Annotated in this window: 102 protein-coding genes and 10 pseudogenes (2 of these 112 only partly in view); 76 read left to right on the top strand and 36 right to left on the bottom strand. The window is 70.1% G+C overall.

Going from position 1 to position 112513, the window contains the following annotated elements:
- The 3 genes from AC6JBM_RS20730 to AC6JBM_RS20720 all read left to right on the top strand — a co-directional run.
- On the top strand, positions 1-344 hold the 3' portion of the coding sequence (locus AC6JBM_RS20730; RefSeq protein ID WP_350624628.1) for a Zn-ribbon domain-containing OB-fold protein. It extends 127 nt beyond the left edge of the window; 344 of the gene's 471 nt are visible here — the last part of the coding sequence; its start codon lies beyond the left edge, outside the window; the stop codon is at positions 342-344.
- 140 nt (positions 345-484) lie between these two features.
- The gene (locus AC6JBM_RS20725; RefSeq protein ID WP_497985220.1) at positions 485-1684 is read left to right on the top strand and encodes an ABC transporter substrate-binding protein; all 1200 of its coding nucleotides are present in this window, start codon (positions 485-487) and stop codon (positions 1682-1684) included.
- Positions 1685-1772: 88 nt separating this feature from the next.
- On the top strand, positions 1773-2225 hold the full coding sequence (locus AC6JBM_RS20720) for a MaoC family dehydratase (RefSeq protein ID WP_497985219.1): 453 nt from the start codon (positions 1773-1775) through the stop codon (positions 2223-2225).
- Positions 2226-2654: 429 nt separating this feature from the next.
- Here AC6JBM_RS20720 and AC6JBM_RS20715 read toward each other — a convergent pair whose 3' ends face one another.
- The 6 genes from AC6JBM_RS20715 to AC6JBM_RS20690 all read right to left on the bottom strand — a co-directional run bounded on the left by AC6JBM_RS20715 (position 2655) and on the right by AC6JBM_RS20690 (position 7711).
- Complete coding sequence (locus AC6JBM_RS20715) at positions 2655-2981, bottom strand: hypothetical protein (RefSeq protein ID WP_497985218.1); 327 nt, start codon at positions 2979-2981, stop codon at positions 2655-2657.
- Between the two features lie 15 nt (positions 2982-2996).
- A complete protein-coding gene (locus AC6JBM_RS20710; protein ID WP_497985217.1) occupies positions 2997-3185 on the bottom strand; it encodes an ATP-binding cassette domain-containing protein in 189 nt (62 codons plus the stop codon).
- A gap of 45 nt (positions 3186-3230) precedes the next feature.
- Positions 3231-3941 carry a GntR family transcriptional regulator gene (locus tag AC6JBM_RS20705; RefSeq protein ID WP_350624638.1) on the bottom strand — a complete coding sequence of 237 codons (711 nt, stop codon included), beginning with the start codon at positions 3939-3941 and terminating at the stop codon, positions 3231-3233.
- A gap of 103 nt (positions 3942-4044) precedes the next feature.
- On the bottom strand, positions 4045-5739 hold the full coding sequence (locus AC6JBM_RS20700) for a dihydroxy-acid dehydratase (protein WP_497985216.1): 1695 nt from the start codon (positions 5737-5739) through the stop codon (positions 4045-4047).
- A gap of 62 nt (positions 5740-5801) precedes the next feature.
- Positions 5802-6776 (bottom strand): cyclase family protein, encoded by a 975-nt coding sequence (locus AC6JBM_RS20695; protein ID WP_497985215.1) that lies wholly within the window; start codon positions 6774-6776, stop codon positions 5802-5804.
- A gap of 50 nt (positions 6777-6826) precedes the next feature.
- The gene (locus AC6JBM_RS20690; protein ID WP_497985214.1) at positions 6827-7711 is read right to left on the bottom strand and encodes a carbon-nitrogen hydrolase family protein; all 885 of its coding nucleotides are present in this window, start codon (positions 7709-7711) and stop codon (positions 6827-6829) included.
- Positions 7712-7992: 281 nt separating this feature from the next.
- On the opposite strand from AC6JBM_RS20690, the gene AC6JBM_RS20685 reads away from it, so the two are divergent.
- The 7 genes and pseudogenes from AC6JBM_RS20685 (at position 7993) to AC6JBM_RS20655 (ending at position 14430) form a co-directional block, all read left to right on the top strand.
- Positions 7993-8733, top strand: coding sequence for an SDR family NAD(P)-dependent oxidoreductase (locus AC6JBM_RS20685; RefSeq protein WP_497985213.1), 741 nt, complete (start codon positions 7993-7995; stop codon positions 8731-8733).
- A 29-nt stretch (positions 8734-8762) separates the two neighbouring features.
- Complete coding sequence (locus tag AC6JBM_RS20680) at positions 8763-9791, top strand: ABC transporter permease (protein WP_497985212.1); 1029 nt, start codon at positions 8763-8765, stop codon at positions 9789-9791.
- Positions 9792-9841: 50 nt separating this feature from the next.
- Positions 9842-10999 carry a substrate-binding domain-containing protein gene (locus AC6JBM_RS20675; RefSeq protein ID WP_350624660.1) on the top strand — a complete coding sequence of 386 codons (1158 nt, stop codon included), beginning with the start codon at positions 9842-9844 and terminating at the stop codon, positions 10997-10999.
- A 65-nt stretch (positions 11000-11064) separates the two neighbouring features.
- Entirely contained in the window at positions 11065-13551 is a 2487-nt protein-coding gene (locus tag AC6JBM_RS20670) for an ATP-binding cassette domain-containing protein (protein WP_497985211.1), read from the top strand.
- A 65-nt stretch (positions 13552-13616) separates the two neighbouring features.
- A pseudogene (locus AC6JBM_RS20665) lies at positions 13617-13880 on the top strand (transposase); the annotation flags it as partial.
- Positions 13881-14032: 152 nt separating this feature from the next.
- Positions 14033-14215, top strand: a complete 183-nt coding sequence (locus AC6JBM_RS20660; protein ID WP_497985210.1) for a PAS domain-containing protein — start codon at positions 14033-14035, stop codon at positions 14213-14215.
- A complete protein-coding gene (locus AC6JBM_RS20655) occupies positions 14191-14430 on the top strand; it encodes a hypothetical protein (protein WP_497985209.1) in 240 nt (79 codons plus the stop codon). Before AC6JBM_RS20660 ends, AC6JBM_RS20655 begins: the two co-directional genes overlap by 25 nt.
- A 332-nt stretch (positions 14431-14762) precedes the next feature.
- On the opposite strand, the gene AC6JBM_RS20650 is transcribed toward AC6JBM_RS20655, so the two are convergent.
- On the bottom strand, positions 14763-15347 hold the full coding sequence (locus tag AC6JBM_RS20650) for an RNA polymerase sigma factor (RefSeq protein ID WP_497985208.1): 585 nt from the start codon (positions 15345-15347) through the stop codon (positions 14763-14765).
- Between the two features lie 136 nt (positions 15348-15483).
- Here AC6JBM_RS20650 and AC6JBM_RS20645 point away from each other — a divergent pair, with 136 nt between their 5' ends.
- The 7 genes from AC6JBM_RS20645 to amaP are packed head-to-tail and all read left to right on the top strand — an operon-like array spanning position 15484 to position 18269.
- On the top strand, positions 15484-15969 hold the full coding sequence (locus AC6JBM_RS20645; RefSeq protein ID WP_497985207.1) for an Asp23/Gls24 family envelope stress response protein: 486 nt from the start codon (positions 15484-15486) through the stop codon (positions 15967-15969).
- Entirely contained in the window at positions 15966-16325 is a 360-nt protein-coding gene (locus tag AC6JBM_RS20640; protein ID WP_497985206.1) for a hypothetical protein, read from the top strand. The genes AC6JBM_RS20645 and AC6JBM_RS20640 overlap by 4 nt, the downstream gene beginning before the upstream one ends.
- The gene (locus AC6JBM_RS20635) at positions 16313-16552 is read left to right on the top strand and encodes a hypothetical protein (RefSeq protein WP_497985205.1); all 240 of its coding nucleotides are present in this window, start codon (positions 16313-16315) and stop codon (positions 16550-16552) included. Before AC6JBM_RS20640 ends, AC6JBM_RS20635 begins: the two co-directional genes overlap by 13 nt.
- 47 nt (positions 16553-16599) lie before the next feature.
- Complete coding sequence (locus tag AC6JBM_RS20630) at positions 16600-16779, top strand: hypothetical protein (protein ID WP_497985204.1); 180 nt, start codon at positions 16600-16602, stop codon at positions 16777-16779.
- Complete coding sequence (locus tag AC6JBM_RS20625; protein WP_497985203.1) at positions 16779-17138, top strand: Asp23/Gls24 family envelope stress response protein; 360 nt, start codon at positions 16779-16781, stop codon at positions 17136-17138. The genes AC6JBM_RS20630 and AC6JBM_RS20625 overlap by 1 nt, the downstream gene beginning before the upstream one ends.
- Before the next feature lie 22 nt (positions 17139-17160).
- The gene (locus AC6JBM_RS20620; RefSeq protein WP_497985202.1) at positions 17161-17694 is read left to right on the top strand and encodes a DUF6286 domain-containing protein; all 534 of its coding nucleotides are present in this window, start codon (positions 17161-17163) and stop codon (positions 17692-17694) included.
- A complete protein-coding gene (amaP, locus tag AC6JBM_RS20615) occupies positions 17694-18269 on the top strand; it encodes an alkaline shock response membrane anchor protein AmaP (protein WP_497985201.1) in 576 nt (191 codons plus the stop codon). The genes AC6JBM_RS20620 and amaP overlap by 1 nt, the downstream gene beginning before the upstream one ends.
- An 82-nt stretch (positions 18270-18351) precedes the next feature.
- Here amaP and AC6JBM_RS20610 read toward each other — a convergent pair whose 3' ends face one another.
- Positions 18352-19161 carry a GNAT family N-acetyltransferase gene (locus AC6JBM_RS20610; protein WP_497985200.1) on the bottom strand — a complete coding sequence of 270 codons (810 nt, stop codon included), beginning with the start codon at positions 19159-19161 and terminating at the stop codon, positions 18352-18354.
- 128 nt (positions 19162-19289) lie between these two features.
- Here AC6JBM_RS20610 and AC6JBM_RS20605 point away from each other — a divergent pair, with 128 nt between their 5' ends.
- The 3 genes from AC6JBM_RS20605 to AC6JBM_RS20595 all read left to right on the top strand — a co-directional run bounded on the left by AC6JBM_RS20605 (position 19290) and on the right by AC6JBM_RS20595 (position 21526).
- A complete protein-coding gene (locus AC6JBM_RS20605; protein WP_497985199.1) occupies positions 19290-19976 on the top strand; it encodes a PaaX family transcriptional regulator C-terminal domain-containing protein in 687 nt (228 codons plus the stop codon).
- 641 nt (positions 19977-20617) lie between these two features.
- Positions 20618-20950, top strand: a complete 333-nt coding sequence (locus AC6JBM_RS20600; protein ID WP_497985198.1) for an STAS domain-containing protein — start codon at positions 20618-20620, stop codon at positions 20948-20950.
- A gap of 171 nt (positions 20951-21121) precedes the next feature.
- Complete coding sequence (locus AC6JBM_RS20595; protein ID WP_497986501.1) at positions 21122-21526, top strand: RDD family protein; 405 nt, start codon at positions 21122-21124, stop codon at positions 21524-21526.
- A 51-nt stretch (positions 21527-21577) separates the two neighbouring features.
- Here AC6JBM_RS20595 and AC6JBM_RS20590 read toward each other — a convergent pair.
- From AC6JBM_RS20590 to AC6JBM_RS20580, 3 genes and pseudogenes are all read right to left on the bottom strand, one after another.
- A pseudogene (locus AC6JBM_RS20590) lies at positions 21578-21958 on the bottom strand (SDR family oxidoreductase); the annotation flags it as partial.
- A gap of 103 nt (positions 21959-22061) precedes the next feature.
- Positions 22062-22199: pseudogene (locus AC6JBM_RS20585) on the bottom strand (hypothetical protein); the annotation flags it as partial.
- A 339-nt stretch (positions 22200-22538) separates the two neighbouring features.
- The gene (locus AC6JBM_RS20580) at positions 22539-24005 is read right to left on the bottom strand and encodes an MFS transporter (protein ID WP_497985197.1); all 1467 of its coding nucleotides are present in this window, start codon (positions 24003-24005) and stop codon (positions 22539-22541) included.
- A 614-nt stretch (positions 24006-24619) separates the two neighbouring features.
- Here AC6JBM_RS20580 and AC6JBM_RS20575 point away from each other — a divergent pair.
- Positions 24620-25471: an enoyl-CoA hydratase/isomerase family protein gene (locus AC6JBM_RS20575; protein WP_497985196.1), complete on the top strand. Its 852-nt coding sequence runs from the start codon at positions 24620-24622 to the stop codon at positions 25469-25471.
- Positions 25472-25475: 4 nt separating this feature from the next.
- Positions 25476-26267 (top strand): alpha/beta fold hydrolase, encoded by a 792-nt coding sequence (locus tag AC6JBM_RS20570; protein ID WP_497985195.1) that lies wholly within the window; start codon positions 25476-25478, stop codon positions 26265-26267.
- A gap of 65 nt (positions 26268-26332) precedes the next feature.
- On the opposite strand, the gene AC6JBM_RS20565 is transcribed toward AC6JBM_RS20570, so the two are convergent.
- From AC6JBM_RS20565 to AC6JBM_RS20555, 3 genes are all read right to left on the bottom strand, one after another.
- Entirely contained in the window at positions 26333-27544 is a 1212-nt protein-coding gene (locus AC6JBM_RS20565) for a metal-dependent hydrolase family protein (protein WP_497985194.1), read from the bottom strand.
- Between the two features lie 85 nt (positions 27545-27629).
- The gene (locus AC6JBM_RS20560) at positions 27630-29033 is read right to left on the bottom strand and encodes an L-serine ammonia-lyase (RefSeq protein ID WP_497985193.1); all 1404 of its coding nucleotides are present in this window, start codon (positions 29031-29033) and stop codon (positions 27630-27632) included.
- Between the two features lie 51 nt (positions 29034-29084).
- Positions 29085-30140, bottom strand: a complete 1056-nt coding sequence (locus tag AC6JBM_RS20555) for an Lrp/AsnC family transcriptional regulator (protein ID WP_497985192.1) — start codon at positions 30138-30140, stop codon at positions 29085-29087.
- A 491-nt stretch (positions 30141-30631) separates the two neighbouring features.
- On the opposite strand from AC6JBM_RS20555, the gene AC6JBM_RS20550 reads away from it, so the two are divergent.
- A complete protein-coding gene (locus AC6JBM_RS20550) occupies positions 30632-33619 on the top strand; it encodes a discoidin domain-containing protein (RefSeq protein ID WP_497985191.1) in 2988 nt (995 codons plus the stop codon).
- A gap of 272 nt (positions 33620-33891) precedes the next feature.
- Positions 33892-35031 (top strand): glycoside hydrolase family 88/105 protein, encoded by a 1140-nt coding sequence (locus AC6JBM_RS20545; RefSeq protein ID WP_497985190.1) that lies wholly within the window; start codon positions 33892-33894, stop codon positions 35029-35031.
- A 384-nt stretch (positions 35032-35415) separates the two neighbouring features.
- On the opposite strand, the gene AC6JBM_RS20540 is transcribed toward AC6JBM_RS20545, so the two are convergent.
- Together AC6JBM_RS20540 and AC6JBM_RS20535 are read right to left on the bottom strand one after the other, a co-directional pair.
- A complete protein-coding gene (locus AC6JBM_RS20540; protein WP_497985189.1) occupies positions 35416-35943 on the bottom strand; it encodes a methyl-accepting chemotaxis protein in 528 nt (175 codons plus the stop codon).
- A gap of 65 nt (positions 35944-36008) precedes the next feature.
- The gene (locus tag AC6JBM_RS20535; RefSeq protein ID WP_497985188.1) at positions 36009-36173 is read right to left on the bottom strand and encodes a hypothetical protein; all 165 of its coding nucleotides are present in this window, start codon (positions 36171-36173) and stop codon (positions 36009-36011) included.
- A gap of 207 nt (positions 36174-36380) precedes the next feature.
- On the opposite strand from AC6JBM_RS20535, the gene AC6JBM_RS20530 reads away from it, so the two are divergent.
- The 7 genes and pseudogenes from AC6JBM_RS20530 to AC6JBM_RS20500 all read left to right on the top strand — a co-directional run.
- Positions 36381-37613, top strand: a complete 1233-nt coding sequence (locus tag AC6JBM_RS20530) for a helix-turn-helix domain-containing protein (protein WP_497985187.1) — start codon at positions 36381-36383, stop codon at positions 37611-37613.
- A 484-nt stretch (positions 37614-38097) separates the two neighbouring features.
- On the top strand, positions 38098-39207 hold the full coding sequence (locus AC6JBM_RS20525; protein ID WP_497985186.1) for an ABC transporter substrate-binding protein: 1110 nt from the start codon (positions 38098-38100) through the stop codon (positions 39205-39207).
- Positions 39171-40088, top strand: coding sequence for an ABC transporter permease (locus tag AC6JBM_RS20520; protein WP_497985185.1), 918 nt, complete (start codon positions 39171-39173; stop codon positions 40086-40088). The genes AC6JBM_RS20525 and AC6JBM_RS20520 overlap by 37 nt, the downstream gene beginning before the upstream one ends.
- Positions 40089-40180: 92 nt before the next feature.
- Positions 40181-40939 (top strand): ABC transporter permease, encoded by a 759-nt coding sequence (locus AC6JBM_RS20515; RefSeq protein WP_497985184.1) that lies wholly within the window; start codon positions 40181-40183, stop codon positions 40937-40939.
- 74 nt (positions 40940-41013) lie between these two features.
- Positions 41014-41415: pseudogene (locus AC6JBM_RS20510) on the top strand (ABC transporter ATP-binding protein); the annotation flags it as partial.
- A complete protein-coding gene (locus tag AC6JBM_RS20505; RefSeq protein ID WP_497986500.1) occupies positions 41407-42000 on the top strand; it encodes a TOBE domain-containing protein in 594 nt (197 codons plus the stop codon). The pseudogene AC6JBM_RS20510 and the gene AC6JBM_RS20505, both read left to right, overlap by 9 nt.
- Before the next feature lie 36 nt (positions 42001-42036).
- A pseudogene (locus AC6JBM_RS20500) lies at positions 42037-42202 on the top strand (ABC transporter); the annotation flags it as partial.
- Between the two features lie 280 nt (positions 42203-42482).
- Here the strand turns inward: AC6JBM_RS20500 and AC6JBM_RS20495 are convergent.
- Positions 42483-43508, bottom strand: coding sequence for a helix-turn-helix transcriptional regulator (locus tag AC6JBM_RS20495; protein ID WP_497985183.1), 1026 nt, complete (start codon positions 43506-43508; stop codon positions 42483-42485).
- 131 nt (positions 43509-43639) lie between these two features.
- Here AC6JBM_RS20495 and AC6JBM_RS20490 point away from each other — a divergent pair, with 131 nt between their 5' ends.
- The 4 genes and pseudogenes from AC6JBM_RS20490 to AC6JBM_RS20475 all read left to right on the top strand — a co-directional run.
- Positions 43640-44053 (top strand): DUF1761 domain-containing protein, encoded by a 414-nt coding sequence (locus AC6JBM_RS20490; RefSeq protein WP_497985182.1) that lies wholly within the window; start codon positions 43640-43642, stop codon positions 44051-44053.
- Between the two features lie 132 nt (positions 44054-44185).
- On the top strand, positions 44186-44647 hold the full coding sequence (locus tag AC6JBM_RS20485; protein WP_350623514.1) for a VOC family protein: 462 nt from the start codon (positions 44186-44188) through the stop codon (positions 44645-44647).
- Between the two features lie 76 nt (positions 44648-44723).
- Positions 44724-45758 carry an aldo/keto reductase gene (locus tag AC6JBM_RS20480; protein ID WP_497985181.1) on the top strand — a complete coding sequence of 345 codons (1035 nt, stop codon included), beginning with the start codon at positions 44724-44726 and terminating at the stop codon, positions 45756-45758.
- 168 nt (positions 45759-45926) lie between these two features.
- Positions 45927-46049 (top strand): annotated as a pseudogene (locus tag AC6JBM_RS20475) (zinc finger domain-containing protein); the annotation flags it as partial.
- 310 nt (positions 46050-46359) lie between these two features.
- Here the strand turns inward: AC6JBM_RS20475 and AC6JBM_RS20470 are convergent.
- Positions 46360-46731 carry a hypothetical protein gene (locus AC6JBM_RS20470; RefSeq protein ID WP_350625832.1) on the bottom strand — a complete coding sequence of 124 codons (372 nt, stop codon included), beginning with the start codon at positions 46729-46731 and terminating at the stop codon, positions 46360-46362.
- Positions 46732-47233: 502 nt separating this feature from the next.
- Here AC6JBM_RS20470 and AC6JBM_RS20465 point away from each other — a divergent pair.
- The 3 genes from AC6JBM_RS20465 to AC6JBM_RS20455 all read left to right on the top strand — a co-directional run bounded on the left by AC6JBM_RS20465 (position 47234) and on the right by AC6JBM_RS20455 (position 50445).
- Complete coding sequence (locus tag AC6JBM_RS20465; RefSeq protein WP_350625830.1) at positions 47234-47584, top strand: ArsR/SmtB family transcription factor; 351 nt, start codon at positions 47234-47236, stop codon at positions 47582-47584.
- A gap of 1077 nt (positions 47585-48661) precedes the next feature.
- Entirely contained in the window at positions 48662-50317 is a 1656-nt protein-coding gene (locus tag AC6JBM_RS20460; protein WP_497986499.1) for a SulP family inorganic anion transporter, read from the top strand.
- The gene (locus AC6JBM_RS20455) at positions 50314-50445 is read left to right on the top strand and encodes a hypothetical protein (protein WP_497985180.1); all 132 of its coding nucleotides are present in this window, start codon (positions 50314-50316) and stop codon (positions 50443-50445) included. The genes AC6JBM_RS20460 and AC6JBM_RS20455 overlap by 4 nt, the downstream gene beginning before the upstream one ends.
- A 729-nt stretch (positions 50446-51174) precedes the next feature.
- On the opposite strand, the gene AC6JBM_RS20450 is transcribed toward AC6JBM_RS20455, so the two are convergent.
- Positions 51175-52455: an alpha/beta fold hydrolase gene (locus tag AC6JBM_RS20450; protein WP_497985179.1), complete on the bottom strand. Its 1281-nt coding sequence runs from the start codon at positions 52453-52455 to the stop codon at positions 51175-51177.
- Between the two features lie 124 nt (positions 52456-52579).
- On the opposite strand from AC6JBM_RS20450, the gene AC6JBM_RS20445 reads away from it, so the two are divergent.
- Together AC6JBM_RS20445 and AC6JBM_RS20440 are read left to right on the top strand one after the other, a co-directional pair.
- The gene (locus AC6JBM_RS20445) at positions 52580-54772 is read left to right on the top strand and encodes a sensor histidine kinase (RefSeq protein ID WP_497985178.1); all 2193 of its coding nucleotides are present in this window, start codon (positions 52580-52582) and stop codon (positions 54770-54772) included.
- On the top strand, positions 54769-55422 hold the full coding sequence (locus AC6JBM_RS20440; RefSeq protein ID WP_497985177.1) for a response regulator: 654 nt from the start codon (positions 54769-54771) through the stop codon (positions 55420-55422). The genes AC6JBM_RS20445 and AC6JBM_RS20440 overlap by 4 nt, the downstream gene beginning before the upstream one ends.
- 284 nt (positions 55423-55706) lie before the next feature.
- On the opposite strand, the gene AC6JBM_RS20435 is transcribed toward AC6JBM_RS20440, so the two are convergent.
- From AC6JBM_RS20435 to AC6JBM_RS20420, 4 genes and pseudogenes are all read right to left on the bottom strand, one after another.
- The gene (locus tag AC6JBM_RS20435; RefSeq protein WP_497985176.1) at positions 55707-57197 is read right to left on the bottom strand and encodes a sensor histidine kinase; all 1491 of its coding nucleotides are present in this window, start codon (positions 57195-57197) and stop codon (positions 55707-55709) included.
- Between the two features lie 129 nt (positions 57198-57326).
- Positions 57327-57863 carry a GAF domain-containing protein gene (locus AC6JBM_RS20430; protein WP_497985175.1) on the bottom strand — a complete coding sequence of 179 codons (537 nt, stop codon included), beginning with the start codon at positions 57861-57863 and terminating at the stop codon, positions 57327-57329.
- A gap of 110 nt (positions 57864-57973) precedes the next feature.
- Entirely contained in the window at positions 57974-58393 is a 420-nt protein-coding gene (locus AC6JBM_RS20425) for a hypothetical protein (protein ID WP_497985174.1), read from the bottom strand.
- A gap of 82 nt (positions 58394-58475) precedes the next feature.
- Positions 58476-58918 (bottom strand): annotated as a pseudogene (locus AC6JBM_RS20420) (ISNCY family transposase); the annotation flags it as partial.
- 286 nt (positions 58919-59204) lie between these two features.
- On the opposite strand from AC6JBM_RS20420, the pseudogene AC6JBM_RS20415 reads away from it, so the two are divergent.
- Together AC6JBM_RS20415 and AC6JBM_RS20410 are read left to right on the top strand one after the other, a co-directional pair.
- Positions 59205-60230 (top strand): annotated as a pseudogene (locus AC6JBM_RS20415) (MFS transporter); the annotation flags it as partial.
- 694 nt (positions 60231-60924) lie between these two features.
- Positions 60925-61128 carry a tautomerase family protein gene (locus AC6JBM_RS20410; protein ID WP_350624418.1) on the top strand — a complete coding sequence of 68 codons (204 nt, stop codon included), beginning with the start codon at positions 60925-60927 and terminating at the stop codon, positions 61126-61128.
- 7 nt (positions 61129-61135) lie between these two features.
- On the opposite strand, the gene AC6JBM_RS20405 is transcribed toward AC6JBM_RS20410, so the two are convergent.
- Positions 61136-61903 (bottom strand): SDR family NAD(P)-dependent oxidoreductase, encoded by a 768-nt coding sequence (locus AC6JBM_RS20405; RefSeq protein ID WP_497985173.1) that lies wholly within the window; start codon positions 61901-61903, stop codon positions 61136-61138.
- 135 nt (positions 61904-62038) lie between these two features.
- On the opposite strand from AC6JBM_RS20405, the gene AC6JBM_RS20400 reads away from it, so the two are divergent.
- Positions 62039-62854, top strand: a complete 816-nt coding sequence (locus tag AC6JBM_RS20400; protein ID WP_497985172.1) for an enoyl-CoA hydratase/isomerase family protein — start codon at positions 62039-62041, stop codon at positions 62852-62854.
- A gap of 31 nt (positions 62855-62885) precedes the next feature.
- Here AC6JBM_RS20400 and AC6JBM_RS20395 read toward each other — a convergent pair whose 3' ends face one another.
- Together AC6JBM_RS20395 and AC6JBM_RS20390 are read right to left on the bottom strand one after the other, a co-directional pair.
- On the bottom strand, positions 62886-63671 hold the full coding sequence (locus AC6JBM_RS20395; RefSeq protein ID WP_497985171.1) for a 2-keto-4-pentenoate hydratase: 786 nt from the start codon (positions 63669-63671) through the stop codon (positions 62886-62888).
- The gene (locus AC6JBM_RS20390; protein WP_497985170.1) at positions 63668-64300 is read right to left on the bottom strand and encodes a hypothetical protein; all 633 of its coding nucleotides are present in this window, start codon (positions 64298-64300) and stop codon (positions 63668-63670) included. The genes AC6JBM_RS20395 and AC6JBM_RS20390 overlap by 4 nt, the downstream gene beginning before the upstream one ends.
- Positions 64301-64491: 191 nt before the next feature.
- Between AC6JBM_RS20390 and AC6JBM_RS20385 the strand changes: the two genes are divergently transcribed.
- From AC6JBM_RS20385 to AC6JBM_RS20360, 6 genes are read left to right on the top strand one after another with little or no spacing between them, the layout of a single operon-like run.
- On the top strand, positions 64492-65928 hold the full coding sequence (locus AC6JBM_RS20385; protein ID WP_497985169.1) for an aldehyde dehydrogenase: 1437 nt from the start codon (positions 64492-64494) through the stop codon (positions 65926-65928).
- A gap of 54 nt (positions 65929-65982) precedes the next feature.
- On the top strand, positions 65983-66393 hold the full coding sequence (locus tag AC6JBM_RS20380) for a RidA family protein (RefSeq protein WP_497985168.1): 411 nt from the start codon (positions 65983-65985) through the stop codon (positions 66391-66393).
- A gap of 4 nt (positions 66394-66397) precedes the next feature.
- Positions 66398-68020 carry an amidohydrolase gene (locus tag AC6JBM_RS20375; protein WP_497985167.1) on the top strand — a complete coding sequence of 541 codons (1623 nt, stop codon included), beginning with the start codon at positions 66398-66400 and terminating at the stop codon, positions 68018-68020.
- Between the two features lie 24 nt (positions 68021-68044).
- Positions 68045-68566, top strand: coding sequence for a 3-hydroxyanthranilate 3,4-dioxygenase (locus AC6JBM_RS20370; protein ID WP_497985166.1), 522 nt, complete (start codon positions 68045-68047; stop codon positions 68564-68566).
- Positions 68563-70056 (top strand): AMP-binding protein, encoded by a 1494-nt coding sequence (locus tag AC6JBM_RS20365; protein WP_497985165.1) that lies wholly within the window; start codon positions 68563-68565, stop codon positions 70054-70056. The genes AC6JBM_RS20370 and AC6JBM_RS20365 overlap by 4 nt, the downstream gene beginning before the upstream one ends.
- The gene (locus AC6JBM_RS20360) at positions 70049-71053 is read left to right on the top strand and encodes an amidohydrolase family protein (protein ID WP_497985164.1); all 1005 of its coding nucleotides are present in this window, start codon (positions 70049-70051) and stop codon (positions 71051-71053) included. Before AC6JBM_RS20365 ends, AC6JBM_RS20360 begins: the two co-directional genes overlap by 8 nt.
- On the opposite strand, the gene AC6JBM_RS20355 is transcribed toward AC6JBM_RS20360, so the two are convergent.
- The 4 genes from AC6JBM_RS20355 to AC6JBM_RS20340 all read right to left on the bottom strand — a co-directional run bounded on the left by AC6JBM_RS20355 (position 71050) and on the right by AC6JBM_RS20340 (position 75411).
- Positions 71050-71778: an IclR family transcriptional regulator gene (locus tag AC6JBM_RS20355; protein WP_350624396.1), complete on the bottom strand. Its 729-nt coding sequence runs from the start codon at positions 71776-71778 to the stop codon at positions 71050-71052. The two genes, AC6JBM_RS20360 and AC6JBM_RS20355, sit on opposite strands and share 4 nt — an antisense overlap.
- A gap of 74 nt (positions 71779-71852) precedes the next feature.
- Positions 71853-73265: an MFS transporter gene (locus AC6JBM_RS20350; protein ID WP_497985163.1), complete on the bottom strand. Its 1413-nt coding sequence runs from the start codon at positions 73263-73265 to the stop codon at positions 71853-71855.
- Positions 73259-74239, bottom strand: coding sequence for an NADPH:quinone oxidoreductase family protein (locus AC6JBM_RS20345; RefSeq protein ID WP_350624392.1), 981 nt, complete (start codon positions 74237-74239; stop codon positions 73259-73261). Before AC6JBM_RS20345 ends, AC6JBM_RS20350 begins: the two co-directional genes overlap by 7 nt.
- A complete protein-coding gene (locus AC6JBM_RS20340; RefSeq protein WP_497985162.1) occupies positions 74236-75411 on the bottom strand; it encodes a CaiB/BaiF CoA transferase family protein in 1176 nt (391 codons plus the stop codon). Before AC6JBM_RS20340 ends, AC6JBM_RS20345 begins: the two co-directional genes overlap by 4 nt.
- A 135-nt stretch (positions 75412-75546) precedes the next feature.
- Between AC6JBM_RS20340 and AC6JBM_RS20335 the strand changes: the two genes are divergently transcribed.
- The 3 genes and pseudogenes from AC6JBM_RS20335 to AC6JBM_RS20325 form a co-directional block, all read left to right on the top strand.
- Positions 75547-76425, top strand: coding sequence for an alpha/beta fold hydrolase (locus AC6JBM_RS20335; protein ID WP_497985161.1), 879 nt, complete (start codon positions 75547-75549; stop codon positions 76423-76425).
- Positions 76422-77351, top strand: a complete 930-nt coding sequence (locus AC6JBM_RS20330; protein WP_497985160.1) for an alpha/beta hydrolase — start codon at positions 76422-76424, stop codon at positions 77349-77351. Before AC6JBM_RS20335 ends, AC6JBM_RS20330 begins: the two co-directional genes overlap by 4 nt.
- A gap of 126 nt (positions 77352-77477) precedes the next feature.
- A pseudogene (locus AC6JBM_RS20325) lies at positions 77478-77635 on the top strand (4-hydroxy-2-oxovalerate aldolase); the annotation flags it as partial.
- 114 nt (positions 77636-77749) lie between these two features.
- On the opposite strand, the gene AC6JBM_RS20320 reads toward AC6JBM_RS20325, so the two are convergent.
- Entirely contained in the window at positions 77750-78505 is a 756-nt protein-coding gene (locus AC6JBM_RS20320) for an IclR family transcriptional regulator (RefSeq protein WP_497985159.1), read from the bottom strand.
- A gap of 69 nt (positions 78506-78574) precedes the next feature.
- Here AC6JBM_RS20320 and AC6JBM_RS20315 point away from each other — a divergent pair, with 69 nt between their 5' ends.
- The 5 genes and pseudogenes from AC6JBM_RS20315 (at position 78575) to AC6JBM_RS20295 (ending at position 82263) form a co-directional block, all read left to right on the top strand.
- On the top strand, positions 78575-79408 hold the full coding sequence (locus AC6JBM_RS20315; protein WP_497985158.1) for a 2-keto-4-pentenoate hydratase: 834 nt from the start codon (positions 78575-78577) through the stop codon (positions 79406-79408).
- An 8-nt stretch (positions 79409-79416) separates the two neighbouring features.
- Positions 79417-80370: an acetaldehyde dehydrogenase (acetylating) gene (locus tag AC6JBM_RS20310; protein WP_497985157.1), complete on the top strand. Its 954-nt coding sequence runs from the start codon at positions 79417-79419 to the stop codon at positions 80368-80370.
- Positions 80367-81392, top strand: a complete 1026-nt coding sequence (gene dmpG, locus AC6JBM_RS20305; protein ID WP_497985156.1) for a 4-hydroxy-2-oxovalerate aldolase — start codon at positions 80367-80369, stop codon at positions 81390-81392. The genes AC6JBM_RS20310 and dmpG overlap by 4 nt, the downstream gene beginning before the upstream one ends.
- Before the next feature lie 96 nt (positions 81393-81488).
- A pseudogene (locus AC6JBM_RS20300) lies at positions 81489-81866 on the top strand (alpha/beta fold hydrolase); the annotation flags it as partial.
- Positions 81867-82116: 250 nt separating this feature from the next.
- Positions 82117-82263, top strand: a complete 147-nt coding sequence (locus tag AC6JBM_RS20295; protein WP_497986776.1) for a hypothetical protein — start codon at positions 82117-82119, stop codon at positions 82261-82263.
- A gap of 487 nt (positions 82264-82750) precedes the next feature.
- On the opposite strand, the gene AC6JBM_RS20290 is transcribed toward AC6JBM_RS20295, so the two are convergent.
- Positions 82751-83287: a DUF4240 domain-containing protein gene (locus AC6JBM_RS20290; RefSeq protein ID WP_497985155.1), complete on the bottom strand. Its 537-nt coding sequence runs from the start codon at positions 83285-83287 to the stop codon at positions 82751-82753.
- Between the two features lie 118 nt (positions 83288-83405).
- Entirely contained in the window at positions 83406-84197 is a 792-nt protein-coding gene (locus tag AC6JBM_RS20285; RefSeq protein ID WP_497985154.1) for a leucine-rich repeat domain-containing protein, read from the bottom strand.
- A gap of 298 nt (positions 84198-84495) precedes the next feature.
- Here AC6JBM_RS20285 and AC6JBM_RS20280 point away from each other — a divergent pair, with 298 nt between their 5' ends.
- From AC6JBM_RS20280 to AC6JBM_RS20220, 13 genes are all read left to right on the top strand, one after another.
- Positions 84496-86919 carry an ATP-binding protein gene (locus tag AC6JBM_RS20280; protein WP_497985153.1) on the top strand — a complete coding sequence of 808 codons (2424 nt, stop codon included), beginning with the start codon at positions 84496-84498 and terminating at the stop codon, positions 86917-86919.
- Between the two features lie 928 nt (positions 86920-87847).
- Entirely contained in the window at positions 87848-89833 is a 1986-nt protein-coding gene (locus AC6JBM_RS20275; protein ID WP_497985152.1) for a hypothetical protein, read from the top strand.
- Between the two features lie 792 nt (positions 89834-90625).
- Positions 90626-90949 (top strand): hypothetical protein, encoded by a 324-nt coding sequence (locus AC6JBM_RS20270; RefSeq protein WP_497985151.1) that lies wholly within the window; start codon positions 90626-90628, stop codon positions 90947-90949.
- Positions 90950-91034: 85 nt separating this feature from the next.
- Entirely contained in the window at positions 91035-91610 is a 576-nt protein-coding gene (locus AC6JBM_RS20265; protein WP_497985150.1) for a sigma-70 family RNA polymerase sigma factor, read from the top strand.
- 181 nt (positions 91611-91791) lie between these two features.
- Positions 91792-92820 (top strand): hypothetical protein, encoded by a 1029-nt coding sequence (locus AC6JBM_RS20260; protein ID WP_497985149.1) that lies wholly within the window; start codon positions 91792-91794, stop codon positions 92818-92820.
- 2 nt (positions 92821-92822) lie between these two features.
- Positions 92823-94463, top strand: coding sequence for a beta-1,3-glucanase family protein (locus tag AC6JBM_RS20255; RefSeq protein WP_497985148.1), 1641 nt, complete (start codon positions 92823-92825; stop codon positions 94461-94463).
- A 140-nt stretch (positions 94464-94603) separates the two neighbouring features.
- Positions 94604-95296 (top strand): hypothetical protein, encoded by a 693-nt coding sequence (locus AC6JBM_RS20250; protein ID WP_497985147.1) that lies wholly within the window; start codon positions 94604-94606, stop codon positions 95294-95296.
- A gap of 54 nt (positions 95297-95350) precedes the next feature.
- Positions 95351-95671, top strand: coding sequence for a hypothetical protein (locus AC6JBM_RS20245; protein WP_497985146.1), 321 nt, complete (start codon positions 95351-95353; stop codon positions 95669-95671).
- A gap of 35 nt (positions 95672-95706) precedes the next feature.
- On the top strand, positions 95707-96438 hold the full coding sequence (locus AC6JBM_RS20240; RefSeq protein WP_497985145.1) for a DUF8175 domain-containg protein: 732 nt from the start codon (positions 95707-95709) through the stop codon (positions 96436-96438).
- A gap of 1 nt (position 96439) precedes the next feature.
- The gene (locus AC6JBM_RS20235; protein ID WP_497985144.1) at positions 96440-97654 is read left to right on the top strand and encodes a hypothetical protein; all 1215 of its coding nucleotides are present in this window, start codon (positions 96440-96442) and stop codon (positions 97652-97654) included.
- Positions 97655-97669: 15 nt separating this feature from the next.
- Positions 97670-99163, top strand: a complete 1494-nt coding sequence (locus AC6JBM_RS20230) for an SCO6880 family protein (RefSeq protein WP_497985143.1) — start codon at positions 97670-97672, stop codon at positions 99161-99163.
- Entirely contained in the window at positions 99160-100956 is a 1797-nt protein-coding gene (locus tag AC6JBM_RS20225; protein ID WP_497985142.1) for a putative type IV secretion/conjugal transfer ATPase, read from the top strand. Before AC6JBM_RS20230 ends, AC6JBM_RS20225 begins: the two co-directional genes overlap by 4 nt.
- A gap of 417 nt (positions 100957-101373) precedes the next feature.
- Positions 101374-101937 carry a hypothetical protein gene (locus AC6JBM_RS20220; RefSeq protein ID WP_497985141.1) on the top strand — a complete coding sequence of 188 codons (564 nt, stop codon included), beginning with the start codon at positions 101374-101376 and terminating at the stop codon, positions 101935-101937.
- Between the two features lie 5 nt (positions 101938-101942).
- Here AC6JBM_RS20220 and AC6JBM_RS20215 read toward each other — a convergent pair whose 3' ends face one another.
- Complete coding sequence (locus AC6JBM_RS20215) at positions 101943-103403, bottom strand: glycoside hydrolase family 19 protein (RefSeq protein ID WP_497985140.1); 1461 nt, start codon at positions 103401-103403, stop codon at positions 101943-101945.
- A 177-nt stretch (positions 103404-103580) separates the two neighbouring features.
- On the opposite strand from AC6JBM_RS20215, the gene AC6JBM_RS20210 reads away from it, so the two are divergent.
- The 6 genes from AC6JBM_RS20210 (at position 103581) to AC6JBM_RS20185 (ending at position 110643) form a co-directional block, all read left to right on the top strand.
- Entirely contained in the window at positions 103581-104216 is a 636-nt protein-coding gene (locus AC6JBM_RS20210) for a hypothetical protein (RefSeq protein ID WP_497985139.1), read from the top strand.
- The gene (locus AC6JBM_RS20205) at positions 104213-105973 is read left to right on the top strand and encodes a type IV secretory system conjugative DNA transfer family protein (protein WP_497985138.1); all 1761 of its coding nucleotides are present in this window, start codon (positions 104213-104215) and stop codon (positions 105971-105973) included. Before AC6JBM_RS20210 ends, AC6JBM_RS20205 begins: the two co-directional genes overlap by 4 nt.
- A 24-nt stretch (positions 105974-105997) precedes the next feature.
- On the top strand, positions 105998-106420 hold the full coding sequence (locus AC6JBM_RS20200; protein WP_497985137.1) for a DUF4913 domain-containing protein: 423 nt from the start codon (positions 105998-106000) through the stop codon (positions 106418-106420).
- A gap of 138 nt (positions 106421-106558) precedes the next feature.
- A complete protein-coding gene (locus tag AC6JBM_RS20195) occupies positions 106559-107824 on the top strand; it encodes a hypothetical protein (RefSeq protein WP_497985136.1) in 1266 nt (421 codons plus the stop codon).
- Between the two features lie 147 nt (positions 107825-107971).
- Positions 107972-108622 (top strand): sigma-70 family RNA polymerase sigma factor, encoded by a 651-nt coding sequence (locus AC6JBM_RS20190; protein ID WP_497985135.1) that lies wholly within the window; start codon positions 107972-107974, stop codon positions 108620-108622.
- Positions 108623-108714: 92 nt separating this feature from the next.
- Entirely contained in the window at positions 108715-110643 is a 1929-nt protein-coding gene (locus AC6JBM_RS20185; RefSeq protein WP_497985134.1) for a S8 family serine peptidase, read from the top strand.
- A 63-nt stretch (positions 110644-110706) separates the two neighbouring features.
- Here AC6JBM_RS20185 and AC6JBM_RS20180 read toward each other — a convergent pair whose 3' ends face one another.
- Together AC6JBM_RS20180 and AC6JBM_RS20175 are read right to left on the bottom strand one after the other, a co-directional pair.
- Positions 110707-111501, bottom strand: a complete 795-nt coding sequence (locus AC6JBM_RS20180; protein WP_497985133.1) for a zf-HC2 domain-containing protein — start codon at positions 111499-111501, stop codon at positions 110707-110709.
- 131 nt (positions 111502-111632) lie between these two features.
- On the bottom strand, positions 111633-112513 hold the 3' portion of the coding sequence (locus AC6JBM_RS20175; protein WP_497985132.1) for a S8 family serine peptidase. Its footprint extends 682 nt past the window's final position; 881 of the gene's 1563 nt are visible here — the last part of the coding sequence; the start codon falls outside the window, past its right edge; the stop codon is at positions 111633-111635.

The raw sequence follows: 112513 nt of genomic DNA, 5'->3' as shown, positions 1-112513 counted from the left end.
GAACGCTGCTGATCCAGCGCTGCCCTGCCTGTGGCAACGCGCAGCACTACCCCCGCCTTGTCTGCAGCACATGTGCGGCGACACCCGAGTGGGAGGCGGCCAGTGGGCGGGGCACCATCTACACCTTCACCGTCGTCCGGCAGGCCGGAATGCCCGGGTTCGACGAGGAGGCGCCGTATGTCATCGCCCTCGTCGACCTCGACGAAGGGCCCCGGGTGATGGGCAACATTACCGACTGCCCCGTGGACGAGGTGCACATCGGCCAGCGCGTGCAGGCCTACCAGCTGCGGATCGCCGACGGGATCGGCCTTCCCCAGTGGCGGCCTCAGCCCACCTCCGGCTGAGCCCGCGACCGTTCATCGCTCCATTTGTTCGGCAACCGTCTCCGCACCCCTCGACACCAGCCATATGCGGCACCAGTTCCTAATGCTTAGGCATGTTAACTAATCGGACGTCTGAGTCATTCCCCGCCAAGGAGCCCCTCGTGAAGTTCAGATCCTTAATCGGCCTCGGCGCCCTGGCGCTGGCCGCCTCAATGACGCTTACCGCTTGCGGCTCCAAAGACGGCAGCAACGCCTCGAGCGGTGGCGACAAGCCTCTGGTCATCGGCTTTGCCGCCCCGCTCACCAGCGGCAACGCCGCCGTGGCCGACCAGATGGTCAACACCGCCAAGCTGGCCGTGAAGACGATCAACGCGAACGGTGGCGCCGGCGGCCGGCAGCTCACGCTCAAGGTGTACGACGACAAGCTCACCGCCGACGAGTCGGCCAAGGTCGCCCAGCGGGCCATCACGGTGGACAAGGCCGAAGTCATGATGGGCGGCTACACCAGCATCGAGGGCCTCGCCATCCGCAAGCTCGTCGAGCCGCGGAAGATCGTCTTCATCAACTCGTCAACGATCTCGCCCGCGCTGATGGACGGCGCGAAATACACGTTCCGCACCACGGTCGACCAGAGCGACTACCCGGTCCAGATGATCGACCTGCTCAAGTCGCTCGGGTACAAGCACCCCGTGGTGACCGCCGACAACGGGCCGACCGGGTCGACGCTGTGGCAGCCCATCGTCGACCAGGCGAAGCGCGCGGGCCTGGATCCGGGTGAGACCGTGCACTACACGCTCGGCGCGACCGACCTGACCTCAGCCGTGTCCCAGCTGAAGAGCGAGCACCCCGACGCGGTCGTCCACATCGGGTCGGCGGCAGCCGACGCCGGCCTCATGCTCAAGACGATGGCGGAGGCCGGAGTCACGGTGCCGGTCGTCGGGTTCGGCTCGCTGATCGCACCGGACGCCCTGAAGATCGGCGGCGACGCCTACACCAGGCTGCCGGCGATCTACACGCTCGCCAACCAGCAGCCGTCCAAGCCCGAGTACCAGAGCTTCATCAAGGCGTACGCCGCCGAGTACGGCGGCAGCGTGGACGATCTCGCCCTCGGGCTGGCCGAGCAGGACGGCGCCACCTGGGATGCCTTCACCGTTTTGAAGAAGGGACTCGACGCGAGCAAGGGCAGCACCGACGGGGACGAGCTCGCCAAGGCGATCGACGGCATCACGCCCTTCACCGGCGCCGCCGGCAAGGCGGGAGCGCTGATCAACTTCGCCGACGGGCGCGACGGGTTCAGCAAGTCGTTGGTGGCGTTCCAGTTCGTCAACGGCAAGCCGAAGGAACTGGCTCAGCAGCCCTAGTGATGGACACGCTGGGCCCGAACAGGCCGGGCCCAGCGTTCCACCGCTCGTCACCCACGACACCTGACGATGAGGAAGGAAACAGCACATGCGGGTCTTCGATGGCCTGACCGATCTGGTCGACTCTGAAGGAGAGGACCTCGGAGCCAGCGACTGGATCCTGGTGGACCAGAAGCGCATCGACGGATTCGCTGACGTGACCGGAGACGACCAATGGATCCATGTCGACCCGGTCCGCGCCGCCTCCGGCCCCTTCGGGCGAACAATCGCACACGGCTACCTGACCCTGTCGCTGCTCGCCGAGCTCACGACCCGGCTGTACCGCGTCGAGAACGTGTCCTTCGCGGTGAACTACGGTCTGGACCGGGTGCGGTTCATCAGCCCGGTCCTCGAGGGTTCCCGGATCCGCGCCACGGCGCGGCTCGCGGAGGCCAGGAGAGTCGAGGATGCCGTCCAGCTTAAGCTGGAGAGCACGATCGAGATCGAAGGCGCGGACCGTCCGGCCGCGGTCGTCACCTCACTCGCTCGCTACTTCGCCTGAGCCTTCGCTGTGGGGCCGCTCGAAGCACGAATCCCCAACGCCATCGCCGCTCCGGCATCCTCCGCGGCGTACGACATCGAATCAGCACTCGACGAGGTCTTGGGCGGCGTCGGCCTGCCACGTGCGGATAGCGGCGGGCGCATCGAGTTCGTCGGCGCGGATCCGTGGTTCCCAGCCCGCTGCGGCTGGCTGGGGCCGCGAGCATCGCCCTCGTGGCGAAGTCGGTGGCGGTCGCCGCGCTGCATCGCGACCGCGGCGGACCAGGGCAAGACATCACCATGGACTTCCGTGCGCCGCACCGGCTGTGTCCGTTCTACGACCGGCGCTGGGAGCTGCTCGACGGCTACCCGGTGGAGTCGCCGGCGAACCGGAACCAGGCGCTCGGGCTCAGCTTCTATCGCACCGCGGACGACCGGTGGGTCATGCCGCTCAACCCTGCGCTTGCCGAAAACCGTGTCGCTGCGGCGCTGCGGCGCTCGGGAAACGGCCACCGCCATCTGAAGACCGACCGGCGCTCGCTTCAACGCGCCCTCCGATCGGCAAACGCAACAGCGCCTGTTTGCCGGCGACTCGATCGCCGGCGCGGTCCACGAGACCGACGCGGTCGAGTACCGCTTCGACGCGCCCGGACGCGTCCCGGTCCCGGCACGCGGCCGTGGCACGCAGGTTGTCCCGGCCGGACAGGTGAGAGTGGAACTGCGGCACCTCTACGGTCGCGCCCACCCGGCGCAGCGCTTCGATGCGCCATTCGGGCACCGGCAGGCCGAGCAGTCACATCTGCCCGGCACTCGGGCGGGTCAGCCCCAACAGCATCCGGATCAGCGTCGTCTTGCCGGCGCCGTTCATCCCGAACAGCCCATACTCGCAGCCGGCCGGCACCTGGAGGTCGACCCGGTCCATCGCGTGCCGTTGCCCGAACTTCTTGCTTAGTCCTTCGGCTCGGGGCACGTCATGGCTCATGCCACCAACGCCATGGGCTCGCCAGGGGTGGGCCGTCCGGCGTAACTATTCGAGCATCTTCAGGCGGATGACTGGGGGTTGATACTTGCCGTTGGCCTGGTCGTGGTCCGCCGACTGCTGCACCAGCATTTCGAGCGTGCCGATGAGGTGTTCCTGCACCGCCTCGCCGGCGCCGGCGGCGTTTCTCGCGATGACGTTGTCGTAGATCTTCTCGTGCACGGCCAGAATGTCGGCGAGTGTCCGGGTCTTGGTGGTCGACAGGCCGAGTGCGTGCATCTGGGAACGCGTGTTCGCGACCACCTGCACGACGCGTTCGTTGCCGGCTGCCCGCACGATGGCCTCGTGGAAGACGAGATCGTGCTTTTGGAACAGCCGCTCGTCGCCGGCATCGCACGCCTTGCGCATGCCGTCGAACGCCTTCGTCAGCACGGCACGATCACGATCACTCATCCGTGTCGCGGCGCGGTACGCCGACGGCGCCTCAAGGAGGAGTCGCAACGAGTAGATCTCTTCGATATCCTTGACCGACAGTTCGAGAATACGCACGCCGCGGCTGCGCTCGAACCGGACCATCCCGTTCGCCGCGAACTGCAGCAGCGCCTCGCGCACGGGTGTGCGCGACACGCCGAGCTGGTTCGCGATCTCGACGACCGAGTACAAGGAACCGGGAACCAGTTCACCGGAGCGAATCGCGTCCCTGATCTGGTCGAAGACACGCCCGGTCAGCGATGCCTGATCGCTGGACAGCGGTTTCACGCGCGCTCACTCTTTCCATCGGCGAGGCACGAGAGGTCACTGCGACCTCTGTTACACGGAAAAATCGCCGGCACCATCATTCCCCAGGTTTCGGTCGGCAGGGCTACAGAAAGGATAGATCAGCGCCTTGGCTGGCCGGCAGGACCGTCTCAGCGTAGAGCCGTCGCCAGCCCCGGGCGGGAAGCGCGGCCGGTGTGAAGTCACGCATGCGCTGGACGATTTCGGTCTCGTCCACGAGAAGGTCGAGCCGCCGGGCGGGCACGTCCAGCCGGATCAGGTCTCCGTTACGGACCACGGCGAGCGGCCCGCCGACGGCCGCCTCGGGGTCGCAGTGCAGTACGACAGTGCCGTACGAGGTGCCGCTCATCCTCGCGTCGCTGACCCTGACCATGTCCCGGACACCCTGCCGTGCCAGTTTCCGGGGGATGGGCAGGGCGCCGGCCTCGGGCATTCCCGCAGCGACCGGCCCGGCCCCACGAAGTACGAGAACATGGTCGGGCGTAATGTCCAGATCAGGATCGTCGAGGATCGCGGCGATGTCCTGACCGGCTTCGACCACGAAGGCGGGGCCGGTGTGTCGCAGCAGCTCGGGGCTGGCCGCTGAGGTCTTGATCACCGCGCCGTTGGGAGCGAGTGACCCGGCCAGTACCGCCAGTGCCCCAGTCGGGCCGAGTGGGTCACTGAGCGGACGAATGACCTGCTGCCAGTCCTCGCGCGGGCGGGTCTGCGCGAGCAACTCGGCGAGCGGGCGCCCGCTGACGCCGACCGTCGATGTCTCCAGGTGTGGTTCGAGCTCCTTGAGCAGCGCGGGGAGGCCGCCCGAGCGATGAAAGTCCTCCATGTAGTTGGCGCCTGACGGCTTGCAGTCGACGAGCAGCGGCACTTTGGCGCCGATGGTGTCGAACTCGTCGAGCGACAGGTCGACGCCTGCGCGTCGAGCCACGGCGACCATGTGCACGAGTGCGTTGGTGGAGCCGCCGAGCGCGGCGAGCACCTTGACAGCGTTCTCGAACGCCTGCCTGGTCAGAATCTGCCGGGGCAGGGGCGCCCCTTGCCGGGCCAGTTCGACTGCACGGCGTCCGGTTGCGGTGCCGTGCCGCAGGCGCGCGCCCGTCACGGCGCCCGGGGTGGCTCCGCCGGGAAGCATCATGCCCAGGGTCTCGGTCATGCAGGCCATGGTGGATGCGGTACCCATGACGGCACAGGTCCCCGCGGTTGCCACCAGTTCGCTGCGGGCTTCGGTGATCTGGTCGGCGTCCAGGGCCCCGGCCCGGTGCTCTCCCCACAGCCGCCGGCAGTCGGTGCACGCGCCGAGCCGCTCGCCGCGCCAGCTGCCGGTCATCATCGGTCCGACGACCTCCAGCAGGACCGGCTTGTCCGCCGAGGCCGCAGCCATCAGCTGGGCGGGAACCGTCTTGTCGCATCCGCCGAGCAGGATGGCGGCGTCCATCGGCAGCGCGTGGATCATCTCCTCGGTGTCCATCGCCATCAGGTTGCGGAACAACATGGAGGTGGGCGAGGTAAGGATCTCGCCGAGGGAGATCGTCGGGAACTCCATCGGCAGGCCACCGGCTTCGAAGACGCCCCTGCGAACGGCTTCCAGCAGCGCCGGCATCTCCCGATGACAGGTGTTGTAGGAAGACGTCGTGACCGCGATCCCGATCACAGGCCGGTCGAGATCGACGTCGTCGTAGCCCGCCGAAGCGAGGAACGCGCGGCGAAGGTACCGGCTGAAGCCGTCGTCGCCGTAAGCGGTCCGGCTGCGGTCGATCGCGGAAACGGACTCATGTGCAGGCATGACAGGGGCACCTCTTACATGTACGGGATGCTGACGATTTGGAGCTGTGAGCGCCGCGGCGCTCAGCCGGCCAACGGCATCGCGAGTGGACGCATGGGCGCCCCGGTCGCGCCGCGGATCTTCAGGCAGGCGCCGATGAAGGCGAACTCGTAGAGCGACTCGGCGGCGAGCCGCTCGCAGTCGACGATTTCCATCATCGGTACACCGGCTTCGCCGAGCAGGTAGGTGTGGACCACCTGCCAGTTCTCGGGATCGTCGGCGGGCATCTGCTCCAGTGCCGAGTTGTCGCCGCCGATCACCGCCGCTCCGGCCCGGGCCAGATACTGCGCGCCCTCGAGGTTCAGGCCCGGACTGTTGTCGATGTAGCGTCGCGGGTCAGGCCACTGGGTCATTCGTCCGGTGCGGACAAGGGCGATGTCTCCCGGGACGAACGAGGTGCCCTGTCGCCGAAGCGCGTCGCGGAGATCGTCGGCTCCGATTCCGTAGTTGTCCGGCAGCATGTCGACGCCGTGCAGGCCCGCGACGTCGAAGAGCACACCCCGGCCGATGATCGGCGGTATCTTGTCGGCGCCGCACCTGGTCCAATGCCGCGAGCTGAGGTGCTGAGCCGCGGAGAATCCGTTCCAGATCTCGCCGTTGTACCCGAAGTGGTTCAGCGTGTCGATGTGCGTCCCCGTGTGGGTATACATCGACACGGCGTCGCCTGAGTAGGAGACCAGCTGGTTCTGGGCGCGACCGGCGCCGGTGAGGTCGTCCAGGACGGTGCCGCCGGGGGTGTGGGTCATCCATTGCTGGAAGGCCGGATCGCCGGCCTTGATCCACGACGGCATGCCGATGAACATGTCCACGGAGAGGTCGATCGCGGCGCCGCCGTCGGCTCGGCGCATGACCTCCCGCGCCGACGCCGGCGACAACAGGTTGAGCATGCCGATCTCGTCCTCGGCGCCGAAGGGGCTCCGCGTCACCTTCCGGAACTCGGCGGCGTACGCCGCGATCCTCCTGCGGGTCTCCGGCGTGATGAACTCGGGTCCGCACATGGCCGTTCTCCTTTCCGCCTGCCTCGTCCTGCCCTGCTGACGGCGCCCGGCTACGTGCCGGTCGCAGCAGTCCGGGTGATCTCCCGGTACTGGTCGGGTTTGCGCTCGGCGAAGACCTCGAGCTCGTACTCGCCCGGAACGATCACCAGCTTCTTGTTGCGGGCCTGGGCGAGGTGCACGTCGGCGCCGAAGATCCCCTCGGCCCCGCCCGCGTCGACGAGGACCTCGCCGGCGGGTGAGACCACCTGGCTGCGGCCGAGGAAGGCGACGCCGTTCTCCTCGTCCGCGCGGTCGGCCACGGCAAGGTAGACGAGGTTTTCCAGTGCCCGGACCCGAGTGACGTGCTCGGCGAGAAAGGTGGCGCTCTGCGGCCACGCGGTCGGCATCGCGATGACGTCTGCCCCTTGCAGCGCGAGCACGCGCGCCGACTCGGGGAAGCGAAGGTCGAAGCAGATCATCACGCCGATGTTGCCGATCGGGGTCTCGACCACCCGGGGGCTGTCGCCGAGGCCCGGCTCCACGAAGCGGTCGACGCCGAGGTAGGGCAGGTGCTGCTTGCGATAGATCCCGAGAATCCCGTCCGGCCCCAGCGTCACCGCAGCGTTATAGAGCACGTCGCCGACCGACTCGAGGAACCCGACTACGGCGATGACCGACGCCCGTCGGCAGGCCTCGACGAGATGGGCGACTCGCCGGTCTCCCAGTGCGATGGCTCGCCGCTCAGCCTCGGCGCGCGAGTCGAACAGGTATCCGCTGAGTGCGCACTCGGGAAACACGAGGAGCTCGTGGCCCGCCGCCCCGCCGCGGCCGATCGCACCGATCGCCATCGCTAGGTTGGCGTCCAGATCGTCCTTGGTTGAGGGCAGTTGAGCAACCGCGACCCGCGTTGTTTTGTTTGTTTCATGCACCTCGGGTGACCCGCCTTCCAGCTCCAACGGGGACCGAAACGTAGCATGCTGCATGCAGCACGTCAATCAACGGGCGTCTCCGGATGGGCCTTGACATGCTGCATGCAGCATGTCAGCCTCGTTCGAGCTCGCAAGTTGTTGACGCAGGTCAGACTGTCTGGCTCCGTGCCGATGGGCCGCCATTGCTCCGGTTCACGATCTCTCGTCGAGGTGCATGGGTGCCGTCGGGGCCGCACGTTCAGGCACTCTCTCCGGCCGCTTGAGAAGACCCTCATCGCTTGAAGGATGTCGATATGAGCAACGTCGTCATGATCACCGGCGCGAGCGGTGGGATCGGCGCCGGCACCGCCCGGGCGGTCGCCGCCGCCGGCAGCCCCGTCCTGCTGGTTGATCATCGAGCGGACGGCATCGAGCGACTCGCCGCGGAACTGCGCGCCGACGGGCGACAAGCTCTGGCCTACCCGGCCGACGTCACGAACGAGGCCGCCGTCCAGGGTGCGGTCGCGGCGGTGGTGGAGGAATGGGGCAGCATCCACGCGCTGGTCAACTGCGCCGCTACCATGATCTCCCGGTCCCTCACCGAAACCACGCTCGAGGACTGGACCCGGGTGCTCGGCGTCAACGCCACCGGCACGTTCCTCACGTGCAAGCACGTCGTCCGCGCGCTGGTCGCACAGGACACGGGCGGCGTCATCCTGAATGTCTCGTCGATCTCCGGTCGCGTAGGCCTGCCGAACCAGCCCGCGTACTGCGCGTCGAAGGGCGCGGTACTGCAGCTGAGCCGGCAGATCGCCGCCGACTACGCCCGGCACGACATCCGCTGCAACGTGGTGAGCCCGGGATCGGTGCGAACGGAGCAGTTGCGCTCGTATCTCGCCGCCCAAGCCGATCCGGCCGCGGCCGAGCGCGTGCTCGTGGACGCGCATCCGCTACGCCGGATCGCCGACGTCGCCGAGATCTCCGCAGTGATCGTCTTTCTGCTCAGCCCCCAGGCGAGCTTCATCACCGGCGCCGACGTGCCGGTCGACGGTGGCTACACCGCCGTCTGACCGGCCGATCCCGGGCTCATAGGAGGTACATGCCGATGTCTTTCGACAAACGCGGACCGCAGCAACAGAACGTGCCCGTGCGTCAACCCCGGCTGAGCCTGCCGCGGGGCCCGTTCGTGCCGGTGTGGGTGATGGCAGCCGCGCTCTTCGCGGCCAGCCCACTGATCGCACCCGGCAGCCTCTCGGTCTCCGCGCTGCAGTCGATGCTGCCCTTCGCCGCGATCCTCGCGATCGCCGCGCTCGGCCAGTCGTTTGTGATCAGTCAGGGGGGCATCGACCTGTCGGTGCCCGGTGCGATGGCGCTGGCCGCCGTGTTTGCCACCAAGGTGCCCCAGACGACCGGCATGCCGGTGCCGCTCGCAGCCGCCCTCGGGCTGTTGGCCGGTGCCGTGGGAGGCCTCGTCATCGGCATCGCCGTGGTGCGGTTCGGCATTGCCGCGTTTGTGGTCACCCTGGCCATGAACGCGGTGCTCATCGGCGCCGTCATGCAACTGTCGAAGGGCTTTCCGGGATCGGCACATCGTCGGTTCAGCGAGTTTGCGGCCGGCTCGCTGTGGATCGTTCCCAACCTGCTGACCATCGCCGTCGTTCTGGTCGCCGTCACGCAGTGGCTGCGACGCCGTTCGGTGGCGGGTCGCCGTTTCATGGCCGTCGGGGCGAGTTCCTCGGCGGCGCGGCTGCTCGGTGTCCGGACGTCGACCTATCAGATCTCCGCCTACGTCGTGGCCGGACTCCTCTACGCGCTGGCGGGCCTGCTGCTCGCCGGATACCTGCGTACGCCCGACATCCTGCTCGGCAACACGTACCAGCTTTCGTCGATCGCCGCCGTGGTGCTCGGCGGAAGCCTGCTGACCGGTGGCGTGAGCAGTGCCGCCGCCACCGGCGGGGCGGCGTTGTTCCTGACCCAGCTCAATCAGGTCGTCTTGGCCGCGGGCGCCACAACGTCGGTCCAACTGCTCGTCCAAGCGGCTGTGCTCGCACTGGCGGTCATCCTTCGCCGGGTTCCGTTCGGTGCGATCTCTCGCTCCTTCAAGGCAACCGGATCCCCTGCCCGGTGACGCGGATCGAAGGATCACGGCAACCGGAAACACCCCCGACTGGAGTGACGATGCTCTACAAGCGACGCCGCATGCTGGCGGCCGGCTCACTAGTCACCGCTTTCCTCGCCATCACGGGATGTGCGACGCCGAAGGGTGACACGGCGAGTTCCACGAACGTCGACAAGGTCTACAACGACACCACCCGGATCGGCGACGTCAGTCAACTGAAGCCGATCACCGAGTTCTGCGGCAGCAAACCGCTGAAGGTGGCGCTCGCTGACGGCACGGGTGACAACGCCTGGCGCAAGACGGCCCGTGCGGAGTTCGAGAACGAGGCACGCAAGTGTCCCAACCTGACCGTGCTGCCGTATTCCGACGCCCAGAACAACCCGCAGAAGGCGATCGGCGACATCAAGGCGCTCGTGAGCCAGGGCGCCGACGCGATCGTCGTCTTCCCCGATGCCGGTGAGGCGCTGCTGCCCACCCTCCGGGAGGCGTTTCAGGCCGGCGTGGCCGTGGTGCCCTGGACCGCCAATCCGGGTGGCACGCCGGGCAAGGACTACACGACGTTCGTCGGCCACAACACCATCAACGACGGACATACCTGGGCACGGTGGACGTGTGAGCATCTGGGCGACGCGGGTGGCAACGTCCTCTTTCTCGGCGGTACACCGGGAAACACCCAGAGCACGACCGAGCTCAAAGGCGTCGAGGAAGAGTTCGCCAGCAACGCGGCCTGCAAGAACGTGAAGCTGCTGAACGACGCCGGGAAGCCGATCGACACGAACTGGAACCCCGCCCAGACGCAACGCGTCGTCGCCGGGCTGTTGACGAAGTACCCGAAGGTCGACGCGATCATCTCCGACTCGGGTGACGGCTCGCTGGGCGGCATCCGTGCCTTCCAATCGGCCAACCGCAAGCTGCCACTGTGGACCGCGAACGACCTCAACGGCTTCGCGTGCGAGTGGAAGCAGACGCACACCCAGCAGCCGGACTTCAACGTTGTCACCGTGTCCAGCCGGACGTGGATCGTCCGGCTCGCCCTGCGCAAGGCCGTCGCCGCCAAGGAAGGCATCAAGAACGACGAGCCCGAGATCATCAACATCCCGATCTACGAGGACAGCTTCGACAGCGCCAAGCAGCCCAAGTGCGAACCGACGCTGCCGACCAGCGCCATCCTGTCCGCCCAGATGCCCGCCGACGAACTCAAGAACGTCTACAACTGAGGCACATCCAGGCCTGGCCGCAGCCGGTCGCCCCGGCTGCGGCCAAGCACGAAGGGACACGCACCATGGACGCATCGAACGCCCGCCTGGTCATGCGTGGCGTGACGAAACGCTTCCCCGGCGTCCTCGCACTCGACAGGGTCGACTTCGAAGTCCACGCCGGTGAGATCCACGCGCTTGTCGGCGGCAACGGCGCCGGAAAGTCCACCCTCATGGCCGTCGCCTCCGGTGCGCTCAAGCCGGACAGCGGGCAGATCGAGATCGCCGGCCGAGTGATCACCGAGAGCTCGCCGACCGCCGCGCGGTCGGAGGGGCTCGCGATCGCCTTCCAGCATCCGGCGCTGTTGCCCGACCTCACGGTGACCGAAAACCTCATGCTGTCGGTACCGGACCGGCAGCGGCCCAGGTTCTCCGGTGCGACGCGGTGGGCGGTGGGCAAACTGCTTGCGATGGGGATGCCGATCGATCCCACCGCGACGGCCCGGACCCTGACCCTGGCGGAGAAGCAGGCGGTCGAGATCTGCGGCGCGCTGGCCTGTGACCCCCAGGTCGTCATCTTCGACGAGCCCACCGAGCCCTTCATGGCCGCCGAGACCGCCCGGCTGTTCGAGTGCATCCAGCAGCTGGCCGCCCGCGGTGTCGCGGTCGTCTACATCAGCCACCGCCTGCCCGACGTCTTCGCGCTGGCCGACCGCATCACGGTCCTGCGCGACGGGCAGACGCGCGGAACGTTCAACCGTTCCGAGGTCACCGAGCAGGAGATCGTCACCCGCGTTGCCGGCCGCGAGGTCGCGGCGCTGTTTCCCGGCCGCGCCCGCGACCCGGGCGAACCCGTCCTGCAGGTACAGCACCTCACTTCGGACCGCTTCATCGATGTCAGCGTGGAACTCGGGCGGCACGAAATCCTCGGCCTTGCCGGGGTCGAAGGAAACGGCCAGCGCGAGTTCATCCGGGCCCTCGGCGGTGCCGCGCCGTGCGACGGCCAAGTGCTGGTCGAGGGTCGTTCGGCCAACGTGTCGAATCCGCGTTCGGCGCGCCGGTCAGGCATCGTCCTCATGCCGCAGGAACGTCACGTCGAGGGTGTCGCCACGGTCCACTCCGTTCGCGACAACCTGGCCGTCGCGGCCGTCAACCGGACGGCACGACACGGAGTCATCGGCGGCCAGCGTGAAGATCAGGTGGTACAGCGGGAGATCGCGAGCCTCGGCGTCAAGCTTGCTTCACCGGAGGTTGCCGTCGAGACACTGTCCGGCGGCAACCAGCAGAAGGTGGTACTCGGCCGCGCATTGCTCTCCGATCCCAAGGTCCTGCTCTGTGACGAGCCGACGCAGGGCATCGACGTCGGCGTGCGCTCCGACATCTACCACCGGTTGCGGGCCACCGCCGACAACGGCGTTCCTGTCGTCGTGCTCAGCTCGGACAACGCGGAGCTCACCGGGCTGTGCGACCGGGTCCTGGTCTTCTCCAAGGGCCGGGTGGTGGCCGACCTCACCGGCGCCGACATCACGGACGAGGCCATCACTGCGGCATCCCTGACCGGGTCGGTCGCCGGCCATGCCGACCGGAGCACCGCGTCGGCAGGGCCTCCGCGCCGGGGCTGGCGGCGTTTCCTCGCCGGCGAGCAGAGTCCGAGCGTGTTCCTGGCCGCCGCCGTGGTCGCCCTCGGCGTCGTCGGCGCAGCGCAGAACGCCCGGTTCCTGTCGAGCTTCAACATCGCCAGCGTGCTGGAGTTGCTCGCTCCCGTGCTGTTCCTGGCCGTCGGTCAGTTGATCGTGATGATGACGGGCGGTATCGATCTGTCCGTCGGCCCGCTGAGCGGCACGCTCGTCGTCGTGGCGTCGTTCTACGTCAGCGCCGACTTCGCGGTCGGGTGGTGGATCGTGGGCTTTCTCCTCATGGTGTTGCTGGCGGGGGCGGCCGGGCTATGCAACGGGGCGCTGGTGCGATTCGCGGCCGTCACGCCGGTGGTGGCCACGCTCGTCACGTACATGGCGCTGCAAGGATTGTCGCTCGCCATGCGGGACACGCCCGGAGGCACGATCGCCCAGCCGGTGACCGATGTGTTGAAGGCGAGCGTGGGCCCGATTCCCTGGGCGGTGCTGCTCGGTACGGCACTCGTGATCGCGCTCGAGTTCGTCTCCCGGCGCAGCATGGCCGGGCTCTTCCTACGCGGTAGCGGGTCGGACGACCGGGCGGCGCACAAGCGCGGCATCCCGGTCGGCAAGGTCAAGGTGCTGGCCTACGTGGCGAGCTCGGTGTGCGCGCTGCTCGGCGGCTTGCTGCTGGCGGCCCAGATCGGTGTGGGCGACCCGACCGCAGGCACCTCGTACACGCTGGCGAGCATCACCGCCATCGTCCTCGGCGGGGCCTCCATCTTCGGTGGACGCGGCAGTTTCATCGGGGTGCTCTTCGGCGTGCTGCTGCTGCAGGTGACCCAGAATGTTGCCGTGTTCGCCGGGCTGTCGCAGGCATGGCAGTACTGGCTACCCGGCCTGATGGCACTCGCGGCGACCGGACTCTTCGCCCAGGCGCAACGCCGGAGCCAGCGGTGATCGAGAAATGGGGAGGTCTCCGGTAGTTGGTGGTTCGACCAAGAAGCACCAGGCCCGGAGATCTCGTGGACACCGTAGCGGTGACGAGGCGGCATGATATTACCGACGCGCAGTGGGCGGTTCTGGCTGCGGTGTTGCCTGCGGCGTCGGTGCTGGGCCGGCCGCTGCAGTGGAGCAGGCGGCGGCTGATCGACGGGATCCGTTGGCGGATCCGGGTGGGCGCGCCGTGGCGTGATGTGCCTGCGGTGTGTGCGCCGTGGCAGACGTTGTACTGGTTGTTCCGCCGGTGGCAGCGTGACGGGACGTGGCAGCTGGTGCTGACCGCGTCTGGCGGGCCTCGTCGGTGGTGGCGGCAAAGTTAGTGAAGGCCGCGACGCGTGCCTCGGTGCCAGGTAGCAGCGGCTCGGACCGTGTCCACGCAACGCCGGCCATACCCCACAGCCGTCCTTCAACCACGATCGGCACCCCGACCACGGAACGGATGGTGGTGGTGGCGTGGAACGCTGCCGCGTCCGCAACATTCGGCTGGGCGAAACCGGAGACCTGCGGCCGCAGCTTGGTTGATCTGCTGGCGCCGTTGCGGCTCGCGGGGGAGTACCGGGCGGGGCTGGACCGGATCGCCGCCGGAAGAGCGGGCCGATGCTGGGCCGGCGGCTACGGCTGACGGCAGTGCACCGCGACGGGCACGAGTTCCCGGTCGAGTGCACGCTGACCGCGACCGGCACCGCCAGCGGCTGGCTAGTGCCATGTGTTCGCGCGTCGCGGGGCCTGACGGAGGCGCCGTCCAGCGCCGCGGCGGCGTCGCGGGTGGTGGAGGCCCTCGGGGCGCGGATGAGCTGGACGGTGGCCGAGGTGTGGCTGGTCGACGAGCAGCGGTAGCTGGTGGAGTGCGCGGCACGTCGCCGACGACCGCGAGCTCGGCGGGTTCGCGGTCGGGCGGCTCGAGTCAGGGACACGGCCAAGGCGATGCCGGCGCCCTCGGTCAGGATGTGGTGCTTCGAGCCCGCTCGGGTGCGGTCGACCGGGCTCGGACCGCTGAGGAACGAGACCGGCGGCCGCGCCGCCGGTTGGCGCATGGACGTACACCAGCCGCGCCGGAGCCGCGACGCACGCTGAGCTACGGCTTGCGACCGTTGATCACCAGGGACGGTCGATCTCACGGTGTCAACATCACGCGGCTGAATCCAGGACGCAGCCGCAGCATACGGCCGTCACCTCCAGTCGTGCAGCCTGGTGGCGAGCGTGCGCCGGGCGCGGTACAGGTGGCTGCGGATCGCCGGGACGGTACTGTCAGTGATCGCGGCGATGTCGTCGTAGCTGAGCCCCTCGAACTGGTAGAGGACCAGCGCGACGCGTTGGGCGGCGGGCAGCCCGGCGACGGCCTCGGTGACCGCGACGGCGGCCAGGTGCTGTTCGGCCTGCTCGGCTGGGCCACGGGCCGGATCGGCCGGTTCGGGCACCGCGTCGAGCGCGCTGGTCCGGGCGGCGCGGGTGCGCCTGTTCAGCGCCCGCGTGACGACGATACGGTGCAGCCAGGTGGCGAAGCTGGCGTCGCCCCGGAAGGTGGGCAGGGCGAGCCACGCGGCCAGCAGCGCCTCCTGGGTGACGTCCTCGGCATCCTCGCGTCTTCCCACCACGCCGAAGGCGACCCGGTAGGCGCGCGGGGCGTGGCGTTCGACGAGGACACGGTATGCGTCGAGGCACCCGTCCCGGGCGCGCCGCACCAGCAGCGTGTCGTCGGCGGAGCCGGCCGCGGTCCGGGCCGGCCGCCTGACGTCCGGGGAACGGGGGCCCATGCTCGCTGACGTGCCCGCGAGCGCACAGAGAAAACGCGAGCGCACAGAGAAAACCTGCCGCCGGCGCGCGAGGTTTCGCCGGCTCGGGTGTCTAACACAGGACGGTGGCCCTCGATTGCGAAGGAGCGCACGTCTCATGACCCAGACCCAGAACCCGGCGAGGACCGGCGAGACTAGGCCGACGGCCCGCGGCGGCGCGGAAGTCAAGGGCCCGATGCAGCAGAACCGGCTCGCCACCGAGGAGGGCAAGATCAGCGTCGCCGAAGGCGTGGTGCAGAAGATCGCCGGTATCGCGTGCCGGGAAGTCACCGGCGTGTACGCCATGGGCGCCGGCACCAGCCGCGCGTTCGGAGCGCTGCGGGAGAGAATTCCGGGCAGTACCGGGCCCAACGTCGCCCAGGGCGTCGGCGTCGAGGTCGGCGAGACGCAGGCGGCGGTCGACCTGGACGTCGTCGTGGAGTACGGGGTCGGCATCGCCGATCTCGGCCGTGGCATCCAGCGCAACGTCAAACAGTCCATCGAGCGGATGACCGGGCTGGAAGTCGTCGAGGTGAACATCAACGTCGACGACGTCCACCTGCCCGAGTCCGATGAGGCATCCGGCGAGTCGCGGGTGTCATGACGACCACGTCCGCCTCGCCGCCGGCCGTGGTGCACGGCGTCGACGTTGCGGCGGTGGCCGCCGCGGTGGCTGCCTGCCCCGCCGTCGCCGGCCTGGTCACCGGTCCCCGCGGCGGCCCGGCGACCTATCTGCCCGGGCAGCAGGTCGACGGTGTGCGAATCAGGCCGCGCAGGGTGGAGATCGCGATCCGGGCCCGGTGGGGCGTTCCCGCCGCCGAGGTCGCCGCGCAGGTTCGCGACGCGCTGCGGACGCTCGCGCCGGACCGGCGCGTCGACGTCGTCATCGCCGACCTGACCGACCCACCGCCGGCCGTTGCCGGGCCGGCGGACCGGGAGGCGGTGGAGTGGAAGCACTGAACGATGACCTGCAGCGGCGGGCGCGGCGACGGGCGTTCATCCGGGCCCATCATCCCGACCTCGGCGGCGACGCGGCGGTGTTCGTCGCCGGCTTGGCGGCGTTCGACGAGCCTGCCGCGCCGGGGGCGTCCCGGCGGGTCCGGGTGACTGTCGTGCGCCGTCGGCCGTTGCTGGTCCGGCTGCTGCGGATCTTGGCCCGGCATCGCCGGCCGGCACGGGTCCGCTAGCCGATCCGCCCTTTCCGCAGAGATGCCTTCCCCAGGGACGTGAGGGTATGAACCGTATCGCCTTCGGCACCGCGATAGGCATGGCGCTGGGATTCGCGGTGGCCTTCGGCAGCTTCGGCCAGATGCTGATCGTCGCAGTGTTCACCGCCCTCGGCTATGGCGTTGCCAAGGTGGTCGCCGGCGACGTGGACCTGCGCAGCTACCGCATCACCCGCAGCGGCAAGTGATGCTGAGCGGGACGCAGCTCCGTGCGGTCGAGCAGCCGCCCGGCTCGATCACCATCGCCGAGAAGGTGGTGGCGAAGCTTGCCTCGCGTGCGGCGCTGGAACTGCCCGACGCCGCGGCCGCCGCGCGGCGCGTCCTCGGCCGGTCCATGCCCAAGGCATCGGCTCGCGTCGAGGGCGACGTCGCCGTCATAGACTTGGAGATCGGCGTGCGTTGGCCGGCTTCGGTGCCGCGGGTCACCGCCGCGGTTCGCCGTCACGTGCGGGAACGGTTGGCGTCCCTGACCGGCCTGACTATCGCCGAAGTCCGCATCGTCGTGACCGACCTGGCCACGGGAATCCCGTCGTTGCGGGTGCGGTAACGGCCACGGGCAGGAGGGCCCTGTGAGACTGGTCAACCGGCTGCTCGCCCTGATCGTCAGCCTCGCGCTCGTCGCGGGCGCGGTGGTGATCGTGGTCGACGTCGTCGCGGTCCTGACGGGCCACCGGCCCATCGCCGCGGACTGGCTCGCCGCATACCGGTGGGGCAGCCACATGACGTGGGCCAGCGGTGAGGTCCGGCTCATCTGCGTGCTGCTCGGGGTGGTCGGGCTGGCTCTGCTGGGCATGGAGCTCAAGCCACGCCGGCCGGCCAGGTTGAGCACCGACAGCGACAACCCCGCCACCGACGCCGCGTACACCCGCCGCGGCGTCAGGCAGGCGGTCCGGGACGCGGTCACCGACGTCGACGGCGTGGACGACGCTGCCGTCACCGTCCGGCGCCGGCACCTCCACGTCCGCGCGAAGTCCATCGCGCGCGAGCCGGCACCGGCGTCGCTGCGCGACAGCGTCACGCAGGCCGCGCGATCCCGCCTCGACGCGCTCCAACTGCACCGGTCCCCGAAGGTGACCGTGCGAATCTCGGCCAAGGCGCACTGATGCACGCCGACCGCGTCAACCGCGTCGCGCTGGCCGTCCTGGGACTGGTCCTGCTGAGTATGGGCGTGGCCGGACTGCTGCTCGGGGCGGGATTCTTCGGCGGCGGCGCGGCGCACCGAACCCTGGTGGACAACGACGTCGTCCGCTTCGTCATCGCGCAACGCGACTGGCTGTGGCCGGTCGTGGCGGTGGTCGCGGTCGTCGTCGCGCTCCTGGCGCTGCGCTGGCTGCACGCCGTCCTGTTCTCCACCGGGCGGCTCGCCGGCATCCGCGTGGCCGGCGATCGCGCCGCCGGCCGCACTACCCTCATCTCCGCCGCCCTGCGCGACGCCGTCTCCGGCGAGATCGAACAGTACCGCGGCGTGCGCTCCGCCCGCACCCACGTGGAAGGAAGCCCGGCCGACCCGCGGCTGACCGTCACCGTCCGCGCCGACCGCGACGCCGACCTGGCCGCCCTGCGCCACAACATCGAGGACAACGCCCTCACCCACGCCCGGCACGCCCTCGACGCGCCCGCCCTGCCCATCCGGCTGGACGTCACCACCGCAAGGCGCCGCGGCCCACGGGTCACCTGACGGCCACCGCCCCGCGTCCTGCCGCCATGCGCACCCTCGGCCCGCAAGGCGCGACCGGCACGACGCCGACGCGCCCGGCGACTCAGCCGAGGCCGGGTGAGTAGACCCAGGTAACCGGCAGCTGTACGTCGGGAGTGTGCATCGCCAGGTCGTGGTCCTCGATCCGGAACCCGGCACGGAGCAGCGCGTTCACGGCGGGATGGGGGCCGGGCAGGCAGAGAGAGACCTCGGCGGCGCCGAGGCAGCGCAACGCGGCGGTGAGGACCTCCGTCGCGTCCGGCTCGCCCGGGCAGGTCAGGTGGGTGAGCGTACCGCCTTCCGCGACGCCCGCGGCCACCAGCCGCGACGCCCGGTGCACGAGCACGCCGGTGCCGGTGCCGGCGCCGGACCAGTAGTCGTAGGCGGCGGCCCGGACGCCGCCCGTCAGCTCCCGGTCCCCGGCGGCCGCGGCCCCGGCCTCGACGGCCGTCGCGACACACGGCCCGTCGCCGCCGGCGGGCGCAGGACCGGTGAGGTACAGCAACGGCCACACCGGCCGCAGCCCGGCACGCACGTAGAGCGGCAACGCATGCGGATGCCCGGAGCTGAACGTGAAACGCCCACCGGCCCGCTGATCCGGCCACAGTTCACGCAACAGCGCCCCACCGAAGCCGCAGCCGTGATGCTGCGGGTCGACGAACAGATCGGTGAGCATCCAGCCCAGCGGACCGGTCGCGGTGGCGCCCCAGCCGAGGACGTTGCCGCCTCCGTCGCGGGCCACCCGGACGGTACCGTTGCGCAGCAGATGCGACACGTACGCCGGATCGGCGCCCGAAACGGCCTCCGGCTGGCCGACCGCCCGGCTGATCCGGGCAATGGACGCCACGTCCTCGGCCGTGGCCGGCTCGATCACCACCCGTTCCTTCTACCAGATCGGACGAGCGATCGCCTCGACCTCGACAAGCTCGGTCGCACAACGCATCCACATGTGATCGGGCCCGCCGAGAACAGCGGTTGGTGACACGGTGCGGTGGCAGGTACATGAGGCGACGCATTGGCCTGGCAGCCAGCTTCTCGGCCGGCGGTCAGTGGATCGTGTCGTCGGCGGCCGGGGCGGAGGCGTGGGACGAGCGCTGGACGCTGATCGCGTTCTCGCTGCCGCAGCAGGAGCGCGCTCGCCGCCGGGAGCTGCGCAACCGGCTGCGCTGGCTGGGGTACGCGCCGCTGTACGACGGGCTGTGGATCTCGCCGCACGCGCTCACCGACCTGGTCTCGGTCCAGCTCGACGAGGTCGCCCCCGAAGCGATCACGGTGTTCCGGGCCCGGCACGCCGAGTTCGGCGCGGCGACCCGGCGCGATCCACTGCAGGCCTGGGACATCGCGGCGATCGCCGCGCACTACGACACGTTCACCCGGCGGTGGCGGCCACTGCTGCACCGGATCGCCGCCGGCCGGGTCGGCGGCGCGGAGGCGGTACGTGTCCGCACCGAGGTCATGGACACGTACCGCCGCTTCGCCGTGCTCGATCCCCGCCTGCCCGTCCGGCTGCTGCCGCCGGACTGGCCCCGGCCGGCGGCCCGGGACGTCTTCACCGCCGTCTACGACGGACTGGCCCGGACCGCCGAAGAGCACGTGCGCGCGGTCGCGACCCGGCATGCCGACAGGTCGATGCCCGCCGTCAGCGCGCACACCGTCGCCGAGATTCTCGCCGGCGTCAGGGCGTCATAGACTGAGGGTTGCGCTGCTGTACCGTCCACTGGGTGCGGCACAGCCCGCAGTCGGCGACGACGAAGTTCGCGCGGCCGTGGTGTCGCCCTTCAGCCGCCACCTCAGGTAAAGCACGGCGACCCGGCCGAACTCGCCGCCGTTGGTCTGCGTGCTCGACCGGCGCACCGGCGTACTCACCATCCGCCGCGCCGTGGTCGAGATCGACTGGCCACTTGGCCACCGACCACCACCCGCGCGCGTGCCGTTGCAGGAGACCCCGGGCCCAACGGCACGACCACCTGCCACGCTGCACAACGCCGGGACCCGATGCCGCGGCCCTGCGCCACGAAGCCTTCCTCAGCCTCGCCACTGCATCAACACGTACCGACACCCCATCCAACTTTGTTAGGAACTCTTAGGGGCACACGGCTTCGGCGACGCGACCCTCGCTCCGGGTGGACGCTCGGGACGGCGAAACCTCGGGATCCCGCGTACCGGCCCGAGGATTCTTTGCCCGCCGGTGGGTATGACACGGCCATTGTCCCAGCTCCGACACCGTCAGGTCGCCGGCGGGTTCACGCCCGACCACGTCCGCCTGGCTACGACCACCGCCGCGAACCGTCGGACGTCGCGGTCATGAGTGAGTGAGGCCGACCATGGGGATGTCCATCGAGACGCGTGACGTTGCCGACGGCGTGGCCGTGAGCATCGCTGGCGAGTTGGACGTTGCGGTCGCGGACGCGGTCCGGCAGACCCTCGATGCGGTTCTCGCGCGCCGGCCGGAGCTGCTGCGGGTCGACCTGGCGAAGGTCCGGTTGCTCGATTCCACGATCATGACCGTGCTCTGGCGGACACAGAAGGTCGCCTCCGCACAGAACACCAGGCTGGTCCTGCGGAACCCAAACGAGTTCGTCACGCACGTGCTGGAGGTGGCTGGCCTGCTCACTGTGCTGCGGGTGGAGCGTGAGTACGGCGGTGGGGCGGTCACTGGCTGAAGTCATCCGGTGTCATCGTCGAGTGACGACGGCACCGCCAGCACATGTGCCCCGGGACGGCGCGCGGACAACGACATCAGATGCCAGCGGGTCCGCGAACCTGGGCCGCGTTCGGGCGATGCGTTCGGAGGTAACGCGATGACCTATCCATCGATCTCTGCCGACGTCCACGTGACCGGCCGCCGCGTGGTGGCCACCATCGTCGACGCGGTCCTGCTCGGCTGTCTCGGTGGCATCGTCGCGGAGGTGACCGGTGTCGAAACCACAGCGTCGGGCTTCAGCTCCACCCGGTTGTCGAGCGGCGGCAGCCTCCTGTGGTTCTTCCTTGTGGTGCTGTACTACGTGCTCCTGGAGGGACTCTTCGGCCGCACGGTCGGCAAGCTCGTTACCGGCATCCGCGTCGTCGACGCCGCCACCGACGCCGCGCCCGGCATCGGCAAGGCCATCATCCGCACACTGCTGCGCATCATCGACGGCCTCTTCGCCTACCTGGTCGGCTTCATCGTCGTGCTGTGCTCGCGGCGCCGCCGGCGCCTCGGCGACATGGCAGCCCGGACCCTGGTCGTGCGCGCCTGATCCGGATTGATCGAAGAAAATCCACAGTGGACACCGAAGCATGATGACATTGCCGCTGACGAGCGCAGCCGCATCCGAGGTCAGGAACCCGACGACCTCGGCAACCTCGTCCGGCGACGCCAGATGAGTTCCGCTGGTGGCAACGTACTGGCGGACCGAGTCGGTGATCCAGCCGGTGTCCGTCACCCCCGGATGCACCATGCTGGCCGTGATCCCCAGGTGCCCCAACTCCGCTGCTGCTGCCATCGTGTAGTTGTTTTGTGCGGCTTTCGCCGCACCGTAGGAGACCTCCTGGGGGAAACCCTGTGGCCCGCCAGAGGTCAAACCGACGATCCTGCCCCACGTCGCGCCGCGTGGCGACGCGCGAACTCGCCGTGAGCAGCGCCGGCGCCATGGCGTCAACGGCGAACTCCTGGCTCCAGGTGGCCACACTCACTGGCCGCAGGGTCCGGCCGTGCCGGTCGACGGGGCCAGGGGTAAAGGTGTCGGCCACCCAACCGGAGGCGTTGTTGACCAGAATGTCGACTGGCCCGAAGGCATCCTCAGCGGCGTCGAGCAGGCGGACCGCGGCCGTCGGTTCCCGCAGGTCCTGTTCCACCGCGGCAGCGTGGCCTCCACCGTCGAGGATCGCCGCGACGACGGCCTCGGCGTCGCCGCGCCGGCTGCTCCCCATTTCTCGATCACCGCCACACCGACGTACAGCCAGCAATCCACGACGACTTACCAAACCCGGCTTAGCTTGAGTTTTAACTTTTCGGTCTTTGGCATCGGCCCTGGCTGATTGTGGCGGCAGCCCTTGGGTGATCATTCCTCCCCACGGCCAACGAATACTCGATCTGGCAGACGAAGCCGGCATGCACCCCGCCATCGACATGCTGGTCCTACAGGCGGCATGCACCCAAGCGGCACGCTGGCACGACCACGCTCCCCGCCCTTTCGTGACTGTCGACCTGAGCCCCGCCCCCGATGACCACACCCGGACTCGTACCAGCAGTCGCCGCACTCCTCGACTTCACACCTCAGACCGTCGGCTTGCGGTGGCGGATGCGTCGGCAACCTCGCTCGTGTCGGGCGTCTTCGCCATCCGCATGCGCAGGGCGAGGATGGAGAGTGCCAGAGCAATCACGAGGCAGATCGCCCAGACGGCGAAGAACGACGTCGGCGTCGACTGGGTGGTGACGACCCCCTCGACAGTCCGGGCTGTGACGAACAGGGACATCACCAATGCGAACATGGCCCCTGCCGCCGCTCCCGCGGCGGTGCGGGCGGTGTTGAACAGCGCGGAGGCGATGCCGACGGAATCGGCGGGCGCGTTGCGCACGACGATCGCGGGAAGGACGGCGAGGAGCACTCCAGCGGATAGACCACCCACGGCCATCCAGGAGATGAAGAGGACCGTCGAGCCGGCGAACACGATCATCAGCGCGAAGCTCGCCGCCGCGAAGACGCCGGCCAATGCCACAGCTCGCTGCGGGGTGATCCAACGGGACAGGCGATCGCCGAGCAGCGTCCCGACGAACGCGGCGACAGCGTAGAGGACGATGGTGGCGCCGGCTGCAGCGGTGGGCACTCCGAGTCCGTAACCCACGCGGTCGGGCTCGCTGAGAAGCCAGAGGAAGCTCGCGGTCTGCCCCCCGTAGGTCTGCGCGCCGAACAGGATGGAGACGACGATCGGCAGGCCGATGCCGCTCTTCGTCAGCATGCTCAGGTCGACCAGAGGATCCTTCATCCGCCGTCCGAGAAACACCCAGAGGACGAGGAGGGCGATGCCACTGAGGATCAGCAAGAGGGTTTTTGGGTTGTGCCACCCCCACGCGCCGCTGTTCGAGATCCCCGTGAGGGTGGACAGCAGACCCACGGTGAGGAGGATCGCGCCCGCCCAGTCGATGCGACCGCCCTTGCGCACGGTCGTTTCGGGGACGAGGAAGACGACGACCGGCAAGCACAGGGCAATCAAGATCGCGGGAAACACGAGGACGGCGGTCAGATCCTGCATCGCGGCGTACAGCACGCCCGAGGCGAGCGAACCGACGGCCCCGCCGAGTGTGAGCGCTCCGACCAGGACGCCGATGTTCCTACTCGCAGACTTCTCGTCGCGCGCACGGACGATCGCGAACTCGAGCGGCAGGAATGCCGCGAGGGGCGCCTGAAGTGCGCGACCGACGAGGAAGAGCTCGAAGGTCGGTGCGAACGCGACGACGACGGAGCCGATGACGACGAATGTAGCGGCAACCGTGAGGAGTCTCTTGTGGCCGAACATGTCGCCGAGCTTCGCCAGGATCGGCACGCAGGCGACCGTGACCAGCATGTACATCGCGTTGACCCAGTTGAGCGCCCCCGCATCGACGGCGAACTGCTGGCCGATCGCCGCGAGCAACGGCGAGAACCACCCCTGCAGCATGCCGCTTCCCAGCTCCATGAACACCAGGAATCCCACGACGCCGAACGGCGACCGGGAGCGCGATGCGAGTCGAATCATGGATGCCTCTTTTGCCGATGTGGACGGAGTGCCTCATCATGCTGTGCCCGGCACGCTCGCGACGTTCTGTTGAAGATTTACGGACTTTCTGGCAACCAACCTGCAGCTTCGTGCCCTGATGGGGGATACAGGCGACTGATACATGCTCTGCAGATTCGCTCCCGGGCGAGGTGGGCGCGATCAAGGCTTGCTCTGGCTCGCGCGGGCGTCTCAGAGAGCCAGCCAAACGCCTGATCGGATAGTGCCGAGGACGTGCAGGACATCTGTGGCCGACCGGTTCCTCACAAGCGCCCACCGAGCGGCGTCACGGTATGAGCGAGGGCAGTTTCCCCGCCGACACGTGGTTCGTCAAAATGATGATCACCGGCCCCGGCAACCATCATTCGCATGCCTCGACCCCTCGCTCACCCATGATGCAAGAAGGATCGCGAATCTCGTCCTCAGCGGTTTGCGTCACGAAGACGCCAACAACTGGACCGAACCCTTCACCATCAGCACTCTTTCAGGAATTTTCCTGCGTCTTGGCCCGAGTTTCACGCTGTCCGCGGTCAAAGAGATACGTTGTCTCACTAGTGCATGAAATGCGCTAAAAACCGAGGAAGGGAACACCCATAGTGAACGCGTCAGATCACGGATGGGCCGGCTACGTGCCGCCCCCGACGCTTGAGGAATACTCCGAGAAGTATGCGGCGTTCTTCAAGATGCGCCGGGAGAACGGCATCATCGAGCTTCGGCTCCACACGGACGACGGGCCGTATGTACACAACTGGGCGGCGCACAACGCGTGGAACAGAGTATGGCAGGACGTGGGCAACGACCCGGAGAACCACGTTCTCATCCTCACCGGCACGGGCGAGACCTGGTTTCAGGGAGACCCGAAGCAGACTTGGCCGAGGGCGCTGGTCGAGGAGGATCCGGATTACATCTTTCAGCAGACGATCGATGCGTGGAAGCTGATTGAGAATTTCGTCAACAACCTCGACATTCCCACGATCGCCGCAGTCAATGGTCCCGGTATCCACACGGAGTTCGCGCTCCTGTGTGACATCACCCTGGCCGCCGAGGACGCGGACTTCATGGATCCCCATTTCATGGCCGGCACGGCACCCGGCGATGGTCTGTCGCTGGCCCTGCAACACCTGATGGGAACGAAGAGGGCGGCCTACAACATCTACACGGGTCGCTCAATCCCGGCGCCGAAGGCGCTCGAATACGGTCTCATCAGTGATGTCGTGCCGCGGGAAGATCTGCTGGCGAAGGCATGGGAGATCGCCAAGGACATCATGAAGCGTCCGCGGTTCGCGCGGTGGGCGACGCACAACATTCTGTCCCGCCCCTGGCGCAAGCTGGTCGCCGAGGACTTCGGGTTCCACTTCTCCCAGCAGTCGCTCGCGACGGTTGGCGCGAAGCGGCTCGTCCCCGACCCCGAGCTGGTTGCGGACGCTCGGGCGCGCAAGGTCTGGTGACGGGTTGACCGAGGGGCCGGCGTCGGTCGTCGCGACGAACGGCGGGCACACCTCCTACCAGTTGGACGGCGCCGGCCCTCCGGTCGTGCTCGTCCACGGGCTGCAAGTCGGCCAGGAGCTGTTCGACACGCTCCGCGGACACCTCCTCAGCTCGTTCACTGTGATCACGTACGACCAGCGGGACAGAGGCAAGAGCGCGTTCGCCGGCGATCCGTACACGATCGACGACCTCGCCGATGACCTCGCCGAGCTCATCACCGCGCTCGGCTACCAGCGCGCGCACGTGTTGGGAACCTCCTACGGAGGAATGGTGGCGCAGGCCTTTGCGCTGCGTCACCCGGATCGTCTGGACCGCCTCGTTCTCGGCGCTACGGGACAATCCCCTCCTGACCCGGATCGCCTTCCGGAGAACGCACGGGCGCTCCTCGTTGCCTTGGAGACCGGCGATACGACCCGGGCAGAGACGCTTCTCCGGCAGATGGCACCCGCCGTTGGTCGTCACGACAGGCGCCTTGATGCCGGGGAGGTTGGGGCCGCTCAGGGTCGCGCGCTCAGCCGGCGTTTCGCTGCCACCCAGGGTTTCGACACGCGTGGGCGCCTCGGGTCGGTCACCGCTCGCACACTGGTCGTGCATGGTCGCGAGGATCCTGCTGTCCGTTGGGAGGACGTCCTGGCGATGACTGCAGAGATCCCGCGCGCCAGCATGTTTCTGATTGAGGGCGCTGGCCATGCCTGGGAGAACGAACGCGCGGAGTTCGCGGCCGCTATGTTGGCGGGCTTCCTGGCGGATCCCTAGTGAAACGATGCTGCCTGCCCGGGGCGTTCAGCCGTCCCGGGCAGGCAGCGTCACCGGTTGTGCAGTCAGCGAACCCGATCGCCGTCGAGCCACACCTGGCGTATGCGTCCGCGCAGATCGTGGAGATCCGTCAGATCGCCGTCGACGACGACGAGGTCTGCCAGCTTGCCCGGCTGGAGTACGCCGAGTTTGTCGTATCCGAGCAGCTGCGCTGCGCTGGAGGTGCTCGCGCGCCACGCGTCGAGCGCGGACATCGAGGACAGGTCGGTCATCAGCGCCAACTCGTTGAGATTGCTGGCGGCGGGGCTCCAGTAGGGCGGGGTGTCGGTTCCCATCGCGATCTTCACCCCTGCGTCGACGGCGAGTGCGAAGCTCGCCTTGTGCGCTTCAAGGGCCTCGCGAGCAAGAGCGGCGTTCTCTGCGGGGATCGGCACGCCGCTGTCGGCCGCATCGATGATGGCACGTGTCGCGGAGAGCGTCGGAACCAGCCAGGCATCCTTCTGGAGCATGAGGTCCACCGCTTCGTCGTCGAGATAGTAGCCGTGCTCGATGGAGCGGACACCATTGCGCAAGGCGGCTTTGATTCCTTCCGTTCCTTGCGCGTGAGCGAATACGTACGTTCCCGCTGCGGCGGCCTCTGCGATGATCGCTGCGAGCTCGTCCTCTCGGAAGTGCGCGTGCCGCGGATTGTCTCCGGGCGACATGACTCCGCCGGTGGTGGCGATCTTGATCACGTCGGCGCCGGCGCGCAGGACCTCGCGCACGCCGCGTCGGACTCCATCGGCGCCGTCGACGATCGAGGCCGGACGTCCCGGATGTTCCATCATCATCGGCACGGAACGTCGGCCGCCGGAGGGGAGATGGAGGTCGCTGTGCCCTCCTGTCTGCGTCAGCATCACGATCGCAAGCTGCAGCCGGGGCCCTTCGATGAGTTTCTGCTCGATCGCCTGTTTGACGCCGAGGTCTGCTCCCGCAGCGTCCCGGGCGGAGGTGATGCCCTGATCCAGCAAGAGTGCGAGGTTTCGCTGGGCTTCGAAGTACTGCAGGGAGAATGCCTGCTGCTCGGTGCGAGCGATGTTCAGATCGCGAACCGTCACATGCACATGGCAGTCGAACAGGCCCGGGACCACAGACATCCCGGCGCAGTCCACGATCTCGTCGCCGTCCAGGTCCGAGCCGATGTCCACGACATGCCCGTCGTGGATGACGAGGTCGGCATCACCGATGCTGGCGCCGTCGAATATCGTTGCGTTCTTGAATACGGTGCGAACTGGCATGGGCAGTCTCCTTCCTCGGGCGACCCCGTTGGGTCGCTGCGTCAGCTGCGTGACGTGATTGATGTCGAAGTTCGACGGGCGCCGCTCAGCACTCGACGACATTGACGGCGAGACCGCCAAGCGCCGTCTCCTTGTACTTGTCGCTCATGTCCGCGCCGGTCTCTCGCATGGTCGCGATGACCTGATCCAGGGAAACGTGGTGGCCGCCGTCACCCCACAACGCCATCTTCGCCGCATTGATCGCCTTCGCCGCAGCGATCGCATTTCGTTCGATGCACGGCACTTGGACGAGTCCGCCGATCGGGTCACAGGTGAGGCCGAGATTGTGCTCCATCGCGATCTCGGCGGCGTTCTCGACCTGACGGGGCGTGCCGCCGAGGATCTCAGCGAGACCTGCCGCGGCCATCGACGACGCCGATCCCACCTCGCCCTGGCAGCCCACTTCGGCGCCGGAGATCGATGCGTTCGCCTTGTAGAGGCTGCCGATCGCCGCCGCGGTGAGCAGGAACCGCTCGATGATGTCGTCTTCGGCGCCGGCCTCGACCGAACGGCTCGCCGGTGTGTAGTGCAGCGCGTAATACAGCACTGCGGGGATGATGCCTGCGGCACCGTTGGTCGGCGCCGTGACGATTCGTCCCCCGCTCGCGTTCTCCTCGTTCACGGCGAGCGCGACGAGGTTCACGCGCTGCTGCCAGTACTCGTCTCGATGGTCGGGGTCTTCAACAGCGAGTCGGGCAGCCCAATCACCCGCGCGCCGGCGCACGCCCAGTCCTCCCGGGAGTACACCGACGCGTGCGATCGCCGAATGGACGCATGCCTCCATGACCTGCCACAGCTTGCGCAACCCCTGGCGGATATCCGCATGTGATCGCAACGTCCGCTCGTTGGCGAGCATCACCTGGCTGATGGTCAGTCCGCTGTCGTCGCAGATCGCGAGCAGGTCGGCTGCGGTTCGGAATGGTAGCGGCGCGGGCGGTGACGTGGCACCGACGGGTGGGGCGTCGTCACCGTCCCGCACGATGAAGCCGCCGCCGATGGAGTAGTACGTCTCCGCGGCGAGGACCGTCTCGGCGGGACCGAGTGCCGTGAAGGAGATCGCGTTGGTGTGTCGTTGGCGCACGGTCAGCGGCCGAAGCACGAAATCCTCGATGCGGCAGGGGATTCGATGTGAGCCTGCGAGGAGGGCCCTGCCGGTCGAGGTGATCGCGGCCAGTCGTTCGTCGGCTTCGGCGGGGGTCACCGCGTCCGGGCGGACTCCCTCGAGACCGAGAAGGACGGCGGTGAAGGTGCCGTGCCCGCGACCCGTCGCGGCGAGGGACCCGAAGATTTCCACCCGGACGCTCTCCACCCGCTCGATGACCTGCAGATCGGTGAGGTGAGCGGCGAAGGTGGCGGCAGCTTTCATCGGTCCCACGGTGTGCGAGCTCGAAGGGCCGATCCCGACAGTGAAGAGGTCGAACACGCCGACTGTCGCCTCCGAAGTGGTCATGGCGGATCACCGTAGCCGCTGTGCGGCCGGAGAGGGGTCGGCTGCAGATTTTTACTCGTTCCGAGGGTCCACGTGTGGGAAAAGCGTCGGAAGATGGGAGAAAGCGCCGGTTGCGTTGCCCTGGGCGTCCAGGTGCCGGCCTTCCTTCTTGAGCGTTCGCAGCACCACCGACCGGTCTGCGATCGTCACGCCAGGCAGCCGCTCCTCGATGGCCACCTCGAGTCGCTGCACGTCGGCCAGCGTCTTCATCCAGACCGAGAGGACGAGGTTGTAGGGCCCGACGGTGGAGACACCAAGCCGGATCTCTTTGAGACGCGCGAGCGCGGATCCGACCCGCTCCACGATCGTGGCGGGGACACGCAGGAAGTACCAGGCGTGCACCGGCCATCCGGAGTGCGCCTTGGCCATGTCGAGTCGGGTGACGAGTCGGCCTCGGCTGGTGAGCGCGGCCATGGTCTCGCGCACCCGACGTTGGCTCACCTCGAGGGTTCTCGACATCGCAGCGACGGTCGCCCGCCCGTCCTGCCCCAGTATCTGCAGGAGCTCGTGCTCCAACTGCGGGTCGATGCGCAGCCGCTCGCGCCTGTCGTCCGCCACAGCGCGTTCTATCGATGCCACTTCATCGGCCGAGAGGGAACGAAGTCGCCACTGACCGGCGTCCGTGAAGGGCGACGACAGCAGATGCGTCTTCGTCGATCGCACGCCCTCGAGTCCGCGCATTCGATTCATGATGTACGAGGTGAGGGCATTCAGACTCTCCGCGGTGACCAGCACCAGCATCTCACGGTCCCCCGCGGTCAGATCGACGGTGAACGCCTCCCGGTCGGCCGCCAGCGCCTGGCCGATTTCGAGCGTCGCACCCGGGTGCGTCTGCACTTCGAGGATGGCCGACGGTCCCCTCAGCGCCGGGCCGGGATGTCCCGAGACCCAGGCGAGACCATCTCGTGAGAGGCGTTCCCAGCGGCGTGCGGCTGTCACCGAATCCACCCCGACGACCGGTGCGATCGCCGCCCATCTCGCGCGTGGGTTGATCTGGAGCGCATGAATCAGTCGTCGATCCACCTCATCAAGTCCGTGAACCTTCGAACTTGTCTCGCCAATGCTCATGATTCGTCAGGATAGCCTGTTCTTCTGGCCTGTCACGGGATGCGTCCTCGAACCCCGGACCGGATGGGAGGGCGCTGTGCTCGTGCTCAGCCGAGACATCCGTCGCACGCGCAGACACCATCGACGACCAGCGCGAGACGAGCACGGATTCTGAGCTGCTTCGAAGGAGACGCCACAGCCACCGGCTGGGCTTCAGCAAGCAGGACTACTGCGTGGCGCGACCGGCCGGTCAGCCGCCGCGTCAATCAAACCGGGTGCAGCCCCGTACAGCACGGCCAACGGCGTCGGCGGCGCGCAGCTCATCCCCGTCACCGCGAACGCCCGCTACCTCAGAGCGCGCGGCACCGTCCGCACCAACAGCCGATACGGCTACTCCCCGTGGTCACTCGAGGTGTACCCGCTGACGTGACCGGCTGCAGGCAGACAATTTTTTGTTCACGAAGCTTTCTTTACTATTGACTGAGGGAAATGTTTCCGAGAGGGTGCCCTCCATGCTCACTCGTCGCGCCCTGCTCGCCCTGGTCGGTACCGCCGGCGGCGCCCTGGTCCTGCCCCTCCCCGCACTGGGCCTGGCCGCGGACCCGGTTGCCGATGAGTACCGCCGCCTGCTGCTGGTGCACACCCGGTGGGTGCAGCAGCAGTGGGATCCGGCGATCGGCGCCTACCGGGCCGCTGACTTCCGGTTCGCCGCGGTCCTGGGCAACGCCGTGCTGCTCACCACCGACGGGTACGACGCCGAGCTGGCCGGTGTCGACGCGGCCACCCTACGACAGCGCACCCTCGCCACGATCACCCGCTTCGCGGCCACCAACCGCCTCACCGGCGGCACCGAGTGGGGCCAGCGGCTCTTCTGGGACTCCACGTTCGAGCTGTACTTCGTGCTCGCCGCACGCCTGCTGTGGGCCGACCTGAGCGCCACCACGCGGACGCGGATCGACACCATCGCCCGCGGGCAGGCCGCGTACGCGTACGGGCTGGGCACCGGCAACGACCCACTCAGCGGTGCCTGGACACCGAACGGCAGCACGGGCGGGTACCGCGGCGACACCAAACTGGAGGAGATGGGCGTCTACGCGCAGGCGATCGCGCCGGGCCTGGCATGGGCCCCGGACGGCGACGCGGAGGCGGCACGCTGGCGGGAGCGGTTCGTGTTCTGGGCGGCCAACTCGAGCGGCCTACCCGCCGCCGACCGCGCCAACCCGGCGATCGTGGACGGCCGCGCGGTCAGCACGTTGAACGTCGCGCACAACCTGCACGACACGTTCGTCGTGGAGAATCACGAGTCGGTCAACCCGCACTACCAGGCGGAGCTGTGGCGCACCGCGGGACGGGCCGCCGCGCACTTCCTCGCCGCCGGCAAGCCCCTGCCGCAGGTCCTCACCCAGCAGCCCAACGGCCGCGAGCTCTGGGCCACGCTGCGCCTGCTCACCAGCGACGCGGGCGAACCCGTGATGCCCATGGTCGCCGACCGCTACCACCTGTACGGGCGGGACGTGCTGCCGCTGGCCTTCCTGGCCCAGGTGCAGGGCGATCGGCACGCCGCCCGAGCCGAGGCCGACCTGGTCGCCCGGCTCATGCCGTACCTGCGCTACGCCCCCGAGAACCGGCTGACGAAGTTCAGCGGCGAAGAGAAGTACGAGCCGGAGGCCCGCGCCGAACTCGCCATCGCCTACCTGTTCCACCGCTGGCGCACCACCCCGGTGCAACCGGTGACCAGCGGCGAGTTCTTCGCGGCCGCCGCGGGTGTCCGCGACTTCGGCCCGGCCGTCGGGCTGACCGCGCACCAGAGCGTCACCGGCTTCGCGGCCGCCGTCACGAAGCCCGGCTACGTCCGGTTTCTGTGGCAGCCCGGGCACGACAACTGGCTGATCGACACCCGGGCACCCGCATTCCTGCCGGCCCAGACCGCGGAGCCGACCCGGCAGTGGACGGGTGCGTACGTAGCGTCCCGTGACGGCGTCGACGCCACCGTCACGGTGCTGCAGACCGCCGCCGGATGGGCCGGATACGCCACCCTCCCCACCGGCACCGTCGTCTACGCCGGACCCGGCCCGTCCTCGCTGACCCTGTTCAACCTGAACATGCCCGGAGTGCCCGGCCTCGACGGCAGCCGCACCTTCACCGGCTCCGGCGGCGCCGTGACGCCCCCCGCCGGGCTCGGCGACGGTGGTACCGACGAGATCACCTTCACCGCCCGGGCCGCCCGGCACGTGCGGTTCCTCGGCCGGTCGGCCGCGGGCGAGTACGGCTATTCGCTGTTCGCCTTCGAGGCCCTCGACGCCACCGGCACCGACCGGGCCCGCGGCCGTGCGGTCACCGCGTCGTCGGCCGACCCGGGCTACCCGGCTGCCAACGCCGTCGACGGTGACGCCGGCACCCGCTGGGCGGTCGCCCGCGACGAACGCGGCCGGGCCGACAGTTGGCTCGCCGTCGATCTCGGCACCACCGTCCAGCTCACCGGTGTCCGGTTGCGCTGGGAGGCCGCGTACGCCACCTCGTACGTCATCCAGACCTCGACGAACGGCACCACCTGGACCACCGCGGTCGCCGCGCCCCCGACTGCGACCCTGGGCGCCTGGGCCGGCATCGACGGCCGCGCCGGCCTCGTCACGCACGGCGCCACCGGCCCGATCACCGCGTCGTCGGCGCGGGTCACCATCCCGTCCGCCACCCTCGTCGAGGGCTACACCGGCACCAGCACCGACCTGGCTGCCGCGGCAAGCCGGCGGCTGCCCACCGGCGGGCCGGCCACCCTGCGCCTCAGTGACGCCGACGGCTACCTCACCCTGCTCAACCTCTCCCCGACGGCCGTCAACAGCGTTGTGCTGACCCTGCCGCGCGGCGACCGGCTGTTCCGCGGACTGTCCGTCGTCCGCGCCGGCGGCGGCCTGGACCTCACCGCATCGGTGCCCGCCGGCACCGGCGCCGTCCGGCCCACCCGCTTCACGCTGACCGGCCGCGCACCGGCCGGCACCCGGTTCTCCGTCACCGACTCGCACCATGTCACCGTCACCGCCCCGGCCGGCGCCGCCGTCGACGTGAACCTCACGGCCGGCGCCTGGTCGGCACGAGCCCAGGTCCCCGCCGGGGAGAGCCGAAGCTTCGCCGTGCCGGTCAACGGACCGGTTACCCCCAGCACCGACCTGGCTCGCGGCCGCATCACCTTCCCCACCTCACCGCTGCCCGCCGGCATGGGGGAGCCGTCGCACGCCGTCGACGGCAACCCCGGCACCGCCTGGCGCCCGGGCCCCAACGGGCGGATGGTCGTGGACCTGGGTGTGACACGCGCCGTGGGGAACGTGTCGCTGACCTGGACCAGCGGCACCCGCCGTGCGGCGCGCATCGAGGCCTCCACCGACGGCGCGGTCTACACCACCTTCAACGGGCCCATGTCCGCGCGGTACATCGCGGTGGCCGTGCCCGGCTGGACCAGCGGCGACGCGGAGCTCACCGACCTGTCGGTCACCGCGCCCGCCTGACCGTCCGTGCACCCACCGCGCACCAAGGGAACCCGATCTTGCTGGAGCGTGGGGACATCACGACCAGTCCGCCGTCCGGCCGGCGATTCCCGACGATGCTCCACGCCGTCGCCAAGGCACGCCGTACTCGTGGTCGAACCGCTCCTGGTACGCCGGCAGCGCTGTCTGGTGGAGCAAGACCACGTGTCGGCGCGCCCACGTTCCCGGGTGCCACCACCGATGTCGGCTACAGCCTGAAGTTCTTCGAATAGCGGAAGCAGAAGGAGTACGTCATGAACCTGTCCCGACGGTCCGTACTGGCGGGATCGGCCGCCGCACTGGGTGCTCTGGCATTGCCGGGAACAGCCCGAGCGGCAGAGCTGCCCGCTGACGTTTCGCGTGCCATCGTCGACTCGACGATGGCACGGTTCACCCCCGCAGCCTTCGGCGGATGGGAGTACCACAAGGCCCTGTACCTGTACGGCCAGTACCTGTTCTACCGGCGCACCGGCGAGTCGAAGTACTTTGACTACATCAAGGCGTGGGTCGACCGGTTCGTCACGGACAGCGGTATCACCAACCAGTTCAACAGCCTCGACTCGATGCGCCCCGCGCAGCTGCTGCCCCTGCTGTACAACGAGACCGGGCTGCGGAAGTACCGTACCGCGGCCGAGCAGGTCCGGCGGCGGCTCAACACCTACCCGCGCACCACCGACGGCGCCCTGATCCACAACATCAACGCTAAGGGCCAGCTCTGGTGCGACGGGGTGTACATGGCCCTGCCGTTCCTGGCCCTGTACGGCCGCACGTTCGGCGATGCGCAGTACTGCTACGAAGAGGCCGGGAAGAACATGGCCATCTACTTCAAGCACTTGAAGTCGGACAACGGGCTGATGTTCCACGCGTACGACGAGAACGGCTCCGCACCGTGGGCGAAGGGCAACGGCGGCCGTTCGGCGGAGCAGTGGGGACGGGCGATCGGCTGGTTCGGTATGACCGCTGTGGAACTGCTCGAGGTCCTTCCCGCCGGGCACCCCCGGCGGGCCGGCCTGATCGACATCGTCCGCCATCTCGCCGCCGGCTACCGTCGCTACCAGGGCGCCTGGACCGGGATGTGGTATCAGATCGTGAACAAGAGCACCGACACCCGCAACTGGCGGGAAACGTCCTGCTCCGCGATGTTCACCTTCATGCTCTCGCGAGGGGTCCAGCGTGGATACCTCGGTCCGGAGTACCAGCAGGTGGCGTCGAAGGGATACCAAGGAGTGCTCGGTCAGCTGTCGATCGGTTCCGACGGCCTGACCCGGATCGTCGACATCTGCGAGGGCACCAACGTCGGCGACGAGGACTACTACTTCAACCGTCTCCGTAGGGTGAACGACTCACACGGGATCGGCGCTTTCCTGATCATGAACGAGCAGTTGCGCGCATAACGTTCCCAACGACACCTTGAGCAGGTTCACTGCTTCAACCAGTGCGACTGGCACGCCGCCGGCTCGGTCGCGACGATCTGCTCCGAATTTCGCCGGGCAGCGATCGCGGGGCAGCCGCCGCGGCCCCGTCCGGGGATCTTCCTGTGTGTTTGTCCGGGGACGTGGGATTGGGGTGATCCGGAATCTCTATGTCGAGCTGCGAGCCATCGAGGTGAGGCCGCGGGCCTTGGCGGTCTCGCTCGTGGTGATCAGCAACGCGCCTGCGCCGTCGGAGATCTGCGATGAGTTTCCGGGGGGTGCAAAGGCCGGCCTCCTTGAAGCGCGTGGCGGTCCGGGCGGCGTGGCGTGCTGCGGGCTGATGCCGCCGGCGTCACCGCCGACTGATCATCGGCGACTCGGCGCTGACAGCTTCTGTTCGCGGACCAGCGAGTCGACGGCCTCTCGCGTCGAGCGAAGTGCCTGCATCGTAGCGTTGATCTCCTGGATGCTCTTGACCGCCTCGCCGGTCCGGATGCGGATCTCCTTGATCTGCACCTCGATCTGTTCGGTAGCCTGACCGGTCTCGGTCGACAGTTCCTTGACCTCACCGGCGACGACGGCGAACCCCTTACCCGCGCTTCCGGCCCGCGCCGCCTCAATGGTGGCATTGAGGGCCAGCAGATTCGTCTGGGCCGCGATGCTCGTGATCAGCTTGCCCACGTTTCCGATCTCGATGCTGCTGGCGTCCAGCTTGCTGATCGTCGCCGCCGCCTCATCGGCCCGGGCGGCGGCCGCGCTCACAGCCTGCCCGAGGTCGTGACTGACCTGGTCGAGTTTCGCAGCGGACGCGGTCAACTGGTCAAGCTGACCCTCGGCCGTGGCCATGAGATTCTTTTCGCGGTCGATGTCGAAGAGCGCACCGGCGACACGCAACGGCACACCGTTGCGGTCGCGCTTCGTCGCCCCGGTCGCGCGAAACCACCGATAGCTGCCATCCTTCAGAGCCAGCCGGTACTCGATGTCGTACGGGATCCGTCCGGTTCGATCGGCACGCTCGCGTCGATCGGCAGAGCGCGGATCGCCAAGGCCGGCCTCGGGCGAGTATGACGAACGGCGGCCTGTTCCGGATCGGCGATGAATGCGATCAAAAGGGTGATTGACACGCGATGCTGCGTGGTGTGCGTCCGTATCGTGAGTAGTCCTTGTGCGTGACTGGGGTCGACGTGGAGCAATGTTGACGCTACTTTGGGTATCTCAGGTCCTGCGCACGATGTCGATTCGTGGATACCGCCTATTGACAGCACCAGGAACGTCCAGGGTCGCACAGCACGGGCATCGTCGAATGGCTGGGTGACGCGGAGGTGAGCGACGTGGACGAGTTGCCCATAGGCCGCCGCGTGGCGTACTGGCGGAACCGGCGAAAGATGTCGCAGCAGGTCTTCGCCGATCGGCTCGGCAAATCCAAGAGCTGGGTCGACAAGGTCGAGCGCGGCGTGCGTCGGCTCGACAAGTTCTCCGTCGTGCACGAGATCGCCGATGTACTGCACCTCGATGTCCAGATCCTGCTCGGCAAAGACCCGCAACGCCGCCCCGAGAACCCCAACGGCGTCGACCAGGTCGAGGTCGAGGAGATCCGCGCGGCCCTGGAGCGGTACGACCAAATCAGCGCCTTCTTTTCCGCCCCACCGGAACCGCCGCCCCTGGCCGAGATGGGCAAGGCGGTCACCCACGCCTGGCTGTCCTACCAGCATGCGAAGTACGGCATGCTCGGCCGGAACCTGCCCCGCCTGCTGCGGGAGGCGCAGGCCGCCGATGCTGCCCGCAGTGCCGGCCCGCACGCGCGGGAGGCCGCCCACCTGCTCGGACAGGTCTATCAGATCTCGTCGGCGGTGCTACGCAAGCTCGGCGAGCACGAGCTGTCCTGGATCGCCGCGGACCGGTCGGTCACCGTGTCGCAGCGTGCCGGTGACCAGTTGCTCGCCGGTGTAGCCACCACGCGTGTATCGATGGCGATGTTCTCCCTCGGGCGGCTCCGGCCCGCACTGGAAATCGGCATCAACCTCGCCAACCGGCTGGCACCTGGTACCAACGGCAGCGACAGCTCGCCGGAGCGGTTCTCCGTCTACGGCCTCCTGCTGCTGCAGGCCGCCCTTGCCGCGGCGCGGATCGGTGACAGCACCACCGCCCGCGACCTGCTGGGCAGCGCGGAGGAAGCGGCGCTGGCCTTGGGCGGCGACCACAACTACTACCGGACCAGCTTTGGGCCGACGAACGTCCAGCTGTACCGCGCCGCCGTGGCCTTTGAGCTCGGCGAGGGCCGCATGGCGGTGGACGTACACGAGCGGTTGGACCGCGAAGGGTTCAACGCGCTGCTGCCGGAGCGCCGGGCGCAGCACTTCCTCACCCAGGCCCGCGCCCGGGTGCTGATGGGCGACATCGACGTGGCCAGTGAGATGCTGCTGGAGGGCGACCGGCACGCCCCGTCCGAGATCCGGTGCCGACCGATCGCCCGCGAGGTGCTCAGCGAAGTGCTGCGCCGCAGCCACGGCACCCCGTCAGCTGCAGTCGCCGAACTTGCCGCACACCTGAGCGTCGGCGTGTAGACACCCCGGGACCGTCTGCCGACGTCGCCGGACGCGCGGCTGACCATCGACTGGTGCGATGCAGCGACGCTTCAGGGCAGTCCCTGAACCGACCGGCGCCGTATCGCACCGTCGTATCACACTGCAAGGTCCTGGATCCTGCCGTGGCTACGTTCATTGCCTGCTGGTCTCGGTAAGCCGCTTTGTCCAGTGAAGTAGGCCACTTCGGTGTGCGCGCCGGCCTTGCCGCGCAGCGGCCGGTGGTTCCAGTCCGCGTTGCGGTGGGCATCCCGCCAGCCGGCGAACGCCTCGGACCGACCGCCCGGAAATCTCCCGTTCCCGCAGCCAGGAGCCGCCGGGCCGCCATTCGGCGATGATCTCCCGGGCGCCCCGGTCAGCGATGGCGGCCGGAGGCGTGGGTACGCCGGTCCAGTTGCCGGGGGTCATCACGGTGGTTCTACATGCACCTTCGGTCGATGGTCGATCGCCGGCATCAAAAGGGAGGATGCCGCAGCGTCCGGCGATGCCAAATCGGCCACCTGCAGGAGGAGCCATGGGAACTACGCTCAGTCGGCGCGGCCTGCTCTCCTTGAGCCTGGGCGTCGGCGCGGGCACACTGCTGGCCGCGTGTGGCGGCGGGGATTCGCCCAAGGCCGCCGGCGACACCCGCATCGTGGCCCGATGCTGGGGTGGCGTCTGGGAGACCGCCCTGCGGAAGATTTCCCCGGGGTTCACCGCCGCCACCGGCGTGGAGGTGCTCAACGACCCCGGCAGCGATACCGTGCCCCTGTTGCGGCAGAAGCCCGGACAGTACGACCTCGCGTGGCTGATCGGCAGCGAGGCGGCCCGCGGTCTGACCAGCGGCGTACTCGAACCCATCGACACGTCCCGCATCGAGAAGTGGGGCTCGATCGTCAAACGGCTGGCCGAGGGCCAGACCAAGGACGGCAAGGTCAGCGCCGTCCCGATCAGCTATACCGCGTCCGGAATTCTCTACAAGACGGACGAGGTCCCATTCAAGATCACCTCGTGGAAGGACCTCTGGCGGCCCGAGCTCAAGGGTCAGGTCGCGCTGCAGAACGCGCCGTCCATCGGCGGTCTCTTTCTCGTTTTCATCGGCGCCCGGCTGTTCGGCAACGGTCCGACGGACTACGAGGCCGGATGGGCGGCGCTGAAGCGGCTCAAGGACAACGTGCAGTTCCTCTTCACCACCAGCACCGACGGCGTCAACAAGCTGGCCGCCGGCAGCGTCGCGGCGGTCGTCACCATCGCCGACCAGGGCATCCCGCTGAAAAGCCGGGGCGTCGAGACCGTGGTGCCGGCCGAGGGCTCGACCTGGAGCGTGCAGAACCTCACGATCCCCGCCGCCGCCAAGAACAAGGACCAGGCGTACGACTTCATCAACTACATGCTCAAGGACGAAAGCCAAGTCCAGTGGGCGCGGGAGGCCCAGGCGGCGCCGGGCTCCACGACCGTGCGGTTGCCCGCGGACGTCGCAGCGAACCTGGTCGAGACCCCGCAGATCGCCGACAGCCTGTGGCCGATCGACTGGTACGAGTTCGGCGACAACATCACCGAGTGGACAACCCGCTGGCAGAGGATCTTCGGCAAGTGACGGTCACTCCCGCGACCCGTCGGGCCGGAGGGCCGGCGGCAACCAGCGCCGGGAACGCGCGGGGCGGCTGGCTGCTCGCCGCCCCGCTCCTGCTGTTCACCGCATGCATGTTCCTCTATCCGGCGATCACCATGCTCCGTACCAGCCTGGCAGAGAGCGACGACGTGGACGCGGGTGGCTTCACGTTCAGCCACTACATCTCCTTCTTCGCCGACGAGTTGTACGTCAAGGCGCTGACCAACACGTTGCTCATCGCCTTGCTGACCGCGGTCATCACCGGCGCGATCGGTCTGGTCTACGCGTACCAGCTCACCGTGCGACCAGGGCTACGCCAGCTTCAGCTCGCGCTGCTGCTCACGCCGCTACTCGTCAACGGCGTGGTACGGATCTTCGGTCTGCAGCTGGGGCTCATCTCGGTGGACAACCTGCTGATGCGAGCCAACGTGATCGGCTCGCCGATCGGCCTCAACTACTCGTTCGCCGGCATCGTCATCGCCTTGGCCATGTTCCAGTTCCCGTTCATGGCGATGGCGGTGTACGCGAGTCTGTCCAGGCTGGACATCTCACTGCTGGAGGCGGCGCGGACGCTTGGCGCGGGCAGGTTGTCGGTGCTGGTTCGGGTGGTCTTCCCCCTCGCCGTGCCGGGAATGGTCGCCGGGGGTGTGCTGACCTTCGCGGCGGCGGCCGGCACGTTCATCGTGCCGGCGATGATGGGCGGCGGCCGGGTGAACACCGTACCCCAGATGATCTACACGTCGGTGAGCCAGTCCCAACTCTGGGCGACCGCCTCCGCGTTTGCCGTGATCCTGGTCGTTGTCCTGGTCATCCCCATCATGCTTGGCACCCGTTTCGGGCGCCCCGACACGTCGGGGACGCGCTGATGGCCACCTCCCCGGAGACCCGGGCCGGTCCGCAGCTGCGTCCCGTACGCAAAGAGCGGCAGAAGGTCTCGGTGTTCACCCTGGTGATCACCGTGTTGCTGCTGCTGCCACTGGTGGTCGTGGCCTTCGCGTCCCTGAACCCCGACCCGTACCTGCTGTTCCCGCCGGAGGGATTTTCGCTGCGCTGGTTCAGCGAGGCGTTCGCGTACCCGAGCTTCCGGACCTCGCTCGCCCTCAGCCTCCAGATCGCGCTGATCGTCGTGGTGGTGGGCCTGCTCATCACGGTTCCCGCGGCTGTCGCGCTCGCCCGCGGGAGCGGGCGGGTCCAGCGGACCCTCCAGCTCGCCGCGGCCACGCCGCTCGTCACCCCGGACATCCTGCTGGCGCTCGGCCTGCTCATCATGCTGAGCCAGTTGTCGCTGTCGAACGGCCTGGTCGGGATCGTGCTGGGGCACGTGCTGGTCGGCCTGCCGATCGCGCTCCATGTGCTCGTCGCGGGCCTTGCCATGGTGGACTCGAACCTCGAGGCCGCGGCGGCCACGCTCGGCGCCTCCCGGTTGCGGGCGTTCGTCATCGTTACGCTACCCAGCATGCTGCCCGCGATCGGCAGCGCGGCGGTCTTCCTCTTTATCTTCTCGTTCGACAATGTGTCGATCTCGCTGTTTCTGTCCTCGCCGGGTCAGACGACGTTGCCGATCACCCTCTTCCAGTACCTGGAGAACAACGCCGATCCGACCGTGGCCGCCATGTCCACGATCCTTGTCATCGTGGGCATCGCCGCCGCCCTGGTCCTCGGGCGGCTCGGCGGCCTCAGTCAACTCGCGGGCGGCGCCGAACGGCGGCGTCGATGACCGGAACCGAGTACCTGACCATCTCGGGCGTCAGCAAGCAGTACCCCGCCGGCGGCGGCGTGACCGGCGTCGACCTGACACTGCCGCGCGGTGAGATGCTCGTACTGCTCGGGCCCAGTGGATGCGGCAAGACGACCTTGTTGCGCGTGCTGGCCGGCCTGCTCGAGCCGGACGCCGGGAGCGTCCTGCTGGACGGCCGCGACCTCACAGGCGTACCGACCCACAAACGCAACATCTCCATGGTGTTTCAGACCTGGGCGCTGTTTCCGACCATGTCGGTCCGCGACAACGTCGGATTCGGGTTGCGCATGCGGCGGGTGCCGCGCGCGGAGCGGCAGCAGCGGGTCGGTGACGTCCTCGAACTGGTCGGCCTCGCCGAACTTGCGGGCCGCAAGCCCAAGCAGCTTTCCGGCGGCCAGCAGCAGCGGGTCGCGCTGGCCCGGGCTATCGTCACCAGGCCCACCGTCATGCTCATGGACGAGCCGCTGAGCAGCCTGGACCATCGCATCCGGGTCCGACTGCGCGGGCAGCTCAAGCGACTGCAGCTTGAGCTCGGCCTCACCGGTGTGTACGTCACACACGACCACACCGAGGCGCTCGCGCTCGGCGACCGGATCGCGGTGATGGACTCCGGGCGGGTGGTCGAGACCGGCACTCCGGTCGACGTGTTCAGCCGGCCTCGTCGCCGGTACACCGCCGAGTTCCTGGGGCTTGCCAACGTCATCCCGGTAGCGCCGGACGGACGCCACCTGCGTACCGGGTTCGGCGACGTAATCGAGATGGACACTCGGGCCGCCACCGGGGCGCCGGTGGTCGCGGTCGCGGTACGGCCGGACGCGATCCGAATGGTGGAAGCCGACCTTGGTGCAGGCGCCGACGCCGGCGTGCACCGCGGTGTCGTCTCCGCCATCGAGTACCAGCCCGGCGGCGTGATGCACGACGTGCGACTGCCGGACGGTACGACCGTCCAGGTGGTGGTCGCGCCCGGCGACGGGGTGGCCGTCGGCAGACCGGTCGACCTCGCCTTCGAGTGGAAGAGGGCCGTCCCCCTCATCGACTGAGTCGCCCCGTCAGCGCCGTCGAAGCGTGGTGCTTGCACGATCCGGGTGCTGCTGGGGCTGCTGCGCGCCGACGCCGGCCGGGCTGCAGCTGCTCGGCGGCGACCCGTGGCGGGACGTCGTCACGCTGCACCGCCGGCTGGCGTACGTGCCGGGCGATGTGACGTTGTGGCCGGGCATGACCGGCGGTGAGGCGATCGACCTGCGGTACATCGCGAGCATCTGCAGGCAACGCAACCGTTCCCGCAGCGGATACGTCTTGGCCAGCGCGGCGAGTTCACCCAATACCTCACTGTGTCGGCCGAGCCGCAGGGCTACGTCAAGCCGGTCCTCGGCGCGCGGTTCGCAGGCGATGCGAGATCACTAGCGTGGTACGCCCGGCGCGTAGCTGGCGTAATTCTCGGTGCAGTCGATACTCAGCTTCGGCGTCCAGACCACTGCTCGGCTCATCGAGTACCAGCAAATCACAGCGATCGCGGAGGATTTCACCGCCGGGAGGCCTCGTGAGCATGACCATCACCCGGAGGGGACTGTGTTGGGGTGTGGCCTGCTGAGGTTCGGGTGAATCGGCGGGCGAGATGCGCGAAGGCCTCGGTGAGTTCGTCGGGGCCGACGACGTCGATGTCGGCGTCGTAGCGGGCGATCGCGGCGGCGAGGCTGGGCCAGGACCAGGAGCCGAGTGTGAGCCGGCAGCGGTCGGGGGTGATCTGCTCGACGAGGCCGTCGCGGGTGTAGAGGGCCACGGCGGCAGCCGGCAGGTCGAGGAGCACCGTGCCCTGGCACGGCCAGGTTCCCGAAGCGTCCTCGGAACCACGGAAGACGCCGGTGACGTACGCGGCAACGTCTCCGCCGGGCAGCGCACGGTGAGTGAAGCGCGGCCCGTTGGGGGTGCGCAGGCTCATCCGGTCGACGCGGAAGGTCCGCCAGCCGTCACGGTCGAGGTCCCACGCGACGAGGTACCACCGCCCGTCCCAGGTGATCACGTGGTGTGGTTCGGTGCGGCGCGGCGGCTTCGTGCTGTCGGAGCCGTAGTCGAAGCGCAGGATCTCGCGGGCGCGAACGGCGGCGCTGATGGTCAGGAGCACGTCGGCGTCGACCGGTTCGGCCGGCCGTGTGGTGGGCCGCTCGACGGCGGTGACGTCGAGTGCGGTGATGCGGTGACGTAGCCGGGAGGGCATCACCTGGCGGATGGTGTTCAGCGCCCGTTCGGCGGCCTCGGCGAGGCCGCTGCCGGGGGTGGTCGCGGCGATCTGCAGAGCGACAGTGAGAGCGACCGCCTGATCGTCGTCGAACAACAGTGGGGGCAGTTCGGTGCCCGCACTGAGCCGGTAACCGCCCACCGGGCCTTTGACCGCGGCGATGGGATAGCCGAGCTCGCGCAGCCGGTCGACGTCGCGGCGCACGGTGCGCAGGCTGATGTTCAGGCGGTCGGCCAGCACGGTGCCGGACCAGTCCCGGCGGGTCTGCAGCAACGACAGCAGGGCCAGCAGTCGCGCGGACGTTTTCGGCATGATCCTGATTCTGCCCGCAGTAGGTGCCACAACCTGTCACCTACTGCTGCGAATCTTGAACTCGAGCCGGTCAAGCACGTGCTTCGGTGACGCCGAGAGCCGCTCATCCCCTTCATATACGGAGACAACACATGTTCGATGTTCTGGGCGATCTCAACTGGCTCGGGGTCCTGGTCGGGTTCATCGCCCTGTCCCTGCTCGGCGGCCTCTGGTTCGTAGCCCTGTTCCCCAAGGCGTACAACCGCTCCCTCGGCCGCGACGCGAGCGCGAAAGCGCCGTCGACCCCGCTGTTTTTCGCCGGGCCGCCGCTCGCCGGCCTGATCATCACGCTCACCAGCGCGATCCTGTTCGCCGCGCTGAACATCGACAGCTATGGCGACGCGCTGCTGTTCGGCCTCATCGTCGGCGTCGGCTACCTCACCGCCAACACCGTCACCATCGCCATCAACCCCAACTTCCCGCGACCGCTGCTCTACGCGGCGATCTCCGGCAGCTACAACCTCGTCGGCAGCCTGATCGTCAGCGCCGTCCTGCTGGCCGTCTGAGACCGCACCGGCGGCGGTCGGATCCACCGATGCGGCCGTCCACCTTCCCCCTGCTCTGGTTCCCTCACATGAGATTCAACCAGCCCATCGCGGGCGCGATCGCGCCCACGTACGACCACCAAGGAGTCCCGCATGGCCATCATCACCACCACGCACCTGAACTTCCGCGGCGACGCCCGGGCAGCGCTGGAGTTCTACCAGTCGGTGTTCGGCGGCCACCTGACCGTCGTCGCCTACGGGGACTTCGGCATGCCCAAGGAACTGCCCGACGCCGACAAGGTGGTCTTCGGTCAGGTGACCGCCGACAACGGGTTCAGCATCATGGCCTACGACGTGCCCAGCCAGGCCCCCGCCGCCGTCCCGGCCGCGGCCACCACCCGCGAGCACGGCATGACCCTGACCGGCGAGCGGTTCTTCGTCTCCGTGCGCGGCGAGACCGCCGAAGAGGTCAGCGCGCTGTGGGACAAACTCGCCGACGGCGCCGAGATCATCGAGAAGTTCGGCCCCTCGCAGTGGGCGCCGGGCTTCGGGATGCTCACCGACCGCTTCGGCGTCACCTGGATCCTCGACGTCGCCGTTGCCTACGCCGGCTGACCCACCACACCCGTCCGGTCCGGGGCTGCCGAGCCAGGCCGCCCCGGACCGCCCCCGTCCCGCGAAGGAACAGCACATGCGTATGCGCCCCCTCGGCCGCACCGGCATCCAGGTCAGCCCCTATTGCCTGGGCACCATGATGTTCGCCCCGTTCGGCAACCCCGACCCCGACGACTGCGCCAGGATCATCCACCGGGCCCTCGACGCGGGCATCAACTTCATCGACACCGCCGACGTGTACGGCGGCGACGGCGAGACCGAACGCATCGTCGGCAAAGCGCTGAAAGGCCGCCGCGACGACGTCGTGCTCGCCACCAAGTTCAACGGCGCCATGGGCACCGACCCGAACCGGCGCGGCAGCTCGCGGCGCTGGATCGTCACCGCGATCGAGAACTCCCTGCGGCGCCTCGGCGTCGACCACATCGACCTCTACCAGGTCCATCACCCCGAACCCGGCACCGACATCGAGGAGACCCTCGCCGCCCTCACCGACGTGATGCGAGCCGGCAAGGTCCGCGCGATCGGCCACTCCAGCATGCCGGCCGCCGAAATCGTCGAAGCCCAATGGACCTCCGAACGCCGCGGGCTGGCCCGGTTTCGCACCGAACAACCGACATACTCGATCCTCAATCGCGGCATCGAACGCGACGTCCTCCCGGTCTGCGAACGCTACGGGATGGGCGTGCTGACCTGGAGCCCTCTCGCGTCGGGCCTACTCACCGGCCGCTTCCGTGCCGGTGGCGAACAGCCCTCGGCCGGGCGCATGCACTGGGTGCCCAAGCATATGACCGACCCCCGCAACCACGCGGCCGTCGAACAACTCGTCCCGATCGCCGAAGACGCCGGCTTGTCGCTCACCCACCTGGCTCTGGCCTTCGTCATTAGCCACCCCGCGGTCACCTCGGCGATCATCGGCCCGCGCACCATGGCGCACCTCGACGACCTGCTCGCCGGCGCCGGCACCACCCTCGACGATGCCACCCTCGACCGGATCGACGAGGTTGTCGCGCCCGGGGTGAACCCGGGCACCCTCGACATCGCTTACACACCGCCCGCACTCGCCCAGACCGACCTGCGCCGCCGCCGCACCGGCGACCGCGCCGCCGCCTGAATGCTCGCCGCCGCCAAGGAGGGTGTTCGCAGAAACGGTCCATTCTGAGAAGAGATCCGGAGACCGGTCCGGTGCCGCCGATCCGGACCGGATTCATTCTCACAACCCGTTCTCACGCAAGAGTGTCGCTGCGAGGTTCTGAGAAATGTTTGCGCGAACGTTCCGGGCATGGTTGGTATAGAGGACCACGATCCCGAGACCCGTGACGCCGATGACGTCGAGCGGCGCCCGTGCCCGCGCTGTCAAGCGCAGCCCGGCTCGCCGTGCCGGTCGCGATCCGGCGCGGTGGCCACCTCGTACCACACCGGGCGGTTCACCAAGGTCCGCCGGCTGAGCAAGGCGCTGCGGGTACTGACCCCCGGCCGACCGCGGTCCCGGACAGCCGTGGCGGCCGGGCACCCCGCCGCCGGCGCCGCTGCCCGCCGACACCCCGGCCGCGGACATCCGGATCGGCTACGCCCGCCGCAGCACCCTGACCCAGGAGCTGCAGTCGCAACTGGACGCACTCGCCGCGCACGGCATCCCCCGCGACAAGATCTTCGCCGAGAAGACGCGCAATCCCGGGAGACGGCTCGGCGCCGGACGTGCGACGCTACGCCATCTACAGCTCTAGGGTCTGTTCAATGTCGCGCAGCTGGTGGCGGGCCATGGCGAGATTCGCACGTCGCCTGTTCAAGGCCAGATACACGAACAGGTCGCGGCCTGCACGCCTGGCCAGTGGCCGAATCAGGTGGTACTGCTCGCCCAGTGTAATGAGGATGTCTTCAATGATGCTCTGCTCGCCAAGCATTTCCTGAGCGCGGAGCGTGGTCCGGACTACGTCGGAGTTGCCGGCCGCCGCGACGGTGAGGTCGAGGTCTCTGCCTCCGCCGGCGGTGCCGAGTGCCATACCGCTGGTGCAATCGACGACGGCTGCACCGATCGCGCCTTCAATCTGCATTGCCGCTTTGAGGGCGACGTCCAGGTCGGGCATGCTGAGCCTCCAGTCGCTGTGGCGCTGTCCTGGGCAGGGCTAGTTGACCTTGCTTGCTGACGGTCGGTGGGCCAGTGTCACCTACGAGCTAAAGCCCGCCGGCGGCACCTTGGCCCTGTGTGCGACCTCTATCGGTGTGCTTGGTTAGGTTGCCGGACACGGTGGTGCTAGTCGGCTGCAAGGGTCGGATCTGTTGGTATATCAGCACGACTTGCCGCTATTCGCAACTGCTAACATTCCGAAGTACGCTAAGGGGGCCTGGCCCGTGCCTTGCGGAACGTTGCCGGGTGTGCGCGAAGCGCGAGTCGCTGGTGCTGGCTCGCCATCCGACGGTTCCAGGGCGCTGCATCGGCGGCGACGCGAGGCGCTCTACCTGCGCTCTCGTCGTGGGGCGGCTTGACGATGACTTGCTAGACTTCGTATCGGGTTGTACCGCTGCCCATGAACAAGCTGACGGAGGCCCGTTGGTCGGACCGCGTCCAAGCGCCGCGAAGGGGTGAATGTGGCAAGCCCGCCGTTGTATCAGCTGAAGGCCGAATTCTTCAAGACGCTGGCTCACCCTGCCCGCATCAGGGTGCTGGAATTGCTCAGTGAACGGGAACATGCAGTATCGGAGATGCTGCCCGAAGTCGGAATCGAGCCAGCGCACCTGTCGCAGCAACTGGCCGTGTTGCGTCGGGCCAACCTCGTCGTGTCTCGCAAGGAAGGCTCGACGGTTTTCTATGCCTTAACCAGCCCTGACGTGGCTGAGCTGCTCGCTGTGGCTCGGAAGATCCTGACAGGCGTTTTGTCTGGCCAGGCTGGACTGCTGGCAGATCTCCGCGCATCGGCCTCACTGCCTTCGACGAGGTAGTGGCGGTACGGAGCGCCCGGTATGCCCTGTGGCGATCAAGGTGACGCAGGTCATCGTATCAGCCCCGGGGGCCTGTGTCGTCCGTATCGAGTGGACCGAGAACTCGACCGCACGGTTATTTCGGCGCGTCGCGGCGACACAGCATCGCGCGTGAATCGATTGTCGGTGAGATTGGCCATCCTCCGGCGGCTATGACTTCGCGTTGCGGCAGGAGGCGTGTCGATGCCACGCCCCTACGAGACATGGCTTCCTGTCCGCGGGTCTGATGCCTGCTCCGTCGCCGCGGCGGGCTGCCGCCGAAACGGCTGCGACCTTATCGGCGCGCGGGTATCTGCCAACGGCTCGGCGTCAAGGTCCGATTGCGCCCGATCCGTTGCGCCGGTTGAGGTGCAGGGCGTTGCCCGCCGGTGCCTGGTGAAGCTGGTAAGGGCTTCACCGGCGTGGCCACCGAGGCAGAACGGCACTCCGACCGCTAGCACGGCCTTCCACGAGATCAGCGGCGTCATCACGCGCATCAGTGACTTCCAAGGCTCGATCGCATCGGCGGTCGAGCAGTAGTCCGCCGCAGCTGGCGAGATGCATCGCGGCGACGGGGAAGCTGCCCTGGCGTCGGGGCTGTCGGCGAGGGTGTCGACGCGCTGGCCGCGGCCGCCAGCCGTTGAGAGCCACTGCGATTGGACTGTGAGCCGGCCCAGACGCCGGGAGAGCTTCAGGTTCTGATCTGCCCATGCCGTGGTCGCTTCGAGGAGATGCCGATGGCGGCGGTCCTAGTGCACCACAAAGCAGGCAGTTAACGAATGTACAATATTAGCAACTGCTAAAGTCGTTGCTCGCGAAGCGGAGGGCGGGGTGGGCGATGCTGGCGCGTGCGTTCTCGGTAGCTATGGTGCGGACAGCGGAGTCGGCGGTGTCGTTGCGAGATAGAGGGCCAGTTCCGTCAATGCACAGCAGGCCCGGTGCTGCCGAACCGTTCATGGTTGAACCGTCGGTGCTGCGCCTGGCGCCGGCCGGCCACGGCGGGCTGCCGGTTCAGGTGCAGGCGGGCGGGTTCGACTGGTGAGCGCTGAGACGCTCCGGATGGCCACTGCGCGGTTGACCGGTCTACTGCCGAAGCGGTCGGATTGGGAAGCGGTGCGACGTAGCCCGCGCGCCGATCTCGTTGCTGGGCTGACAGTGGCTGTGGTGGCGCTGCCTTTGGCGTTGGCTTTCGGTGTCACGTCTGGGCTCGGTGCGCAGGCCGGGCTGGTCACTGCCGTGGTGGCTGGTGCGGTCGCCGCGGTGTTCGGGGGGTCGAACCTCCAAGTGTCCGGGCCGACCGGTGCGATGACCGTGGTGCTGGTGCCGGTGATTCAGCAGTTCGGCGCGGCTGGTGTGTTGATGGTTGGCGTGATGGCGGGTTTGGTGCTGCTCGGGTTGGCGGTGGCGCGCCTCGGTCGGTACGTGCGATATCTGCCCACGCCGGTGATCGAAGGCTTCACTGCGGGGATCGCGATTGTGATTGCCCTGCAGCAGGTGCCGGCGGCCTTGGGTGTCGCCGACGTGCATGGCGAGAAGGTATGGGCGGTCGCCGGTGACGCGCTGGCACGGTTCATCCACCACCCTCATGCTGCTTCCGTCGCGGTTGCCGTTGGTGTTGCGGCGGTGATGTTGCTCGGCGCGCGGTGGCGTCCCGGGGTGCCGTTCTCGCTGCTGGCGGTTGCGGCGGCAACCGCGCTGGCTGAGTGGGCACCGATTCGGCTGACGCGAATCGGTACCCTCCCGGCCGGATTGCCGGCGCCATCGTTGAAGTTTCTCGATCCCGCAGCTGTCGGGACGCTGTTGCCGTCCGCGTTGGCTGTCGCGGCCTTGGCCGCGCTGGAGAGCCTGCTGTCGGCGACAGTGGCTGACGGGATGAGCGTTGGTGAACGGCATGACCCAGACCGGGAACTCTTCGGCCAGGGATTGGCGAATCTGGCTGCCCCGGTGTTCGGCGGTATCCCGGCGACCGCCGCGATCGCCCGGACGGCGGTCAACGTCCGTGCCGGGGCGCGGTCGAAGCTGGCGTCACTCACCCACGCGGTGGCGCTCGCCGCGATCGTCTTGGCCGCAGCGCCGCTGGTGTCCCGGATTCCGCTTGCCGCCCTGGCCGGTGTGTTGCTGGCTACGACCGTGCGGATGGTCGAGGCCAGCGCACTGATCGCCTTGGCCCGATCGACGCGCGGCGACGCTGTGGTGCTCGCCCTCACCTTGGTAGTGACGGTCGTCTTTGACCTGGTCACGGCCGTCTTGGTGGGCATCGGTGTGTCGGTTGTGCTCGCGCTGCGGGCGGTGGCACGTACTGCCCGGCTGGAGCAGGTTCCTTTGGAAGCTGGTGATCACAGCGCCGAAGAGCATCAACTGCTGGTGGAGCATATCGTCGCGTACCGCCTCGACGGTCCGCTTTTCTTCGCAGCCGCCCACCACTTCCTGATCGAACTGTCCGAGGTCGCCGACGTCCGTGTGGTGATCCTGCGGATGTCGCGGGTGTCCACGATTGACGCGACCGGCGCCCGCGTTCTGGGTGACGCCATTACCCGTCTGCAGCGGCGCGGGACCACCGTGCTGCTGTCAGGTATCGTGGCCGGCCACGACCAGGTACTTGCGACGCTGGGCGTCGCCGAGCAACTGCGACGTGAAGGGTTGATCTTCCCGGATACGCCGTCCGCGATCAAATACGCCCGCACGCACCTCATCGGGCTGGCCTCCACTCGATGAGGGCCGCGCCCGTGCCGGGGATGCTGCTGGTCGCGCTGCTGACCCTGCACGCGCTGCCGCTGGCGTGGCGTCGGCTTGCGCCGGGCCCCGCGCGCACCGTGGCACGCGGGTCGCACCTGGCCCGGTAGAGCACCGCAGTGTGCCCAACGCGCCCGCACGTGTCCCCGAGACGGCCCATCCTGAGCCGGCCCGCTCCTCAGCCCGACATAGCGCTGCGCAACCTCGGCGTTGGCGTAGCCGTGTCGCCACCGACGCTGCGGAGCTGGTCAGGGGCGATCCCGCCGACGGTCAGCTGCTCGGCCAGGGCTGCGGCAGACTGAACGCTTCGCGAGTCAGATGATGGTGGCCGACACGGCCGGGCTATGGACGTGGGCGTGGGCGTTGAAGGTTACCCGGAAATTGGCCGACGTGGAGGGGTGCCAGGCCGGGTGGCCGAGCGCCTTCGTCCCTGTTGAGGACGATGACCTGGCACGAGGTGACGAGCGCGTCTGCCGTGATCTGTGATGCGTCGTTGAGCATCTGCACGAGCGGCGCGCCAGGTCCGGAAGCGTTGATGTACGCGAGAAAGCGCTCCGCTGTCGGGCTGCCACCGCACGGGAGGTCGGGCGGATCCGGCCAGCCGACGCATCCGCAACCGGCACGCCGGTCGTCGGCGACGAGCCCGGGGCGGCCGGCGCGCTGCTACCGGCCCGCTCCGTCCGGAGGGGTCCGGACGGAGCTGCCGCGGGACTTCGCCGCCGAGCTCGGGGCGCGGTTGCAGACGCTGGAGCGCACGCCGCTGGTGTAGGCGAACTTCCCGCCCGCGTTGGTGCACCGCCCGCTCGGCCGGCGGTAGTCCCGGTGTGCCCCAGTATGGTTCACGAGGGTGGGTCGGCGGAGGTGTATGCGGGCAGCGGGAGCGGCTCGTCGCGCAGGTATGCGCGCAGCAGCGCGACGTACTCGTCTGGTTGACCGCTTTCGAGGTTGTGTCCGGTGTGTGGTAGGTACACCAGCGTCGCCTGCTGGAAGGTGCGCCGGTACTCATATGTCTGCGCCCACGGCACGAAGTCGCATTCGCCGCGCATGATGAGGGCCGGCACCTCCAGCTGTCGCAACGCCGGCCGGGGGTCCGGCACGTGCGCGAAGTCCTCGACGGTCAGCTGATTGACGTAGTACCCCTGGTGGTTGTCGTGGACCTTCGCCGGTGGCCCCCCTGGGCAGTTGGCGGCGTCCTTGCCCAGCACCGCGACGGTGTGCAGCAGCGCGTCGGCCTCATCGTCGCCGACGAGGGCGTGCGCCGCGTTCGGGTTGACGGTCTGCAGGATCGACGCGGCGATGACACGCGGTGAGCTGAACAGGTCGTCGCGGCGCTTGCGCTGTTCTGCGGTGAGCCGGGCCCACGGGTCGCCGCCCCCGCCGTCCGGGTAGGCGCCCGGCCAGATGGGCCCGGGGGAGGTGAAGACGGCCCGCGCGACGTGCTGAGGGTGCGCTGCGAGGTATTGCGCGGCGAGCGAGCCGCCCCACGACTGTCCGATCAGTATGAGCCTGTCGGCGCTGAGCGTCACGCGGATCGCGTCGAGGTCGGCGACCTGCCGGGCAACGGTGTATCCGGTCACGTCGTCGAGCCGGGTGGAGCGGCCGGCGCCGAGCTGGTCGTAGGCGTACACCTCGAAGCCGTCGGCCGCGAGCGTTGTGCCGGCCGCGGGCATGCCTTCGCCAGGGGTGCCGGGGCCGCCGTGCAGGAAGATCACCGGCGCGGGCCGGGGCGCACCCGTGGCGGCGGCGTGGACGTAGGCGATGCGAGACCCGGTCGGCAGGTTCCAGAACCGCACGCCGGCAGGCGGCGCCGGGGCAGCGGGGTGCGGGCCGGGCCGGAACACGGTCACCGTGGCGAGCCCGCCGACGGCGACGGCCACGCCGGCCGCGAACAGGGTCGCCGCACGCCGCTGTCGCCGGCGTCCGAGGAGCGCGAACGCTGGCCGGGCCAGCAGGTAGGCGACGGCGGACAGGGCGACAAGCCCGGCCGCGCATAGCAGCGGGATCCAGGCGGTAGCGGCGGCGGTGGCGAAGAAGCCGGCGGCGCCCGCGGTCGCGGCGGCGACGACGGCCACGGACAGCAGCACGCCGCCGGCGCAACGGCGAAGCAAGGTACGGACCATGAAGATCATGTTGAGCGGCCGGCCGGGCGTTCTCGTCGTGCCCGCGGATGGGATGCCCGGGGCTGGCACCCCCTCTTTCGGCGGGGGCCGGCCCCCGCCGAAAGCCGGCCCGTACGCTCGATGCATGGGTCAGTGGGCGCCGGCGTGGCGCGACCTGCGAGCGCCGGCGGCGGTAGCTCTGGCGCAGGTGCTGTGGTGGCCGCTGGGGCCGTGGTGGTTCGGCGTCGCCCTGGACGCGCGCCCGCTCGCCGGGGTCTGTGCGGTCGCCGTGGTCGCGTTCGGTGCGCTGCTGTACCGGCACCGCGCGCCCGAGCTCGCGCTGCTGTGTGCCGTGCTCGCCACGGCGCTGAGCGAGGGCCTCGCCACGGTCGCGGTCGCCGGCCCGGTCGCGGTGGTGCTGACGTCGTACGGGCTCGTGGTGCACCGTACCGCGGTGGTCTCGGCGGTCGGCGTCGCGGCCGCGGTGCTCGGGCTGGCCGTGGCGGCGGCCTTGCACGGTGCCTCGCTGCGGGCGACCGCCGGTGCCGCGCTGTTGCTCGGCGCCGTGGGCGGCGCGGTGTGGGCGGTCGGACGGCTGGGGCGGCGGATCCGCGTCGACCGGGACGCGACGGCGGCCTTCCGGTCGGCTTCGGACGCACTCGGGCCGTTCGCGGCGGCGTTGGAACGCCGTCGACTCGCCGCCGAACTGCACGACGTGGCCGCGCACCGCCTGACCGCGATCGTCGTGTCTGCCGGTGCGGCGCTGCGTCTCGCAGACCCGGCGCTGCGGAAGGAGGCGGTCGAGCACGCGGTGCACGCCGGGCGGCAGGCCGTCGAGGACCTGGACCGCCTGGTCGTGCTAACGGAGCCGGACCACGAGGCCGGCATCGCGGCAATCGACGCGCTGGTGGCCCGACACCCGTCGGTCCGGTACGAGCACACCGCGGCGGCCCTGCCGCCGGACGTCGCGGGCCTGGCGTACCGAATCGTCCGCGAGGCGCTGACCAACATCATGCGGTATGCCGAGGGCGCCGCGACGACGGTCCGGATCGCGGCCAGCGAGGGCTGGGTGAGCGTCGACGTGCTCGACGGCGGCGGCGCCTCGGCCGCCGGTGACCTCGGCGCCGGGCGAGGCCTCGCCGGGCTGCGCGCCCGCGTCGAGGCGGTCGGCGGGCGCCTGGAGGCTGGACCGGCCGGACCGGGCTGGCGGGTCCATGCGCGGCTGCCGACCCGCTCGGACCCGGCACCGGGCGCCCCGGCGTTACACGTGGCCGGCGGGGTGATCCGGGACCGTGCGCTGGTCGTCCTCGCGCTCGGCCTGTCGATGGGTGCGGTGTTGTTGCCGAGCAGGGACGACCCGGATCCGCTGGCCGCGCCCGTGCCGGGGATGCTGCTGGTCGCGCTGCTGACCCTGCACGCGCTGCCGCTGGCGTGGCGTCGGCTTGCGCCCGGCCCCGCGCTGAGCGCGGCGCTGGCGATCCTGCTCGCCTGGCTGGGGTGTACCGCGGCGGGGTGGACCCGGCGGGACCCGGCCGAGACGTTCCTGTGGTGCTGGTGGGTCGAGCTCGCGCTGGTGTACGCAGTGGCTGCCTATCGGCCCGCGAACCGCTACGCGCTCGGTGCGCCGCTGGCGGTGGCCGCCGTCGGCGGCGTAGCGCTGGGCGCCGGTCCGGACATCACGGGGAACCGCATCGCGGCCGCGGCCGTGCTGGCGGTCATCCTCGGGGCTCCGTTGATGGTCACGTGGCTGGTGGGGAGGTTTGTGGCGGCGCGTCGGTCGCGGCAAGCCGCAGCCGAGCAGCGCGAACGGGACGCTCTGCTGCGCCGGGCGGAGAGCGCCGCGCGGCATGAGCGGTTCCGCATCGGGGATGGGCTGCGCCGCAGCGCACGTGGGCACGCGCTGTCGGCGGTCGCCGCGGCCGAGGCCGGTCGGCTGGACGAGGTCGCCGAAGAGGCCCGCGCCGGCCTGCATGCGCTCCGGAAGCTTCTTCAAGGGCTGCCGGAGGACTCGCCTGATCCACCACCGGCGGTGGCCGCTCTGGCCGACCTGGCGGCGCGGCGCCGGTCCTCGCTGCGCTACCTTGGCGCGCCCCGCCCACTGCCGGCGCCGCTGGAGGTGGTCGCGCACCGTGCCGGCGAGGCGCTCATCATTGACGGTGCGACGGTCGTCGTGACGTACGCCAACAACGGCCTCGGCATGGAGGTTCGCCGCCGTCCGCCCCCGGGCCGTGACCTGATGCGGCCGCTGCGGCACCTGGTGGACGCCGCCGGCGGTTCCGTGACGCTCGACACCGACCGCACGACGGTCCGCGTCTGGTTGCCGGAGGCGCTGCGATGATCCGCGTGATCGTTGCCGACGACCAGGCGGTGGTGCGGGCCGGCATCGCCGCGATCCTCGACGCCGAGCCCGACATGACCGTCGTCGGGCAGGCCGCCGACGGCGAGGCTGCTGCCGCGATCGCCGCGTCCACCGCCCCCGACGTGGCCATCCTCGACGTGCGGATGCCCGGCACCGACGGTCTCGCGGCCGCCGAGCTGATCGGCCGACGACAGCCGGCGACCAGGATCGTCATGCTGACGACGTTCGGGCTGGATGAGTACGTGTTCGCGGCCCTGCGCGCCGGTGCCGCCGGGTTCCTGCTCAAGGATGCGGAGGCGGCTACGGTCGTGGAAGCGGTCCGGGTCGTCGCCGCGGGCGAGGCCATCCTCGACCCCGGTGTCACGCGTCGGCTCATCGACCGCTTCGCGACCGGCCCCGGCCCGGCCGACGCCGAGCGCCTGCGCGGGCTGACCGCACGCGAGACGCAGGTGCTGCATCAGGTGGCCCGCGGGCTCTCGAACGCCGAAATCGCGGCGGCGCTCGGGATCAGCACGTCGACGGTCAAGGACCACGTTGCCGTCATCCTCAGCAAGCTCGGCGTGCGCGACCGGGTTCAGGCCACCATCGCAGCCTACGAGGCCGGGCTGATCCGTCCCGGGATCCGGTAGCGGACCGGGGGAGAGGAGGGTCGCCTGGCGCGCGGCGGCAGCCTGGGCCAAGCGCTTGCTTGGCGCAGGCTGCCGCCGCGCGGGCCAGCACCAGGCCGCCCAGACCGGCTCCGGCGATCGTGACCGGTGAGGAACATGGCCTGTGCAGCGACCGCCAACCCGACGGCGAACGGTGGCGGCTTCGGGTTCAGGATCAAGGCCATCAGGCGGACCCGCATCAGCGACCGCCCATCCACCTCAGAGCAAGGTGGCACTTCAGCTTATCGCTGCGGCCGACACGGCGGTCACGCCTCGTCGATTGGAATCTTGACCAGTACAGCTGTGCCGTGGCTGGCCGGGCTCAAGACTTCCATGTGGCCGCCGAGGGCCTCGATGCGGTCCTGCAGACCGATCAGTCCGGACCCCTTGCCGAGGCTGGCTCCGCCGATCCCGTCATCGTGTATCGAGAGCCGGAACACCGCATGCTCCGCCTCGGCGTTGACCTGGACTACGGTCGCCCGGGCGTGCGTGGCGGCGTTGGCGAGCGCTTCGGACACGATGTGGTACGCGGCCACCTCGGCATGTTCGGGCAGCGGCCGGCCGATCTTCAGGTTCAGTTCCACCGGAATCGCGCTGCGGCGGGCGAGAGACCTGATCGAGGCGCCGAGGCCGCCCTTGCCCGTGATCGCCGGATGGATCCCCTGCGTGACGGCCTGCAGGCTCGTGAACACGCAGTTCAGGCCCTGCGCAATATGTGCCAGCTGTTCTTTGTACCTGTTCAGCTCGGGCGGCATCGACGCCTCGGTCATGCTCGTTTCGAGCCCGAGCGAGACGACACGCTGCAGTACGCAGTCGTGCAGCTCTCGTTCGAACTGTCGTCGAGCGTTGTCAGCGGCGGTGACGATGCGGGCGCGAGAGGCGGCGAGCTGCGCGCGACTCTCGATGTTGGCGACCGCGGTCGCGATGAGGTCGCTGAAGTCGGCCAGGCGTGCTTCGGTGTCGGGCGGCATGGCGTCGGCCGTGAACGACACCGCGGCGAGCACTCCCCAGAGACGGCCTTGCACCATGACGGGAACGCCGACCGCTGAGCGTATGCCGAGCCCGCGCGCGGCCGCCGCGGCCGGGCCCGCGGCACCGTCGTAGCTGCTGATCCGGGCCGGACGCCGGGTGCGCAGTACCGTCCCGACGACGTTGTCGCCTTCGAGCGGGATGGACCTCGGGCCGTGCAGCTCGTCGAACCCCGCGAGTCGGGTGGCGGTGCGGTTCGGCTCGTAGCGCATCAGCGCCGTGCGGACTCGGCCGAGGGTCCGGCAGAGCTCTTCCGCCGTCGCGTCGAACACATCGGTGAGTGAGGCCCCACGGACGACCAGCGTGGCCACGCGCCGCCACGCCACGTGTTCTTCTTGTTCCTTCGTGAGCATCGTGGACTCTTTGCGGCTCGCCCGGGCCAGGTCGGCAAGCCGGTTCATCGCCAGCGCAGCCGCGATGAAGACCACGACGGTCGGCAGATCCCGGCGCGCGGTGAACTCGAACGTCCAGAAGGGCGGGACGTGAAAATAGTTGAGGGCAAGGGCGCTGGTCACCGCCGTCGAGACGCTGAGCCAGCGCTTCCACACCATCGAGACGGCCAGGATGCCGAAGAGATAGACCAGGCTCGAGGCGACCGTCTGCGTGTCTCCCCTGAGAGGAAACAGCACGAGGGTCTCCGCCGCGATGAACGTAAGGGCGACGACGAGCCCGAGCCAGGGCGGTGGCGGCTTGGGCCTCAGTAGCAACGGAACCAGGTTTACGAACACCGGCGACCGTCTTTCACCTCGCCGTCAACACGATCGCTGGCCGTGCTGACGCACCTTCCTGCAAGGTGCATCCTACCGCGCGGCAGCGCTCTGACTGAAAAGGCGCCCCACGATTGCGAGCGGATGCACCTACACGGATGCGGCGGTCGCCCTCGAGCCCACCAGCCTGCTCGCCCCCCGCCCGGTGTCTTCCAACGCGATGAGGCGCGTCAATGCCGCACCGGCCGCCTCAGCCAAGGACTGAAGCCGGGTCAGTTCCTCGTCGGTGACGTGGTGTGGCTGGATCCAGTAGGCGCCGATCGCCCCGAGGGGGTCCTCGACGCGCATCGGGACGATGACGAGACTCTTCACGAACGTCGGTCGGTACGCCTCCTGCGGCACCCGTTTGTCGACCTGGATGTCCGGCACGATGGCCGGCTGACGATTGAGGATCGACCACCCGCTGATGCACTGCCGCACCGGAAACCGCTGGCCCTTCCACAGCGGGCTGACCGCGTCTTCGTCGGCGTAGAAGCAGTAGCCGTGATCCAGCAGTACGACGGTGGACCCGTGCGCGTTGACCAAACGCCTGGCGGTGGTGCGGATGATCTGTTGAGCCTGCTCCACGTCCTGCACCAAGGCCAGGTCAGCCACCGCGATCTTCAACTGCTCGGAGGCATCCATCATCGATGGTCCTTCCCATCACGTTCGTTGACCCCTCCCAGTACATTCCCGGCTTCGCGCAAGTGTTCTCATCCTTGCGGGTGATTGTCGCCGTATCCTCCGCAGCGGGTTCCTTACTTTCGGTAGGCATTTCGCTCCCATCGGCTGGGTGGGGTGAGCTTGTTGGTGGCGTGCAGGGCGCCGGTCACGGTCGTGTCCGAGGCGGTGAGCTTGAGCGTGCCCACACCGGCGCCCGCGGCGAGGCGGCCCGGTACTGCTGTCGGCGTCTCGATCCGGTAGGTCAGGCCGGGCCAGCCGAGCACGTTCACGTCGCCGGTTGCGGCGAGGTTGGTGCTCCTGTTCCTCGGCCCCTGGACGTTGGCCACGACCTCGCCGGCCTGCACGACCTGGTACTTGTGCAGCCGGCCGTTAGCCACCGGCCGGTTCAGGACTGCCCCGTCGACGACGTCGACTCGCACACGGTGCCCGGGGCGCCATCCGAGCTGGTCGAGCAGCGATCGGGCGGACACCCGGCCGGATCGATCCAGCCGCACGATGTCCAGTGTCGGGAGCGCCAGTTCAGGTTCGCGGTGCGCGGCGCTGGCTCAGGCCGTCGGCGGGGGAGTGGTGTGGGGATCAGCTGGCGGCGGGTGGCGCCGGTGGTGCCTTGCGGGGAATCGTGGCGGTGCGGACGTCCAGGTCGTGTAACTGGGTTTCGACGGTGGTTTCGCCGTAGCCGCGGTCGGCGGCGACGGCGCGGGGGACTCGGCCGGTGCGGTGGTGGATGCGGCGGATTGCTGGTTGCAGTTGCGGGGCGTCGGGCGGTTGCCGAGTTCGACGGTGTGGTCCAGGACGATGCCGTCGGTGTTGTCGAGGACCTGGGCTTTGTAGCCGAACTCGACGGGCCGGTCGATGCGGCGTTTGCGGATCAGTCTGGCCTGCGGATCGTGGAGGCTGACGAGGCGGGTGGCCTAGTCCGGTTTTCCGCCGTCGAGGCGGGTGCGGGTCTGGGCGGTCACCTGGGCGGCCCGGGCGAGGAGCGTGTCGAGTTTGTTGACGGCCCGGCGCAGCCGGCCACGGGTTCGGCAACGCCATCACCTGCCGCAGCAACGTCGAACGCGGCACCCAAACCCCGAACGGGACATCACTGCAGCCCCGGCCCGCCCGGCCGCGACACCCTGTCGCATCGCAATCAGCGATCTTCGATCCTCCCGACCAACCGCCGTCTTTGCGCCAGAGTCCAATTGGTCCTGCTGGCACGGCCTGCCCTGCCGTTTCCACCGAGCGGGAACCGTTGCGTGGCTTCCCTCACAGCCGGGCCTACCGTCTGCCACAGGCATCTCGGACGGGCCCCGCTCGAGACGCATGATCGACCGGCTTTGGGGGGCGCGGTCCTGCAGAAGCGGAGAGCCCAACGTGAAGCGACAAGAACTCAAGATTCTCGGCGCCTCGGCCGTCGGCACGGCCTTCGAGTGGTACGACTTCTTCTTGTACGGGGCACTCGTACCGATCATCGGTGCGAAGTTCTTCGGGCAGTACGGCACCGCGGCGCAGACCGTGTTCGCGCTGCTGACGTTCGCCGTCGGGTTTGTCTTCCGACCTGTTGGCGCGCTCATCTTCGCCCGGCTCACCGACCTCATCGGCCGCAAGGTCGTCTTCATGATCACGCTCGTACTGATGGGAGTGTCGACGCTGGTGGTCGGCCTGCTGCCCACGTCGGAGCAGATCGGCGTCCTCGCGCCGATCCTGCTGCTGACGTGCCGGATCCTGCAGGGCCTCGCCGTCAGTGGCGAGTTCGGCGCGGCTGTCACCTACGTATCGGAGTACGCGCCGAGGAACCAGCGTGGGTTCTTCGTCGGCTGGCTGACCGGGACGACCGCGCTGGCCTTGAGCTTGTCACTCGCGGTGCAGATCGGCGTCGAGGCGATCGTCGGCTCCGCGGCGTACAGCGAATGGGGCTGGCGGGTGCCGTTCCTCATCTCCGTCGTCCCGCTGGCGCTGTCGGTGTGGATCCGCTCGAAGTTGGACGAGAGCCCGTTGTTCCTGCAGATGAAGGCGGACGGCACGCGCTCCAAAGCACCCCTGCGCGAGGCCTTCGGCTCATGGCAACGGGTCCGGATGGTCGCGATCGTGTTCGTGATGGCGTCGGCCCAGTCATTTATCGGCTACCTCTCGACGGTGTACCTGCTCACCACGATGAAGGTCAACCTGAAGGTTGACTCGTTCACGGTGAACTGCATCTTCATGGGCGCCATGCTGTTCGGCTTCTTCCTCTGCGTGTTTGCCAGCTGGCTGTCTGACCGGGTCGGCCGCCGCCCCGTCCTGTTCGCGGGGCTCGGCTTGGCCGCGCTGACGGTGTTCCCCATCACCAGCGCGATCACCGGTGCCACCAACCCGGCGCTCGAGCATGCCCGGAGCAACGTCACGGTCGTGATCCACGCCAACCCGCAGGACTGCTCGTTCCAGTTCGACCCGACCGGCACGACGAAGTTCACCAGCGACTGCGACCGCGCCCGCAAGGTGCTGCAGGCGTACTCGGTGGAGTTCAGCCGCGCCGACGTCGACGGGCCGACCAGCGTGCTCGTCGACCAGACCGAGGTGGCGGGCGGCCCGACGCTGGAGAAAGACCTGGTTAAGGCGATCGGCGCGGCCGGCTATCCGATCGACGGTTCGGCCACCACGATCAGGGTCAGCAGCGTGCTCGACTACTTCAGCTGGCCCGTGGTCAAGGTGTCCCTCCTGCTGCTGGTCCTTGTCGCCTGTGCGCAGTTGGCGCAGGGACCCGCGTCCGTCGCGATGGCCGAGGTGTTCCCGACCCGGATTCGCGCCACCGCTCTGGCGGTCCCGTACCAGCTCGGCGTCGGTGTCTTCGGCGGCCTGCTGCCGGCGACGATGGTGGCGATCGGCTCGCAGTCCGGCAGTCTCACCACCGCGCTGTGGTACCCGGTGGTCGCCATGGGCATCGGCCTGGTGATCCTGCTGTTCACGCTGCCCGAGACCAAGGGTGTCGCGCTCAGCGAGGTCAAGCTGGACGAGCCCGATCCGGCCGGCAACGTACCGGTAACCCGGCACTGACGGGGGTCCGGTGCCGATCATCGACGTGTCGTTGCTGCGCGGCCGTTCGGACGCGCAGCTTCGGCAGCTCATCCAAGCACTGCACGACGCGGTCGTGGACACGCTGGCGGTCCCGCCCGAGTCGGTCCGCATCCTGGTGCGCGAGGTCGACCCGCGGATGTGGGGATCCGGCGGTACGACCATCGCCGAGCGGAGGGCGAACCCGGGTCAGTGACCGGGGCTCAGTCCCGGAACCGCGTGGTGCTCCAGCCGCCGCAGACCGGGATCGTGACGCCGGTAACGAACGCGGCGTCGTCGGAGGCGAGGAACGCGATCACATGCGCCACGTCGGCGGGCACACCAACGCGTGGCAGTGGTCGCGACCTCGTCACCAGATCGTCGAAGAGACCGTCGGCGATCTTGCCTCGGGTCACCGGTGTGGCGATCAGGCCCGGCGCCACCGCGTTCACCCTGACGTTGTGCCGGCCGCCGTCCGCCGCCATCTGCCGGGTCAGACTGCTCACGGCACCCTTCGCCGCCGAGTACGGCGCCGAGCCCCGCACGCCGACCAGGGCGAATGTCGAGGAGGTGTTGACGATCGAGCCGCCCGCATCGCCGAACACCGACATCGCCTGCCGGCTCATCGTGAACGTCGTCGTCAGGTTCATCCGCAGGAAGAACTCGAAGTCGTCGTCGGTGGTCGCGGTCGCCGACGCGTCACCGGCCTTGCCGGCGACGTTGGCGAGCACGCTGGGCGTCCCGAGCTCGCCGGCGCAGTGCGCGAACACCCGCTCCGCCGCACCCGAGACGGTCAGGTCCTGCGCGAACACGCGGATGTCCAGGTCGCGCGATCCCGCCTCGGCGCGCAACGACGCCAGCCCGGCACCGTCGAGGTCGACGGCGAGCACCGCGGCGCCGCGGGCGGCGAACACCAACGCGGTCTCCCGGCCGATACCCGAGGCGGCCCCGGTCACGATCGCCGTCTTGCCCGCAAGTTGCTGACTGCTCATGGTTGCTCCCATCGCTGCGAGTGCGGTGTGCACACAACGCAGCATGCGGCCGCGGTGACCAAGAGGACAGGACCGGTTCCCATTGTCCGAGAACGAGCGATGGTCGTACCCCGGACGACGGTGGCACGGTGAGGCGTGACCGATGAGGGAGGAAAAAGCATGGACCGGTCCATCGACCCCGGCGTGGCAGGCCTGCGCGTGTCGGTTCCGGCGGCGGGCGTGGCGATGATCGAGCTGGACCGGCCGGCGCGCCGCAACGCCCTGGACCGCGCGATGCTCGACGGGCTGCCACTCGTACTGCGCCGGCTGGACGCCGACGACGAGGTCCGGGTGATCGTGCTCACCGGCGCGGGAGGCTCGTTCTGTGCGGGCGGCGACCTCGACGTCATCGGCGACCTGGTCGGGGAGTCACCACAGCAGGCCAGGCAGCGCATGGCGCGTGAGTTCTCCTCGACGAGCGTCCTCGCGTCGTCGGACAAGCCGACGATCGCCGCGATCGAGGGTGCCGCGGTGGGCGCCGGGATGGGCCTCGCCCTGGCCTGTGACGTGCGGCTGGGCAGCGAAACCGCCCGCTTCTCCAGCCCCTTCGTCAAGATGGCGCTCGTCCCCGACTTCGGGGTCTCGTGGTTGCTGGCGCAGGCGGTGGGCGCCGGGCGCGCGGCCGAGATCGCCCTGACCGGACGGGCGATCCTCGCCGCGGAGGCGCTGCGCATCGGACTGCTCGATTCGATCGTCGACGACCCCGTGGCCGCCGCGGTCGCGAAGGGCGAGCTGCTCGCGGGCGCCCCGCCGCAGGTTTGCAGGGCGACCAAGCGGCTCATCCGCGCGGCCCGGGGCCGCAGCCTGGACGAGGCCATCGAACTCGAGATCGACGAGCAGATCCTCGCCCTCCGTCACGAGGATTTCGACCGCCGGTGGCGCGCCTGGTCCGAGCAGATCCGCCGCCGGTGACCAGGCGAATCAGGCGACCCAGGCGATCCGGTCAGGCGGCGGTGAGGGTGACCGATCCCAGCCGGCCGAACTCGGCCACCACGTGGTCGCCGGTGTGCAACTCGACGGCGTCGGTGAGACCACCGGTGTAGACCAGCCAGCCCGGCTGCAGCGCGATGCCACGCTCGGCCAAGGCGTTGGCGGCGAACGCGAGCGCCTCGGCCGGGTGGCCCTGTACGGCGGCGCCGGTGGCGGTATGCACGATCTCTCCGTTGACGTGCAGGACGCACGGCTCTACGGCGAGGTCGAGCGCCGACGGCGGGATGCCGAGCGCGCCGGTGACGAGCCTTCCGGACGACGCGTTGTCCGCCACGACGTCGCCGAGGCGGAAGTCGAAGTTCCGGAAGCGGCTGTCGATCACCTCGATGCCGGCGTGGACCGAGCGGACCGCCGCGAGCGCGGTCGCGGCCGTGGCGCCCGGCGCTTCGACCGCCGAGTCCAGGATGAAGACGATCTCCGGCTCGACCCTGGGGTGGATCATGTCGCCGAGGACGACCGGGGTGTCCTGCGGCAGCGCCATGGCATCGGTGAGCCAGGCGGTGAGGGGTGAACGCACGCCCATCCGTTCCTGCTTGGCCTTCGAGGTGAGACCCAGCTTGATGCCGCAGATGTGCTCGCCACGCATCTGACGGATCGCCAGCGTCTTGTCCTGGATCTGATAGGCGATCTCGACGTCCAGCTCCGGCCACACCTTGCTGAAGCGGTCGAGCTCCTCGCGCCGGTTCTCGGCGTCGATGAGGGCCTGTGCCGCGCTGGGCACGGTCCACCTGACGGTCATACTGATCCTTCCGCTCTGTTGCGGGTACCCACCCGGCTGGTCAACGTCGTCGTAAGACTGCCCAGCGTGGTGAACGACGCGGTCACCGTGGCACGGCCGGCGACGGGCGCAGGCGGCGTCAGGGGACCGACCAGCGCGACCACGCCGGGTTCGAGCGCACCGCCCCCGCGGCTGAGCTCGCGGGCGAGCTGGGCGACCAGTGCCAGCGGTGGGCCGACGGCCGCCGCCACGCCCGTGCCGGTGAGACGCCCGCCCAGATACATCACGGCGCCTTCCAGCCGGGTGTCCCAGGAGCGCAGCGGCACCAGGCGCGAACCGAGAACCGCCGCGGGGCCGCCGCCCGCGGCCGAGCCGGCCGTGGCGGGCCGGACGTCGAGCACCACGAGCGCAGGCAGCCCGAAGGCGACCGCGGCGGCGACGTCGGCGACGTGGGTGTCCGGACCGGCCAGACGCCGACCCAGCACCAGGGCGAGGTACGGCGCGACTGTCGGCGTGCCGTACCCGTCGACACTCACCTGGGACCATTCCGGGTTGAACGCGGACCCGGCGAGGCGGCTCGGCACGGTTCTACCGTCGAGGAGATAGCCCGCCGTGGAGCGGACCGGCACCTGATCGAGGGCTTCGTTCATTGTTGGCTTCCTGAGCGACGCATGGTCGCATGCTGCGGTCCTGCTCCGCCGCTCGGCTACGCCTGGCTTCCACTGACCGGGAACCTCTGCCCGTTTCCGGTCAATGGAAGCCGGCGGTTGCTGCGGCGCCGACGGGTCGCCGAAGGTTGCGTCATTCAACGAGGCGAGCTGTCAACGGAGGGGACGCGACCATGGAGTCGTTTGGCCATGTCATCGGCGGCGAGGAGGTCGAGTCGCGGGACGGCGCGACATTCGAGTCGGTCGATCCGTGGGAGCGGACCGGATGGGCCACAGTGGCGCTCGGCTCCCCGGCGGACGCGGACCGTGCGGTCGCCGCGGCGCGTGCGGCGTTCGACAACGGGCCGTGGCCTCGGCTGAGCCTCGCCGAGCGCGGGCGGATCCTGCATCGGCTCGCCGATCTGGTCGAGGCGAACGCGGTCGAGCTTGCCACGGCCGATACGACGGACATGGGCAAGCCGATCAGGGAGACGCTCGGCCATGACGTTCCGCGTGCCGCGCAGAACCTCAGATTCTTCGCGGACCACTCGACGGTGACGGCCGCTGAGAGCTTTCCGATGGCCACCGGTCATCATGCCTACACGCAGTACGACCCGGCCGGTGTCGTGGCGGCGATCGTGCCGTGGAATTTTCCACTCATGATGGCGACGTGGAAGGTCGCGCCGGCGCTCGCGTGGGGCAACACCGTGGTGCTCAAGCCGGCCGAGCAGTCGCCGGCCTCAGCGACCCTGCTGGCCCGGCTGGCCCTCGCCGCCGGGCTGCCGCCGGGCGTGCTCAATGTCGTCCACGGCTACGGTCCGGGGTCGGTCGGTCAGGCCCTCACCGAGTCGCCCCAGGTCGACCGGATCACGTTCACCGGCGAGACTACTACCGGGCGCGCCATCTCCCGTGCCGCCGCCGAGAACCTGACTCCGGTCAGCCTGGAGCTCGGCGGCAAGGGTGCGAACATCGTGTTCGACGACTGCGATATCGACCGTGCGGTGCACTGGTCGATCAGAGCGATCTTCAGCAACAGCGGCCAGGTGTGCCTCGCCGGTAGCCGGCTCTACGTGCAGCGTGGCGTGCTGGACACCTTCCTGCGGCGCTTCACCGAAGCAGCGCAACGCCTGGTGATCGGCAACCCCAAGGAGCGCTCGACCGAGCTCGGCCCGTTGTCGTCGGAAGAGCATTTCCGGAAGGTCGCCGGCTACCTCGACATCGCCGCCGCCGACGGAGCCCAGGTGCACACCGGCGGCGTCGGTGACGGCTGGACGATCCGCCCGACGATCGTGGTCGGCGCCGGCCAGCGCGCCCGCATCACCCAGGAGGAGGTGTTCGGGCCGGTGGTCGTCGTCCTGCCCTTCGACGACGAGCAGGAGGCGGTCGCCGCCGCCAACGACACGCCGTACGGCCTGAACGCGATGCTGTTCACGCGGGACCTGTCCCGGGCCCACCGGGTCTCCCGGGCCCTGCGGGTCGGAACGGTGTGGACCAACTGCTTCTTCGTGCGCGACCTGCGGGCACCGTTCGGCGGCGCGAAGAACTCCGGTGTCGGCCGGGAGGGCGGCGTCTTCAGCCGCGACTTCTTCACCGAGCCGAAGGCGGTCGTCATGGAGATCGCCGACGCCTGAGCCAAGATTACGTTCGAGCAGTTCCAGCCAGCCAGGAACGGATCAGGAGACGATATGACCATCCGTGCGGTGCAGACCCGCAAGGCGCCGACCGTGGGCTTCTCGGCGACGACCGCGGCGCCACTGTCGCAGGCGGTGGTGCACGGCGACACCATCTACTGCTCCGGCACCGGACCGCTGGACCCCGAGACCCGAACGATCGTCTCCGACGACTTCGCGGAGCAGGTCGCGCAGACGCTGACCAACCTGGTGGCGGTCGTCGAGGCCGCCGGCGGGACCAGGGCGAGCATCCTGAAATGCACCTGCTACCTGCGCCACGTCGAGCACTTCGAGTCGTTCAACGCCGCCTACCGGCGGTTCTTCGCGGACAATCCGCACTTTCCCGCCCGTACGACGGTGATCGCCAGCCCGCACCGCGCCGGTGTCCTGGTCGAGGTTGAGTGCATCGCTGCGGTGGAACGGTGACGGCGTGAGCAACCAGCCGGCTGACCTGCTGCTGACCGGCGGCCGCGTGGTCACGCTCGACCGGGCCGGCACGGTCGCGCAGGCCGTGGCGGTCAGCGGTGCCACGATCCGGGCGGTCGGGTCGAGCGACGACCTCGCCGCGCTCGCCGGCCCGGCCACCCGGATCGTCGACCTCGCCGGCCGGACGGTGATCCCCGGCCTCATCGACTCGCACTGCCACTTCGAGGACGCCGGGACGGACCGTGACACCGTCCCCTTCGACGGTGTCACGACGATGGCCGAGGCGCTGCGCCGCATCGCGGCCAAGGCGAGCGCGCTCGGGCCCGGCGCCTGGGTCCGCGGCCAGATCTGGAACCCGGTACTGCAGCTCGCCGAGCGGCGCGCGCCGACCCGGCAGGAGCTCGATGTCGCCGCCTCGGGCCGGCCGGTCTTCCTGCCGATGGGACACAGCGCCGCCGTGAGCACCGCGGCACTGGCGCGCGCCGGGCTCGACGAGCACAGCCGGCACGGCGAGGACATCGTCGCGCGGGAGCCGTCGGGACACCCCAGTGGCCTGCTGATCGAGGACGGCGTGGCGCTTGTGGCGCGGGTCGTGCCGCCCTGGACGGACGAGCAGCGGTCGCGCCAGCTTCTCGACGCCATGGCCGTGCTCAACTCCTGGGGCATCACGTCGGTGGTCGGCGGCGCGATGACGCCACGCGACGTCGACCTGTTGGCGGAGCTGGCCCGACACGGCCGGTCGTCGGTGCGCGTCGCGGCCATGCTGATGCCGACCGGCGAGCTGAACCCGTCGGTCGACCTCGACGAGTGGTCTGCCCTGTTGCACGGGCGCAAGCGCGCCTCGGCGTCGGACTGGCTGGTCGAGCGCGGGGTCAAGCTGCAACTCGACGGTGGCATGACCCTCGGGACGGCCGCCACGCGCGAGGCCTACGACGGCCGGCCGGACTACCGCGGCGAGCTGATCGCGGATCCGCGGCGGTTCACCGACCTGGTCCGCATCGCGCACCGGCATGACTGGCCGGTCGGCGTCCACGCCGTCGGTGACGCCGCCATCGACCTGGCGCTCGATGCGTTCGAGCGGATCCCGGCCGCCGCCCAGCCGGCCGTCCTGATCCACGCCAGCCTGATCCAGCCCGATCAGGCGAAGCGGGCAGCCGCGCTCGGGGTGATGGTGGCGGCCCAGACACCGTTTCTGTGGAAGAACTCCGGCGTCATCGCCGGGCACCTCGGCCGGCAGCGCGCCGAGCGCGCGGTACCGTTGCGCACCCTGGTCGATGCGCTCGGCATGGATGGCGTCGCGGTCGGAACGGATTACCCGATCAACGGCCTGAACCCGTTCCAGAACCTGTACGCCATGACCACCCGCCGGGATCTCCATGGCGGATCGACCGGCGGGGAACAGGCGGTCAGCCGATCCGAGGCGCTGCGCCTGTACACCGTGTCGGGTGCGGCGCACACCGGGGAGCAGGGACGCAAAGGGGCGATCACGCCGGGACGCCTCGCCGACCTCGTCGTGCTCGACACCGACCCGCTGACGGCCGACGACGCGGCCCTGCTCGAGACCCGGCCGCTGGTCACGATCGCCGGTGGCCGGGTCGTCTTCGACGTCGGCCACGAGCTCAGCTAGACCACCCAGGAAGGGAGCACGCGCATGATTGGGAGCCAGATGCCCATCGTCGGCCTGGCCGCGGCGGCCGCCGAGCTCGAAGCCAGCGGCAAGCGGGTCAAAGTACTGTGGCAGGAGAGCGAGTCGCTGGCGTTCGTCGCCCGCGGCCGCGAGTACCGTAGCGAGTTCCACATCAACCCGAGCGACGAGGTCATGTTCATGATCCGCGGGTCGATGAACCTGCACTACCGCAACGCGGACCACACCGAGGGCATCGCCGTCATCCCGGAGGGGTCGTCGATCTTCACCCCGACCGGGATCCCGCACTCGCCGCGCTTCGCGCCCGACGCGTTCGTTCTGGTGCTCGAGCGGCTGCGGCGGCCCGGTGAGCTGGACCGGTTCCGCTGGTACTGCCCGGGATGCGACACCTTCCTGCACGAGGAGAGCGTCCACATCAGCGACTACCGGCTCGACCCGGTCGCCGGCGCCTACCAGCGGTTCTTCGGCAACCTCGAGGCACGTACCTGCGCATCGTGCGGCACCGTGATGCCGGACGAGCGGTTGTGACCGGGGGCTTCGGCCCGATCGGCGACGTCATCCGAACGGCATTGCGCAGGTATCCCGACCGGCGGGCGTTCGTCTGCGGGTCGCAGGAGCTCAGCTACGCCGAAGCGGAGTCGCTGATCGCACGGGTCATCGGCCTGCTCCGGGACAACGGCGTCCACGCAGGTGACACGGTGGTCCAGGTCCGGTGCAACGACCCGTTGCAGTGGCTGGTCGCCGCTGCCTGCTTCGTCGCGGGGTTCCGGTCCACCTCGCTACCGCCGGACGCGGCCCGGCTGCGCGCCGCCCGGCCCGCGGCCGTGCTCGTCGGCGCCGCGCTGACGGCGCAGCTCGCCGAGGCCCGTGACGCGGATCCGTCGGTGCGTTGGTGGTGCGACGGCGACGTCCCGGGCTGGCGTGACCTGCACGCGGAGCTGGACCGCCGGGTCGAGGCGCGCGTGCCGATGAGCGCCCCGGCGGAGTCGGTCGTGCGGTTGGCCTACACCTCCCGGGGGGTCAAGCCCGTGGAACTGTCGAGCGGCGCACTGTGCGCGGTGTCCACCCTGACGCTCGCCCAGCTCGACTGGCCGCCGGCGCCACGCGTGCTGTGCCCTGAGCAGGTGTCGGGCGGTTTCGGCAACATGGTCGTGCCGACGCTGGTCCGCGGCGGGACGTTCATCATGCTCGAACGGTTCGACGTCGGCGCGCTGCTCGACGTCGTGCGCCGCGAGCGACCGGACGTCCTGCTGCTGATGCCGCCGTCGCTTCGCGCGCTCCTGTCCCATCCCGACGTGCGCGAAGCGGACTGGTCGAGTCTTCGCCTGCTCTGCTACAGCGGAGCCGTGCTCCGGCCCGACGAGATCGACCGTGCCCACGACGTCTTCGGGCCCGTGCTGTGCGGCATCTTCGGCCAGGTCGAGGTGCCGAAGACGATCGCGATGGCGACGCCGTCGGACCACCTGTCCACCGATCCGCGGCGGCGTACCTCCCTCGGACTGCCCTATCCCGGCATGTCAGTGGAGATTCAGGACGGCCAGGGCCGCGCGGTCGCCCGCGGCGTCGCGGGCGAGCTGTGCGTGCGCGGACCGACGCTCATGACCGGGTACGCCACGACCGCCGCGGTCGCCGACCCGTTCCGGCACGGATGGCTGCGCACGGGTGACGTGTGCCGGATGGACGAGGACGGTTACCTGCACTACCGGAACCGGCTCGAAGACGTGCTCACGGTCGGGGCCGAGCTGGTGTGCCCCGCAGACCTGGAAGACCTCGTGCGGTCCACGGTGGGTCATCCCGCCGCGGTGGTCAAGGTCGGTCCGGACGCTGTGACGGTGTTCGTGGCGGGTGCGCCGGGCGACGCGGTGCTGCGACAGGCACGGGACGCCCTCGCGGGTAGCCGGGTCCGCATCGCCGGTGTCACCGGCGTGGACCGCCTTCCCGTGGATGCCATGGGCCGGGTCGACCGTGCCGCCCTGCGTATGGCCCCCGGTGGCGGGTCCGGAGGCGGGCATGAGTGACCAGGTCGTCGACGTGCACAGCCATGCGATGCCGATGCCCCTCTTGCGCTGGTTGTCCGGTAACGGGCTCGCCGACCTCGACCAGTTGGACGACGGCGTTGTGCGTATCGCTCCTGCGGTGTCCGGGCTCGCCGCCGGCGTGCCGATTCCGCTGCCGCCGCAGCAGTACGACGTCGATCTTCGGCTCGCCGACCTGCAGGCCAGCGGCGTCGACCGGCAACTCGTGTCGCTGCCGCCGTTCGTCACCTGCGCGGCCGGCAACGATGAGCGTGAGGTGCTCCAGGTCGCCCGGCGCGGCAACGACGCTCTCGTCGAGATGCTGACCGGCCACGAGGACCGCTTCGCCGCGCTCGGATTCGTCCCGCTCGGCACGGCGGGTGCGGTCGCCGAAGCGGTTCGTTGCCTCGACGAGCTGTCCTGTGCCGGCCTCGCGATCGGGACACAGGGACTCGGCGCCGAGTTGGATGATCCGGTCCACGAACCACTCTGGGACCTGTTGGCCCACCGGGGTACGTTCGCGTTCCTGCATCCCAACGCGACGCCGGGCGGAAGCCGCCTGGACGCCTACTGGCTTCCCCAACTGGCCGGCTTCCCGATGGAGACCGCACTCGCCGTGAGCCGGCTCGTGCTGGGCGGTGTCCTGGAACGCCACGACCTCACGCTGTGCCTGGCGCACGGCGGCGGCTGCCTGCCGGCATTGCAAGGCCGCCTGGACCTCGGGTGGCGCCGTAAGCAGGTCGCCCGGACCACGCCGCGGCCGCCGAGCGATTACCTGCGGCGGCTGTACTACGACACGGCGACCTTCTCCACGACGCTGTTGCGGCGCCTGGTCGAGGACTTCGGCGCCAGCCATGTCCTGGTCGGCACGGACTACCCGTTCGACCTCGCCGACCTCGACCCGAGAGGCACCGTCGCGGCACTGGGTCTCGACGACGACCAGCGCCGCGCTATCGAGGGTGCCACCGTGACCACCCTGATCCCGGGGCTACGAGGCTAGCCCACAGCCTCGTAGCCCTTGGCCAGCTCGCGGGAGATCGATCGGGCCGCCATCCGCAGCGCGGGTTCGATCGACGACGACGAGCGAGAGTTGGAGTGCATCACGACCGACAGCGCGGCGACCACCCGCTGGTCGTGGTCGAAGACCGGTGTCGCGACCGAGACCGTGCCGAGCTTGAGCTCCTCCACGCACCGGGCGATGCCGGTGCGGCGCACGTCCTGCAGCGAGCGCATCAGCATGCCCGGCATGACGATCGTGTACGGCGTGTAGCGCTTCAGGCCCGCCTGCAGAACCCGCTCCTGGAACTCTCGGGCCGAATGGCTGAGCAGGACCTTGCCGACCCCGGTGGCGTGCAGCGGGTACCGCCCGCCGATGTGCGACACGACGCCCACCGACCGCCGCCCCCACAACCGCTGCACGTACAGCACGTCGTCACCGGCGAGGACGGCGAGGTGGACGTTCTCGCCGGTGGCGTCGTGCAGGTCGTGCATGAACGGCAGCGAGACGTCGCGAAGGGTGCGCGGCTGCGGACAGAGCGCGCCGAGCTCCCACATCCGAAGACCGATCCGGTAGCCGCCGTCGGCGCCCTTGGCCAGCGCGTTGAGCGCGACGAGCTCCGTTGCCATGCGGTGCACAGTGGACACCGGCAGGCCGGTCGCGGCCGCGAGGTCGACGAGCCGCAGGCACGGCGTGTCTGGGGTGAACGCGTTCAGCAAGGAGAACACCCGGCTGGACACTGATCGTGCCGGTGTGGCCGTGGATTCTGGTGTTGTTGTCGCCGGCTGGAACACGCCGGTCGTCACCTCCCGGGCAGGTCGACGGGACCCACCGGTAGTGATCTTACGCGCCGGGCCGCTTCGTCCGGAAGTCCCGCGGGTGGGCGAACGCCCAGGTCACGGACCGTCACGACCAGCATCACGACCGCTACCGCAGCCATCGCGCCCGCGAAGACGCTCAGGTCCGGGACCGCACCGGGCGGCGCGCCCAGCAAGGATCCGACGACCCCGATCGCCAGAATGGCCCCGGTGTACCGGCAGGACTGGAACAACCCTCCCACGACTCCGGTCATGTGCCGCGGCGAGCGCTCGTACATCAGTCGCTGCAGCCCGAGGTTGCCCAGACCGTACGGCAGGCCGAGCACGACGCCGTCGAGCGCGATCAGCCAAACCGGCGTCGCCGGCCCGAAGGCCGCGATACCGGCAAGGCCGACCACGAGCAGGATCGCGCTCGACACCACGGTCAGCCGGGCGCTCACCCGCGTCACCACACGCGAGGCCGTAATCGTCGTCAGGGCTCCGGTCGCGGCGATGGGCAGCATGAGCAGGCCTGCCTCGCCGGCGCTGAACCCCCGCGCCTGGAACCATTGCGGCAGGCCGTAGAAGGCGCCGTAGTACGCCAGGTTGAACAGCAGGAAGGCGAACAGGACCGCGGGCATTCCCTTGACCGCCCGCAACGCGGCGGCGTCAATGAACGGGTGGGCTGCTCGGCGTTCCTGCCATACGAACGCGATCGCGCCGAGGGCCAGCCCGATGCCGCCCCGGATGACATGGCCGAGTGTCAGGTCGAGCAGCGCCGCCACACCGAACGCGAAGGCGAGGATGCCGGGGACGTCCATCCTTGCCACGGTTGCTCGTAGGTTCGGCATCGCCTGGTCCTGGCCGGGGCCCAGTACCGCCAGGCCGGTGACCATGGCGGCGACGGTAAGGGGCAGGTTCACCCAGAAGATGGCCGGCCAGCCGACGGTGCTGGTGAGCAGGCCACCGAGCACCGGGCCGATGGCGCCGCTCGCGGTGTTCACGCTCGCGACGTGCGCGAGCCGGTCGGTGGCACCCACCCGGCGCAGGAAAAGCAACGCGCATGGGTACGCGGCCGACACACCGACCGCTTGCAGCGCGCGGCACCCCACGAGGAGACCGACATCCGGGCAGAACGGGGCGACTGCGGCCGCGACCGTCGCGGTGAGCATGCCCGCGACGAAGACCCGGCGCGGCCCGAACGCGTCCGCGAGCCGGCCCAGCACTGGCTGCGCGACACAGGCGGTGAGGTAGAAGACGCTGACCACCCAGCTCACCGTCGTCAGGGAGGCCCGGTAGTGCTGCTGCACCGCAGGCAGCGCCACCACGATCATCGACGAGTTCAGTGGGGCCAGCAGCGTGCCCGTCATCAACGCCGCGAATCCCACCCTGACCCGCACCGGCGATCGAGTCAGCACGTCAGCACGAGTTTCCCGGCGACCTGACCGGACGCGAGCACGGCCAGTGCCCGTGCGCCCTCCTCGATCGGTACGACATCGTGCAGCCGCGGCTTGAGCCGCCCTTCGGCGACCCAGTCGAAGATCCGCCGCAGGTTCTGTTCGTGGACCGGGCGCTCCCGGCGGACGAACTCGCCGAGGAAGACGCCCACCACGGCGGCGCCCTTGACGAGCGGGAGGTTGAACGCCAACCGCGGAATGTCCCCGGAGGCGAACCCGACGACCAGGTGCCGTCCGCCCCAGCGCAGCGCGCGGACGGCGGACTCGGCGACTGTGCCGCCGACGGGGTCGAAGATCACGTCCGCGCCCTCGCCACCGGTCAGCGACCGGATCGCGTCCTTGACCGCAGCGCGGTCGTCGCCGTAGGCGAAAGCTGCCTCGGCGCCGTAGGCCAGCGCGGCCTCGGCCCGTTCGGGCGTCGACGCGGCCGCAATCACCCGGGCCCCCAGCAGCTGTCCGATCGTGACGGCAGCGGAGCCGGTACCTCCGGCGGCGCCGAGCACGACCAGCGTGTCCCCGGCCCGCAGCCCGGCACGCTGGACCAGCGCATGACAGGCCGTGGCCGAAGCCACGAGCAGGGCGGCGGCATCACGCTCGGCCACGTGCTCGGGCAGTATCGTGACCCGGTCGGCGCGGACGGCGATCAGTTGCCGGGCGCAGCCGTACTCCTCGTTGCCCACGACCCGGTCGCCCACCCCCACCGATTCCACACCGGGGCCGAGCGCCACCACCACGCCGGCGTACTCGCTGCCGGGTGAGAACGGGGGCTCCGGCCGGACCACGTGCGTGCCGGCGATCACGAGGGTGTCGTGGAAGTTCAGCCCGACATGGCTGACGGCCACCAGGACCTCACCCGGCCCCGCGACCGGCTCCGGCAGCTCCACCACGTCGAGGACGTCCGGGGTCCCGAGCCGCGGGCAGATCAGCGCCTTCACCGGTGCTCGCCGACACGGACCACACCGGACGCGGCGAATGCGTCGACGTCCGCGGCGGAGAAGCCGACCTCGCACAGCATGCCGCGCGTGTGCTCGCCGAGCTCCGGCGGCGCGGCACGCAGCGCCGGCAGCTCACCGTCGTAGCGGACCGGGTGGGCGAGCACGGTCGCGCGCGCCGCGCCGGCCGGCAACTCCATCAGCAACTGCTCGTCGCGCACCTGCGGATCGCTCCGGACGTCGTCGTACGTCGCCACCCGCTCGATCCAGAAACCGCGCGGCTCGAGGACATCCGCGAGCTGCTGGTACGTCCAACCGGCAAGCACCCGCGCGAGGATCCCGGCGTACTCGTCGCGCCGGCGCCGCCGCTCGTCCTGGTCGAAGGCGGCCAGTTCCTCCGAGCCCAGGGCGGCCCCAAAGTCGTCCATCGTTCCGCTCACGGCAATGGCGACGCATGCGTCCTTCAACCGGTACACACCGTACGGCGCGTCGATCGACCAGCACGCCAGCTCCGGCGCCCGCGTGATGTCAGCTTGTGACTTGCGCCCGGAGAAGTACAGCGCCAGCGACTCCGCCTGAAGATCGAGCCCGGCGGCGAGCAGGCTCGACTCGACCCGCGCCCCTTTTCCGGTGGTCAGCTTCCGTGCGTAGGCCGCCAGCACGCCCATCGCGAGCAAGGCGGCCCCGTGCTGGTCGACGACCGGCGTCCCCGCCGCGTCCCCGGTCACCGAGATGAGGCCGCTGCGCGCCTGTACCAGCAGGTCGACACCCGGCCGGCCGGACATCGGACCACGTGACCCCCATCCGGTCGCGGACGCGTAGATGATGTCCGGCCTGATCGCCCTGACCGCGTCATAGCCCAGGCCCAGCTTCTCCAGTGCGCCACCGCGGTAGTTCTCGATGAGCACGTCGGCCCACTCGATCAGGGGGCGCAGGACGGTCATGGCGTCCGGGTGTTTGAGGTCGACGACGACGGACCTCTTGTTCCGGTTGACCGCCAGGAACGTGATGCTCCTACCGTCGAGGCGGATTCCCGCGCTGCCGACCCGGCGTTCCCACGACCCGGACGGGGGCTCGACCTTGACGACGTCGGCGCCGAGATCAGCCAGGTACTGCGAGGCGGAAGGCCCCTGGACGAAGTGGGAGAAGCTGAGGACCCGCATACCGTCGATCATGTAAGGCTCCGATGACCGTTCGAGGGATGGCTGCAAGCACCGTAGGAGCCGGTCCGAGGCGGCACCCAACCCGAATTCCCGTTGAGCGGAAACCAGCTCTCCCCACCGATCCGGCTGCGGCGCACGCTGAGCGCCATGAACGCACACCTGCCGGCCGCGGCCGAACCGCGCCGGCTCCGGTTGCCCGGCGCGGTGCTCAACTGCTCGGTCACCGGCGCCGGCCCAGCGGTACTGCTGCTGCACGGGTGGCCGCAGACCCGGTACGCCTGGCGCTTCGTCCGGCCGCTGCTCGAGCAGCACTACACCGTGGTCGTCCCGGATCTGCCCGGATTCGGCGCGAGCGCGCGACTGCCTGGCGGCTACGACAAGAAGAGCGTGGCCACGATCCTGCACGCGCTGATGTCGCACCTGGGGTTCGCGACGTTCCACGTCGTCGGTCACGACGTGGGCGGGCAGATCGCCTACCCGCTCGCCGCCTGCTACCCGGCCTCGGTGTCGAGCCTCATCTTCGTCGAGGCCGGAATACCCGGCCTCGGGCACAGCGAACGCGCGGCCAACCCGCTGCTCGGCGGCTCGTGGCACTTCGGCTTCAACATGCTCGACGACCTGCCGGAGTTACTGCTCGCCGGGCGGGAGCGCCCGTACCTGGAGTATCTGTTCCGCCGTGACACGATCGGCTTGTTCGTCACCGAGGCGATCGGCGATGCGGACCTCGACGTGTATGCCCGCGCGTTGGCCGGACCGGGCGCCGTGCGCGCCACGATGGGCTACTACCGTTCACTGCCCGCGGACATCGAGGACAACCGGGCGCTGTGCCGCAACGCTCCGCTGGCCATGCCGGTCACGGTCGTGGGCGCCCGGTACGGCATCGGCCTGGGCTGGCTGGACTCGGTGCGGGAGGCCGCACCCGCCGTATCGAGTCACCTGATTGAGGACTCGGGGCACTACGTCCCCGAGGAACAGCCCGAACAGCTGGTATCGCTGATCGGTACGACAATCGCGGAGCTGCCATGATCATGAACCGTCGAACGGCGCTCGGCATACTGGGCGTCACCCCGCTTGCCGCTGGCGCGTTCCCGAGCGGGTCCGAACGATTCCGGAGGCGGACAACTGTGGCAGATTACCTGCTGGTCCATGGCGCATGGCACGGGGCCGGACATTGGGCGCCGCTGGCCCGACTGCTCGCTGCCCGCGGCCACCGGGTCCTCGCCCTGGACCTGCCGGGCCACGGCATGTCGGCGCGCTTCCCGGTCGGCTACTTCGCCGCCGGGCAGCCAGGCCTGCAGTCGCAACCATCGCCGCTCGTGGACGTCACGCTCGAGACGGCGGCGCAAGCCGTGGTGGCCGCCGCTCGCGACTTGCCCCGCAAGCCGGTCCTGGTCGCCCACAGCATGGGCGGTGCCGTGGCGACCCGGGCGGCCGAGCTGGCGCCAGAGCTGTTCGAGCACCTGGTGTACGTCACGGCTTTCGTGCCGACGCGGTTGAAGGCCGCCGGGGCGTATCTCGCGCTGCCGGAGGCCAAGTCGGCGCTCGGTGCCGGACTGTACCTGGGCGACCCGGCGGTCACCGGCGCGGTGCGCATCAACCCGCGGTCCACCGACGAGGCGTACCTGGACGAGCTGCACGCCACATACTTCACGGGTCTCGGGCGGGAGCAGTTTCTCGCCTGCGCGGCGGCGCTGACACCGGACCAGCCGGTGTCGTTCCTGGCGTCCGATGCCGGTGCCACCCCGCAGCGGTGGGGCCGGTTGCGGCGTACCTACGTGCGGTGCACGCTGGACCGGGCACTGCCGCTGGAGTTGCAGGATCTGATGATCCGCGACGCCGACCACCTCGCGCCGCACACCCGCTTCGCGCAGGAGACCATCGAGTCGGGCCACGCGGCTTTCGCGTCTCGAACGCGGCAGCTCGCCGACATCCTCGACGCCGTCACCGTCTGATGTCCATTGACTGGCACCGTAGGTTGGTGGCCAGTGTGCGGGGACGCTACATCTGAGTGACGTTGATCGTCGGCTGCTGGAACGGGCTGGCTGTGCCTGATCATGTTCGTGTGCCGGTCGTGTTGCCCGATCGAGGCATTCGTGGCGGTCGCCGACCTCAACGGCTGGGACCACAACTGCGATCTTTCGCGCTCATGGACGCGGCCGACGACATCGTCCGGCCGCTGCAGGACCGGCCGGTACGCGTCGGCCGGGAAACGCTGACCCTGGGCTGTGCGGGCGTCGTTGGCCACTGTCCTATTCGGACTGTTCACGGTCCAAATAGGACAGCACCCGGCTCGTTGGCGCCGCCTCCAGGGCCTCCAGCGGCACGCCGGTCCGCCCCGGTCTCCTTGCGGTTACGTCAGTCCGCGCTGGCGCGACAGGACGCTCCCGACGCCGGCCGCCGCCGCCTTCACGGCCACCGCGTGAGCCTCCGGCCGGAAGCGCCCCACCGGCCCGGCCACGCTGATGGCCGCTATCGGGGTGCCGCCGGCGTCGAGGACGGCTGACGCGACGCACAGCAACCCGAGGCGGGATTCCTCGCGCTCGAATGCGACCCCCGTCTCCAGGGCCCTGCCCAGCTGACGACGCAGCAGCCCGGGAGCGACGATGGTGTGCGGCGTGTGCCGCTCGAGCGCTCCGGCCAGGATCTCCGCGCGGAAGCCGGGCTCGCCGTGGGCGAGCAGCACCTTGCCGATCGCCGTGCAGTGCAACGGCATCCGCCCGCCGGTCCGAGACGGCGAGGCGGCCTGCCGATGGCCGCCGATCTTCACGAGGTAGACGACCTCGGCGCCGTCGCGGATGCCGAGATGGACGGTCTCGTGGGTGCGCTCGTAGAGATCCTGCAGGAACGGCATTGCCACCTCCAGCAGGCTGCGCTCGACCGACGCCCGCATGCCGAGCTCGAACAGTCCTCCTGAGAGCCGGTAGCCGTCCGGGGTCTTGTCGAGCAGCCGATGCTCCACAAGGTCGCGGGCGACGCGGTGGACCGTGCCTTTCGGCAGTCCGGTCCTGCGCACGAGCTCGGCCAGCGGCAGTGCCGGGTCATGCACCGTGAACGAGTGCAGGATCGCCATCGCCTTGCCCAGCACGGTGCTCAGGTCTGCGGCCATGGCGTCAGCGTATCGCTGAGTGGAACGATCCGATTGCTCCCGTCGGCAAAACCCTTGACTCTTGCGGAAATGAGCGAGTCTTCCGCAAGTCGCATCGATTCGGCCGCCGTCACCGCGGCGGCCGACCGCCTTCGCGCGGCTGCCACGCAATGCCGGCCCACCCTGCCTGTGCGGGACCTGATCGGATCCGATGACATCGTCGCGGCCTACGCCGTGCAACGCAGACTGGCGGATGAACGCGTCGCCGCCGGCGCGACCATCGTCGGCCGCAAGATCGGGCTCACTTCCGAAGCCGTCCAGAAGCAGCTCGGTGTCGACCGCCCGGACTTCGGCCTGCTCTTCGACGATATGGCCTACGACGGCGGTGACACGGTGCCCTACAGCGCCGTCCTGCAACCTCGCATCGAGGCCGAGATCGCGTTCGTGCTCAAGGAAGACCTGGCTGGCGGCCCGCTCGACGCCGCTCAGGTGCGCAGCGCGATCGACTACGCCACACCCGCGCTCGAGATCTGCGGCAGCCGCATCCAGGACTGGGACATCGCCTTCGGCGACACCGTCGCCGACAACGCCTCGGCCGGGGCATTCGTGCTCGGCCCGGTGCGCAGGAAGCTCGATCAGGTCGAGCCGAAATCGGTCGAGATGCAGATGGCCATCAACGAGAGCGTGGTCTCCACCGGCAACGGCGCGGCCTGCCTGGGCGACCCGATCACTGCGGTCGTCTGGCTGGCGCGTCAGGCTCGCGAGCTCGGCGAGCCGCTGCGCGGTGGGCAGGTCATCCTGTCCGGGGCGCTGGGGCCGATGCGGCCGGTCAGGCCCGGCGACTCCGTCACCGCCACGATCACGGGCCTGGGCAAGGTCTCGGTCACGTTCGGCCATGAGGGCTGCGTACGCGGCAACCAGTGAGGACAATCATGAGCAAGATGAAGGTCGCCATCATCGGATCGGGCAACATCGGCACCGATCTGATGATCAAAGTGATGCGGACCAGCCGGCACCTCGAGATGGGCGCAATGGTCGGCATCGACCCCGACTCCGACGGGCTCGCGAGAGCAAGGCGGTTCGGGTTCGCCACGACACACGAGGGCGTCGACGGACTCGTCAAGCTCCCCGAGTTCGACGACATCGAGATCGTCTTCGACGCGACGTCGGCCAAGGCACACAAGTACAACGCCGGCAAGCTGCAGCCCCTGGGTAAGCGACTTATCGACCTCACACCGGCCGCGATCGGTCCCTACGTCGTTCCGGCGGTCAACCTCGCCGAGCACCTCGACGCGCCCAACGTCAACATGGTGACCTGCGGCGGCCAGGCGACGATCCCGATCGTCGCGGCCATCAGCCGAGTCGCCCCCGTGCCGTACGCCGAGATCGTCGCCTCGATCGCGTCGAAGAGCGCCGGTCCGGGCACCCGGGCCAACGTCGACGAGTTCACCGAGACCACCGCGGCAGCGGTCATGACGGTCGGCGGGGCCCGGCGAGGGAAAGCGATCATCATTCTCAACCCCGCCGACCCGCCGCTGATCATGCGGGACACGGTCTTCGCCCTGGTCGACGCCGCCGACCAGGAGGTTCACGCCGAGATCCGGCGCTCGGTCCAGAAGATGGTCGCCGACGTGGCGGCCTATGTGCCCGGTTACCGGCTCAAGCAGCAGGTACAGATCTCCGGGATCCCGCACGACATGCCGCTCGAAACCCTCCTCGAGCCCGGCGCGCGGCGGCCAACGCACCAGGTGTCGGTGTTCCTCGAGGTCGAGGGCGCCGCGCACTACCTCCCGGCCTACGCCGGCAACCTCGACATCATGACGTCCGCCGGCCTGCAGGTGGCCGAGCAGATCGCCGCCCGTCGCGCCCAGGAGGCAACCGCGTGAGCACCTCGACCTTCATCCAGGACGTCACCCTTCGCGATGGCATGCATGCCGTACGCCACCGCATCGGCACCGACGACGTGCGACGCATCGTCACCGCGCTCGACGCGGCCGGCGTCGACGCCATCGAGATCGCCCACGGAGACGGCCTGGCCGGCTCCTCGATCAACTACGGGCCCGGATCCCACACCGACTGGGCCTGGATCGAGGCGGCCGCCGACGTGCTGCGCAACGCCCGCCTCACCACGCTCCTGCTGCCCGGCGTCGGCACCATCCACGAGCTGAAGACCGCGTGGGACCTCGGTGTCCGCTCCGTGCGGGTGGCCACGCACTGCACCGAGGCCGACATCTCGGCCCAGCACATCGCTGCGGCCCGCGAGATCGGCATGGACGTCTCCGGCTTCCTCATGCTGTCGCACATGGCGCCGCCGGAGGAGCTTGCCAAACAGGCGAAGCTGATGGAGTCGTACGGCGCCCACTGCGTCTACATCACAGACTCCGGCGGCAGGCTCACCATGCACGACGTCGCCGCGCGCGTGCGGGCCTACCGCGACGTGCTCGAACCAACCACGGAAATCGGCATCCACGCGCACGAGAACCTCTCGCTCTCGGTCGCGAACTCGATCGTCGCCGTCGAGAACGGCGTCTACCGGGTCGACGCGTCCCTCGCCGGGCACGGCGCGGGCGCGGGCAACTGTCCGATCGAGGCGTTCATCGCGGTCGCCAACCTGTCCGGCATCAAGCACGGATGCGACCTGTTCAAGCTGCAGGACGCCGCCGACGACATCGTCCGGCCGCTGCAGGACCGCGTGCGAGTGGACCGCGAAACCCTGACACTCGGCTACGCCGGCGTCTACTCCTCCTTCCTCCGCCACGCCGAGAACGCCTCCCGGCAGTACGGCGTCGACGTCCGCGACATCCTCATGGAATGCGGCGCCAGAAGCCTCGTCGGCGGCCAGGAAGACATGATCATCGACATCGCGCTCACCCTCGCCGCCGGGTCCGATGCCGCGAACGGCGGCTGAGGAGCCGCCACGACCGGCCACGCCGCGGACGGCGAACGGGAGTTGGTCGGAGACTCCGACCAACAACCGCGGCATCCGGAACGGACGCAGCGGCTGGTGCTGTACGGCGGCTGGGCCAACGGCGCCGACGTCGCCGCGCCCGAGATCCAGACGCACGTGCTCGGGCTGGTGCGGCAGCGCTGGGGGCTCGCGTCCGGGCTGCTTGCCGACATCTTCGCGCCGGATGCGGACGCGGGCACGCGGCGGCGTTCGTGCGGTACCAGCGGAGGCCGCCGATGTCGAGACCGCCTGCGCGAGGTGCTGCCGCGCATCGCCGCGCCCACGCTCGTCGTGCATCGGGAGCGGGACCGGGCGGCGCCGCTCGTAGAGGGGCGGCGGCTCGCCGACGGCATACCCGGGGCGCGGTTCGTGGCGGTCGACGGGCGCTCCCAACCACCGTACATCGGCGACGCGCCCGCGCTGACCCGGACGATCCGGCGGTTCCTCGGGCTGCCGGGGCGGCACCGCGGGGCCTCGCCGGCGCTCACCGCGCATTGGTGCACCAACCGCGAGATCGGCGAGCGGCTGGGCATCACGGAGCGGTCCGCCGAGGCCCTGATCGACCGTGCTACTGCGACTGACGTACCTGGCCGTGACGAACGCGTTCGCCATGCTGCGCCTACTACCGATGAGCAACCGGGACAAGGACGTGGAGATCCTGGCCTTGCGCCATTAGATCGCCGTGTTGGAGCGGCAACTCGGCAACGACAGGCCCCGGTTCGAACCGAGCGATCGGGCGTTCCTGGCGGCTTTGCTGCACCGGCTCCCGCTCAACGCGCTGCGGCGGTTGCGGCTGCTGGTGCGCCCGGACACCGTCCTGCGCTGGCACTGAGACCTGATCGCACGCCGCCACGCGGCCCGGTCTCGACTCAAACGGCCGGGCCGGCCGCGGACCGTACACTCGATTCGCGCCCTGGTGCTGTGGCTGGCGCGAGAGAATCCAGCCTGGGGATACCGTCGCCTGCACGGCGAACTACTCGTGTTGGGCATCAAGGTCGCCGCGTCCACGGTGTGAGAGATCTTGCGAGAGGCCGTGATCGACCCCGGCGCCCGAGCGCGCCGGCAGCACCTGGGCCGACTTCCTGCGCTCGCAGGCCGATGCCCCGACGAACTGCGCGCCAACGTCATCCTGATCCACACCGGACCTCAGCAACTTGAGGCGATCCTCAGGAGCTGAGGCGGCGCGCAAACTCAGCGGCAAATCCGGATGCCATGATCTTCCGTTGAAGTTTATGGCTCATGTCGGGCTTTTCGCCGCGCGTCGCGGTGAGGCACGCTGTCGCGATGCGGGCGCGGCCGATGGCGTGAGGTCGGCATGGTCAGTCCAGCAGTAGCGCGGCCAGGTGCGGCAGCCGATGCCGCACCTGTCGTTCGTCGTCGAAGTCCCACGTCGGCTCCAACGGCGGGTAACCGCCACCGACCGGCTCGGGCAAGTCCATCGTCCCAGTGAGGACCTGATAGGCGTCCCAAACCACGCCGTACATCGACTCACACTCGAAGTCGAACGGGTCCTCGGTCTCGGCTGCGCCGCGAACGGAGGGCAGATCCGCGAGAACGTCGGGATTGCCCAGCGCCTGATCGAACACCGCACGGCCCTGGGCGATCAGCCAGCCGCGGAAGTACTCGAAGCCGTCATCGGAACAGCCGCCATTCAGCAGATACGCGGCGCCCCAGAGATCCCACCGATACGAGACCGCACGGAGGTCCCATAGCGGCTGCGCCAACGCCGCCACCTCGGCCGCCGGCAGTCCGACCAGGAGCGACAGCGTTCGCTGCGCCACCTCCTCAGCGTCGAACCGGTCCTCCGCTGCAGCCAGGGCCTGCTCCACAACGCTCCAAAACCTGTCCACGCTCATAGCGCACGATCCTCCCAGGTGACCCTCGAGCGGTTACCGCCGCCGCAGCGGACACCGGAGCACCGGCCCGTCCATCAGCGCTCGACCGGCCGCATGTTGGTGTGCGCTGCCCGCCTCATCACCGATGGGAGGGCTCAGGTTGGGGGACGTAGCGGCCACCCTGATGCGTCGTGGCCACGTAGCCCTCGGGTGGGTCCGGAAGCGCGCGGACGCAGTTTTCGGAACAGGCGTTGACCAGCAGCGGCAACACGTCGGTTGCGACCCGAAGGGAGATCCATACCTGTCGGAACCGTACCGGTTCGATCGGCCCGTCGCAGACGCTACAACTCCGGATCGTCTCGGCGCCCCAGATCTGCGGATCAAGATCGTCGCGATTGGGAACCTTGGCCAGTGCGCCCTCTGGTTGGAGCTGCGGAAAGTCGTATCGGTACTTGTAGTTGCCGTAGAGGGCCCGCGTGCTGACGGTGCTCCTGCCCAGATTCGCACACCTCGTCAGCTCCAAAGGGAACCAGTGCAACGCGTACGAGGTGTACGGCTCGAACACCTCCAGGCTCGCCATCGCACCGATCTCCGGAGGAACCCGAACGAGTGGACTGCCGTACAGCACGAGATGACGGACCCGCGTGAGCTTCGCGATGGTGGGCGGCAGCGTGACAAGGTCGGCCCGCTCGAGCGGGGTGAGGTCGACCAGCGGCCGGAACACCTCACGACCGTCCTCCACCGCCTCGTCGATCAACTCCAACAGCCGGCGCCAACCGGGCGAAGCAGTGTCCTGGCGTTCTCCATGAAATCGAACCCGTGTGTTTGGCTGCCGGAAACACGCCTCGTCGACGCGCCGGCTTCGGCCGGAGGCATCGACCGCGAACCGGTTACCGAAGACCCGCGACGCGCCGGGCATCGAGTCAGTCACGACCCGAGCCTACGCGGAGATCGCCGCCTCCCCGACGCCCACGGCCAGGCGCGCGGCCGGCCGGCACGAGGCAGCGCGAGCGCGGATTGCGTTCGAACACCAACGGCGTCCGCCGTGCCGACTCGTTCACTACACCCAATTCGGCAGCTCCGCACCTGCCGGCTCGGCCAGCATCCCGCCGCGTAGCGTGCATGCATCGCGGCAGATGTGCGCGCGGCTGCAGCCGGATTCGGGCCGGCGTGGGATGCGCCGGCGACTCGAAAGCATGGCAAGCGTTTGCGGCGTCGTACAGTCAGCCATGCTCCGCGACCTGACCGACGCGCACGCTCGTGCCGACGGCTACCGCGACCGCGGCTGGCCCGATGACACACCCGAGGACCTGCTCCACGGCTACTTCGGACTGCTCCGCGGCACGAACGACCTGGAGCGGATGGCCGGCTGCGCCACCGACAGCGGCCGTCACCACCGGCTGCGCGAGCGAACCGGCGGCATCGGTGCCGCGCTGGCGGAGATGACCGCCGCGCAACAGCTGCTACTCGACCGGCACCCCGTCGATCTCGGCCTGATCGCCCGGGTCGCGGTCCACCGGGAGGCGTTGCTGGCGAGCCGCCCGTACGTGCCGCCCGGCATCCCGGCGATGTGGGTCCGGCTCGGCAACGTCGATCGCGCCGAGGCTGTCGTCCGCTCGGGCCGGCAGGCCGAGCCGGCGCCGGTCGACCTGGCGAAGCTGGCCGGGGTCATGGCGGACACCGGCCGGCCGGACCGTGCGAAGGCCATGGTTGCCGAGGCGGTCGCGATGGCGTGGGCGGTGACCGACCCCGACCGCCGCCGTCACACCGTGCTCGGCGTCGCCGCCGCCGTTGCCGGCCTCGTCGACCCGGCGGAGGTCGATGCGCTGCTCGCGGAGGCGGAGCGGCTGTCCGCGCTGGAGCAGTGGCCGATCTCCCAGATCTCCAGCCTCAGCCATGCGGCCCGCGTCGCGGCGGATGCGGGCTGCCGGGACCGGGCCCGGGGCATGATCCGCCGCGCCGCGGCCCTTGTCGACACCCTCCCCGAGGCCGCTTCCCGCGCGAGTGCCTTGTCCGCGATCGCGTTCGCGCTGGCGACCGCGGGTGACCTCGACGACGCCGAGACGGTCGCGCGTCGCATCGAGCCGGCCGACGACTGGAACGCACAGACGGCCCTCTCCTACGTCGCCCGTGCCGCCGCGCGGTCCGGCGCGACGGACCGGGCCGTGGCGCTCGCCGCACTCATCGACGGGTCCTTCGGGGAGGTGGTCCTGGCCGAGGTCGCGGGGGAGGCCGCCGCCGGTGGGGACCTGCCGCGGGCCGGGGACATCGCCCGGTCGATCACGGCCGCCGACCAGCGTGCTCAGGCCCTCGCGAACATTGCCCACGAACTGATCGGCTTGGGTGAGCCCGGAACCGCCACCGCGCTGCTCGACGAGGCGGTGGCCGCCCTCGGCCCATCCGGCGACGCGGTCAAGGACGTCGGGGTCGCCCTGGTGCGGGCCGGACGCGCGGACAGGGGTCTCGCGCTGATCCGCGCCTTGCGCCGTGCCCGCGACCGGGCGGAGGCGCTCGCCCATGCCGCGTGGGCCGTTGCGGAGGCCGGCGACACCGGACACGCGACCGCGCTGCTGTACGAGGCCGAGCGTGCCGCGTGGACCGACGACAGCCCGGTCCCGTCGACCGACCGGGAGCTGGGGCTCGTCGCCCTGACCGAGGCGGTCGCCGCCACCGGGGACCTCGACCGGTCGTTGAGCGTCGCCGCGCTGATCGTCGTCAAGGGCCGGCGGGAGCTGGCCGTCGCCCAGGCCACGCAAGCGGCCGCGGCGAGCGGTGATTCGACGCGCGCGGAGGCGGTCGCCCGCGCCGCGCTCGGGCCGTACTGGCAGACGCAGGCCCTCGCGTCCATCGCCGCCGACGGCCCGCAGCGTACCGGAGATCTGCTGCGCGATGCCGAACAGCAGGCCGGTACCGACGCCGAATCCCTGGCCGCCGTCGCCGTCGCCTACGCGTCCGCTGGTGACATCGCCCGGGCCCGGACACTCCTCGACCGGATCGAGATCGACGGCTTGGAGCTGGATGACGAGCGTGTCACGGTGGTCAGAACGTTCGCCGCCGTAGGCGACCTCGACCACGCCACCGGTCTGGTCTCCATCATCGAGCACGAGCAGTGCCGGTGTGAGGCGCTGTCGGGGATCGCGCTGGCGGCCGTCGAACGTGGTGACACGGCCCGCGCGGAAGGCCTCGCCGATGACATCACCGGCCTGGCCGTTGCGACGCAGGACCTCTACTTGCCGGCTCAGGCGCACCTGATGGCGGCCGAAATCTACCGGCGGTGCGGCGCGGACGACCGGATGCACACATCGGCCGCGCTGGCGGAAGCCTTCGCCCATGACATCACGAACGACCATGCCCGCTCCAACGCGCTCGTGGCCGTCGCCCGCTTCGCGATCGCGACCGGAAGGCCGGATCACGCCGAGGCGCTCAGCCGCGCGATCCCGGACCCGGGCCCATCGGCGCGGGTGCTGGTCGCCCTGGCCGACGTGGCACCACCGGACCGCGCCCCGCACCTCGTCGGTGAGGCGCTGTGCACCGGGCCGTGGGCGGCGTACGTCGACCTGCTGCCGCACCGCCATCCGTCCGTCGTCACGGCCATCGCCGACGAAGTCCTTGCGACCGCCACACCCGGGGACAAGACCACCCGGCGCCGATGAGCGCAGGCTTCGCCGCTGCAAACATCGAGCAATGTGGAGCTTTTGGCTTGCGCTCGACCGTCGGATGCCTTGATCGGGTGCGCTCTTCTCGGCACGAGCGAGCGCCGGGCCGCCAGCTCTCGGCTCTCCAAGCGTGACGTGGCGGCCGGACGCCGTCGCGCGCCCAGCGGCTATGAGTGTGGCCGTGCGCTGCAGTTACCGACTCATGTCTGGCTGGTCATTACCGCACGTATGCCCGACGGCGTCGGATTCATCGGGCCTACATTCCGAGAACGGGAGCAACGCCGGCCTGCCGCCGGCGGGCGTGGGGGGACGGCTATCGGGGCTGCGGGACTCAGGCCGATGCCCTCGAGGTCGTTGAACGTCAATCCGGCCGTCGCATACTAGTTGTACTGCACAGCAACGACAGTTGTCACTGACGTCACCGCGTCGGCCGCCCGACGGCGCCGTCAGCCCAGAGCCCGCCGTCAGCGAGCATCTCGCAGCGGCTCGGCACGCGGAACTGAGACACCCTCGAACGGCTCGCCGACGCCCCGGGCTTCGGCGTCCGGACGGTGAACCGCCGGATTCCTCTTCGAAGCCCGCCGACCGTCCGAGACAGGCTGAACCGCCCAGTGACCGACGCATCCGGTGCGCGATCATCGGCATGTCCGCATGCCGATCCACCGGTTCGGGATGTCACGATTCGTAACGATCGGATCAAGCGAACTGGCGGATTTGCCCGGCCTGGCGTGCGAGCTGGCCTTGGGCGTTGCCCAGTTCGGCCTCCAGCGACGCTCGGCTGGCCACCCGACGGGGCTGGTGTCACGGCGTGCCCGTGGAGCGCGAGGGCTTGCGACGCCTGGATCTGGTCGAGCAGGTGGCGGTGTCTGCCCGACGAAGCCCCGGTCAGCGTGGTTGGGTACGGCATCGAAAGTATGCTGCGCCGGTGCAGCCAACGCAGCGGCCGTCGCCAGACGACGCATGGGGTGCCGACTACGACGACGTGCCGGAGATGCTCGAGAGCGCGGCATCGGCGTCCGCCGAGGAAGCCCGTGCGGCCTGGGAGCGCATCCTGAAGTGTCTCTTCCGCGTGACTCCCCGCTTCCCGGCGCCGGACCGGCTCGCACCCGTGATCGCTGCGGCGGTGCCGCACTTCGTGGCGCTGGCCTGCTCGGCGCCGCACGAGCGGGCCACGGCGCTGTCCGCAGCGGGCCGCGCGGCCGACCCGGAGCGTCCGCTGCGGGCGTCGCCCGAGGCGGGCTCCGCGCTGCGGGCTCAGGCGGCGACGATCGCACCGCTGCTGGACGACCCGGACGCGGCGGTTCGGGTCTCGGCCGTGTATGCGCTGACCCATGCCGGCGTCGACCCGAGCCTGTTGCGGCGCAGGCTGGCCGTGGAGACCGAGCTGGGCGTGCGGGCGGCGCTGCTGCTGGGGCTCGGCGCGGAGGCCGTGGATACGCTGGCCGCGGCCCAGGCGGAGGACCCCACGGTCGTGGTCGCGGCGGCGCTGGCCGGTGCCCGGGCCGGCGTGCCGTGGCCGGACGGCGCGCTGCCGGTGGTCGCGGCGGCGCTGGCGGCCGACGCGGAGGTACCGGCCGACTGGCTGCGCTGCCGCTCCTCGACGCTCGCGGACCTGCTGTGCACGGTGGACGGTGAGGTCGGCCGCATGCTGCTCGATGCGCTGCCGTTGACGGTACACCTGCTGCGGGCGGTCGAGGACTGCGCCCGTTGGCACCGCCCGGCCCGGGCGTGGCTGGCATCGTGGGCCGGGCGGCTGCTCCTCGACGCCGACCCGCGGCTGCGCGCGGCCGCCATCGACGCGATCGCGGCGACCGGCGCGGCCGCCGTACCGTGGGCCGACGGCCTCGCCCAGGCGGCGGCCTCCGCCGAGACCCCACCGGACGCACGCCAGAAGGCGATCCGGGTGCTGGGCGAACTTGGAGACCCGCGCTGGGTACCGTTCGGCGGGTGGAACGACAATTGGTGGTTGGACCTGACGCCAGCGCAGTTCGACGCATTCCGCGTCGAACTGGAACGGGCCACCGCGGCCGGCGAAGCACGGGTCGTCGCGATGCTGGCCCATCGAGTGAGGCCGATGGGCGCGCGGGCCTCCGCCCTGACGTCGCAACTACGCGCGGCCCGCGGGCTAGCGCCGAAGGAGATCGCCTGGGCGCTTGAGGGGCTGGACGCCGCCGATCCGGTCGACCTGCCCGCGCTACAGGAGTTGGCGGCGGAGGGCTTCGCGGAGCCGGCGTTCGCGTACTGGCGGCGGACGCATGACCGGTCCGTTGTCGTCGAGGCGATCCAGGCGGCGCGGGCAGCGCCGCGATGGCGTGAGATCACCCGCGGGTTGACGATGGCCGCAGATGTCGGTCTGGAATTGCCGGAGCTGCTGCCGACCCTGTGGGAGTGGCAGCAGCAGAACTGGGATTTGCCGCCCATGGTGCACGAGGCACAACTGGCCGCAGCCAGGTTCCTCGCCGTCATGACCGGTGACGGGCGGCATCCCCCGTCCGAGGTGCTGGCCAACGTCCGCGCGATCCTGCACTTCGGCGAAGCGCCCGCCAGCCAGGCTGCGGCGCTCATCGCCGAACTGGGCTGGACTGAGCTCGTAGACGACCTGAGCATCTCCTTCGGCCGCCGCGGGCACTGGGGCAAGGCCGCCATCGCCGAGGCGCTCTGGCGGCTGGGCCGGCCCGCACCCGATCTGGTGCCGGTTCTGCTCGACACCATCGAGGACGGCGTCTGGCCGTTCGAAGCCGTATCGGCCCTGGTGACGATCGGCGCCACCACAGCGGTCCCGCGGCTGACCCAACTGGCCGAGCAGGACCGAGCTATGCGCATTGACTTCGATTGGCCCGAGATGGCCTGGCGCGACGAACGGCTCCGCGCCGATCTGCGTGCCGCGGCCGCGACGCTGGCCGGGCGCTGACCCCCACGACGCGGTGCGCCTGGCCGCCAGGGCAGGCCGGCACCCGTGAAACCTGAACGCGGCGATAGCGGTCTCGAAAGGGCGGAACGCTCGCTCTCATCGCCAGATCCGGTAACCATGATCAGGTGCGTGGTTCGACCCTGTACGGGCGCCGGCGATCATTGGGGGTGCTCATAGAACGTGCCGCTGCGCGTCCGGTGCGAGGTGGACTGCTCCTGGTGATCACAGTACGGGCGTACGTGTCGGCTCAAGGCGCTGGGGGATGGGTAACAGTACGCCCGTACGGGACAAAACTCGTGTCGCGCGACGATTACTGCATCGTCGGACGCCAACAAAAAGGCCAGCTAAGCTGGCCTTTTGCAACGTCGGGACGGCGGGATTTGAACCCACGACCCCTTGACCCCCCAGGCATGAGAGCGGCGGGGTCGTGGCCGAGGCGTTCGGCGTCGCTGGCAGCGACGAATGTGACCGTCAACGCCAGGTTTCGAGAGCGCGTCCGACCTGGGAACGCAGCGGCTCGTCGAGCGCGGCGACGGCGTCCTCGGTGGAAGAGACCGGAAACCCGTCCCGGCGGCGCACCGTCAGGATATTACAGCTGTGCTAACAGTTTGCCCGGTGCGCCGCCGGCCGCGGCGGGGATAGGTACGCGGCCGGGTGTCAATGGGCCCTTCGACTCAGGCCCGGCCCGGTCGCCGTCGATGGTGTCCGAGGAAATTCCGCGCAACCGTGAACCGATCGCGCGCATCAACGTTGTGGTACGCGCACCCGAGCGCCGTTCCCGGGAGGGCCGCGATGAGTCAGGGCAGTGCCATGAGCGCCGAGGAAGCACGGGACCGGGCGGCGGCCGCGCGCGCCGAGTACTGGTCGGGGGCCGTCGCGCAGGCTGCCGCCCGGACCGCCAAGGAGGAGCGCGACGACACGGTGATGCGCCCCAATGATCCCGGTGAGGCGCAGGAGTGGCGCGAACGGCAATACGCGTACGGCGAGGAGCAGCGGATTCGAGCGTTCGCCGCGAACCTGCGATCCGGGTCGCGGCCGCACCGGCGCGGCGCCGTTCCCACCGTGGTCCCACGGCGAGTCCCGGCCCCGGTCCGCAGCCGCGGCAAGACGCTGTGACCGCCCGATGCCCGGGCCGGGCGATGGGCCCTGGCCGGCCCGGCGTAGGCCCTTTGCTTCATGACCGGCGTTCACCGCTTTGCCTATGGTGCGTTTTCCCGGCCATAGGAGGCCCGAGTTGCAATCGATCTGCGTCGAGACCCGGACGGAGCGGGGCGCGGCGGCCGACCGGCTGGTGCGCGAGATCTACCGGGTGCACGCCCCGGCGCTGCTGCTCTACCTGCTTCGGCTCAACACGGAGAACCAGGCAGTGGCCGAGGACATCGTGCAGGAGACCATCATGAGCGCCTGGAAGCACATCGACCAGCTGGTCGCGGCGCCCCAGTCGCTGCGGCCCTGGCTGTTCACCGTCGCCCGCAACAAGGCCATCGACCTGGCCCGGGCGCGGCGAGTCCGGCCCGTCGACCCGGCCGACCTGGCGCGTGGCTCACATGCCGGGCCCGGCGATCCGGTTGACCGGCTGCTCACCGGCGCGACCGTGCGCCAGGCGTTGCACAGCCTGTCGCCGGAGCATCGCCGGGTGATCATCGAGCTGTACTTTCGCGACTCGACGCTGGCCGAGGCGGCGGCGCGGATCGGCGTGCCGACCGGCACGGTCAAGTCGCGCGCGCACTACGCCCTGGTGGCGCTGCGCCGGCTGATCGGCCCGGTCGAAGCCTGACCGGAGCCGGTCGGCCGCCACGGCGGGCGGTCGTTGCGAGATCCGGCCGGCGTGCGGTGAACCGGCGGCGGGTGAGCGCCGTTGTCGGGGCCTGGACCTGCCACCGACGAACCGAAGGGGACCGGATGTGAGCCGCGTGGCCAGACTTCTCAGGGGCAGCAGCCGGGCGACAGTTGCCGCCGTGGCGAGCGTGCTGGCCGTCGGCAGCGCGATCATCGCGTGCATCGGCTTCGGCATCGCCACCGCGAACGACAGTGAGCGCGCGGGGCCGCCGATCGCCGACGCGACGGCGCAGGCGCTGTCACTCGCCGCCCTGTCGTGCCGGGACCTGACCGGTCCGCGGCTGGCGGGGCTGATGGCGGCCGGAGCCATGACGCCGGCCGAATTCGAGCAGTGGGCGCCGTGGCCGGGCGCCAACGCCAACGACTCCCAGGCGAGGTCCTACGCGCTCGCGCACGGCCTGTGCGACCTCGTGGGCCAGGTGCGTAGCAGCCAGATCGCCGCGGACGTGTGGGACGCGGCGCTGGCCGCCTACCGCACCGGTATCGACACGGTGAAGCGGTCCAAGGGTGTGCCCGCAGCGGCCCAGTCCTACGTGGACACTGTGAACCGCTACGCGAACTGGTACGCCAGGCAGCCCGTGTTCCGCGGTGACGCCGCGGGCACGTCGGCGTCGCGGGGTGCGAGCCCGCGGCCGTGGCGGCCCGTGCGGGTGCCCGACGCGGATCTTCCCGCGGTGCTGGCGGCCGGCCGGCGGTGCCCGGAGGTGACGCCGGTGCACGTGGCCGCGCAGCTGATGGCGTCCTCCGGGTTCGACCCGAACAAGCGTTCGCCGCTGGGGCAGCTGGGGATCGCGCAGTTCTCCCCGGATCTGTGGCAGCAGTACGCGAAGCCGAGCGACTCGCCGTGGGACCCGCCCACGGCGATCGCCACGCTCGGTGCCGCGATGTGCGACCTCGTGGGCCAGCTGGGCAAGGTCGGCGGTGACCCGTACCAGCTGGCGTTGGCCGGCTTCCGGGTCGGTCCGACGCCGGTCCGCCAGGCGCCCGGCGCCCTCGCCGCGGTCCCCGGCCTGCAGCGGTTCGTCGAGGACGTGAACGTCGCCGTCCGGTACTACTCGCAGGACCCCCGGCTCACCGCGGCCGCGACCGCAACACCTGCCAGGACCCCGGGCCGGCCGGCCCACACCTCGACACCGAGCGGAAACTGATCATGTTGTCGCGACGGACATTGCTCGGCCTGGCCGGTGCCGGTGCGGCCGCGATCGGTGTGCCGCTGGTCGCCTCGGCGCTGCGATCCCGCGCCGACGCCGCCGACGGCCTGCCGGTCACCGTGGTGAACGACACGGCGCGGTATGCGAGCTCGGCCATCACCATGTACGTGGTCGGCACCGACCCGTCCGGAAGGATGGGGTACTCGAATCGCCCCGGCGTGTTCACCCCGGTCTCGGGCGTCGGCGAGCTCGATATCGGGGTCCGGCTGGCGGCGAACGGCGACACCTCCTACACGCTGCCCAGGATGTCGGGCCGGATCTACTTCGCGATCGGCGGCGGGCTGCGGTTCAAGGCCGTCGTCGACGGCGACGGGCGGGCGGCTATGCAGTACCCGGCGGGCTGGGTGGCGGGCGACCCGTCCTACTCGGTGCTGCACGACTTCGTCGAGTTCACGTACAACGACAGCGGCATGTTCTGCAACACGACGATGGTCGACATGTTCAGCATCCCGCTGGCCCTGCAGCTGCGCGGGGCCACCGTGTCCACGACCGGCCGGCTGGCCGACGGCGGCCGCGACGCCATCTTCGCCGAGATGCAGGCGCAGCCGGAATTCCGCCGGCTGGTCATCGACGGTCTGCGGGTCATCGCGCCGGGGCACGGCATCGAGACCGGGGTGTTCTCGGACAGCTACTACGACGGCTACATTCAGGATGTCTGGAAGCAGTACGAGCGCACGACCATGACGCTCAGGACGGGCGACGGCGCGAGCTGGACGGGCCGGATCACCGGCGACTGGCTGGACTTCGGTGGAGTTGTCTCGTTCGCCCAGCCGTCCACGATCGACGTCTTCTTCTGCGCCGGTACCCTCATGGCGCCGAACAATGCCGGCGGCGCGGTGGCGGCCGTCGTCGGGGCCGGCTTCAACCGATCGGTGCTCGACCAGCCGAACCAGCCGGTGACCGACCAGGGCACGTTCTACCAGAACCACACCACCAACCACTATGCGCGGATCCTGCACCGGCACATGGTGGACGGCCGGGTGTACGCGTTCCCGTTCGACGATGTCGGGCCGAACGCCTCGTACATCCAGGACTTCCAACCGTCCTCGCTGCAGATCACGCTGACCCCCTTCGGCAGCGAGCACGTCCCGGGCAACGACAGCGGCGATCCCGGGCCGGCCGCGCCGGTGCCGCGGCCCGGCGGGACGGCGGGCACCGGTGGGGGCGATCCGGGCCTGGGCGCGTATGCGCAGATCGCTGCCGCCGGCTTCACCACGCAGCAGGGCGTGCGGACGATGGACTCGTCCGAGGGTGGGCAGAACATCGGGTTCATCGCCAACGGTGACTGGGTCTGCTACAGGGGCCTCGACTTCGGCCGTCAGGCCGCGACCCAGTTCGTGGTGCGGGCCGCCTCCGGCGCCGGTTACGGGATCTCTGGGCTGGTCGAGGTCCGGCTGGACAGTGTGCTCAGCCCGCCGGTGGGCTCGATCGCGGTGGCGAACACCGGCGGCTGGCAGGCCTGGCGGACGATCCCCGGCAACATGGCCCCCACCACGGGTGTCCACGACGTGTACCTGACCTTCACCAGCGCCCAGCCCGCCGACTACGTCAATATCCGCTGGCTGACGTTCGGCCACTGAATCCAGCCCGTCCGCCGCTCGCGGGCCCCGGTCCACTGTGGACCGGGGCCCGCAGCCATGCCGGCGCCAACTTTTTCCTCGCCGTCAGAACCGCGGCGCCGCCGGCGCCGTTGTAGGGGCGCTGCCGGAGAGGAGGACACATGGGCATGCGAACGACGTTGCGGCGGATCCGGGCCGTCGCCCTGGTGCTCGTCGCGGTCGGCGCCGGCGTCGTCGTGCCGGCCCCGGCCTCCGCGGAGCCGATCCCCGACGAGCACCACTACGTCGTGAACTTCGAGCAGGACGCGGCCGAGGTGATCCACTTCTGTGTCAAGACGGCCGCCTTGGCCAAGGACTACTGCACCAACGCCCTCCAGGTACGCAAGACCGTCAGCCACACCATCGACTACCGGCCCGGCGACAAGATCCTGTTGGACATCTACATCCAGGCGGGACCGTCGCACAAGGACTATGACGTCACTGACGCCGGCGGATGCAGCGACGACTACAAGCCGCGGTGCTTCCAGTGCACCACGACGGGCACGGTGCAGGCCACCAAGGTCGACTGCCACCTGCCGAAGACCGTGCTGCCAGCGCCTTCGATGGCCGCCATCGCGCCGTACGCCGACTCCAAAGGGGGGCTGCTCAACCTGCTCAACCTGCTCGCGTGGTGCGTCTCGGCCTGCGCCGTGCTGGGCATCATCGTGGTCGGCTCGACCATGGCGCTACAGCTTCGCCGCGGTGAGCCGGGCGAGATGTCCGAGCACTGGCGGGGCCTCGCCACCGTCATCGCGGCCTGCGTGTCCGGGCTGTCCGCAGGCCCGGTCGTCCAATGGCTCATCCCCTACGTCTGATCCCCGGCCCTGGCATCCATTGACTGCGCCGGTGCCCCGTTCGAAGGAGCGATCATGCCCACCATCCTGTCTCTCTGGGCAGCCGCCGCACTCCTGGAGGATCCGCCGCCGAGCGGGGCCGTGAAGGTCGGCGTCCCGCAGCCGACCGCCCCGGCCGCACCCCCGGAGCTCGCCGGCCTCGTCGGCACGGCGCTGAACCTCGTCGCGTGGGCCGGCACCGCCGCGGGCGTCGCCGGCGTCCTGATCACCGGCACGATGATGGCCATCTCGCACAAGCGGGGTGAGAGCTCCGAGCACATGAGCCGGCTCGGCATGGTGCTCGGCGGCTGCATCCTGGTGGCGACCGCCGGCCCGATCATCCAGTTCTTCTTCTGACGTCGTAGCCGGGTCTTGGCAGAGGAGCGCACCCGATGAGGTTTCGCCGCGACACCGACGACGAACGGCCGTTCTATCGGCAGGCCACCTGGGTCATCTCGGCGGCGTTCCTGGTCTTGGTGCTGGGGGCCGGGCTGATCGCCGTGCTGAGCGGGGGCGGCCCGGCCCCGTCGGGCGGTGGTCCGCCGCAGGCCGAACCATTGGTGATCGTCGGCAGCGGCGAAGCGGACCGGCCGGCGGGGTGCCACACGGACGACTCCGACCAGACCGTGCCCACCGCGCCGCCGGCCGACGTGACGTGGCGGCAGCTGAACGGCGCTCCGGCCCCCCTCTCCGCGTCGGCCGGCCCGGTCCAGGAGAGCGGCCCGCTGCTGTGGTGCTTCGCCCACACGCCGATGGGCGCGGTCATGGCCGCCAGCGTCATCCTGCGCCAGATGAGCGGCGACAACTGGCAGGCCGTCGTGCAGCAGCAGGTGGTGGACGACGGCAACCGCAGGATCTTCGAGCTCGTACGCTCGTCGCAGCGCTCCGGCGGGGCGCAGTACACGGCCTCCAAGTACGCCGGCTTCCTGATCCAGTCCTACGGACCGGTGCGGGCGTTGCTCCGGCTGCTCATCGAGGCCTCGCCGGGTGTCTTCGGCACGGTCGAGGTGACGGTGGCGTGGGACGGCGGGGACTGGAAGGTCCTGGCGCAGCCGGGCGGCGACATGTACGGCTCGCCCACGCAGGTGAACGCGACGGGCCCCTTCGTGCTGTGGAAGGTGTGACATGGCTTCGTGCACCTCGGGCGACCCGCTCTACCTCGGAGCGTTCAGCGGCATCTCGAAACTGATCGACGAGGGCATCGACGGGATTCTCCGAGACATCGCCAATGCGATCCTCACCGCGGCGGTCAACCTCTTCTCCTCTGTCGCGAACAAGATTCCGACGCTCGGCGACCTGACGACGGTCGGCTCGATCAAGGCGCAGGTCGCGTGGCTCGTCGCGGGGATCGCCGTCGCGTCCATCCTCTTCGCCGCCGCCCGCATGGCCATCGAACGGCGCGGGCAAGCGGGCACGACCGCCCTGAAGGGGCTGGTGAAGCTCGTGCTGGTGGCCGGGGGTGCGACGTTCGTCCTGCAACAGCTCGCCGGGATCGCCGACGACTACACCGACTACATCTACACGGCCGGCGTCAACGCCGAGCTGAAGACGATCTTCTCCTGCGGCGGGTCGGACGGGCTCACGTCGTTCCTGCTGATCATCATCGGGATTCTGCTGATCATTGCCGCCATCATCCACATCATCCTGCTGTACATCCGGCTCGGCGTCATGGTGCTGCTCACCGCAACGCTGCCGGTGGCGGCGGCGGCCTCGATGACCGAGTGGGGCGGCTCCTGGTGGCGCAAGCACCTGGCCTGGATGGTGGCCTGGCTCGCGTTCAAACCGGCCACCGGCCTGGTCATCTACGCCGGTGTCGTCATGATCGCCGACCGGGGCCAGGATCAGCAGGCGATCCGCATAGCCGGGTGCGGCGTCCTGCTGCTCTCCGCCATCTCCCTGCCCGCGCTGCTACGGCTCGTGGTGCCCGCCGTGGGCGCCCTGGGGTCCTCCGATGCGACGTCCGGCGTGGCCCTGGGGGCGGCGGGCGCGGCCGGTGCGATCGCGTCCGGCGCGATCAGGCTCGGGATCGGCAGCGGCGGCGGCGCCTCCGGCGGTGGAGCGTCCGGCGCCGGTGGCCGGGCGGTCCCGGCCGGCGCGCTCGGCGCCGTGGGGTCGGCCGCCGGTGGCGGGTCGGGCGGCGGCGGGTCGGCCGGCGGTGGTCGGTCGGCCGGCGGGGGAGGGGGCTCCCGGACCAGGGCGGCGCTCGGCGGGCTCGTCTCCGCGCTCTCCACGACCGCGAGCGTCATCGACAAGGGCACCAACGTCACGCGGCGGGCCGGCAGCCACGCCAACAACGTGGCGCAGGGCGCGCTGCCGGGCGTCCACGACGAGTCACGCTGACCCGGTGGGGGAGACATGTCCACGGAAGCCATCAAGAGCCCCACGTACGGCAACTGGCGGCGGCCGCGCAAGGCCGGACTCGGCGCCTTCGGTCTGGTCGGCACGGTCGGCCTGTTCGGCGGTCTGGTCGTCGTGCTGCTGGCGTCGCTCATCTCGATCAAGGCGGCCCTGATCGTCGGCGCGCCGATCGCGCTCATGATCGGCCCGCTGGCCATCCGCACGGCAGACGGAAGGAACGTCTACAACATCATGGCGCTACGCATCGGCTGGGCCCGGCGCAAGGCCGCCGGGCAGCACCTGTACGCATCAGGGCCGCTCTCGGCCCGCCCCGGGGGCCGGTTCCGGCCGCCGGGCATGCTCAGCAAGGTCGTGATGCTGGAGGGCCGCGACCCGTTCGACCGTCCGTTCGGTGTGCTGCACCACCGCTACCGCAACCTGTACTCCGTGGTGATCCTCTGCGAACCCGACGGCGGTTCGCTCGTCGACGCCGACCAGGTCGACATCTGGGTGGCGATGTGGGGTGAGTGGCTGTCCCGGCTGGCGCACGAACCCGGCCTGCGCGGCGCCTCGGTGGTCGTCGAGACGGCGCCGGATCCGGGCACCCGCCTCGCCGCCGAGGTGCTGCCGCGGATCTCACCGGACGCTCCCGCGGCCGCCCGCGCGGTGATGGAGGAGGTGGTCGACACCTATCCGGACGCATCCTCCGAGATGAACACCTACATCACCCTCACCTATGGGCTGCCCGGCGGTCCGAAGCGCCCCGCCGACGAGATCCTGGCCGATCTGGCGCTGCGGCTGCAGGGCCTGCTCGCCGGGCTCATCGGTGCGGGCGGGGGCTCGGCCGAGCCGATGTCGGCCGAGCGGATCGCCGAGGTGGTGCGGGTCGCCTACGATCCGGCCGTCGCGGCGGACGTGCTCGATCTGCGGGCGCAGTACGGCGGGACGGGGCTGCACTGGCTGGACGCCGGCCCGGCGGCCGCGATCGAGTCGGTCGACGCCTACCAGCACGACTCCGGGGTGTCGCGGACCTGGCTGCTCACCCTGGCGCCGCGCGGCACGGTCCGGGCCGGGGTGCTGCGCGCACTGCTCGATCCGGCGCCCAGCATCCGGCGCAAGCGGGTGGCGCTGCTGTACCGCCCGATCGACCCGGCCACCTCGGCGAAGATCGTGGAGAGCGACCGGCGGTCCGCGCAGTTCATGGCCACGTCGACGCGCGGCATGGTACGGGCCCGGGCGGTCTCGGAGGTGAGTGCCGCCGAGCAGACCGCGGCCGAGGAGGCGTCCGGGGCCGGCCTGGTCGAGTTCTCGATGGTCGTGACCGTCACGGTGGACTCCCTGGCTCAGCTCGCGGACGCCAACGTGGTGATGCGCAACCTGCTGGGGGCCACCCGCATCGCGATGCGCCCGGCCGACCGGATGCAGGCGGCCGCGTTCACCTGCGGGCTGCCCACCGGGATTCTGCCGTGGGAGCAGACCATGCTGCCGCAGCAGCTGCAGGAGGCGATGTGAGCCGGGCCGGCGCCAAGCTCCGCGTGTTCGATCTCGGCGAGCGGTGGCGGCCGGGCGCCTCCGGCCGGCACACAGCGCTCAGCGGTCTGGACGTACCCCCGATCGAGCGGCAGCCCCGGGAGCACGACGAGACCGGCCACCAGACACCGCGGGCCCGCCGCAAGGCGCGGAAGCTGGAGGCCGAGTTCCAGGCCGCGGAGGCGAGGTATCTGGCCCGGATGGCCAGGGCGAGCCGCAACGACAGCATCCCGCACCGCGGCTCGTTCGCCCCCGCCGGTGGCCGCGTCGCCAGCCTGGACCCGCCGACCATGTGGCGCGCCACCACGGTGCAGGCGTGCGGCCTGTGGCCGTTCGTGTCCGGGTCCGGGTCGCCCATGACCGGTGTACCCCTCGGCCGGCACCTGGCCACCGGGGCCACGGTGTGCGGCGATCCGCTCAACTGGTTCACCCGCGCCCGGTACATCTCCAACCCGTCGCTGTTCATGCTCGGCATGCCCGGCCTGGGGAAGTCGACGCTGATCAACCGGATGGCCATCGGACTGGCCGCGCAGGGCGTGGTGCCGCTGGTGCTGGGCGACCTGAAGCCGGACTACGCGGACACCGTGCGGGCCCTGGGCGGGCAGGTCATCCGGATCGCCCGCGGGGTCGGCGGGCTCAACGTCCTCGACCCGGGCGCGATGGGCGCGGCCGCCGCCCGCATCGGCGGCCGGGCCGGCGCGGCGCTCGAGGCGGAGACGCACGGCCGGGTGCTCAACATGGTGGCCGCGCTGCTCACCATCGTGCGCGGCCGGCCGATCAGCGACCACGAGCAGTCCGTGCTCTCGGCGTCCCTGCGCCACCTGCGGGAGCACACGCCGCGTGGGCAGTCCTACCAGCTGCCCGATCTGCTGCGGGTGCTGCAGGAGGGGCCACCGCGGATCCGGCAGATCACGCTGGACCGCGGCCAGGATTCGCGGTACCGCGACGCCGTGGACCCGCTGCACCGGTCGTTGCTCGGCATTCTGGACGGCCCGCTGGGTGACACCTTCGCCGCGCGCACCTCCACCCACATCGATCCCAACGCCACCGCCGTGTGCATCGACATCTCCCGCATCGGCGAGGCCGACAGCCAGCTCACCGCGGCGGCCATGCTGGCCGCCTGGTCCGACGGGCTCGGGACGGTGGCGGCCGCGCACGCCCTGGCCGACGCCGGCCTGGCCCCGCGGCGGTGGTTCTTCACCATCCTCGACGAGCTCTGGCGGCCGCTGCGGGCCGCGTCCGGCATCGTGGACCGGATCGACGCGCTGACCCGGCTCAACCGATCCCTCGGCCTGGCCGACGCGAAGATCACGCACACCCTGAAGGACGCCGAGGCGCTCGGCTCGGAGGCCGACAGGGCCAAGGCCCGGGGCTTCGTCGAGCGCGCCGGCATGGTCGCCTGCGCCGGCCTGCCCAAGGCCGAGATGGAGGACCTGGGCAAGGTCGTGGGCCTGTCCCGCCGCGAGATCGACCTGGTCTCGTCGTGGTCGTCCCCGCCCGGCTGGGCCCAGCACGGCGAGCACGACGAGCCGCCCGGCCGCGGCCGCTTCCTGATCAAGGTCGGTGGACGGCCGGGCATCCCGATCCAGGTCGCGATCACCAACACCGAGCGCCACCTGCACGACACCAACGCCCGGTGGGTCTCCAACGGCTACGCCGAGCGCGTGGCCGCCCAGCGGGCCGCCGAGGACGCGGCCGTGGCCGCCGGCGACGGCATCGAGCTCCATGTCGATCCTGGCCCGGGCCCGGAGACCGACTTCGCATTGCATCGATAGGGCGCCGCGGGCGCTGGGGAGGTCGCGATGACAGCACCAGTACGAGGATCAGCGCTGGGGCCGGCCGCCCAGCCGCCGGGGGCCCGACCGTTCCTCGCCCGCTTCCGCCAGTATCTGCGGGCGGCGTGGACCCGGGCCCTGCTCCTGGTCGACATGAGGCGGGCCGCCCGGCAAGCGGAGCTGGACAATGCGGCACCCGATGGCGGCGGTGCGGCACCGGGTGGTGCGCCGCAGCCGTCCGGCCCGGCGCCGAGCGGTGCGCCCCAGCCGTCGTACGGTCCGGCGTCGTCGCCCGCCCCGAGCGGCGTCCGGCGCCGAGGCGTGCTCAGGACGGTGTGGGCGGCGGCCCGATGGGGCGGGCGCAAGATCCGCGCGGGTTGGCGTCGAACGGCGGGGCTGTTCCGGGCGGTGGGTGCCGTGCTCTCCGAGAAGGCGTTCGAACGCGTCCTCGATGCGCAGGAGGCTCGCCAGGCCGAGCAGCGGGCCAGTTCGCGCAGCGCGGGCGGGCCGTCGTCGAGCTCGGCGACGCCGCCGCACGAGGGGAGCACGGCGGCGCAGGGCGCCCGGAACGTCGCCTACACTGCCGCCACCGCCGCGGACAACATCATGAGCGGCATGGCCGGGCTCCAGCCGGACCCTGAGCTCGCCAACCTGGGCCCGGGCAGCGACGTGACGTCCGGCCGGTCCCACGGGGGCGGGCTCATCACCGCCGCCGCGGGGCCATCGCGGCGCACGGCGCCGGCGGCCGTGAACGGGTCCAGCGGTACGGTCCTCGGCCAGACTCGCAGCTCTTCCGTACCCGCCAGACGGGCGACGGAGCCGCGCCCCCCGGTCGAGAACCGGCAGGCCGCGGAGGCGGCCGGCATGGAGTCGGTGAACACGTCCCGGGGGAGGCGGTCCTCCAGGGAAGCCTCCGGCGCCGAGCGGCCCTACAGCCCACCGCGGCGGTCGCAGGCCGCGCCCCGCGGACTGTCCAACTGACCGGCTCAGCAGCTCAAGCCCGCGCCCGGGTCGACGCCGAGCATCCCGGTGAACCGGGTGTAGGCGTCGACCCGGTCCCGCACCCGCTCCGGGCTCCCGCCGTTGCACTCGATGGAGCCGTTGATGCTGCGGATCGTCTCGCCGAAGCCGCGGCCGCCGGTGATTGCGGTGTGCGCCGGCGTCGTGCCCGCGCCGCTCTGCGACATCCAGAACCACAGGGCGGTTCCCCACGCCACCGCGGCGTCGGTCTTCACCTTGTCCGGGTTGTGGAGCAGATCGACGTGGAGGGCGGCGCCGGCCGCGTTGTAGTTGGTGTTCCAGCTGATCTGCAGCGGGCCTCGGCCGTGGTAGGCGGTCTGGCCGGCCGGGCAGCCGTAGGGCTGGGTGTCGTCGCAGTAGTTGCCCCACGCGGACCGGTCGAGCTCCTCGACGTACTGCAGGCCGCCGGACTCGTGGCTCACGTTCGCGAGGAAGGCGGCCATCTCGCGCTTGCGCACGGTGGCGTTGCCGGTGGTGGCGAAGGCGGGATACCCGCGCATCGCGGTGGCCAGCCCGGCGTAGGTGTAGAACGAGTTCCGGTTCGGGAACATCTGCTCGAACTGCGCCTCGGTCAGCACCGTGCCGGTGGGCGGCGTGGTCTTCTGCCCGGTGGCTGAGGCGGCGGCCGCCGGGCTCGCCGTGGCCGCCGGGCTGCCGGTCGGGCCGGGACCGATCTGCCGGTAGTCGGCGAACCGCGCGCGTACCCGCATCGCATAGTCCGATGGGTCGACGATGATGATGCCGCCCTTGGCTTTCACCGCGTCGATGCCGTCGTGGTAGGCCATGAGGGTCAGCGACAGTTTGTCCCCGTTGACCGCGTGCTGGTCGAGCAGCGTCTGCAGCTGGCCGGCCAGATCGCACAGATAGCGGGCCTGCGCGTGGATGGAGTCGGCCGGGTCGGTGGCGGAGGCGCCGTTGGTGTTGTCGTCGTCGCGGCCGTACTGCTGGAACTGCTCCGGCGTCAGCTGCGATAGGCCGAGCTTGCCGTCCGGGCCCTGCTTGGCGGTGTCCCAGTCGGACTCGATGTCGATCTGGGCGGCCAGGATGACGGGGCTGAGGATGTCGCACTGTGTGGCGGCGTCCTTGAGCGGCTGCACCCAGGCGGCGTTGGGGACGGCCCGCTCCAGCAGCGTGCCCTTGCCGTCGCCGCCGATCAGCGTCGTGCCCCAGGGGGCGTTGCTGCCCGAGGGGTCCGGGATCTCCGTGGAGCCGCCGAGACCGACCATGATGACGATGACGACGAGGAACAGCAGCGCCAGCAATACCAGTGGCAGGCCGAGCAGGCCGACGACGGCGCCGAGGATCATGAGCAGGACGTTCTGGACCGACACCTCTCCCAGCTGGTTCCTGCCCTTCCTGGCCCCCCGGGCCGCCTGCTTCGCCCGCTGTGCCGCGGCCGTCCCCGCCTTGCCGCCCATGCCGCTCATGCGCGCTCCTGCCCTCCGGGAGTTTCGATCGCCGCAATGACGGGCGCGTGCGGCCGCCAGTTCACGCTCCGGCCGGGGAGGGCGCGAGGGCGCCGAGAAACCGGCGGAGCGCGTGAACCGGTCCGGCGCGAGCGCCGTTTAGGGCGCACCCCCGCGGTCGAAGGAGATGAGATACACGTGGGCATTCCATCGGCACCCCCGCGAAGGCCCGGGTCCGAGGGCCGTGGGCGGTTTTCCGACGACCCGGTCGGTACCGGGCCCGATCGGGACGTCGAGGCCGGCACCGGGTCGCTGACGCTCATCGAGCGGCTGCAGGCGAGCCGGCCGCTCCGCTCGGATGACCCCCCGCCGCGGCCGAGCCGGCCGGTGCCGGTGCGTGGCCTGTCCGACAGCGGGTTCGGCTGGGTCGCGGCCCACGGCGGGGCCGGCGCCACATCACTGGCGATGGTGCTCGGCGGGGTCGATCTCGGCTGCCGGTGGCCGGACCCGGCCGCGGGTGATCCGGCGCACGTGGTGCTGACGGCCCGCACCCACGCGGCCGGCATGCGCGCCGCCTCGTGCGCACTGAACGCCATGCGGGAGGGCCGGCACCCGCCCGGCATGAAGCTGGTGACGCTCGTGCTGGTGGCCGACGCGCCCGGCGGGCTCCCGCTGGCCCTGACCAGCCGGGTGCGGGTGCTGCGCTCGGTCGCCCCGGTGATCCGTGTGCCGTGGATCGCCGACTGGCGCGCCGGAAAGCCGGCGCGTTCGCTGCCCAAGCAGCTCATCCGGCTCGGTGAGCTGCTCGGGTCACGCCCGGGAGGGGCGCGATGAAAGACTCCGGCGACAGCTACCTGCCGTGGGCGATCGTCGCGTTCGCCGCGATCAACATGGCCATCTTCGGCGTCCTGTGGCTCGGCGGCACGACCGGCGCGGCGGTGAGCGGCGCCGGGTGGCATCCGCCGCCGTTCGCCATCGGGATCTACGTCGACGTCCTGTTCGGCCGCGTCGGTCTGGTGTGGCCGGGCGCCGACCCGGTCGCCGTGTACGCAGGTATCGGCGTCCTGTTCCTGGTGCTGCTCGTGGTGGCGCTGCTGGTGGTGCGCAAGGTCGTGGCCCGCAACACCAAGCAGAAGGGGCTGGCGCGGGAGCGCGAACTCGGGTCGATGGCCCCGAAGGGCATCGAGGCCCGCGCCCGCGAGCTGCGTCCGTCGCTGGGCGGCGTCGAACGGCTGCACCCCGACGAGACCGGCAACCTGCTCGGCGACCTGCACCCCAACGGCCCCGAGCTGCGATCCTCCTTCGAGGATGTCGAGCTGGACCTGATGGCCCCCCGGGCCGGGAAGTCCACCGGCATTGCCGTGCCGCGGGTGCTGCGGGCGCGCGGCGCGGTCCTGCTCACCTCCAACAAGGCCGACGTCTACGCGGTGACGGTCGCCGAGCGCGCGAGGGCGGGCACGGTGTGGACGTTCGACCCGCAGGCCATCGCCCATGCCCCGCGGCAGATGTGGTGGGACATGCTGGCCACCTGCGTCACCATCGAGGGCGCCCGGAGGCTGGCCGGACACTTCGTCGCCTCCGTCAACGACGACTCGTCCAAGAAGGACTTCTGGATCTCCGCCGCGCAGAACACGCTGACCGCGCTGTTCCTGGCGGCGGCGCGCAGTGGCGCCTCGGTGTCCGACCTGCTCGCCTGGCTTGCCGACCCGGCCGACCGGACCCCGGTCGACCTGCTGCGCGACGTGCGGATGCCGGCGATGGCCGAACAGTTGCAGGGCACGGTGCGCGGGGCGGTGGAGACCCGCGACGGCATCTTCGAGACGGCCCGCCAGTGTGTGTCCTGCCTGCTGGACCCGGAGATCCTGGCCTGGGTGTCGAAAGACGAGCGGCTGCCGCAGTTTCGCCCGGAGCACCACGTCCTTACCAACGACACGCTGTACCTGCTGTCGAAGGACGGCGGCGGCTCCGCGGCCGGGGTGATCGCGGGTCTGGCCGACGCGACGCTGCGCGCCGGTGTCGTGGCGGCGGAGCGGATGGGCGGCCGGCTGGACCCGCCGATGACCGCGGTCCTGGACGAGGCGGCCAACGTCTGCCGGATCTCCGACCTGCCCGATCTCTACAGCCACCTGGGATCCCGGGGGATCAACGTGGTGACGCTGCTGCAGAGCTACCGGCAGGGCCAGCGGGTCTGGGGCGACGCCGGCATGGACGCCATGTGGGGCGCCGCGACCATCAAGCTCCTCGGCGCGGGCCTGGACGACGCGGACTTCGTGGAGAAGATCTCCAAGCTGGTCGGCCAGCACGACGTGAGCACGGTCAGCACCACCAGCAGCAAGGACGGTCGCTCCCGGTCGGTGTCGTACCGGCAGGAGAGCATCCTGCCGCCGGATAAGATCCGCGCCCTGCCGAAGGGCACCGCCCTGCTGCTGGCCACCGGAGTCCGGCCCGCCCTGATCCAGCTGCGCCCCTGGTACAAGGAGCCGGACGCGGCCCGGATCTCGGCCGCCGCGAAGCGGGAGGTCACTGCGATCACCGAGCGCGCCGCGGCGAAGGCGACCATCCCGGACTGGGACGTGCAGACCGCGTACTAGGACTTCCCGCAGAAGGGTCTTGCCATGACGACCACCCTCGGCGAGCAGAGCCCGTCGGTCGATGCCCCGGAGGAAGCAAGCGACGAGCCGTTCTTCATCCTGTACCTCGTCGGCGACGAATACGTCAGCGAGCTGCGGCGGCTGTCGATCTGGGTGGAGAAGCTACTCATCCCGGTCTATGCCCAGGAGGTCACGTCCAGCGCGCCGTGGTGTTCGCGTTGGCGGGACCATCCGGAGGCCATCGCCTATCTGCACGGTCTCTGGCTGGCGTGGCAGGACCGGACCGGGCCGGGCGCGGACATGACCGGCCCGGTGACGTGGCACCGCGACTTTCTCCAGCCGACCATGGACGCGCTGCGCAGCCCCAATGGTCCCTTCGCCGGCTGCAAACCGGGCGCGCACCGGCACAAGGAACGCCCCGCCGTCGACGACGACGGCTCCGTCTGATGCCCACTCGCATCCACATGTGATCGCCATCACACCAGATGAACCGGAGAACCGCGACGCAACGGCGGCCGTTTTTGGCGGCATCTCGCGACGGAAAACGTGCCGCTCGCAACGTCATGACGACGACAGGGAGCTGGAATGACCCAACCATTCGATCCCAATTATGGAATCCACAGCGTCGCGCAGGAGTCCCGATCGAGGTCAATATCCCCCGACCAGGCGGCACCTCGGCCGTCCGTTCGTAGGCGGCGCTCCAGCGAGGAACTGGCTGCGCAAACCCTGGGATACGCGGGCGCGGACAGCGACAATGACAGAGTGCGCCAGGCAAATGTAGTGGATGCCCGAAGCCGGTTCGGGCGGACGTTCGACCAGATTACAGCGGCGCTCGACTATGTGAATATCGGCACCGCCCAAGGTCTGGCGCTCGTCAAGTTCATCGGCGCACAGGCGGCGGCCACTCACCCGAAAGTGGGTAATGGAATCGAGTACGCGGCAAATGTGAGCCAGGGCCTCAACGGCGTCGTGAAGCTTCTGAAAGGAGGGCGGGGATTGTATAACGCCCAGTACCCGCATGAAAAATCAGAGGCTGAGCGGACGATATACTCGGGTATCGCCGACCTTACCGCCGTCGGAGTCGATGTCGCTTCGATGTTGAATTCGGACCTCGTGAGCCTGAGAATCGCCAAAGTTGTGGTGCCATATGTCACGTCGACCATCGATACGACCTGGGAGCGCATCAATCAGGAACGGTATGCGGGGTCCGGACGGCGCAACGCGATCGCCCTTGAGGACAACGTTCCCGGCCAGACGACGACCGCCCGAGATCTGTATGAGGCGGCGCGGATCGTGCACTACGCCGGCACGGACGTAGACCCCGCGGTCTGGCAGAGCAAAGTGCTGAGCAGCATGATGACGATCGCTCCTTACGTCAGCGCCGGGACCAAGCAGGGAAATGCACTGATGACCGTCATCGGCGACTCTCTGAAGGAGGCGGGCACGCCGCTGGCCGGCAAGACGGCTCTCGGCGCCGAATGCGCGGGTACGGGCCTGACCATCATCGGGACGATCACAGAAATGTACCAAAACTACGCCCGGCGCCAGTATGCGCAGATGGCGTTCAACGCTGGGAACCTCGCGGCGGCCGGATTGGCCATCGGCAGCCTGGTCGAGCCGACGGCGCATCTCCGGACGGCGCAGGCAGCCGTGGGCTACGGCGCCACCACGCTCGTGACGGTGGCCGACAGGGTGAACGCATACTGGGCCAGCAAGCATCCGCAGGCGGATGTGGAACAAACGCTGGCCGCCAGGTCCGGCCGGCGGATTCGGCACGCTCAGCCGCTCCAGGACCCTCCGGCGGCCTACCGCGGTGGCAACCAGCAGCAGCGTAGGGGACCGCGGCAGTGAGCCGGCACACGCGAGGCGGCGCCTGAGCCGTCAGGCATGCCGTGTGCCGCCGGTCACGTGACCGGCGGCACACGCGTATCGGCCCGGTGCCGGCGGTTTCCCGGGTGCGGCGTTGAACCCCGCGGCCCGTCGCGTCGTAGGTTGGCTATGGAACCGACGGTCGACGGGGCTTCCGCGGGGCAGCACGGGGCTCCCCGGCTCGACGAGGCACTGCGCCAGCTCAAGGACGTGTATTCGCCGATGCTGCTCAGCTACCTGATGCGGCTGACCAACGGTGACCGGCACCGGGCGGAGGACATCGTCCAGGAGACGCTGATCCGGGCCTGGAACCATCCCGAGGCGCGGCTGCCGGACGGCTACTGGAGCCGGCGGTGGCTGTTCACCGTGGCCCGCCGGATCGCCATCGACCAGATCCGCTCGGTCAACGCGCGGCCACCGGAGCATCCGGACGAGCGGATCGAGGCCTACTCCACGCAGGAGAACGACGTCGATCGGATGCTCGACCGGCGCGAGGTCCGCGAGGCGCTGGCCCGGATGCCGGAGCGGCTGCGCAGCGTCCTCGTGGCAATGTACTTCCAGGACTTCTCCACCGCCGAGGCGGCCGCCGCGCTGGGCGTGCCGCAGGGCACCGTCAAGTCGCGGATGTACCACGCCATGCGCGCCCTGCGCGAGGAGCTCGTGGAGCGCGGGTTCAACCCCGGCCGGGTCAAGCCGGCCGCCGAGGTCACCGACCCCCCTGCCGACCCGGGCCGCACCGCCGCGCAGGCCCGCAAGGCGGCCAAGGAGCCGAAGCGCTGAACGCAGAACCCGCCGGATGAACCGCAGCCTTCGCTGAGCCGTCCTGAGGCCGCTGCCGAAGCGCCAAGACGAGACCGGCGAGAGGATTGCCGATGCCCAGGACTGTCCGCCTGATACTCGTGGTGGCGGTGTGCCTCACCGGGATAGGCGCACCCGCCGCGGCTTGGGCCGCGGAAAGCGGGTACGTCAAGTTCTACACCGTGGCCAAGAGTTATGACGGCGCCGCGGAGAACCTCACGGAGATCGCGAGCCGGTTCCTGGGCGACGGCCGGCGCGCCGAGGAGATCTTCACCCTCAACGTCGGCCGCCCGCAGCCGGCCGGGGCGAGCCTGGCGGACCCGGCCCAGCTGCGTGCCGGCTGGTACCTCGTGCTGCCGTGGGACGCGGTCGGCAACGGTGTCGCCTACGGTCTCCTGCCCGCCGCCGCCCCCGCCTCCGCTCCGGCGACCACCGCGGCCCCGCCGGCGACCATGGCCCCACCGGCGCCCAGGTCCACGGCCACCGGGAGCGCGCCGGCCGGCGTACCGGACACCGGACGGCGCCCTTCGCCGGCATCGCCGGCTCCGGCGTCGTCCGCGCCGGTCGGCACCGCGGCTCCGGTCGGGTGCGCCACCGCGGCGCCGGCCGCGACGGCGGACGCCTGGGCGCAGAACACGGTCGCCGCCGACAAAGCGTGGCCGCGCAGCCGCGGCAAGGGGCAGGTCGTCGCCGTCGTCGACTCCGGAGTGAACGGCCGCGTGGCCCGCCTCTCCGGCCACGTCAACACCGGCGCCGACGTCTCGAGCGCCAGCGGCCGGGGCGACAACGACTGTCTCGGCACCGGTACCGCCATCGCCGGTCTCATCGTCGCGCAGGCGGACCAGAGCGGCAGCGGTGCGGGCGTCGCCCCGGACGCGGTCGTCCTGCCGATCCGGGTGGTCGGCAGCACACCGCGGGCGGACCCGTCCCGGCAGGTCGCCGCGATCAAGGCCGCCGTCTCCGGCAACGCCGGCGTCATCGCGCTCGGCCAGTACATCGACCTGGCCGACCGCGACGTGGTCGCCGCGATCACCGACGCGCTCGGCCACGACGTGCTGGTGATCGTGGAGGCGCCGCCCGCCGTGCCGGCGAGTGCCTCGACGAACGTGTTCACCACGCAGGGACCCGAGCTGCCCGCCGACGATGCGCTGATCAGGGTGGGCGGCATCGGCGCCGACGGCAAGCAGCCGCTGGCGTACCGGCCGGGCGCGGTCGATGTGGTCGCGCCCGCGGTCGGCGTCGAGGCCGTCGCGATGGGCGGCGGCACCGCCCAGGTCACCGGCACCCACCTCGCGGTGGCGTTCGTGGCCGGCGTCGCGGCCCTGGTCCGGGCGGCCGGCCCGGGGCTGGACGCCAAGCAGGCCGGTCGCATCGTGCGCACCTCGTCGGCCAAGGTGGGCGACGGCAAGGTACCCGACCGGGCGTTCGGCTACGGCATGGTGAACGCGGCCGCCGCGGTCGGCGCCGTGCCGGACGCGAACGCCGGACCGATCGGGACCACGACGGCGAGCCGGTCGGGTGGCGGCTCCGGCCGGTGGATCCTGCTGCTGGGCCCGCTGCTGCTGCTCGGGGCCGGTGGATATCTGCTCCTGCGGGGTCTGCGGCGGCGTCGCGGCGGGTCCGCCGAGGAGGATTGGCCGGCCGTCGCCGACGAGCCGTGGCCGCAGCCGCCGGTGCCGCAGCCCGCTGCGCGGCCGCGGGTGGCCGAGATGGCGATGTCCATGCCCGTCGCCGGGCGGATGCCGGAGCCGGAGGAGACGTACGGCCCGCGGACGGCCGAGGCGCCCGCGGCGTCGGCGTCGGATTGGCGGGCGGCGCGGAACCTGGCCGGGACCGAGGAGCACTGGAGCGACCGGTACGACGAATCCGCCGAGTTCTACGACGAGTCCGCCGACGACGGCAGCGCGTACGACGACGGCGGCGCCGGCGAGTTCGGCCCTGACCACCGCGGCCTGCGCGACGATCCCCGCCTGCCCGGCGGGGAGCCCGGCCGGGACGGCTGAGCGGCCGCTACGGGCCGGCCGTCGCCCCGGCGATCGAGGCGACGGCCGGCCCGGGAGCCGCGGTCAGGTGGTGGCCGGCGCGGGCCTGGGCAGGTAGGCCGACACGACCGGGGTACCGTCGGACAGCGTCACGGTGAAGAACGACAACTCCGCGACGGTCACCGGCGCCGCCCCGCTGACCTGCTGCGCCGCGTCGGACCCGGTCCACTCGGCGACCACCCGGGTCGTACCGTCGGAGGTGACGGCATAGAGCTGGTACCGGCTGTCGTGGTGAAGTCCGGTGACGGTGGCGTGGATGGTCACCCGGCCGTCGTGGCCGGTGGCGAGCACCGAGAGGTGCGCACCGGTGGCGGTGTTCTGCGCGGTCGCGGCGAGCGTGATGACCACCGGATCGGGCGGGGCGCTCGGACCGCTCAGGCCCAGCGTCACGAACGTGACGGCCGAGGTCACCACGACCAGAGCCAGACCAGCGAGGCCCAGCCGGCTTCGGCTGTGCAGCCGGCCGCGGGCGGAGGACGGCCGAGCGGCCGGACGTCCGGCGGCCGGGCGGGCCGGCTTCAAAGCCCGGTCCGGGCGCTGTGGCGGCTCGGCGGGGCCGGCTGCGGCGGCCGGTGCGGCGGACGCCGTCGCGGCCTCGGGGCGGAGCACGCCGAACTCGGCCACCACCTCGCGGCTGTCCTCGTCGGTGAGCAGGACCAGCGCATCCAGGACCACGGCCAGCTCGTCGGCTTCCAGCCGGCACGCGGGACAGGTCGCGAGGTGACGCTCGACGGCGTCACGCTCGGGCGGGGCGAGCTCGCCCAGCAGGTGTGCACCAAGCGAGAGCCGCACATGCGGGTCACCGGCGGAGTCAGTCACTCTGCATCAGATCCTCAAGCCACCCCGGCGCTCGCCCCGGGACCACGGTCTCCAAATTACGTGGCCGGGCCCTGCCGGGTTCACCGCGCAGACGGGACGTTCGGGTGAACCCGGGCCCCGGCCGGACCGGCTCAGCCGCGCACAGCGTCGTCGCCGGCCGTCTCGAACGGATCGGTTGCAGCATCGTCGTCCGGGTCGTCGTCGCCGGCGCGGGATCCGGCGCGGAGCTGGCGGATACGCAGAATGAGCAGAACCGCCGCACCCAGGCCGATGAGCGCGATGAAGACCAGTACGGTGGTCCGGCCGCCGTCGGACGGCGAGTCACCGGCGGGCCGCGCGGCCGGCTGCGCCGAACGCCGCTCCTCGGGCAGTTCCCGGGTGACGGACTGGCCCGGGTTGATCAGGCCGTAGCCGTACCGGCCGTCCGGGAGGGCGTCGCTCATCTTGTCCGCGGTGGCCTCGATCCGGTGCACGACCTGCTCGGCGCTGAGGTCCGGGTAGGCCGCTCGGACCAGGGCGGCCTCACCGGCCACGTAGGCGACCGCGTACTGGGTGCCGGTGCCGGTGATGCCGAGGCTGGTGATGTTCACGCCCGGCGCCACCACGTCAACCGCCCCAAGCCGGTAGGCCGCGGCCTGCTCCCCGTCCACGCTGATGCCCGCGACCCGGACGGTGGCCTTGGACGGCGATCCGGCCGCGGTGTCGATCGGCGTCGAGCTGAGCGGGGCGCCGCAGACGACCACCACGTCGTGCCGGGCGGCCTCGGCGATCGCGGCGGCGACCGTCGCGTCGCCGCAGTCCACATAGGAGCCCACTGCGATGACCGTTGCCCCGGCCGCCGTCGCGACCTCGATGGCGGTGGCCCCGTCGACCGGCTGGGCCGTCTTGGCCGCACCGGTGACCACCCGGATCGGCATGGCCACCGCGTCCGGAGCGATGCCGCGCAGCGTGCTGCTCTGCGTGGGCTGGGCGACGATGAGACCGGCCATGGCCGTACCCGAACCCAGGCAGT

Source organism: Dactylosporangium thailandense (assembly GCF_059739745.1).
The sequence above is the reverse complement of the archived record's forward strand: the minus strand, read 5'-3'. Positions and strand labels throughout refer to the sequence as shown.

What these genes read in the sequence shown, in the direction of transcription:
- AC6JBM_RS20720 (WP_497985219.1), top strand. Translation starts at nt 1,773, where the DNA reads ATGCGGGTCTTCGATGGCCTGACCGATCTGGTCGACTCTGAAGGAGAG.
- AC6JBM_RS20710 (WP_497985217.1), bottom strand. Translation starts at nt 3,185, where the DNA reads ATGAGCCATGACGTGCCCCGAGCCGAAGGACTAAGCAAGAAGTTCGGG.
- AC6JBM_RS20700 (WP_497985216.1), bottom strand. Translation starts at nt 5,739, where the DNA reads ATGCCTGCACATGAGTCCGTTTCCGCGATCGACCGCAGCCGGACCGCT.
- AC6JBM_RS20695 (WP_497985215.1), bottom strand. Translation starts at nt 6,776, where the DNA reads ATGTGCGGACCCGAGTTCATCACGCCGGAGACCCGCAGGAGGATCGCG.
- AC6JBM_RS20685 (WP_497985213.1), top strand. Translation starts at nt 7,993, where the DNA reads ATGATCACCGGCGCGAGCGGTGGGATCGGCGCCGGCACCGCCCGGGCG.
- AC6JBM_RS20680 (WP_497985212.1), top strand. Translation starts at nt 8,763, where the DNA reads ATGCCGATGTCTTTCGACAAACGCGGACCGCAGCAACAGAACGTGCCC.
- AC6JBM_RS20675 (WP_350624660.1), top strand. Translation starts at nt 9,842, where the DNA reads ATGCTCTACAAGCGACGCCGCATGCTGGCGGCCGGCTCACTAGTCACC.
- AC6JBM_RS20670 (WP_497985211.1), top strand. Translation starts at nt 11,065, where the DNA reads ATGGACGCATCGAACGCCCGCCTGGTCATGCGTGGCGTGACGAAACGC.
- AC6JBM_RS20660 (WP_497985210.1), top strand. Translation starts at nt 14,033, where the DNA reads ATGGTGGTGGTGGCGTGGAACGCTGCCGCGTCCGCAACATTCGGCTGG.
- AC6JBM_RS20655 (WP_497985209.1), top strand. Translation starts at nt 14,191, where the DNA reads ATGCTGGGCCGGCGGCTACGGCTGACGGCAGTGCACCGCGACGGGCAC.
- AC6JBM_RS20650 (WP_497985208.1), bottom strand. Translation starts at nt 15,347, where the DNA reads ATGGGCCCCCGTTCCCCGGACGTCAGGCGGCCGGCCCGGACCGCGGCC.
- AC6JBM_RS20645 (WP_497985207.1), top strand. Translation starts at nt 15,484, where the DNA reads ATGACCCAGACCCAGAACCCGGCGAGGACCGGCGAGACTAGGCCGACG.
- AC6JBM_RS20640 (WP_497985206.1), top strand. Translation starts at nt 15,966, where the DNA reads ATGACGACCACGTCCGCCTCGCCGCCGGCCGTGGTGCACGGCGTCGAC.
- AC6JBM_RS20630 (WP_497985204.1), top strand. Translation starts at nt 16,600, where the DNA reads ATGAACCGTATCGCCTTCGGCACCGCGATAGGCATGGCGCTGGGATTC.
- AC6JBM_RS20625 (WP_497985203.1), top strand. Translation starts at nt 16,779, where the DNA reads ATGCTGAGCGGGACGCAGCTCCGTGCGGTCGAGCAGCCGCCCGGCTCG.
- amaP (WP_497985201.1), top strand. Translation starts at nt 17,694, where the DNA reads ATGCACGCCGACCGCGTCAACCGCGTCGCGCTGGCCGTCCTGGGACTG.
- AC6JBM_RS20605 (WP_497985199.1), top strand. Translation starts at nt 19,290, where the DNA reads ATGAGGCGACGCATTGGCCTGGCAGCCAGCTTCTCGGCCGGCGGTCAG.
- AC6JBM_RS20600 (WP_497985198.1), top strand. Translation starts at nt 20,618, where the DNA reads ATGTCCATCGAGACGCGTGACGTTGCCGACGGCGTGGCCGTGAGCATC.
- AC6JBM_RS20580 (WP_497985197.1), bottom strand. Translation starts at nt 24,005, where the DNA reads ATGATTCGACTCGCATCGCGCTCCCGGTCGCCGTTCGGCGTCGTGGGA.
- AC6JBM_RS20565 (WP_497985194.1), bottom strand. Translation starts at nt 27,544, where the DNA reads ATGCCAGTTCGCACCGTATTCAAGAACGCAACGATATTCGACGGCGCC.
- AC6JBM_RS20560 (WP_497985193.1), bottom strand. Translation starts at nt 29,033, where the DNA reads ATGACCACTTCGGAGGCGACAGTCGGCGTGTTCGACCTCTTCACTGTC.
- AC6JBM_RS20555 (WP_497985192.1), bottom strand. Translation starts at nt 30,140, where the DNA reads ATGAGCATTGGCGAGACAAGTTCGAAGGTTCACGGACTTGATGAGGTG.
- AC6JBM_RS20550 (WP_497985191.1), top strand. Translation starts at nt 30,632, where the DNA reads ATGCTCACTCGTCGCGCCCTGCTCGCCCTGGTCGGTACCGCCGGCGGC.
- AC6JBM_RS20545 (WP_497985190.1), top strand. Translation starts at nt 33,892, where the DNA reads ATGAACCTGTCCCGACGGTCCGTACTGGCGGGATCGGCCGCCGCACTG.
- AC6JBM_RS20525 (WP_497985186.1), top strand. Translation starts at nt 38,098, where the DNA reads ATGCCGCAGCGTCCGGCGATGCCAAATCGGCCACCTGCAGGAGGAGCC.
- AC6JBM_RS20505 (WP_497986500.1), top strand. Translation starts at nt 41,407, where the DNA reads ATGCTCATGGACGAGCCGCTGAGCAGCCTGGACCATCGCATCCGGGTC.
- AC6JBM_RS20495 (WP_497985183.1), bottom strand. Translation starts at nt 43,508, where the DNA reads ATGCCGAAAACGTCCGCGCGACTGCTGGCCCTGCTGTCGTTGCTGCAG.
- AC6JBM_RS20490 (WP_497985182.1), top strand. Translation starts at nt 43,640, where the DNA reads ATGTTCGATGTTCTGGGCGATCTCAACTGGCTCGGGGTCCTGGTCGGG.
- AC6JBM_RS20485 (WP_350623514.1), top strand. Translation starts at nt 44,186, where the DNA reads ATGGCCATCATCACCACCACGCACCTGAACTTCCGCGGCGACGCCCGG.
- AC6JBM_RS20480 (WP_497985181.1), top strand. Translation starts at nt 44,724, where the DNA reads ATGCGTATGCGCCCCCTCGGCCGCACCGGCATCCAGGTCAGCCCCTAT.
- AC6JBM_RS20470 (WP_350625832.1), bottom strand. Translation starts at nt 46,731, where the DNA reads ATGCCCGACCTGGACGTCGCCCTCAAAGCGGCAATGCAGATTGAAGGC.
- AC6JBM_RS20460 (WP_497986499.1), top strand. Translation starts at nt 48,662, where the DNA reads ATGGCCACTGCGCGGTTGACCGGTCTACTGCCGAAGCGGTCGGATTGG.
- AC6JBM_RS20455 (WP_497985180.1), top strand. Translation starts at nt 50,314, where the DNA reads ATGAGGGCCGCGCCCGTGCCGGGGATGCTGCTGGTCGCGCTGCTGACC.
- AC6JBM_RS20450 (WP_497985179.1), bottom strand. Translation starts at nt 52,455, where the DNA reads ATGGTCCGTACCTTGCTTCGCCGTTGCGCCGGCGGCGTGCTGCTGTCC.
- AC6JBM_RS20445 (WP_497985178.1), top strand. Translation starts at nt 52,580, where the DNA reads ATGGGTCAGTGGGCGCCGGCGTGGCGCGACCTGCGAGCGCCGGCGGCG.
- AC6JBM_RS20440 (WP_497985177.1), top strand. Translation starts at nt 54,769, where the DNA reads ATGATCCGCGTGATCGTTGCCGACGACCAGGCGGTGGTGCGGGCCGGC.
- AC6JBM_RS20430 (WP_497985175.1), bottom strand. Translation starts at nt 57,863, where the DNA reads ATGATGGATGCCTCCGAGCAGTTGAAGATCGCGGTGGCTGACCTGGCC.
- AC6JBM_RS20405 (WP_497985173.1), bottom strand. Translation starts at nt 61,903, where the DNA reads ATGAGCAGTCAGCAACTTGCGGGCAAGACGGCGATCGTGACCGGGGCC.
- AC6JBM_RS20395 (WP_497985171.1), bottom strand. Translation starts at nt 63,671, where the DNA reads ATGACCGTCAGGTGGACCGTGCCCAGCGCGGCACAGGCCCTCATCGAC.
- AC6JBM_RS20390 (WP_497985170.1), bottom strand. Translation starts at nt 64,300, where the DNA reads ATGAACGAAGCCCTCGATCAGGTGCCGGTCCGCTCCACGGCGGGCTAT.
- AC6JBM_RS20385 (WP_497985169.1), top strand. Translation starts at nt 64,492, where the DNA reads ATGGAGTCGTTTGGCCATGTCATCGGCGGCGAGGAGGTCGAGTCGCGG.
- AC6JBM_RS20380 (WP_497985168.1), top strand. Translation starts at nt 65,983, where the DNA reads ATGACCATCCGTGCGGTGCAGACCCGCAAGGCGCCGACCGTGGGCTTC.
- AC6JBM_RS20370 (WP_497985166.1), top strand. Translation starts at nt 68,045, where the DNA reads ATGATTGGGAGCCAGATGCCCATCGTCGGCCTGGCCGCGGCGGCCGCC.
- AC6JBM_RS20360 (WP_497985164.1), top strand. Translation starts at nt 70,049, where the DNA reads ATGAGTGACCAGGTCGTCGACGTGCACAGCCATGCGATGCCGATGCCC.
- AC6JBM_RS20340 (WP_497985162.1), bottom strand. Translation starts at nt 75,411, where the DNA reads ATGATCGACGGTATGCGGGTCCTCAGCTTCTCCCACTTCGTCCAGGGG.
- AC6JBM_RS20335 (WP_497985161.1), top strand. Translation starts at nt 75,547, where the DNA reads ATGAACGCACACCTGCCGGCCGCGGCCGAACCGCGCCGGCTCCGGTTG.
- AC6JBM_RS20330 (WP_497985160.1), top strand. Translation starts at nt 76,422, where the DNA reads ATGATCATGAACCGTCGAACGGCGCTCGGCATACTGGGCGTCACCCCG.
- AC6JBM_RS20320 (WP_497985159.1), bottom strand. Translation starts at nt 78,505, where the DNA reads ATGGCCGCAGACCTGAGCACCGTGCTGGGCAAGGCGATGGCGATCCTG.
- AC6JBM_RS20315 (WP_497985158.1), top strand. Translation starts at nt 78,575, where the DNA reads ATGAGCGAGTCTTCCGCAAGTCGCATCGATTCGGCCGCCGTCACCGCG.
- AC6JBM_RS20310 (WP_497985157.1), top strand. Translation starts at nt 79,417, where the DNA reads ATGAGCAAGATGAAGGTCGCCATCATCGGATCGGGCAACATCGGCACC.
- AC6JBM_RS20290 (WP_497985155.1), bottom strand. Translation starts at nt 83,287, where the DNA reads ATGAGCGTGGACAGGTTTTGGAGCGTTGTGGAGCAGGCCCTGGCTGCA.
- AC6JBM_RS20280 (WP_497985153.1), top strand. Translation starts at nt 84,496, where the DNA reads ATGCTCCGCGACCTGACCGACGCGCACGCTCGTGCCGACGGCTACCGC.
- AC6JBM_RS20270 (WP_497985151.1), top strand. Translation starts at nt 90,626, where the DNA reads ATGAGTCAGGGCAGTGCCATGAGCGCCGAGGAAGCACGGGACCGGGCG.
- AC6JBM_RS20265 (WP_497985150.1), top strand. Translation starts at nt 91,035, where the DNA reads ATGGTGCGTTTTCCCGGCCATAGGAGGCCCGAGTTGCAATCGATCTGC.
- AC6JBM_RS20255 (WP_497985148.1), top strand. Translation starts at nt 92,823, where the DNA reads ATGTTGTCGCGACGGACATTGCTCGGCCTGGCCGGTGCCGGTGCGGCC.
- AC6JBM_RS20250 (WP_497985147.1), top strand. Translation starts at nt 94,604, where the DNA reads ATGGGCATGCGAACGACGTTGCGGCGGATCCGGGCCGTCGCCCTGGTG.
- AC6JBM_RS20245 (WP_497985146.1), top strand. Translation starts at nt 95,351, where the DNA reads ATGCCCACCATCCTGTCTCTCTGGGCAGCCGCCGCACTCCTGGAGGAT.
- AC6JBM_RS20240 (WP_497985145.1), top strand. Translation starts at nt 95,707, where the DNA reads ATGAGGTTTCGCCGCGACACCGACGACGAACGGCCGTTCTATCGGCAG.
- AC6JBM_RS20235 (WP_497985144.1), top strand. Translation starts at nt 96,440, where the DNA reads ATGGCTTCGTGCACCTCGGGCGACCCGCTCTACCTCGGAGCGTTCAGC.
- AC6JBM_RS20230 (WP_497985143.1), top strand. Translation starts at nt 97,670, where the DNA reads ATGTCCACGGAAGCCATCAAGAGCCCCACGTACGGCAACTGGCGGCGG.
- AC6JBM_RS20215 (WP_497985140.1), bottom strand. Translation starts at nt 103,403, where the DNA reads ATGAGCGGCATGGGCGGCAAGGCGGGGACGGCCGCGGCACAGCGGGCG.
- AC6JBM_RS20205 (WP_497985138.1), top strand. Translation starts at nt 104,213, where the DNA reads ATGAAAGACTCCGGCGACAGCTACCTGCCGTGGGCGATCGTCGCGTTC.
- AC6JBM_RS20200 (WP_497985137.1), top strand. Translation starts at nt 105,998, where the DNA reads ATGACGACCACCCTCGGCGAGCAGAGCCCGTCGGTCGATGCCCCGGAG.
- AC6JBM_RS20195 (WP_497985136.1), top strand. Translation starts at nt 106,559, where the DNA reads ATGACCCAACCATTCGATCCCAATTATGGAATCCACAGCGTCGCGCAG.
- AC6JBM_RS20190 (WP_497985135.1), top strand. Translation starts at nt 107,972, where the DNA reads ATGGAACCGACGGTCGACGGGGCTTCCGCGGGGCAGCACGGGGCTCCC.
- AC6JBM_RS20185 (WP_497985134.1), top strand. Translation starts at nt 108,715, where the DNA reads ATGCCCAGGACTGTCCGCCTGATACTCGTGGTGGCGGTGTGCCTCACC.